Origin of the sequence: Thiemannella venezuelensis, assembly GCF_014203605.1 — a bacterium.
GTDB lineage: Bacteria > Actinomycetota > Actinomycetes > Streptosporangiales > Streptosporangiaceae > Planomonospora_A > Planomonospora_A venezuelensis.
In genome coordinates this window covers 1-115,343 of sequence record NZ_JACHJJ010000010.1, presented here as the reverse complement: position 1 = coordinate 115,343, position 115,343 = coordinate 1, and the positions used below count along the sequence as shown (strand labels likewise).

Here is a 115,343-nt window from a genome sequence, read left to right as displayed (position 1 = left end):
GCTGGAGCAGCTGATCACCACCATCGAGCGGCTCTACGCGGACGGCACCGTGCCGCAGGCCGGAGGAGGGTCCTGACCGTGCCCGAGAACACAGCGCCCGGGAACACCGGAAACACAGCGCCCGAGAACACAGCGCCCGGGAACACCGGAAACACAGCGCCCGAGAACACGGCGCCCGGGAACGGCCTGACGCTCACGCCGCCCGCACCGGTGACCGCCGTACCCGCCGAGCGGGTCTCGGCCCTGCTGCCGCTGCCCGACGGACGCGCGGACGAGCTCGCCGCCAAGGCCCGGGAGTTCGCCGGAGAGCTGGCCGGGATGGACCCCAGGGTCCCGGACTTCACCCGCAGGGTGCACGACATCTCCTCGATGGGCGACTCCGAGATCCGCGCCGCCTCCCAGGTGGCCGACCGCATGCTCAAACGCCCCGTCGCGGCCCTGGCCTCGGCCAAGGGCGAGGCGGCCGACGCCCAGGGCCGGGTGGCCGGGCAGCTGGTGGCGCTGCGCCGTACGGTGGTGGACCTCGACCCGAAGCAGGCGGCGAGCGGACCGCGCCGGCTGCTCGGGCTGGTCCCGTTCGGCGACCGGCTCCGCGACTACTTCGCGAAGTACGCCTCCGCCCAGAAGCACCTCGACGACATCATCCGCGCGCTGAAGTCCGGCCAGGACGAACTGCTGAAGGACAACGCCGCGATCGAGGGCGAGAAGGCGAACCTGTGGGAGGCGATGACCCGCCTGCAGGAGTACGCGGTGCTGGCCGCCGGGCTCGACGCCGCGCTGGAGGAGCACCTGCTCCGCCTGGACGCGACCGACCCGGAGCGGGCCGCCGCGCTGCGCTCCGACGCGCTGTTCACCGTGCGGCAGAAGCACCAGGACATCCTCACCCAGCTCGCCGTCTCCGCCCAGAGCTACCTGGCGCTGGACCTGGTCCGCAAGAACAACCTGGAGCTCAGCAAGGGCGTGGACCGGGCGACCACCACGACCGTCGCCGCGCTGCGCACCGCGGTCACGGTCGCCCAGGCGCTGGCCAACCAGAAGCTGGTGCTGGACCAGGTCAGCGCGCTCAACGCCACGACGAGCGACCTGATCCTGGCCACCAGTGAGATGCTCCGCACCCAGGCCGGCGCCATCCAGGACCAGGCCGCCTCGACCGGCGTGGACATGGACTCCCTGCGCAGGGCCTTCGACAACGTCTACGCCACCATGGACATGATCGACACCTTCCGTTCCCAGGCCGTGCAGAGCATGGCCGTCACCGTCGAGAGCCTGAACGCCGAGCTGGCCCACGCCAGCACCTACCTGGAGCGGGCGGAGGCGGACCGGTGAGCGCCCCGCGCGGGGCCGCACGGCGGGGCGCCCGCGGGGCCGTACGGCGGGCGGGCGCCCGCGGGGCCGCGCTCCGGGCGGCGATCGGGTCGCTGCTGGTGCTGCTGCCCGCACTCGGCCTGGCGGCGTGCTCGGCGGACGGCACCGTCGCCGACGGGCCGGACGTGCTACGGGTGCTGGCCGGCAGCGAGGTCAAGGACCTGGAGCCGCTGCTGGCACGCTCCGGGGTGAAGGTGAAGATCTCCTACACCGGCACGCTGGACGGCGCCGAGCAGGTCGCGGGCGGCGGCGCCGACGGCAGGTACGACGCCGTCTGGTTCTCCTCCAACCGCTACCTGTCGCTGATCGACGGCGCCGCCGCCCGGCTGTCCACCGAGACCAAGGTCATGTCCTCCCCGGTCCTGCTCGGCCTGCGCACCGCCAAGGCCGCCGAGCTCGGCTGGGCGGACGGGAAGGCGACCTGGAAGCAGATCGCCGCGGCCGCCCGGGACGGGAGGTTCACCTTCGGCATGGCCAACCCGGCCTCGTCCAACTCGGGGTTCTCCGCGCTGGTCGGCGTGGCCGCCGCGCTCTCGGACGCCGGCGAGGCGCTGGACACCGCCCGGGTCGCCTCGGTCACGCCGGAGCTGAAGGAGTTCTTCTCCGCGCAGAAGCTGACCTCGGGCTCGTCGGGCTGGCTGGCCGAGACCTACACCCGGCAGGGCGGGGTGGACGGCCTCGTGAACTACGAGTCGGTGCTGCTGGGCATCAAGGACCTCACCCTCGTCTACCCGAGCGACGGCGTGGTCACCGCGGACTACCCGCTGACCCTGCTGGCCTCCGCCCCGGCGGAGAAGAAGGAGCTGTACGGCAGGCTCGCCGCCTGGCTGCGCACGCCGGACGTGCAGCGCGAGATCATGGCCTCCACGCACCGGCGGCCCGGCATCCCGGAGGTCCGGCCCGGCCCGGAGTTCGGCTCCGCGCCCCTGCTGGAGCTGCCCTTCCCGAACCGCAGGGCGGCCGCCGACGCGCTCGTCACCGCCTACCTCGACGAGGTGCGGACCCCCGCGCACGCCCTGTTCGTCCTGGACGTCTCCGGCTCCATGAAGGGCGAGCGGATCGAGGCGCTGCGCCAGGCCCTGGTCACGCTGACCGGCGCCGACCGCTCGCCCTCGGGGACGTTCTCCCGGTTCCGCAGCCGCGAGCACGTGACCATGGTCCCGTTCAGCGGAGGCCCGCACGAGCCACGCGCCTTCAGCCTGCCCGAGCGCGGTCCGGGGCCAGTGCTGGAGGAGATCAGGGCGTACGCCGGGGAACTGCAGGCGAGCGGGGGAACCGCGATCTACGACGGGCTCCGGGCCGCCTACACCGAGAGCCTCCGGGGCGACCCCGGCCACTACACCTCGGTCGTGCTCATGACCGACGGCGAGAACACCGACGGCTCCTCGTTCGAGGACTTCGAGCGGCTGTACCGGATGCTCCCCGAGGCCCGGCGGCCGCGGACGTTCGTCGTGCTGTTCGGCGAGAGCGACGCCGAGGAGATGAACAGGGTGGCCGAGCTGACCGGGGGCGCCGTCTTCGACGCCCGCGACGGCTCGCTGGCCTCGGCGTTCAAGGAGATCCGTGGCTACCAGTGACGGCCGGAGCGGCCGGGCCGCGCGCCCGCTCACGGGGAGGGCCCGCGCGCATGGCTGACCGGGTGCTGGGCTATCTCGGCTCGACGCGGAACATCACCGGCTGCGCGTTCGCCCTGGCCGGTCTCCTGGCCCACTTCCTCGGGCTGGCGGGCGCGTTCTGGCCCGCGGTGGTCGCCGGGCTGTACGGCGTGGGCGCGCTGCTGGCCCCGCCGGACCGGGTCCGGCTCGCCGTCTCGCACGCCGAGGTGGAGACCGGCCTGCTCCGCGCGGACCTGGGGGCGCTGCTGCGGAAGGTCCGGGGCTCCCAGCGCTTCCCCGGTGACGTGGTGGCCCGGGTGGAGACCCTGGGCGAGCTGGTCTCGGGGGTGCTGGACCGGGCGGAGGTGCTGGTGACCTCCCCCGACCACCTGCACGTCGTCTCCCAGACGATCCGCGACTACCTGCCGGCCGGTCTGGAGGCGTACGCCAACCTCCCGCGGGGCTACGCCCTCACCCGGCGCGGCGACCGCGAGCGCAGCGCCCACGAGGAGCTCCTGGCCCAGCTCGATCTGCTGGAAGCGGGGCTGCGCCGGGTGGAGCAGGCGGTGCACCGGGGCGACGAGCAGGCGCTGCGCGACCAGAGCCGCTTCCTGCGCGACCGTTTCGGCCCCTCCGGCCTGGACCTCTGACCCGCACCGACCGGCCGCTGCCCGTCCCCGTTCCGGGCGAACCGTCCCGGCCAGGGGGGACGCCCCTGGCCGTGCCGCGAACCCGGCCGGTCCGGGTTTCACCCGGGGGACACGGGTAGGCCACGCGTGCGCAGAACACGCGAGAGGAGAACGAGATGGTCAAGGCCCGTCCTCGGCCCGAGGCGATGGAGGAGAACGACGTCGTCGACCTGCTCCTGGCGCAGCACGCGATGATCAGGGACATGTTCGACGAGGTCGAGAGAGCTTCCGCGGCCGACCGGCCGGAGGCCTTCCGGCGGCTGGTGCGGCTGCTGGCCGTGCACGAGACGGCCGAGGAGGAGATCGTCCACCCGTACGCCCGCGGGAAGCTGGAGGACGGGGACGCCGTCGTCGGCGACCGGCTGGCCGAGGAGTACGAGGCCAAGCGGCTGCTCATGGAGATGGACGAGGCGGGACCCGGGGACGCGCGGTTCCTGACGAACCTGGCGGTGCTGCGGGCGGCCGTGCTGGCCCACGCCCGCAGCGAGGAGCGCTACGAGTTCACCCGGTTGCGCGCGCACACCTCCGAGGCCGAGCGCCGCGCCATGGCGGCCGGGGTGAAGGCGGCCGAGGCGATGGCCCCGACCCACCCGCACCCCGGGGTGGAGTCGGCGGCCGGGAACCTACTGGCCGGCACGCCGGTGGCGATCATGGACCGGGTCCGCGACGTGATCCGCGACGCCATGGGCGAGAACGGCTGAGAAGCGGGACGGCCGACGCGCCCGGGCCCTTTCCGCGCCGCGTTCTATCCCCGGCGGCACTTTTCATCACGGACCGTCGGCAAGACCCTTGTTCGTGTGACGCGACCCCCGTCCATCGCGGAAAAGCGGTGACCGATGTTCCACGAGACGGTGTCCTTCCTGGAGCGGAGCTGCGAGGCTTTCGCCGCGGGCCTGGATGCCGCGGTCCTGGACCACGACGTGCCGGCGGGGGCCGCCCGGCTCCTTGAGCTCGTCGGTGACGAGCGCTCCGTTCTGGGCGGGCCGGAAAGGCGCATGAGCACGCTCGACCTCGTCATCCGGGTCCACTGGTACCGCTTCCTGGCGCTTCCCGAAGAGCTCGCCGAGCCGGAGTGGCTGACGGTGATGAGCCTGTTGCCTCGGCGGCTGGACGGCTGTTCCTCTCCGATGCCGGCTGATCTGGCGGAAGACCTGATCTCACAGATCATCCGGAATCTCCGTAACCACCTGGAGGGCGCCGACCCCCGGAGGCTCCTGTCCGGTGCGGTGACCGTGGAGGCCGGGTGCCTGGCCGATCTCCGCGATCACACTGCGGAGTGCTCCTTTCCCGCCGGAATCTCTTACGTCCTGGCGCATGTGCACTGGTCGCGCTACATGGCCATGTCTCCGGACGGAGGCGCCGCGCTGATGGAACTCATAAGGGCACTGGAGGAGTTCGAGAGGACGCGTCCCTTCCATCCGTCGCTGCTGCCACCGCTCGTGTGCGACTACCTGGACCGCGCGCTTGCCGAAGGCGATCCGGATCTGGTGGCGAAGGACTACCAGTGGTACAGGCAGGTCGTCTCCACGGCCGAGCGGCGGCGGCTCACCGGCAGAGCCGTCATCAGGGCCCGCAGGCGGCTGGAGTCCGCGGTCCCCGGCCGTCCCGAGCACGCGGAGGCCGTCGCGGACCTGTGCCACGCGCTCTTCCTGAGGTACGGCATGAGCACCCATCCCGACGACCTGGACGAGGTCATCTCGAGAGGGGGCATCTCCAGCGGCGTGCTGCCCTCCTGGGAGGCCCGGAAGAAGATCACCACGGCTCTCGCCGGATGCCTGGCGTTGCGTTCTCGCCGGGACGGCAGGGCCGAGGACGCCGGACTCGCCCTCCGCATCCTCGAACGGGCCCTCGCGAGTGACCGTCAGCGCCGTAAGACGGCGCAACTGCTGGAATGTCTCCACATGATCGCAGGCATCCTGGTCGAAGGTCCGGACGGCCTCCACCTGCTGGACCGGACGATCGCGATCGTCCGCCGCCGGGCGTCGAGATCCGCTGACGAGACCGACGCGCAGGCCTGTCTCCTCTCCCTGCTCCACAGCCGGTCCAGGATGGTACCCGGCTCGGAGGACCTGGATGCGATCATCTCCCAGGCCGCCGCCCTCTCCAGATCCCTCCCACCGGACACCCCTACCGGCAGGTACCTGCGGCTCTCACTGGCGTCGGCACTACACGACCGGTTCAAGGCCGCGGACGGGCTCGATGACCTGAACGAGGCGATCACGGTCATGCGCGGGGTGCTCCGCCATGGCAACGAGGCGGGCGATCCGCAGTTCAGAAGAGAACTGGCCTTATGGCTCTACGAGCGGTACCGGCGGTGCCACGTTCCGCAGGACCTGCGGGAGGCGCTGCGGATCCTCGCGGAGCTCGTGAAGGACCACGGGCCGACCAGCCCGAATCTCCTGTACAGCGTCGCGGCCATGGCCCTGGAGACGAAAGCCTTCACGGGCGTCGAGGGCCTGGACTCCCTGATCGGCGTTCTCCATGGGCTCATGTCCGTTCCGGAGACGCCCGAGCTGCCGACCCGCGCACAGCGGCTCGCCAACCTGAGCACCGCCTTCCTGGAGCGGTACGACCTGTCCGGCGATCGAGCGGACGCCGACCGGGCGGTGGAACTCGCACGGGAGGCGGCCGGTTGCTCCGAGGAGGCGGCAGGCCACTTCGCGCGTGCTCTCTGGCGGCGGGGTTCGCGTGACGACCGCCTGGAAGCCCTCGCCGTCCTGGGTGAGAAAGTGGACGGCGGGAGTCCGCAAGAGCACCAGGCTCACGACCGGTTTCTTCTGGGATGCCTCCGTCTGGACAATTACCAGAAGGGTTACGGAAGTCTCACCGACTGCCGGAGGGCGATCCGCCATCTGCGGCCGGTGGCGACCGGAACGGAGCCTATCCCGCCCGAGACCCGCCGTACGGCGGCCCTCGCCTGGGCCGAGGCGGCGATCGAGCTCGGCTACCACCCCCAGGCCGCAGTGGCGTACGAGATCGCATTGCACTTGGTCGACGATCTGGAGTGGCATACCGCGTCGCTCGCGGAGCGACGCGATCGGTTGACGCGGTGGGCGGCGGTCGCACGTGACGCGGCCGCGTGCGCGCTGCGCTCGGGCCGGCCGGAGGACGCCCTGGAACTGCTGGAACGCGGCCGCTGCAGGTTGCGCAACACGACGCTGCAGAAGCGGAGGGACATCGACCTGCTGCGCTCGGTGAGACCCGACCTGGCGGAGCGCATGGCGATCCTGAGCAGAGCGGTCGAGGCCTTCGACCTGGTTCCCTCCGCCGAGCGGTTCATCGATTACCTGAGATGCACCTTCACCATCCTCGCAGCCCAGCACGAATATCACAAAGACGACTACGAGTGGCACAATCCCGATATTTTTCTCATGCCCGGCGGTCTCGATAAGCTCCATTCCTTTGTTTCATCACTGTTCGACGATCAATGGGAACACCCCCACGACCTCAAGGTGCGGCTCCATTCCGACTGGAACGTACTCACCGCGGAGATACGCCGGGATCCGCGGCTGAGGAGTCTGGGCGTTCCGCCACGGATCACCCCCATCAGGGCCCTGCACGGACAGGATGCCGTCGTCGTGGTCAACGTCAGCCGGATCGGGTGTGACGCCATCGCCCTCACGGCTGACCGCACGGAGAGGATCCACCTCCCCGATCTCACATTTCACACAGCCCAGGAGCAGGCCTACGAGCTCCAGCGCGCGATCATCGAATGGGAGTTCGCCCCCCGCCCGTCCCTCGACCCGAAAAGTCTCAACCGGCTCGTGCAAGACCATCTGGCATGGCTCTGGGAAGCGGCGGCCGAGCCGATCCTCCGCGCGCTGGGGCATGTCCGCGCCCCGGCGGAGGAGGGCCCATGGCCGCGCATCTGGTGGTGCCCCACCGGCGTGCTCTGCCTCTCCCCTCTGCACGCGGCGGGGCGCGGGTACCACTCCGGTGGAGAGAACGTCATAGACCGGGTGGTCTCCTCGTACACGAGCACGGTGAGCGCCCTTCCGCTGGCGGCGCACGAGGGCTCCGGAACGCATCACGCGGCCGGCGAACCGCACCTGTTCACCCTCGGCATGCCGTCGACGCCGGGTGGCCCCCCGCTCCCGAGCGTCACGGCGGAGATCGAGGAGATCCTTCGGAAAGTGGGCCGCGGCACGGTGGTCACGGGGGAGGACGCGACAGTGGACGCGGCACTGCAGGGGCTGGCGACACATCCGTGGGCGCACATCGCCTGCCACGGGACGCCGGCCGTACCGGGCAAGCGGCCCGCGCAGCTCTATCTGTCCGACGGCACCCTGGACGTCGACCGAGTCGGCCGATCCCACTTTCCGGCCGCGGAACTCGCCTACCTTTCCGCCTGTCACACCGCGGCTCCCTCGATGGACCGGCTCGACGAGGCGGAGCACCTGGTGGCCTCGTTCCAGGCGGCGGGATACCGTCATGTGATCGGTTCCCTGTGGGGTGCCACCGACCACATATCGCGGACCGTGGCAGCCGACTTCTACTCGCGCCTCCCGAACCGCCCGCGGCATCGTGCCGACGCCGCGGCCCAGGCGCTGCACGGAGCCGTGCGGAGACTGCGCGACCGACGTCCTCAGGCCCCGATCGTCTGGGCGCCGTTCGTGCACTCCGGCTTCTGACGTCCGCGACCGCCGAAGGGATGGTCTCGAACAGCGAGGGGGAGGATGCTCACTTACCAGGAGAGCCTTCACGAGACGGCGGAGCTGCTCGGGCGGGTCCGAGGATGGTCACTGTCCGCCCGGGAGTGGGAGCAGGTCTCCGCTGAGATCACGGCATTGGAGCAGGCAGTCGAGGCGGGCGACACAGCCGCCGTCCTCGGGTGCCTGAGCCAGATCGAGTCGGCCGACGGGAGAAGGGGCGGACCTCGGCCCATCACCTCGGGAGACGCACCCGAGGACCCGGTGGAGATACCCGAGATGATCAACAGGACGATACGGCGCATCGGAGCGTTCGTCACCCATGCCCTGCGGGAGGAGGAGGCCGCCGTTGACGAGGATTCGTGAGCAGGCATTGCTCGTTCACGCCTTCACGGCCGTGGGGGACGACGGTGATTCGTGGCGGGAGCCTGTCCGCCGTCTCTGGCAGATCTTTCTGGATCTCGGCGAAGCACGGGCCATAAGCCCGCACACCGCGCTCGACGTGCCCGCGGAGCTGCCTCCGGCCGGCCGCTTCACGGTGCTCACCGCGGCGGAGATCCCCGGTCGTGGGACCTACCAGGCGGTGCTCTACCGCGAGCACGACGTCATCGGCTTGATGGTGATGCTCGCCGCGGAGGAGGCGAAGGGCTGGGACTTCCTCGACGGTCAATGGCCCCATGAGGCGTCGGGAGGGCTCGGTACGGCCCGGATCCATCTGGGGGTCACCGTCCCGCGCCGGCTCCGCCTGCGACGGACGAGGGATGTCCTCCCCGACCGGCTCGGGCCGGGACCCGTCTGGAGCAGGGGCGGCATCACCGTCCGGGAACTGCCTTCCGCGCGGGCACCGCGCCGTCCGGCCACACGCCGTCTGGTCGTTCTCGCCGAGCCGGGCGACGAGGAGGAGATGTACACGTGGACGTGGTCCTCCGGAGCGGCAGAGCTCCGCCCGTTCGGCAGGTACCTGCTCCACTCCGCGAAGATGCGCTGGGCATGGTGGCTGATCCTCAACGAGGACCGGTTCCGAAGGGTCAGCGTGGAGGTGGACACGTTGACCGACCGCCTCGCAGGGCTGCTCCATGATGCCGCGGCTCGGGGAGGCCGGGTCACGACCGCCGAGCTGGCACACGGGCAGGCGGCCGTGGTCTCCGCGGTCAGCGGGAACGCCGGGCTCGTCACGGCGCTTCGCGACCTGCGGACGATTCGCCTGAGCGTGAAGATCGCAGCGGAGAACATGAGGGCGGCGATCCGCGAGGACGCCGCCGCAGGCACCTTCCTCGACCACGATCGGCGCCTGAGCGATCGGCTGGCCGAGCAGCTCGACGCCGACATCGTCTATGTGGAGGCCACCAGGGACAGCGCGACCGACGTCGCCCAAGCGGCCCGGACGATGATCGAGGAGCGGCTGCGGCACCGGGAGCAGCGGTTGACCCTGCTTCAGGCATCACTGCTCGGTGCCCTCCTCATGGCGCTGGGTGCCATCCAGTCCCTGGATTACCGGGTCCCCCTCCCGTCGCGGAGCCAGGCCCCGGTGATCGTGCTGCTGGCCGCACTGGCATTGACGGCACCCCCGATCGTCCACCGCTTCGCATCGTCCCCGGCCCGGCTGAACGCCACCGACCGAATCCTCACGGCGCTGTCGGGCGGCGCTCTGGGTTGGTTCGCCTGCTCGGTCGCCACCTACGGCTCGGGCCGTCCTCCCCTACCTCCGGTTCAGGCCCTTGCCGCTTCATCGGCCGGGGCCGCCCTCCTCCTCGTCACTCTCCACCTGGCGTGGTGGCTGCTGCGGCGGAGGACGACTCCCCACTCCCGCCACCGGTCACGTCAGTCGTCGCCGGCGGAGCCCGGGGCGGGGTCGGTCAGGTCGTAGCCGCGGGCCGTCAGCTCGGCCTCCACCGCCGCGCAGACCGTCTCCACCACCGCGACCCGGGCGTACCGCTTGTCGTCCCCGGCGATCACGTGCCAGGGGGCGTCCGGGTGGTCGGTGCGCTCCAGCATCTCCTCCACCGCGGCCTCGTACTGCGGGCGCCTGTCCCGGTTGCGCCAGTCCTCGTCGGTGAGCTTCCAGACCCGGAGCGGGTCCGCCGCCCGGTCGCGGAAGCGGCGGAGCTGCTCCTCCTCCGAGACGTGCATCCAGAACTTGACCATGATCATGCCCTCGGCGGCGAGGGTCCGCTCGAACTCGACGATCTCCCCGTAGGCACGGGACCACTGCTCCTCGGTGGCGAAGCCCTCCACCCGCTCCACCAGCACCCGCCCGTACCAGGAGCGGTCGAGCACCGCCATGCCGCCCCAGCCGGGCAGGACCTTCCAGAACCGCCAGAGGAAATGGTGGCGCTTCTCGTCGTAGGTCGGCGCGGCGAACTGGGCGACCCGGACGTGCCGGGGGTCGAGCGGACGGACCAGCCGCTTGATCGCGCCGCCCTTGCCGGAGGCGTCCCAGCCCTCGAAGACGACGCAGAGCGGAGGGCCGATCCGCTTGTCGCCGATCTGCCCGCCGAGCATCAGGCGGAGCCGGAGCAGCCGCCGCAGGGCCGCGTCGAGCCGCTCGGCCGCCTCCTTCTTGGACAGCGTGACGGACAGGTCGGTCTCAGCAAGTCGGTTCATGCGCACCAGGGTCCACGATTTCCCCGCCCGGGCCGAGTAATTCCGGCATTCCGGGCGTGGCGCGGGTGCGGCTCACTTGACGGTGATCCGGAAGACGGCGTCTCCCGAGAGGCGTCTGCTCTGCTCGTCGGAGGGCACCCGGCCGGCCGTGCAGCGCCAGCAGTTGGAGAGGGTGACCGCGGTGGTGCCGCGCTGCTTGGCGTTGAAGACGAAGTAGCGCACCCCGCCCCCGCCGGTGGTGTCCTCCCCGCCCTCGCTCTCGTACTCGGCGCTGATGAACGAGGCCACCTTCGGGTCGGGCAGCGGGCCCAGCTTCCAGCTGTCGCCGACCGAGGCGTTGTCCTCCACCGCGAGGGAGAAGCGCTGGCCGGGTGCGACCTCGACCTCGGTGCTCCGGCCGACCCCGCCCTCGACGACCTCGCCGTAGTCGTACACGGCCGATCCCGCGCCGCAGCCCGCGACCGGCCCCGCCAGCGCCGCCAGTGCCAGGGCGGCGATCCCCGTTCGGTACCTCACCCGGGCAAGGGTACCGAGCGGGTCACCCGCCTCCCGCCCCGGGCGGGGGCGCGGGGGGCGGTCGGCCCAGCCGGCTCCGGTAGACCGCGCGGGCCCGGCCGTACAGGGCCAGGTGGTCGTCGAGCTGCCGCTCGCTCTCGAACCTGCCCTCGGCGCGGACCATCGCCTCCAGCCCGTCCAGCCACTCCAGGCACCAGCGCACGTCCTCGGCGCGGGCGACGCGGCGGCCGCCCGCGTCGAGGTAGACCGGGCTGGTGTGGGCGTGCACGCCCGTGGGGTGGAAGGTGCGCTCGTGCGGGCCGCCGGAGGCGGTCGCGACCACGTAGTCCGGCCCGTCCACGACCAGCTCGGCGGTCAGCTCGCCGCCGGGCCCCTCGGCGAGCACCCCGGCGGAGGTGCGGATCTCCAGCCGCTCCACCTCCGGGCCGATCGACCGGACGGTGATCGCGACCCGGGTCCCGGGTTCCGGGCTCAGGGTGTCGCCCGTCCCGTGCCCGTCCACCGAGAGCTCCAGCCAGGGGCCGGTGGTGGCGAAGGTACGGCCCCGCCGGATCGCCTCGGCGAAGGAGGCGGCGGTGAGCGGGCCGTCCACGCGGGCGTAGACCCGCTCCCAGCCGGGCGGGCTGGACTGGCTGCCCCGGCAGGCGAAGGAGAGCATGGTGTCGGTCCCGGCGGTCACCGCCAGCCGGTTGCCGGCCCCGATCAGCCGCCGGTAGACGAGCGCGGTGGCCTCGACCGAGGAGTGGTTGAGCACGTCCAGGGCGTCGACGAGGCCGAGCGCCGCGTCGGCGACGATCTCCCGGGCCGAGCAGTTGCGCCGCCAGAGCAGGGCCGCCTCCGGGCCGTCGCCCTCGGAGATCGGCACGTGGAAGGGGTGGCTGTAGCCGGTGACGGCGCCCAGGGCGCGCAGTTCCTCGCAGGCCGCGCTGTTGGGCGGCCAGTCCGCGGTGCCGAGGAAGCCGGTGTGGAAGCGCGAGGGCGGGGCCTGGGGAGCGAAGGCGTAGAAGTGGCCGAGCAGGTCGTTGCGGTACTCGACGCCGACGCGGGCCAGGTGGGCGGCGTCGGACCAGGGCAGGTCCCTGCCCGCCCAGTGCTCCAGGGCCTCGGCGTCGTAGACCCGGGCCGAGGAGACGTTCCCGGCGACCAGGTTGAGCACGTGCAGGTCCTCGCCGTGCTGCATGGCGGCGGCGAGGGCGGGGGTGCCGACCATGTCCCCGGCCCAGTTGAGGTGGACGTGCATGTCCCCGCCGTACCAGCCCCGGGCCGCCGCGTCGTAGAGCCGTCCCGGGACCAGCTCGACCGCGGTCTCCTCCCCTGCGGCGGGGGTCACCGCCACCTCGGCGGAGCCGTACTCCATGCCCCGGCAGACGCGGACGGTCAGCGGCTCGGCCGGGACGTCCAGCACCAGGTCGTCACCGTGGAAGTAGGGCAGCACGTGGGCGTCGCGCCGGTGCGGGACGCCCTCGGGGTACCAGCCCTGGCCGTGCGCGCCGTACACGCTCCACCGGCAGGGCATGCCGGCGCGCACCCGCAGGCGGGCGGCGGCCGCCGGGCGGACCAGCGGCCCGAGGCCGACCGGCTCGCCGTCGGCGACGACCCGGCTCCCGCCGGTGATCCCGATCAGCCGGGCGCCGCGCGGGCCCACGACGTGGGCCCTGCCGTCCACCAGCACGGTGGACGGCTCGTCCCGGGAGGAGTCGACCAGCAGCGTCGTGCGCAGGCTCCGCCCGGGGAGCACGGCCTGCGCCCGCGCCTCGAGCGCGGCGCCCGACGGGGTGAGCCGGAGCGCGGCGAGGTTGTCGGGCAGGTCTCCGGCGAGGACGTCGCGGACCACCTCGTCCATGTCCAGCTCGCACAGGTGGTCCTCCAGTTCCCTGGCGTCCGCGCCCGGGTGGCGTTCGGCGACTTTCCGGTAGCAGACGCCCCAGAAGTCGCGGGGACCCATCAGGTAGGCGTCGGCCGCCATCGACTTCACGTAGAAGACGGGATCCTCGCCCCAGGTGACGCCGTGGGCGGCCAGCAGCGCCCGGTAGTCCTCCAGGGCCCGCGCCATGGCCGGGGACATGCCCGGATCTTCGCACATCGGTGTCTCCCCGTGTAGAGCTCCCCATGATCGCCGTTATCGTGACACGGTGTGCGCGGGCCGCGGAGGACGCGCCCGGCCGGCGGATGGATTCACCGCTACTCGGGTGGATGAATGTGCCTACCGGATGGTCTCCAGCCGTCCCGGGGCGGCGGACGGGGAGCCGCCGAGGCGCGTCCTCATCGCGTGCTCCACCAGGGTGATGAGGATCTCCTTGCCGGACTCCCGGCGGCGCGCGTCGCCGAGCACGATCGGGATGTCCTCGGGGATGGTCAGCCCCAGCCGGACCTCGTCCAGGTCGTACCGGGGGGCGCCGTCGAAGCAGTTCACCGCCACGACGAAGGGCGTCTGCCGCCGCTCAAAGTAGTCCAGCGCGGGGAAGCAGTCGGCCAGCCTGCGGGTGTCGGCGATCACGACCGCGCCCAGCGCGCCCAGCGCCAGCTCGTCCCAGAGGAACCAGAACCGCTCCTGCCCCGGCGTGCCGAACAGGTAGAGCCGGTAGGCGTCCCCGATGGTGATCCGGCCGAAGTCCATGGCGACGGTCGTGGTGGCCTTGCTCTCCACCCCCGACAGGTCGTCGATCCCGACGCCACGGTCGGTCAGCGTCTCCTCTGTGCGCAGCGGCTCGATCTCGGAGACCGCGCCGACCAGGGTGGTCTTGCCCGCTCCGAACCCGCCCGCGACCAGGATCTTGATCGCCTTGGGCAGCACCGCCCGCCCGGCGTCGCGGCTAGAGCGCACGGAGTCCATCGAGCACCGCCCTGTACATCCTCTCGTCGTGCATGTCCGTCTCCGAATGTGGTTCCTGCAGGGTGATGAGCCCGTGGTCGAACAGGTCGCTGAGCAGAACGCGGACCGTGCCCGCCGGGAGGTTGACGTGCGCCGCGATCTCCGCCACCGACTGCGGCTGCCGGCACAGCCGCACGATGGCGTGGCACTCCGGGGTGACGCCCGGCTCCCCCGGGGAGGGAGAGCGTACGGCCACCGCCAGGGTGATGAGGTCGAACCGGCCGCGGGTGGGTTCCGTCCTGCCCCGGGTGAGGACGTACGGCCGGACGATCGGCCCGGCCTCCTCGCCGATCCACTGGGCGTCGGGATGCTCGTCGCGAGGGTTCATCGCGGCGCGTCGCCTCCGCCTGCGGCGCCCACCGTCCGGGCGGGCGAGGTGAGGTACTGCCCGACCCGGGTGACGAGCATGGCCATCTCGTAGGCCACGAGGCCGACGTCGGCCTCGTTCGTGCAGAGCACCGCCAGGCAGGCGCCCTGCCCCGCGGTGGAGACGACCAGGTACGCCGAGCGCATCTCGATGATGGTCTGGCGCACCGCCCCGCCCCTGACCCGGTCGCTGACCCCCCGGCCCAGGCTCTGGATCGCCGAGCCCACCGCGGCCAGATGCTCGGCGTCGGCCGGGTCGAGACCCGCCGAGGCGGCCATGAGCAGGCCGTCGGTGGAGAAGACGATCCCGTGCTCGGTCTCCGCCACCCGTGCGACCAGGTCGTCCAGCAACCAGGCCAGGTCGGTGACGGACCCTGTTCCCTGCACCACTCGTTGTCCTCTTTTCTGCCGGCCGCCACTCGGGCTCCGGCGGCTCGTCGGCGCGGAGTCTTCATGCGGTCTTCATGCGCGAATCGAGATCATGGCTGGGGTCACATGGACGGCCGCCCGCCTTCCGGGGAGCCGCCGTCCTGCGGGGATCCCGGGCCGGTGCCCTCGCCCAGCAGATGCGCGGCGTCGGACCGGCCGCGCCGCGTCCCCGCCTGGAACGAGGAGAAGGCGGCGCGGATCTCCTCCGGCGAGCGTTCGTCGCCCCCGGTCGCGGGCGCCGGCTCCGGGGCCGGCTCGTCCTCCCGCAGCGGCGCGGCGAGGTGGGTCTGGGGCACGCGGCGGGGCAGCCCTCCGGGGGTGTGGCTGGTGTCCGGGGCAGGCATGAGGGGGGGCGAGGACGGTGACGGGGAGCCGGTGGACACGGGGGCCTCCGCAGGAGCGTGGGACACGGGGGCGGCGAGCGGACCGGCCGCCGAGGGGAGGCCCGGGCCGGGGGCCTCCGCAGGAGCGCGGGACGCGGGAGCGGCGGGAGCGGGGGCGCCCGGGCCGGGGGTCCCGGAGGACTCCGGGCCGCCCGCCAGCGGGTCCCAGCCCCGGACGGGCGCCGCGGGACCGGTGGCCGGGCCGGCGGGAGCGGGGGGATCCGCCGGGACGGCGGTCGCCGTACGGGCCGGGGGGACGCTCAGCCGGGCGCCCGCGGACGCCAAGACGGCGCGCGTCTCGGCGGCCCCCTGCACCGGGGCGGCGCCGCCGGCGGGGGCGCCCTCCCGGTCGCTGATCAGACTCTGCGGGATCAGGACGACGACGGTCGTGCCGCCGTACGGCGAGGCCTTGAACGCCACCCTGATCTCGTGCCGCTCGGCCAGCCGGCTGACCACGTACAGCCCCAGGCGGGCGTTGCCGGAGAGCTTGAGCTCGGGCGGGTTGGCGATGCGCTCGTTGGCCAGGGCGATGTCCTCCGGGCTCATGCCCAGGCCCCGGTCCTCGATCTCCACGGCGTACCCGTGGGCGACGATGTGGCCGCTGACCTTCACCGTCGTGTAGGGCGGGGAGAAGGAGGCCGCGTTCTCGACCAGCTCGGCGATCAGGTGGATGACGTCACCGACGGCCCGCCCGTCCAGCGACACCTCTCCCATGGGCAGCACGTCCACCCGGGTGTAGTCCTCGATCTCGGCCAGCGCTCCGCGGACCACGTCGAGCATCGGCACCGACTCCCGCCAGGCGCGGCCGGGCGCCGCGCCGGACAGGACGAGGAGGTTCTCGGCATAGCGCCGCATACGGGTCGCCAGGTGGTCCAGGCGGAACAGGTCGCGCAGCTCCTGCGGGTCCTGCTCCCGGCGCTCCATGGCGTCCAGCACGCTCAGCTGGCGGTGGACGAGGCCCTGGGTGCGGCGGGCGAGGTTGCGCAGGATGTCGGCGATGTCGCGCCGGAGCTGGGCCTGCTCGGCCGCGACTCCGATCGCGGTCTGCTGGACGACGTTGAACGCCCTGCCGACCTGGCCGATCTGGTCGTCGCCGAACTCCAGCGGCGGCGCCTCGGCCGCCACGTCCACGTCCTCGCCGTGGCCGATCCGGTCCACCACGCTCGGCAGCCGCTTGTTGGCCAGCTCCCAGGCGGCGTTGCGCAGCTTCTCCAGCTGCTGGACCAGGGCGCGGGCGGTGGTGATGGACAGCACGATCGAGGCGATGACGGCGATGAGGCCCAGGCCGCCGGCCAGCACGAGCCGGACGACGACGCCGACGGCGACCGGGGCGGCGCGCTCCACCACCCCGCTGCCGGCCGTGAGGACGGTCTCCGCGAACCCGGCCTGCACCGGCTGGGAGTCGGCGCTCCACCGCGCGGCGTCGACGAGCCCGGTCTGCACCGCGTTCCTGGTCCCGATCAGCAGGTTCTCCATGGAGCGCAGGCGGGTGAACCGCTCACCGTCCGCCAGCCGCCGGTAGGCCTCCTGGTCGGCGGCGGGCAGCTCGGCCACCGCCTGGTCGGTGAGGAACTTCCGCGCACCGGCGATCCGGGTCAGCTGGATCCGCTCGTCGTCGGTGAGCCGCCCCTCCGTCAGGGCGCCCATGACGAGGGCGTCCTCCTGGGCCAGCAGGTCGCGGGCCCGGTTCATCGCGATGAGCGTCCGGGTGTCCCTGGCGAGCTCCTCGTCGTCCAGCGTGGCCATCGAGTCGTAGGAGCGGAAGACGGCGTCGATGACGCCGGTGAACACCGCGGCGGCCTGCGCCCGGTCCGTCCCGCCCATGTCGATCGCCTTGCGCGCGGTGGCCAGCCCGTCCAGGAGGTCGCGGATCTCGGTGATGCGGCGCTCCAGGCCCGCGCTGCCGAACACGTCCACGCCGGTGCCGGCGGTGCGCTCGCGGAAGTCCGCGCCGGCGCGGTCGGTCCGCCCGCGCTGGGCGGCCAGCGCCTCGCGCCGCTGCCGCTCCGTCCCGGGCCGGCCGAGGGTCACCGCGGTGAGCCGGCGCTCGGCCTGCAGCTCGACGATGAGCGACTCGGCCGGGTCGGCCACGCCGGTGTTGAGAGTGGCCACGCCGAGCATGTTCAGACCGTCACGGACGGTCACCCATGCCGTGAACGCCCAGAGCGCGATGAGTGAGACCAGCAACGCTGTGACTTTGGTCCGCAAGCGCGCGTTGCGCAAGCGCATGGCATCCACCCCGGGAAAACAGAAAGAAGGAGGTAACACATGTCATGACAGCCAACGCCGGGCGTTGAAAACCGTCATATCTCCTGAGCTAACAAGACATCGCGATCACACTCGCCGAACCCTAGCAATGTCAGTAAACAGCCTCAAGCGGAACCGACCAGATACACACTTCTGTCCTATTTATGAATTTAATGCGGTTTTTCTGGGCCGGTCACCCTGCCGTAACGGACAGAGCGCGCCGCGCCAGATGAATCGCTCCCAGAATGGCCGCCCGCACGATCGCCACCGGCAGGTACAGGTCCTTGTCGACCCAGAGCGGCGGCGGCGCCCCGCCCGCCCTCAGGTCCAGCAACCGGCGGTACCCCCGGTCCACGGCCTCCATCCACCGCCCCTCGCGCGGGGCTCCGGCCAGCAGCAGAGTCTGCAGCGCGTAGGCGGTCTCCTCCGCGGTGCCCTCCCAGCGGCCCCACGACCCGTCCGGGCGCCGGGTGCCGAGCACCCAGTCCACGGCGGCCGCCACCGCGCCGGCGGACTCCTCGCCGCCGAACTCGTGCAGCGCGATCGCGCAGCAGGCGGTGGCGTAGTACGGCGAGGCGTGCCAGCGGTCCGTCCAGCTCCCGTCCCGGCCCTGGCGGTCGCGGAGCCAGGCCGCCAGCCCGGCCACGACGGCCGTGTGGCGGGGTTCCCCTCCGCACCTGCGCACGTACTCGCCGAAGGCGTCGAGCACGTGCGCGTTGGTCGTCAGGGACGTCCCCTCCTCTCCGCGCCAGGTGCAGAAGTGGGTCTCCGTCTCGAACCGCCACAGCCCTTCCGGCTCGCGCGCCTCGCCGAGCAGCGCCAGGGCGTACAGCGCGACGGAGGTGGTGTCGGCGTCGGCGGGCAGCCCCGGCCCGGTGGCGAGTCCGTCCGGGCCGAGCCCGTCCCGCAGGCTCGCGACCAGTTCCTCCGGCACCTCCACGGGAACGCCGGCGCGCCGCAGCCAGCTCAGCGTCCAGCCGCGCTCGAACACGGTGATGGGCAGGGTGCACGGCACCGGCCCCCCGCCGGCGGCCGCGACCGCCTCCAGGTAGCGCCGGACGGCCTCCTCCTGCCCGGCGGGCCGGGCCGGGCCGTACGGCGCGCCCTCCCCGTCCGGTCCGGGGTCCCGCCCCGCGCCCTTCCCCGGCCCCCGAGGTACGGCCAGCCAGGCCGCGCTCGCGGCGGGCGAGGCGCCCAGGGCCGCCATCCCGCCGGGCATCGGCGCGGGGGCGATCCCGCAGGCGGCCACCGCCTCCGGTCCCGCGACCTCCAGGGCGTGCACCAGCTTCTGCGGGACCTCCGCGCCGGAGGCGAGCCACGCCCTGACGGCCGCCAGCTTCGCGCCCCCCATGCCCGCGGGCGGCTCCGGCCGCAGCGCGCCCAGCCGGAGGTCGCCCGCGCCCGGAACCCCCCGGTCGAGGTGCGCGCCTATCCGGGCGACCAGGGAGGGCACGATGAGCTCGATCGCCGGCAGGTCCGGCAGGTCACCCGCCGGAACCGGCCTGTCCCGCACGGCCTCCAGCCCCCGGGCGGCGACCTTGGCCAGGAGGCCGGGATCGGCGCAGGGGCTCTCGCGCCGGAGCTCGGCCAGGAGCGCCTCGACCGCGCTCAGCGTCGCCCCGAGGCCGTAGCCGCCGGGCGGCCCCCAGCTCCCGTCCGCCCGCTGGGCGGCGACCAGGAAATCGACCCGGGCGGCGTGCCCGGACAACCACGGGGCCAGGCTCACCACCCGGCCGGTCTCGTACGGCGAGGCGGACACCTGCCCCCAGGGCTCGGCCAGCAGCCCGGCGACCAGCTCCCCCGCCTCGGCGGCCACGTCCGGATCCGGCGGCCCGGCGCTCACAGCGTCCCCCAGTAGTCGCCCACCCGGTAGAACCCGGCGCAGAAGTCCATCTGCCGCTCCATGTAGCGGGCCAGCTCCGGGTGCCCGCCGTACAGCGGGGCGAGCAGTTCCCGGCTCCGGGCGGCGAGCTCGGCGACCTGCCGCTCGACCCCGGCGCGGTCCGTGCCGAGCGCCAGGGCGTTGAGGTCGCCCCAGGCGAGGTCGCGCTCGTAGGTGCCCAGGTCGTTGAGGAGGCGGATGACCCGCTGCACGGCCCGGCCCGCCTCGCGCAGCCGTTCGACGTCCGCGACCTCCCCGCCGTCCGCGGTGTGGATCCAGTGGGCGGCGAACACGAAGGAGAAGCCGAGGTTGTCGGCGTTGCCGAGGTACTCCTCGAACGCCGGCACGGCCTTCTCGCTCTTCCAGCGCCACTCCGTGAGCATCCCGTCCAGCATGCGCTCCAGCTCGTCGCGCCAGACCGGCCCGAGCACGGCGAAGGCCGGCGAGGAGGCGAGCTCGTCCCGGATGCCGGCGAGCATGCGGGTGAGGTCGTCCCCGTCGGCCGCCGGGGCGCCCGCGGCCACGTCCAGGCACCGCCGGGCGATGTCCTCCACCTCCGTCTCCGAAGTGGCGACGTAGTCGACGAGCCAGTCCAGTCCGAACGCCCAGAGGGTGGTCTTGTTCGCCATCCGCAGCCGCTCCGCGGTGAGCCACGGCCCGCTGAACGCCATGGCGAGCGAGAGCGTGCTGTACAGCGCCGCGTCGAACGGCTTGGCGGAGAAAAGCCCCGGGTACTCCCGCGCCCACTCGGACATGTCCCGCTGGGCCCGCCCGGCCCCCGCGCAGACCGCTCCGCTCTCCGTCGCCGCCGGCCAGGAGCCGGCATCGGACCGTGCCGTCATGAGGGGACCACGCTCCGGTCGCGTCCGGCGAAGGAGACGCCCAGCTCGATCCTGCCCTTGGGCCGCAGCGAGGCGGCCCACGCGACGGTGAAGGGCCCCGGGGTGCGCACCGAGATGCGGTACCGGCTGAGGATGGCGGCGACCACGAGCGGCGCCTCCACGTAGAACAGGTGCTCGCCCAGGCACTTGTGCGGGCCGCCGCCGAAGGGGAAGTAGGAGTACCTGTGCCTGCGCTCCCCGTCCGGACCCTTGTCGGAGGCGAACCGCTCGGGGTCGAACTCGTTCGGGCGGTCCCAGAACTCCTCCAGCCGCTGCGTGGCGTAGGAGCTGATCAGCACCGTCGCCCCGGCCTTGATCCGCACGCCGCCGATCTCCGCGTCCTCCATGACCTGCCGGGGCAGGAGCCAGCCCGACGGGTACAGGCGCAGGCTCTCCAGCAGGACCATGCGGGTGTAGGCGAGCCGCGGGACGTGCTCGGGACGGGCCGGCCCGTCCCCCACGACCTCGTCGATCTCCGCCTGGAGCCGGGCCGCGACGTCCGGGTGCTCCTCCAGGATCAGCCAGAGCCAGGTGAGGATCATCGCGGTGGTCTCCGACGACGCGGCGTACACGCTGACCAGGGCGTCGCGGATCTGCTTGGCGGTGAGCGGCCGGCCGTCGGGGTTGGTGGAGCGGCAGAGCACGGAGATGACGTCGAGGCCGTCGTCGGGGTTCGCCATCGCCCTCTCGACCACGGGGAAGACCACGTCGTCGATCTGCTTGACGCCCCGCAGGCAGGCCCGGTCGCGGGGCACCCGGATGAAGTAGGGCATGAACGGCATGAGGAACCGGTAGACGAGCGAGTGGGAGACCAGGTCGAAGGCCGGGACGATGCGCTCCGCGTCCTCCCTGCTCAGCTTGTCCCCGAACAGCACCCTGTTGACGATGTAGGTGAGGATGCCGGACATCTCGGCGGTGGCGTCGATGCTCCGCCCCGCCCGGGCGTGCTCGTCCCACTCCTCGATGCGCCCGGCGACCCGGGCCGACACCTCCTCGGCGATCGTGGCGATGTAGCGGGTGGTGAACAGGGGCTGCAGGATGTCCCTGCTGGTGCGCCAGGGCTCGCCGTCGCCCATGATGCTGTGCCCGAACAACCGCTCCAGCGGCCGCCAGAACATCCCCACCCGCTGGTAGTTCGTCCACTCCAGGCGCATCACCTGCTGGACGTGGTCGGGGTGGGTCACCAGGTAGGGGCGGAACGGCCCCAGTTCCAGCCGGACGACCTCCCCGCCGGCCTCCTGGGCGAACTCCAGGAGGGCCTCCGCAGGGTCCTCCGTCAGCCTCCGCAGCGCCCTGCGGATCGGAACGGACCTCACCCGCCGTGCGGTCCCGGCCCCTGCGCCGATCGAAATCGCCATGCCTCTCCCACCTCGCACGACGTGACCGCGCGCAGCGTGAGACACCGTCCGCGCGGTCGCGCGGACGGTTCAGCACGTCCAGAGCCGGGATGCCTCGCCGTGCCCCGGCCTCTCTCGGGGACACCGGCCGGCGGTCCTCCGAGACGCCCTCGGGCCTCGCCGTTCACCTCGCCGGGCGCTATTCACCGAAAGCGCGTCACATCACATTTGCAGTTCTCCGGACGGAGTATCACACAGTCCATGATCGGTGATCAAGTTCGCATCAACCATGAATCGTGTCCAGCTTCGGACAAATACCACCGTTAACCGCGGGTTAACGCGGCCGTCAGCCGTCCCGGGTGAAGGCCGCGAGGATGCGGTCGGCGGCCAGGGCCGGGGTCAGCGTGCCGTCCAGGACCTCGCGCTCCGCCTCCCCCGCGACGGCGATCACGCCCGGGTGCTCGTGCAGCCTCCGGAGCAGGCGGTCGGTGACCATGGCCCAGGTCCAGCCGACCTGCTGGCGCCTGCGCCTGGCGGCCAGCTCGCCGGAGGCCTCCAGCGCGTCCCGGTGCGCGGCGACCTGCCGCCACAGCTCCTCCAGGCCCGTGCCCGCCAACCCGCTGCACGTCAGGACCGGCACCGCCCGCTCGGAGCGGAGCAACCGCAGCGCCCCGGCCAGTTCCCGGGCGGCCCGGCGGGCGTCCGCCTCGTGCGGGCCGTCGGCCTTGTTGACCGCGATCACGTCCGCCAGCTCCAGCACGCCCTTCTTGATGCCCTGGAGCTGGTCCCCGGTCCTGGCCAGCGCGAGCAGCAGGAAGGTGTCCACCATGTCCGCGACGGCCGTCTCCGACTGGCCGACGCCCACGGTCTCCACGATCACCACGTCGTATCCCGCCGCCTCGACCACCACCATGGCCTCACGGGTCGCCTTGGCGACCCCGCCCAGCGTCCCCGAGGTCGGCGAGGGCCGGATGAAGGCGTCGTCGTCGGCCGCCAGCCGGGCCATCCGGGTCTTGTCGCCCAGCACGCTGCCGCCCGTCCGGGTGGACGACGGGTCCACGGCGAGCACCGCCACCCGGTGGCCCCGGCCGGTCAGGTGGGTGCCGAGCGCGTCGATGAACGTGGACTTTCCGACGCCGGGCACGCCGGAGACGCCCACCCTTCGGGCGTTCCCGGCGAGCGGGGTCAGCTCGACCAGCAGCCGCTGCGCCAGCTCCCGGTGGTCGGCCCTGGTGGACTCCACCAGGGTGACGGCCCTGCCGAGCCAGCGCCTCGACCCGGACCGCACCCCCTCGACGTACTCCTCAAGGGCTCTCACGGCACCTCACGAGGCGTGGCCGAGCCGGGCCGACAGGTCCCCCAGCAGGTCGAGGGCGGCCTCGGCGATCACGGTGCCCGGCGGGAAGACCGCGGACGCCCCGGCCGCGCGCAGCTCGGCGACGTCGCCGGGCGGGATGACGCCGCCGACGACGATCATGATGTCGTCGGCGTCCAGCTCCGCCAGCGCCCGCCTCAGCGCGGGCACCAGGGTCAGGTGCCCGGCCGCCAGCGAGGAGACGCCGACCACGTGCACGTCGGCCTCGACCGCCTGGCGGGCGACCTCCTCGGGCGTCTGGAACAGCGGGCCGACGTCGACGTCGAAGCCGAGGTCGGCGAAGGCGGTGGCGATCACCTTCTGCCCCCGGTCGTGACCGTCCTGGCCCATCTTGGCGACCAGGATGCGCGGGCGCCGGCCCTCGGCCTTCTCGAACTCCGCGCACGCCGTACGGACTCCGTCCACGCCGGACCCCGCCTCCTCCCGGTACACCCCGGAGATCGTGCGGATCTGCCCGGCGTGCCGCCCGAAGACCTTCTCCAGCGCGTCGGAGATCTCGCCGACCGTGGCCTTCGCGCGGGCCGCGTCCACCGCCAGCGCGAGCAGGTTCTGCTCCAGGCCTGGCGCCCGGGTGCCGTTCACCGCGGCACCGGCGGCCCCGGTAAGGGCGGCCAGCGCCTCCTCCACCGCGCGCGGGTCGCGCTCGGCGCGCAGCCTCCGCAGCTTCTCCAGCTGGCTGGCCCGCACGGCGGTGTTGTCGACCTTGAGCACCTCGATCGGCTCGTCGGCGTCCGGCCGGTACTTGTTGACGCCGATGACCGGCTGCCGCCCGGAGTCGATGCGCGCCTGGGTGCGGGCGGCGGCCTCCTCGATGCGGAGCTTGGGCAGCCCGGCGTCGATCGCCTTCGCCATGCCCCCGGCGGCCTCGACCTCCTGGATGTGACCCCACGCCCGCTCCGCCAGCTCGTGCGTGAGCCGCTCCACGTAGTAGGAGCCGCCCCACGGGTCGATCACCCGGCAGGTGCCCGACTCCTGCTGGAGCAGGAGCTGGGTGTTGCGGGCGATGCGCGCGGAGAAGTCGCTCGGCAGGGCCAGCGCCTCGTCCAGGGCGTTGGTGTGCAGCGACTGGGTGTGGCCCTGGGTGGCGGCCATCGCCTCCACGCAGGTCCGCACGACGTTGTTGAACACGTCCTGCGCGGTCAGCGACCAGCCGGAGGTCTGCGAGTGGGTGCGCAGCGACAGCGACCTGGGGTCCTTCGCGCCGAAGCCCGCCACCAGCCGGGACCAGAGCAGGCGGGCGGCCCGCAGCTTGGCGACCTCCATGAAGAAGTTCATGCCGATGCACCAGAAGAACGACAGGCGCGGCGCGAACCGGTCGACGTCCAGCCCGGTCTCCACGCCCGCCCGCAGGTACTCCACGCCGTCGGCGAGGGTGTAGGCGAGCTCCAGGTCGCAGGTGGCCCCGGCCTCCTGGATGTGGTAGCCGGAGATCGAGATCGAGTTGAACTTCGGCATCCTCTCGCTGGTGTAGGCGAAGATGTCGGAGATGATCCGCATCGACGGTCCCGGCGGGTAGATGTAGGTGTTGCGGACCATGAACTCCTTGAGGATGTCGTTCTGGATGGTCCCGGCCAGCTGCTCCGGTTCCACCCCCTGCTCCTCGGCGGCCACGATGTAGAGCGCGAGCACCGGGAGCACCGCGCCGTTCATGGTCATCGACACGCTCATCCGGTCGAGGGGGATCCCGTCGAACAGCTGCCGCATGTCGTAGATCGAGTCGATCGCCACGCCCGCCATGCCGACGTCGCCGGCCACCCGGGGGTGGTCGGAGTCGTAGCCGCGGTGGGTGGCCAGGTCGAAGGCGACCGACAGGCCCTTCTGCCCGGCGGCCAGGTTGCGCCGGTAGAAGGCGTTGGACTCCTCGGCGGTGGAGAACCCGGCGTACTGCCGGATGGTCCACGGCTGGTTGACGTACATCGTCGGGTACGGCCCGCGCACGTACGGCACCGCGCCCGGGTAGGTGTGCGGGAACTCCAGGCCGGCGGTGTCGGCGGCCGTGTAGAGCGGTTTGACCCCGATCCCCTCGGGCGTCTCCCAGAGCAGCTCGTCCGGGGCCCGCCCGGTCTCCTCCCGCACGGCCCGCGCCCACCGGTCCGGACCGTCCGGCGCGGCCTGCGCCCGGCCGCCCAGCTCGATCCCCGAGAAGTCCGGAATCATCGGGTCACCCCCTGGTCTCGCACAGTCCCGCCGGACCGCGTGCCCGCCATGCCGCCTCCCGTCCGTCGATGGGATCTCACCGGGTCACCCCCAGGTCGCCGAAGGTCGTGCGGAGCACGGCCAGGACGTCGCATCCGGCGAAGAGGACGCCGTCCACGCCTTCGTAGGACCCCTTCCCCGCCAGCCAGACCTTCCGCGCCCCGGCTTTCCTGAGCGCCGCGGCCACGGCCTCGGCGTGCTCGCCGTACAACCGGTCGCTGGAGCACAGGCAGGCCACCGGCGTGCCGGCGGCGGCGAAGGCGGCGGCGATCCGGTCCGGGTCGGTCTCGGGCCCGCCGGGGACGGTGGCCAGCCCGCCGGCCTGGAACAGGTTGGCCGCGAACGAGGCCCGGGCCGTGTGCGCGGCCACCGGGCCGATCGTGGCCAGGAAGACGCTCGGGCGCTCGTCCCGGGCGTCGGCCAGGTCGCGCAGCGCCTCGAACTCCCGGGCGTAGGTGATCCGGGGCAGGCCGGTCCGCCCCGGCTCCGGCTCCGCGCCCGCTGCCACTGCCGCCTCCGCTCCCGGCTCCGTGCCCGCCGCTCCCGGCCCGGGCGCCCGCACCGGGAGCCGCTCGGCGAGGTTCGGGAACTCGCTGACCCCGGTGATCGGGTCGCGGCGGCGGGCGATGTTCGCCGACCGCCGCTCCCTCGTGGCGGCCAGCCGCTCCGCGACCAGCCCGGAGTCCAGGGCCGCGGCCATGCCGCCCGCCCGCTCGATCCCGCGGAACCACTCCCACGCCGCGGCCGCCAGGTCCTCGGTGAGCCGCTCGACGTAGAAGGAGCCGCCCGCCGGGTCGGTCACCCGGGCCACCCCGGCCTCCTCGACCAGCAGGGAGTGGGTGTTGCGCGCGATGCGCCGGGCGAAGGCGTCGGGCAGGCCGAGCCGGGCGTCGAACGGCTGGACGGTCACCGCGTCGGCGCCGCCCGCCCCGGCCGCGAAGCAGGCCAGGGTGGTGCGGAGCATGTTCACCCACGGGTCGCGGGCCGTCATCATGGCCGAGCCGGTCACCGCGTGCTGCACCTGCCCGCCCGCCGCCCGCCGCGGTCCGGGCCCGGCGGGATCCGCCCGGCCGGGGGCGGGCTCCCCCCCGCCGGCCCCGCACACCTCGGCGACCCGGGCCCAGAGTCTGCGCGCCGCGCGGAGCTTGGCGATGGTGAGGAACTGGTCGGCGGTGGCGGCGTAGCGGAACTCGAGCTGCCCGAACGCCTGCTCCGCGGTGAGCCCGGCCTCCGTCAGCGCCCGCAGGCAGGCGACGCCGGCCGCGATCGAGCAGCCGAGCTCCTCGGCGTCGCTCCCGCCCGCGTCGTGGTACGGCGTCGCGTCCACGGCCACCGCGCGCAGGCCGGGGAAGTCCGCCGCGCACCTGCGGGCCAGCTCCGCGGCCGCCGAGGGGTCGGCGAGCGGGTCGGCGCCCAGGTTCCCGGTGAGGGCGCGCACCCCGCGCTCGGCGGCGAGCGCGAACAGGGTCTCCGCCGCCTCGCGGGTCCGCTCCCCCGCGTCCAGCACGACCGAGACCAGCTCCAGGTGGACCCGGTCGAGCGCCCGCGGCAGGTCCTCCGGCGCCAGGGCGAGCCAGAGCGAGGTGACGCCGTTCTCCAGGTCGGCGAGGACGGCCTCGGAGTCGGCCGTCTCGTGGCGCTGCCGTACCTCCCAGCCTCCGGTCACCGGGCGGGAGCCGCGCGTGTAGGGGGCGAGCCCGGGCAGGCCGGGATCGCCGGGGAGGTCGGAGAGGTCGTAGAGCGGCGCGACGGTCACGCCGTCGTAGGTCGCCGAGGCCAGCGCCTCCTCCGGGGAGGCGGCCTCCACCCCCGACTTGCGCAGCACCCCGAGCGCCAGTTCCCGCCACCGCTCGCGCGTGGCCGGCGGGAACGGCGGGGACGCCGGGGACACAGGGGATGCCGGGGACACAGGGGATGCCGGCGGCACCGGGGATGCAGCGGCCGGTCGAAGCTCCTCAGGCGGCACGGTCATGCACCGGATAGTAGGCGCACCGTCTCCAGAACATTCCTACGGGGTCCCGCCGGACGGATGTCCGGCCGGCCGCCGTCTCGGCAGGCGGTCTACTCCGTCTCGGAGAGCGGGCGGCGGGGCGGGCGGAGCAGCCACAGGTACCCCTTCGAGAAGGCGACGAGGACGTCCACCACCTCCTCCAGGTCCGGGTAGCGCCCCTCCAGGTGGCCGACGGCCATCGCGTTGGTCAGCGCGTTGATCCCGTCGGCGATCATCTCGAGGCGGCGCCGGTCGCGCTCGGTCCCGGTCGGGAACCCCATGGCCGCCAGGTCGGCCGCCAGGTGCGCCCGATAGGCGGCCGAGGACTCGACCGCGAAGTCCTGCAGCGGCGAGGACGGGTCGTGCCGGGCCCGCAGGCCGATCCGGAACAGCTCCGGATGGCGGCGGATGGCCTCCAGCGGGATGCGGAAGGTGTCGCGGTGCCGCTCGCCGTCGTCCGGCGTCTCGTGCGCCCTGCGCCGGGCCTCGCGCATCGTCGCCCGCAGCCGCTCGCCCGCCTGGTCGCCGAGGGCCCGCAGCAGGTCCTGCCGGTCCTTGAAGTGCACGTAGAAACTCGACTGGGCGATCCCCGCCGCCCTGGCGACCTTGACGGTGGTCAGCCCGGCCTCGCCCTCCTCGTCGAGGATGGCGAACGCGGCGCGGATCAGCCGGCGCCTCGTCAGGTCCTTGGCCTCGCTGCGGCTCAGCGGCGTGCCGGTCACGGCCACCTCATTCCATGTTCGCCGATAACTCTACTCTCACGATCTCCGCCATGGCCGGTGCGAACAACTTCACCGAAGGCCTTGTGCGATTTTTCACCGATAGTACTATCGGTGAAATTGCTCTCGGGGGGATTACCGGGAGGAGAGGCGCGTGAGGCGCTTAAAGATCTTGACCGTCGTGTTCACCTCACTGATGCTGGCCGCGTGCAGCGGACCGCGCCCCACCGGCGAGACCACGTCACCGGACGCCGGGGCGGCCGCCCCGGCAGGAAGCCCCGTCGCCGGCGGGCGGCTCGTCTACGCGCTCAGCGCCGACGCCGCCGGATTCAACCCCGTGACCGACCAGTTCGCGGCCCAGAGCTACAGCATGACCGGGACGATCATCGAGGCCCTCGTCGGAGTGGACGCCGAGGGCGGTTGGAAGCCCGTGCTGGCCGAGTCGCTGACCCCCAACGCGGACTCCGACGAGTGGACCGTCAAGGTGCGTCCCGGGATCGCCTTCTCCAACGGGGAACCGCTGAACGCCGAGATCGTCAAGGCCAACCTCGACGCGCAGAAGGCCTCCCCGCTCACCGCGGCGGTGTTCGCGCCCCTCAAATCCGTCGACGTCGTGGACCCGATGACGGTGAAGGTCACGCTGAACAACCCCTGGGTGGCCTTCCCCTACTACCTCACCACGCAGACCGGGATGATCGTCCCCAAGTCGTCGCTCGCCGACCCGAAGGCCGCCAGCCGCACGCCGGTGGGCACCGGGCCGTTCCTGTTCAAGGAGTACGTGCCCGGCAGCCGGATGGTGGTGACGAAGAACCCGAACTACTGGCGCAAGGGCCTGCCGTACCTCGACGAGGTCGAGTTCCGGATCCTGCCCGACAGCCAGACCCGGGCGCAGACCCTGGAGGCCGGCGGCGTCGACGTGATCGGCACCTCCCGGGACGAGGACATCGCCAAGTTCGGCGCCCTCAAGGACGCCTACACCGTCGGCCGGTCCGCGGGGATGGCGGTGCCGGAGTACATGTTCATGCTCAACACCGCGGTGGCGCCCCTGGACGACCTGCGGGTCCGCCGGGCGCTCGCCCACGCCACCGACCGCAGGACGGTCATCTCCACGCTCCGCGGCGGGCTGACCGATGAGGCCGACGGCCCCTGGTCGAAGGAGTCCAAGTGGTACGCCCCCGGGGGCGACTACCCCGCCTACGACCCGGCCAAGGCCACCGAGCTGATCAAGCAGGTCGAGGCCGAGAAGGGGCCGGTCGCGTTCGAGATCGTCTCGCCGCCCGACCCCAACACCATGCAGGGCATCGAGCTCGCCCAGGACATGTGGCGCAAGGCCGGCGTGGACGTGACGATCAAGCAGGTGGACCAGGCCGACCTGATCAACCGGGCGGTGACGGGCGACTTCCAGGCGACCGTCTGGACGCAGTTCTCCGCCCAGGACCCCGACGGCGAGTACATCTGGCTGCACCAGAACTACGCCCAGCCGGTCGGCGCCGTCTCCCTCAACTTCAGCCGCATCAAGGACGCCGAGCTCAGCAACGCCCTCGACAGCGGCCGGAGCAACCCCCAGGAGGACGTCCGCAAGCAGGCCTACGCCACCGTCCAGCAGCGGCTGCGCGAGCTGGTGCCGTTCGTCTTCGTCGACCACCTCAACACCGGCGCCGTGATCGCCAAGACGAAGGTCCGGGGCATCGGGCAGCACGTCCTGCCCGACGGCTCCAAGGGGCTGCCGCTGACCGGGTCACCGGTGCCCTACCACCCCTTCGCCCACCTGTGGCTCAGCCAGTCGTGATCGCCCTGCGGCTGGTCCGCCTCCTGCTCGTGCTGCTCGTGGTGACCTTCCTGTCCTTCCTCCTGCTCAACCTGCTGCCGGGCGACCCGACCACGCAGATCCTGGGCCTGTCGGCGAGCGAGGAGGCCCGCGAGCAGCTCCGCCGGGAGCTGGGCCTGGACGACCCCCTGTTCACCCGCTACCTCGCCTGGCTCGGCGAGCTGGTCACCGGCGACCTCGGCACCTCCTACACCACGAGCGTGCCGGTCACCGAGGCCCTGGCCGAACGGCTCCCGGTCACGCTGGAGCTGCTGGTCGCCGCCCAGCTGGTCGCGCTGGGCCTGGCCCTGCCGATCGGCGTGGCGGCGGCCCGCCGGGCGGGCCGGCCGCTGGACCAGGCGCTGACCGCGCTCAGCTTCGGGCTGCTGTCCACCCCGGTCTTCGTGCTGGGCGTGCTGCTGATCCTGGTGTTCGCCGTGAAATGGCAGGTGCTGCCCGCCACCGGCTGGACGCCGATCTCGCTGGACCTCGGCTGGAACCTGACCTCGGTGCTGCTGCCCGCGATCACCCTGGGCTGCGCGCAGACGGCCGTCTACGCCCGGCTGCTCCGCACCGACCTGATCGCCACCCTGCAGGAGGACTACATCACGCTGGCCCGCGCCCGGGGCCTGTCGCCCCGCCGCATCCTGTGGCGGCACGCGCTGCGGCCCTCCGCCATCTCGCTGGTCACCGCCGTCGGCCTGAACCTCGGGGCGCTGATCGGCGGAGCGGTGATCATCGAGACGCTCTTCGGGCTGCCCGGCGTGGGCCGGCTCATCGTGGACTCCATCTTCGCCCGGGACTATCTGACAGTGCAGGGAGGCGTGGTGCTGATCTCGGTCGGCTACGTGCTCGTCAACTTCGCGGTGGATCTCGTCTACGTCGCGGTCGACCCCAGGATCCGGCGTGCGTAGGCGGCTGGGCTGGGGTTTCTGGCTCGCGCTGGGCTGGATCACGCTGGTTCTCGCCGCGGCGGCCGCGGCCGACCTGCTCCCGCTGCCGCGCTACGACGAGACGCTGGCCGGGCCGCCCCAGTCCGGTCCCGGCCCGGGCCACCCGTTCGGCACCGACGGGCTCGGCCGGGACGTGCTGAGCCGGGTCGTGTACGGCGCCCGCGTCTCACTCGGCGTCGGCGTCGGCGCGGTCCTGCTCGGCGTGCTGATCGGCGCGCCCCTCGGCGTCCTGGCCGGGTACCGCAGGCGGGCCGTGGACGCGGTCATCATGGGCGTCAACGACATCGCGCTCGCCTTCCCCGCGCTGGTGTTCGCGCTGGCCGTGGTGGCGTTCGCAGGGGCGAGCCTGCTCAACGTGCTCATCGTGCTGGGCGTGCTCGGCGTCCCGGCCTGGGTCCGGCTGGTGCGCGGCGCGACGATGGTCTTCTCCGAGCGGGAGTTCGTCTCCGCCGCGCGGCTGCTCGGCGCCCGGGACCGGACCGTCCTGTGGCGCGAGATCGTGCCCAACGTCTCGCTCCCGGTCGCCTCCTACGCCTTCATCGGCATGGCCGTGGCCATCGTGGCCGAGGGCAGCCTGGCCTTCCTGGGCCTGTCGGTCCAGGCGCCCACCCCCACCTGGGGCGGGATGATCAACGAGGGCCGGCCGCTGATGGAGACCGCGCCGCACGTGGTCCTCCTCCCCTCCTTCGTCATGTTCCTGACCGTCCTGGCCTTCAACCTGCTCGGCGACCGGCTGCGGGCCCTGACCGACGTGCGGCAGAGCGGCCTGGAGCCGGTACGGCGCCGCCGGGCCGAGCGGCTGCCCGCCCGGCCGCACCACGTCGAGGAGGACGTCCTCCTCCAGGCCGCCGACCTGCGCACGCACTTCACCACCGCCCGCGGCACCGTCCGGGCCGTGGACGGCGTCTCCTTCACCCTGGAACGCGGCCGGACCCTGGCCGTCGTGGGCGAGTCCGGCTCCGGCAAGTCCATGCTGATCCGCTCCGTCCTCGGCCTGGCCCCGGAGAGCGGGACGCTGCGCGGCGGGCACGTCTACCTGGACGGGCAGGACCTGACCGAGCTGGACGACCAGCAGATGCGGCGGCTGCTGGGGACGCGGCTCGCCGCCGTCTTCCAGGACCCGATGACGGCCCTGAACCCGGTCCGGACGATCGGCGCCCAGGTCGCCGAGCCGCTCATGGTCCACCTGGGCATGAAGCGCAGGGCGGCCCGGGCGCGCGCCGCGGAGCTGCTGGCCTCGGTCGGCATCCCCGAGCCCGCGCGGACGCTGCGCCGCTACCCGCACCAGCTCTCCGGCGGCATGCGGCAGCGGGTGACGATCGCGATGGCCCTGTCGTGCGGCCCGGACGTGCTGTTCGCCGACGAGCCCACCACCGCGCTCGACGTCACCGTCCAGGACCAGGTGCTCCGGCTCATCCGGCGGCAGCGCGAGGAGCGGCACATGGCCGTGGTCCTGGTCAGCCACGACCTGTCGGTGGTGGCCGAGTGGGCCGACGAGGTCATCGTGATGTACGCGGGCAAGGTCGTCGAGCGGGGCCCCGCGGCCACGCTGTTCGAGCGGACCCGCATGCCGTACACCGAGGCGCTGCTGGCGGCGGTGCCGAAGCTGACCGACCCCGCCCACCACCCGCTCCGCCTGCTGCCCGGCCGCCCGCCCGACCTGGCGAACCCGCCGTCCGGGTGCGCCTTCCACCCCCGCTGCCCCTACGCGCGGGAGCGGTGCTCGGCGGAGGAGCCGCCCCTGTTCCAGGCGGAGGCCCCCGACCACCTCTACGCCTGCTGGTACCCCGTGGGGACCGGGGCGGGAGCCGTCGAGACATCCGGCGTATCCGGGATGTCCGGGGCGGCCGAGGTGCTCAGGGCGACCGAGGCGGCCGGAGCGGAAGAGACGACCGACACGATCGAAGGAGCAGACAGCCGTGGCCGGTAGCGGGAACGCCCATCTCCGTCCCGCCGACGAGGTGGTGCTCCGGGTGGAGGACCTGGTCGTGGAGTTCCCCGCCGGAGGCGGCCGGAGCGTGCACGCGGTCTCCGGGGTGAGCTTCGACGTGGCCCGGGGGGAGACGCTCGGCATCGTGGGCGAGTCCGGATGCGGCAAGTCCACGACGGCGCGGGCGCTGATGCAGATGCCGCCGCCGCGGGCAGGCTCGGTCCGGCTGGACGGCGTGGAGCTGACCGCCCTGCGCGGGGAGGCCCTGCGCAGGACCCGCCGGCGGCTCCAGATGGTCTTCCAGGACCCGATCTCGTCGCTCAACCCCCGGCGGCGGGTCCGCGACATCGTCGCCGAGGGGCCCCGCGTCTGGGGCACGGGCGCGGACCTGGTCGACGAGATGCTCACGGCGGTCGGGCTGGACCCGGCCACCGCCGCCGCGCGTCGACCGCACGAGTTCTCCGGCGGGCAGTGCCAGCGCGTCTCCATCGCGCGGGCGCTGGTGCTCGAACCCGAGGTCGTGATCTGCGACGAGCCGGTCTCCGCGCTGGACGTCTCGGTGCAGGCGCAGATCCTCGCCCTGCTGGAGGAGCTCAAGGAGCGCTACCGGCTGACGCTGGTGTTCATCGCCCACGACCTGGCCGTGGTCAAGAACGTCAGCGACCGCATCCTGGTGATGTACCTCGGCAAGGTCTGCGAGCTGGCCTCCGGCGAGGCCCTGGTCGGGCGGCCCGCCCACCCCTACACCCGGGCGCTGCTGGCCTCGATCCCGCGCGGCGGACTCGGGCTGCCGCCCGCCGACCGGCTGATCAGCGGGGAGCCGCCCTCGCCGGTGACACCGCCCAGCGGGTGCCGCTTCCGCACCCGCTGCCCGGCCGCCACGCCGCTGTGCGCGGCCGAGGAGCCGGTGATGCGGCGGATCGGCGCGGACCACTGGGTGGCCTGCCACCACCCGCACGGCAGGGGGAGCAACGGCGGGGAGGTCAGGTGACCGGCTCCTGCCAGGCCGCGTTCCAGGTCGCGCGGTTGACCGCTCCGGTCACGGCCAGGTCCTTCTCCTGCTGGAACCCCCGGCAGACCTCGCGGGACCGCTCGCCGTAGAGGCCGTCGACGTCGATGTCCCAGCCGCGCTCGCTCATCTGCCGCTGCCAGGTCCGCACGTCCTCGCCGACCATGACCGGCGGGTACTTGAGCGTGCGGCCGGGGAAGGAGGGGTGCGGGTCGGGCGGGTCGGGGGCGCCGCCGGGACGCGGGGCGCCGCGCCGCACCCATGCGTAGAGCCGGTCCCCGGGGCAGGAGGTCGCGTAGCCGTCCCGGTGGCCCTTGATCTCGCGGCCCGCGCCGCCCCGCGCGCGGAGGTACTCGACCGCGTCGAGGACGGCGTTCAGGATCTCGTCGGTCGGCTGGACCAGCCCGGAGGAGCCGACCAGGGCGAGCACGGCGTAGTGGCCGCCGTTGAGCCCGGCGCCGTTGGCGGCGGGAAGGCGCTTGGGGCCTCTCCCTTCGAACACCTTTCTATGTGGACATGCCACCATTGAGTAACCTATGTCCATCCATCCGTTTCCATCCATATGCTGATTTTGGATGGATTTCATCAGGGTCACACACCTCGCGTGATCATTGACGATTCCCGGATCGACGCGCCCGCCCGTGTAGTGGACTTTCACACCCCTGGTCGAATTGATCGGGGTGTAGGAACCGCGCGGCTTGCGGGCCCCCCATTCACGGCGGGAAACGAGATCGATGGCCACGGAATCTCCAGGGGGTCGAGCAATGGTGGCTAACCGGAGCGTAATAGGTGACGCGTCACGGGAAGGGAGGTTTACCGATTGATCTACCTTTTGCCTTCACGGTATGGCCCCGGCCGCTGGTTCACTTTCCGTGACCGGCGGCACTAAACCCGCCCTATGCCATACCGAGCGGTATCGATAGCCTTGCCCCCATGGCCGCGACTCCCCTGACCTCCGACGACCCGGCACAGCTCGGCGGGTTCCGGCTGGCCGGACGGCTCGGCGAGGGCGGCCAGGGCGTCGTCTACCTCGCCTACGCGCCCGACGGCGGGCCGGTCGCGGTCAAGCTGCTGTACCGCGCCGACACCGAGTCCCGCAGGCGGCTGGCCAGGGAGCTGGCGACGCTGGAGAGCGTCGCCCCGTTCTGCACCGCCCGCGTGCTGACCGCCTCGGTCGACGGGCCGCGGCCGTACGTGGTGAGCGAGTTCGTCGACGGTCCCTCCCTGGAGCAGCGGATCAAGAACGGCGGCCCGCTGCGCGGCGGCGAGCTGGAGCGCCTGGTCGTCGGCACCGCCACCGCCCTGGCCGCCATCCACGCCGCCGGAGTGGTGCACCGCGACTTCAAGCCCGCCAACGTGCTTCTCGGCCCGGACGGCCCCCGCGTGGTCGACTTCGGCATCGCCAGGGAGGAGGGCGCGGCCACCCACACCTCCGGGCTGATCGGCACCCCCGCCTACCTGTCCCCCGAGCAGATCGCCGGCTCCCCGGCCTCCCCCGCCTCCGACGTGTTCGCCTGGGCGGCCACCATGCTCTGCGCGGCGAGCGGGCGCTCGCCGTTCGGGGCCGACACGGTGCCCGCCGTCCTGCACCGGATCCTCAGCCACCACCCGGACCTGTCGGCGCTGCCCGCCCGGTACGGCGCGCTGATCGCCTCCTGCCTCGACAAGGACCCGGCCCGGCGCCCCACCGCCCGCGCCCTGATGATCAACCTGGTCGACCCCGGCGCGCGCACCCCGCCCTCCACCGAGGACCTGGCGCGGATCGGCAGCGAACTGGCCTCCCCCGGCTCCCCGGGTCCGTCCGGCTCCCCCTTCGCAGCGGGTGTCCCCGCTCCCGGGCACGGCCCTCCCCCGGCGGGTCCCGGCCTCCGGGCCGACCAGGAACGGACCGGACCCGGCCGGTCCGCCCTCACCACCCAGGCGGGGCGAGGACGCTCCCGGGGGTTCGTGATCGGCTCGGTCCTGGTGGCCGTGTCCGTGCTGATCGCCGCCGGAGTCGCCGTCCGGCTCACCCTCGGCGACCGCTCCGGCGGCACCCTCGCCGCCACCTCCACCCCATCGGCCGCGACCGGCTCCCGATCCTCCGCGGCAGGCTCCCCCGACCCGGCCGAGACCACGTCCGCGGACCCCTCGGAAGCGGCCTCCCCCGCCCCTTCCGAGGCGACCGGCTCCCAGCCCTCCGGCGGCGGCCTGAAGATCCCCGCCTCCTTCGCGGGGAGCTGGGCCGGCGACGGCATCACCTCCACCAACCCGATCGCACCCGGCCCCAAGAGGATCGAGGTCGAACTCGAAGCGGGCAAGAGCGACGCGGGCTGGGCCGAACCCGGCTACAACTGCACGGGCCGGATCACCCTGCAGAAGGTCGAGAAGGACACCCTCGTCTTCGCGCTGGGAGCCAACAGCGGGGGCTGCATCGCGGGGACCATCTGGCTCACCAGGAAAGGTGACCTGCTCACCTACACATGGAAGGACGTGCCCGGCCCCGGAATCGTCACCGAGACCGGCGACCTGTCCGAGAAGCCGTAGGGCCGGAAAACCCTTCGACGTCCGCGGACCGGGGCGGGATCATGGGCGGCATGTCCGTGTTGAAGGAGGTCCGTTTCGCCCCGGAGCAGCGCCCGGCGGAGCTGCCCATGAACATCTGGATCGACGACACCGACGGCGCGGTCGACGTCATCGACGCCCTCGCGCTGTCCCCGTTCGCCACCGGCGCGCAGCCCTGGGCCCGCACGGCGAGCCTGGAGCGGGTGCGCTCCGACGCGCCGCTCATGCCCGCCGCCGGGACGCTCGTCCGGGCGGCCCGCGAGGAGGACGGCCGGGACTCCCGGCTGGTCACCGGGGAGGGCTGGACGCTGCGCGTGATCCGGTTCAAGAACCGGTCCGCCACGGTCAGCGTGACCGCGGTCAGCGAGGAGCTCGCCCGCTCGGTGGTCGAGGAGGTCACCAGGGACGCCGTCGAGCCCGCGCCGGAGAGCGACCACGTCGAGATGGGCTTCTGGTGGCAGGGCAGCCACGGCAGCCGCCGCTCCGGCAAGCCGATCACCACCTCCCCTTGGGCGGAGGTGAGCGGCAACTACGCCCGCTCCCTGCACGGCCCGCTCTCCCGCCTGATGTCGGTCACCCCGGACGACGTGCACGGCCGCCTGGTCCTGCTGCACGGCCCGCCGGGCACCGGCAAGACCACGCTGCTGCGCACGCTCGCCCACGAGTGGCGGTCGTGGTGCCAGGTGGACTGCGTGCTCGACCCGGAGCGGCTCTTCGGCTCGCCCGGCTACCTGATGGAGGTCGCCGTGGGCTCCGACTCCGGCGACGACGACGGCGGCGAGAAGTGGCGCCTGCTGGTGCTGGAGGACTGCGACGAGCTGATCAGGGGCGGTGCCAAGGAGGCGACGGGGCAGGGCCTGTCGCGCCTGCTCAACCTCACCGACGGCCTCCTCGGCCAGGGCCGCGACGTCCTGGTGGCCATCACCACCAACGAGGACCTCGCCCGCCTCCACCCGGCCGTGGTCCGGCCGGGCCGCTGCCTGGCCCAGGTCGAGGTGGGCGCGCTGCCGTACGACGAGGCGGCCGCCTGGCTCGGCACCGGCGAGGGCGTGGCCCCGTCGGGCGCCACCCTCGCCGAACTGTTCGCCCTGCGCGACGGCGTGGCCGACCGGCCCGCCGCCCCCGACACCACCGGCCTCTATCTCTAGGCGTACGTCCTCACCGGCCCGGCCGCCCGGGAGCTCGTCTCCCGGGCGGCCGCCACGCTCGACCCGGAAGAACGCCCGCAGCGGCACCCGGCCGCCGCGGTACCGCGTCCGGCGGGTCCGCGCCCTCCGTCAGGGGGTGAGCCGGTCGACGTGAACGGCGATCTCCTCGCGGCTGCTCCACCCGCCCGTCAGCTGGACATCCCCACCGGTGATCGGGTCCGTGACCCGCGGAACAGTGACGATCTTCCCGTCCACGACGACGGCGAGCTGGTCGAGGGGGTCGGACTGGGCCGCCAGGCGGCCGGTCAGCTCGCCGAACACGGCACCGTCGGCGGGGGTGAAACGGATGACGAGCATCCATTCACCCGTTTCGGCTTCCTGCTCCCGCAGGTCCAGGGCCTGTCTGACCGTCATCCCCTCGCCCAGCCGGTAGCACTGGTCTCCGCGGGGATTCGGCAGGTACCCCTCGGCGCAGGAGTCGTCGTACTCGGTTTCCAGCACGGGCCTCAGGACGAGCGGGGTGGCGAGCGTGAACGGGGGCCCGTCCGCGGCGAGGCGGTTCAGCACGACCGCCGCGACCGCCCCCACGACGACCACGAGCGACGCGATCGCGACGGCCGGCGCCGTCCTGCGCCGGGTCCCGGGAAGCGCCTTCTTCATCGAACCTCCTTGAAGCGTGGAGACTCCCGCCTTCAGGCGTGGGGAGGGGTCGGCCTCGCTCCGCAGAGGGGATGCAGAGGGGATCAGGTCGTATGCCGCGCACCTGCTCCCGGCGGGAGCAGGGCCCGGCCCGGTGGAGCCGGTACGAAAGGTAGCCCGCGCCGGGCCGTACGGCGTCCCTCCCGCGGGTGACCGCGGGTCCGTCACCCGGCCGACCGGCGGAGCCCCGGACGATGACGCCGGCCGGCGGAGCCCCGGGAGACGACCGGGCGCCCTGGAAAACGGGTCGCGTTCTCCTCCCGGCGGTCAATACCGTGAGCGGCCGTTCAGGATTCCCGACCGGAAACGAGGCCGCACCGCGTGACACTGGATCTGATCTTCGACCTCGAGACCCAGGACCCCGACGACGTGCTGACCCTCTGCCTGGTGGCGACGCATCCGGCGGTGCGGCTGCGCGCCGTCACCGTCACCCCCGGATCCCCGGCCCAGGTGGGGCTGGTCAGACGGGTGCTCGGACGGCTGGGCCGCGACGACGTCCCGGTGGGCGCCTGCGACCCCGGCACCGGGAAGGACCACGTGTCGGCCTTCCACCACCGCTGGCTCGGCACCCCCGCACCGGCCCCGGCGGACGCCGGGCCCGCCGAGCTGACGGCCCGGACCCTGCGCGACCATCCGGAGGCCGTCCTCCTCACCGGCGGACCCCTGCACAACCTCGGGCGGCTGCTCGACGGGCACCCGGAGGCACGGCTGAGCCGCTGGGTGGCGCAGGGCGGGTTCGCCGGGGACAACGTCGTGGCGCCCGAGCACCGGCTGCCCAAGTTCGACGGCCGCCTCACGTGCCCGACGTTCAACTTCAACGGCGCGCCGCGGGCCGCCCGGCTCGCGCTGTCCTCGGGCGGCCGCATCGGGCGGCGGGAGCTGGTCTCCAAGAACGTCACCCACGGCGTCGTCTACGACCGGCGCTTCCACGAGCGGTTGCGGCCCCTGCGGGACCGCTCCGCCGGCCTGGCCCTGCTGTTCGAGGGCATGGAGCACTACCTGCGCAGGAAGCCGGGCGGGAAACTGCTGCACGATCCCACCGCGGCCTGCGTCGCCGTCGACGGCGCCGTCGCCGCCTGGGCGGAGGTCGAGATGGTCCAGGACGGGAGCGGCGCCTGGGGCGCGCTCCCGGCGGCCGGGAGCGGGACGTTCATCACGGTGGGGATCGACCACGAGCGGCTCTTCCGGGTCTTCACCGGAGAGACCGCGGGCGGCCCCGGCGGCCGCGCTCAGGGCTCGTCCCCCTCCTGCCTCCCGGACGTCAGAAGAGCGTGCAGGCTGCGGCATTCCTGAAAAAGCCGGTTGCCGCCCCGCCGGGCGGCCACCGCGGCGACCTCGGGGATCTCCCCGGACGCCCCGGCCCATCCGGCGACCTTGCGGGCGAAGGTGAGGAAGTCCAGCAGGACCTTGCGGGGCCGTACGCCGGGGGCGGGGAGGACCGCGGGCAAAAGGGCGGCCGTCACCGCCCAGGCCTCGCGGTGGGCGCCCTGCCGGACGGCGTCCTCCAGGACCGCCCGTACGTTCTCGATCGCGGCCCAGCCCCGGCGCACCCGCTGCCCGAGCTCCGCGCCGAGGGCGGCGGCGGGCAGCGCCCCGCCGGCGGCGAGGTGCTGCAGGGCGCGGAGCGGGTGCACGGCCGGGCCCGCGGCGAGCCGCTCGGCCAGGAGCAGCGCGACCGCCTGTCCGGCCGGGCCCTGCAGCACGGCGAGGTCGGTGAGCCGTCTGTGGACGGACCCGGCGTCGCGTCCCTTCCAGAACCGGATCGGGACCAGGTGCGCGGCGACCACCTCCCGGTGGGACGGCATGACGCCCGGCCACCAGTCCGCGCATTTGCCGTAGTACCCGACCGCCTCCTCGGCGATCGGGAGCGGCGGGACCAGCAGCTCCGCGGTGAACGCGGCCACGGCGCGCCCGAGCGGCCCGGACCCGCCGGCCGCGGGCTCCCCGGGTCCGGCAGGGGCGATGGAGACCACCGCCATCGCCTGCCAGGGCTTCGGCTCCCCCGCCGGCTCGCACCCGTCGAGCCAGTGCCCGGCCGGGCGCTCGCCGCCCGTCCACCACTCCCGCGCGGCCTCTCCCCTCCACCAGCCGCTCTCCTGCCCGGGAGAGCAGAACCACCGGACGGTCACCTCCGGGTCGGGCAGCACTCCCCCGGCCAGCCACCGGGCCGCCTCGCGACCGGCGGCGGAGGTCAGCGCGGCGGCCCGGGCCGTCACGGCCGGGTCGGCGTCCGTCCGGGGCAGCCGCAGGAGCGCCTGCAGCAGGTCGGTGGGGAGCGGCTCCGCCCCTGCCTCCTCCAGCTCCGCCAGCCGGGCGACCAGCTCGGCCGGGTCCAGGTGGCCGGTGCCGAGCGTGGGCGTGGCCAGCAGCAGCGGCGGGAGCGCGCCGTCCCGCAGCGCGGTGAGGATCTCCGCGTACCGCCTGAGGATGAACCGGTGCGGCGCGGAGGCCTCCTGCGTGCCGGGGATGCGGTCCGCGGCGGGCCGGGGCGGTGCGGTGAACGGCGCGGACCCGGCCGTCCGGCCGGCCTCGTCCGGGAATCGGCGTGCCCCGTCCAGGAAGGCGGACCCTTCCGGAACACACCCCGCTCCGGGTTCGGCGAGCTCCGCCAGGAGCGCGGCGGCCCATTCCTCCGGATACCACCACAGGTCCCTGTCCGTGATCGGGGCCCGGTGCGCGGCCAGCGCGGCGCGGAGCCCGTCCCGGTCCCGCGCGGCGTGGCGGACGAACCCTGCGAGGAAACGTTCGGCGGCGGCCCAGCCGTCCTTCCCGTACAGCTCGGCCACCGCCCGGGGCGTCTCCGGCACCGGCGGGAACGCCGTGGGGGCGGGCAGCGTCGGGATCGCGCGCGGGACGAGGACCTCCTCCGGCTCGGGTTCCGGCTCGGGCTCGGGCCGGAGCTCCCCGCCGAAGACCCCGGCCATCCGGTTGTGCAGGTCCGGCGGGAGCGGCCCGGCCGCCTCCCGCAGCGCCTCCGCGCCGGGCGGGGAGAACAGCGCGGCGTGCCTGACCGCCAGCACCACGGCCTTCTCCTGTACGGCCCGCGCCTCGTGGCCCAGGGCCGAGGCCAGCGCCGGGGCCAGCTCGTCGGCCCGCCCCGGGCCCGCCGTCAGCCGCTCCTCCAGCCAGGCCAGCCCGGCCCGCACCAGTCCGCCCTCGGCCCGGAACAGCAGCCCCTCCAGCGCCTCCACCACGTCGGCCGGGTCCAGCGGCTCCGCGTCCAGGCGGCGCAGGTGCCTGAGCGCCAGCTCCGCCACCGGGCCCGGCGCCACGGGCAGCAGCCGCAGATAGTCCCGTGCCCGGCCGGCGACCTCCGCCTCGGACGGATTCAGCGACTCGTGCAGGCGCGCGAAGAAACGCAGGTCGGTGGCGCTCCCGCCGCGCAGGAACCGGCCCGCGCACCCGCTCAGCAGCAGCTCCCGGGAGATCCGCCCCTCGGCGGCCAGGGTCGTCAGCACTCCCAGCCACGAGTCCGGCGCGGGCGGATCGGCCCGCTCCTCGCGCAGCGCCCGGCCCACCCCCTCCGCCTGGAAGATCCTCGGCAGCAGCACGTCCAGGAGCGGGTCCTCCCGCAGCCGGTCGGCGTCCGGCCGCATCGACACCCAGCCCACCACCAGCGGGTCGTGCTCGGGCGGCGCCGTCCCGAGCCGCCGGAACAGCTCCAGCGCCAGCGGCAGGTGCCGGTCGACCGGGTCGCCGTACCACCTCACGTCTCCGCGGATCGCTCTGACCTTCAGCGCCAGCCGTACCGCCAGATCGGCCCGCCACGCGGCCGGGCGCGCCGCGACGGCCCGGGCCACCGGCCCGGCGGCGTCGGCGGGGGACCTCCAGCGGTCGAAGTCGCTCCGGTTCAGCCAGGAGATCACCGCCGTCACGCTCTCGATCGTGCCCGCGCCGGCGGCGCGCATCGGGTCGATCCAGGCGTCGCGCTCGGCGAAGCACGTGCTGGGGCCCGAACGGTCCAGCCAGTCGCCGTGCAGGTTGCTCGCCCAGCGGCGACGCCCCTCCCGGGGGAGCCCGCGCTCGGTGGCGTAGCGGTCGAACTCCTCCTGCGACAGCCTCATCGCCCGGTGACGCTCGGCGAGCAGTCGCTGCCTCTTCTCCTCCTCGGCCCGGTGCGCCGCCTCCCGCGCCGCGGCGATGTGGCCGGGCAGCGCCTGGGCGACCCCGCGCCGCTCCGTCCCGTCCAACTCCGCGACCCGGGCCGCGACCTTGTCCGCGTCGCCCGCGTCGATGAGCTCGCGGACCTCGTCCCACGCGGTCACGCCGGAACCTCCCGCAGGGCGATCCGGGCGGCGAGCACGTGCTTGCAGGGGCCGCGCGAGCCCCGGTGGTCGTACCACCACTCGCAGGTGCACGAGCCCTCCTCGATCCGGACCCGCCGCACGCCGCCGCCGGTGGTGACCTCCGCGGAGTCCCCGCCGGTCAGCCGGACGGCGCCCGCCTCGACGAGTCTGCGGGCCGAGGTGAGGCGGGGGTTGAGCGCCGCGACGTGGGCGCGGTCGTAGGGCAGCTCGCGGTGGAAGTGCGCGGCCTCGGCGAGGTCGTAGCCGACCCGGCCCGCGGTGCCGAGCTGGGTGAGGGCGGCGCGCACCCGCTGCGGGGACAGCCCGGAGCGCTCGGCGAGCACGCCCGGCTCCAGGGTGGGCTCGAAGTCGAGCAGGACGCCGACCAGGTCGGCGTCCTCGGCGGTCTCGTCGCGGGCGAGGTCGTCGAGGACCGCCCCCTCGCCGGAGAAGCCGCGCCAGGCCTGCGGGGACAGGGCCAGCGTGTAGCGCATTCCGGGCAGCTCCAGCTCCCAGGCGCTGGAGCCGGACCCGGCGGACGCACCCGCCGGGCCGTACACCCGCAGGGCCTTGGCGAAGCGCAGCAGCGGCGTCATCGTGGACAGCCGTCCGACCCCGGCCAGGTGCACCCCTCCGGCCGCGTGCCGGTCGGAGACCCGCAGCTCCCGCCCGGCCGGCACCGCCCACACCTCGGCCGCCGCCCGCCGGGGCAGGCTGCGCAGGAACCGAACGGCCTGCGGGCCGGGCAGCTCGGCGCGGAGGTCGAACCCGGCGGCGATCACCTGCACCTCGGCGAAGCCGCGCAGCCACCGGGCGGGCAGCGGCACCTTCTTCTCCACCACCGCGCCGTCCATCGTGGTCACGGTCAGCTCGTCGGGACCGACGCCGACGTGCAGCGGGTCCCGGCCGCCGACCCGGGCCAGCGCCTCGCGCAGCGGGTTGTTCACGTCCACGTTGGTGGTGCCCCGGTCGAACACCTCGCCGTCGAGGGCGGGGCCGAGCACGTCGAGGCGGGCGTAGACGCCGCCGCAGGCGGAGAAGGACTCGAAGCGGAGCCGGTCGCCGCCGCAGGTCACCACGGGGTCGCGGGTGAAGCCCGGCTGCGGCCGGTGGTAGCGGGCCAGCGCCACGTCCGCCACCGCGAGCAGTCCCGCCGCGGCGGGCGCGGCCTGGGTGAGCAGCCCGCTGAAGAACCGCGGGTGGTCGAGGAAGCCCGTGGCCGTCCTGCCCCCGGAGGTCGACAACCCGAGATGACCCTCCGCGAGGGCGGAGGGACCGGCATAGGTGTATGCCTGCACCGCATTCGTCATGCCGCGGACATTAGGGCTCGGCCCTGACAAAAGCGATTCAGGTGCGCCGCCCGTCCGCCCGTGACGGAACCGATACGGCCGTGGCGGCCGATCTCCGCGCGAGGCGCATAAAGTCACGGTTGGACGCCGTTCGCGTGGAGGACGTGCGCAGGGGGAATGGGGGTCCGGCGTTGAACCACCCACGGCCCGGTCGCGGCTCCGGGACCGCGTTCCCGCCGCCCGGCCTCCCCTGGTCCCCGCCGCCCGGCTCCCGCCCCGCCCCGCCACCGGCTCCGGGGCCGGTGCCCCTCCAGGCCCCGCCGTACCCGCCCCCTCCGGCGGCCGGGCAGGACCCGCCGTACCTTCCGGTCCCGCCGGTGCCGTTGCGCGCGCCGCTCCCCGCGGTCCTCCAGGCTCCGCCGCACGCGCCGCCTCCGGGCTCCTCCCCCGCGCCGGGGAACCCGGTGACCGCGATGTCCGCGCTGACGATCGCGGGCAGCGTGCTGGCGGGGGTGGTGATCTTCCTGACCGGCGGCTCTCCCCCGCCTCCGGCCGGGACCCGTTCCGTCCCGCCGGTCTTCACCCCGGCCCCGGAGGGCACCGCCCCTCCCGGCGGCACGCCGTTCCCGGAGACCGGCGCCCCCCGCACGAGGGCGCCCGCCTCCGGGGCGGACGGAGCCCCGTCCGCCCCGGAGCTCATCGTGCCCGACGTGCGCGGCGCGGACGGGGCGACCGCGCAGGACCGGCTGCAGTCGGCCGGGTTCTACGCCATCTCCCTCGTCCCGGCCACCGTCGGGGACCCTTCCGGCTGGCGGGTGACCTCCCAGTCCCCCGCACCGGACGCGAGGGCCGTGAGCACCCAGCCGATCACCCTGTACCTGGCCGAGATCCCGCGGTTCTGAGCGCGGGGAGCGGGCATGGCGGGCGGCCGGCGCACAGGGCCCGCAGGGCGGGCAACCGGATTCGAGGAGTGTTCTCCAATGAGCGAGGTCGCACGGATCTGCTCGGACCTGATCAGGTTCGACACCACCAACCCCGGCCCCGGCGAGCGCCCGGCGGCCGAGTACGTCGCCGGGCTGCTGTCGGACGCCGGCGTCGAGCCGGTCGTCTTCGAGCCGGCTCCGCACCGCACCAGCGTGGTCGCCAGGATTCCCGGCGACTCGCCCGAGGCCCTGCTGGTCCACGGCCACCTCGACGTGGTCCCCGCCGAACCCGCCGACTGGCGGATCCACCCGTTCTCCGGGGAGGTCGCCGGCGGCTGCGTCTGGGGCCGGGGCGCGGTGGACATGAAGGGCACGCTGGCGATGACGCTCGCCCTGGTCCTCGGCTGGGCGCGGCGCGGCGTGCGGCCCGGCCGCGACCTGGTGCTGGCGTTCCTCGCCGACGAGGAGGCCACCGGCGAGTACGGCGCGCGCCACGCGGTCACCCGCCACCGGGAGCTGTTCGACGGCTGCACCGAGGCGATCAGCGAGTCGGGCGGCTACAGCGTGCAGGCGCCGGGCGCGCGGATCTACCCCGTCGCGGTGGGCGAGCGCGGCACCGCCTGGATGCGGCTGACCGCCCGCGGCGTCGCCGGTCACGGCTCCCGCCCGCCGGTGGACAACGCGGTCGCCGAGCTCTGCCACGCGCTGTCCCGGCTCGCCGCCCACCGCTGGCCGGTACGGCTGACGCCCGCCGTCGAGGCGCTGCTCTCCTCGCTGGAGGAGATCCTGGGCGAGCGGGTCGACCGGGACCGGCTGGAGGCCGAGGCCGACCGGCTCGGCCCCGCCGGCGCCCTGTTCAGGGCGCAGATCCGCAACTCGGCCAACCCGACGATGCTGGAGGCCGGCTACAAGGTCAACGTGGTGCCCGGCTCCGCCGTGGCCCACGTGGACGGCCGGTTCCTGCCGGGGCTGCGCGAGGAGTTCCTGGAGACGGTCGACCGGCTGCTGGGTCCCAAGGTGACCCGCGAGTTCGTCAACCTGGAGGACGCCCCCTCCGCGCCGATGGACTCCCCCTTCTACGACGGGCTCTGCGCCGCGCTGCGGGCCGAGGACCCGGACGCGCGGCCGGTGCCGTACGTGATGTCGGGCGGCACCGACGCCAAGTCCTTCGCCGGCATCGGCATCGCCGGGTACGGCTTCGCCCCCCTGATGCTCACCCCCGGCCTCGACTACCACGGCATGTTCCACGGCGTGGACGAGCGGGTCCCGGTCGAGGGCCTCGAGTTCGGCGTGCGCGTCCTGGACCGCCTGCTCGCCTCTCCCCCGGCCGGGGCCGCGTCCCCGTGAGGCCCGCGGCTCAGCCGGTGAGGGTCATCGAGCCGGTGACGGTGAGGGGGTCGTACTTCCACGACCTTCCGATGCCGACGTCCTCCGGCTCGAACACCCGCCCGTCCCGCCACTCCTCCGAGCGGTCGAGGATGTGGATCTTCCTGTGGTCGCCGCCGGGGAGGACCTCGATGACGCCGTCCCGTTCCAGGGCCACGATGTCCGGTGTCCCGCGAGAGGTCATCTGGCGCCGGCGAGGCTGCGCAGGGAGACCCCGGCCAGCTCCGGCACGAGCTCGAACCAGACCTTGTTCATCCCCGCCTCCCTGACCAGGCCCCACCGGTGGGCCAGCGCCTCCAGCAGCGGCAGCCCGCGGCCCCCGGTGTCCTCGGCCGAGGCGTGGCAGAGGCAGGGCGCCTCCGCCGAGCCCTCGTCCTGCACGCAGACCCGCACGCAGCCGGGCGAGCAGGAGACCGTGACGGTGAACACCCCGCCGTCGCCCGACCGGGAGTGGATCACCGCGTTCGTGGCGATCTCACTGGTCAGCAGCACGCAGTCGTCGTAGAGGGGGTGGTCGCGCCCCAGGATCGCCGAAATCAGGCGGCGAGCCCGCGCCACCTGGTCGGGTGAGCCCGCCAGACGGAGGACCCGTTCGGTACTGTCGTACTCCTCGTCGTGCTCCGGTGAGTCGTTCATCCGGCCCTCCCGATGTCGTCCGAGCCCGTTGGAAGACGCGGGCCCCCGGGGGGTGAGATGTCTCGGAAAAGTAGGAATGGGATCGCTTACCGGACAGGCAGGTCGGGCTTGCCAGGCGGACCTCCGCCTGCGTGCCCGCACCTGCCGCCACGTGCGGTTCCTCCCGTCACCGGGGTTTCCGGAGAGCGCCCCGGCCGGTCGCGGAACCCGCTCTCCGCCCGGCGGGGGTCAGATCCGGTGCCAGCGCGCCTCGAAGAAGCAGTAGACCGCGAAGAGCAGCAGGCCGAGCGCGACGATCCCGAGGAGCCACGGGCCCGCGGGGGTCTCCGCCAGCGAGCGGAGCGTGGAGTCGATGCCCTTGGCCTTGTCCGCGTCGTAGGTGACCGCCGCCTGGATGACGAAGACGCCGGCCGCCGCGGCGATCACGCCTCGGGCGAGGTACCCGGCCAGGCCGAGCCGCCGGGCGAGTGAGAGCGCCTGCGGGGGCATCTCGCCGGTCCGCAGGTCCTCCAGGAACCTCTTCTTCCAGCCCTTGTGCACCCAGTACGCGCCGAGCCCGATCAGGCCGAGCCCGATCAGGCCGACCAGGAGCTGGCCGCCGGGCAGCTTCATCAGCGCGGCGGTGAGGTCCTGGGAGTGCTGGTCGGTCGAGCCTCCGTGGTCGCCGCGGAGCAGCAGCCCGAGCAGCGTGGCCGTGACCAGCCCGTAGACCGCCGTACGCGCACCCGACTCGACCCGGTCCTTGGTCCGGCCGCGGCCGATGACGGCCTCGGAGAGCTGCCACAGCGTGAGCGCGGCGAAGCCCACGGCCATCAGCCAGAGCATGACCTGGCCGAACGGCTGCTGCTCGACCATCTCGATCGCGCCGGTCTTGTCGGCCTCCTTGCCCCCGCTGCCGCGGCCGAGTGCGATCTGCAGGGACAGGAAACCGATCAACCCGTACAGGACGCCGCGGCAGACCATGCCCAGACGGGCCAGCCGGTCCAGCGTCTGACTGTTCGCCGCCCTGCGGGCGGCGCCTTCCACCTGAGCACTGTTCATAACAATCGCCCTTACCGGCAAAGTGCCCGGCAAACCTGCGGCGGCGCAATAATGATCTTCGATGCCCCGGGAGGCCGGATCAGCCCGGCAGGGTGTCCAGATGGCGCAGGATGATCCCCTCCCGCAGCGCCCAGGGGCAGACCTCCAGCTCCCCGACCCCGAACAGGTCCATGGTGGCGTCCGCGACGATCGCCCCGGCGGGCAGCTGCCGTACCCGCCCCTCCGAGACCCCCGGCAGCCCCGCGCGCTCGGCGGCGTCCATCTCGGCGAGCCGCCCGGCCCACTCGGTGAGGTCGGCGTGCCGGAGCGCCCGGCGGACGTTCGGCCCGTCGCCGGAGGGCGCGGCCCCGGCGATCCGCGCCAGCTGCTTGAACGTCTTGGACGTCGCGACGGCGTGGTCCGCCTGGCCGTACCTGGCGACGTCGCCCACCGAGCGCGCGATCTCCGCCCGCACGTGCCTGCGCAGCGCCCGCACCTCCTCGGCCGGGGGCGGGTCGGCGGTGAACCAGCCCCGGGTCAGCCGCCCCGCGCCCAGCGGGAGCGAGATCGCCACGTCCGGCTGCTCGTCGATGCCCGAGGCGATCTCCAGCGAGCCGCCGCCGATGTCGAGCACCAGCAGCCGCCCCGACGACCAGCCGAACCACCGCCGCACGGCCAGGAACGTCAGCGTCGCCTCGTCCCGGCCGGAGAGCACCCGGATGTCCACCCGCGTCTCGTCCTTGATCTGCGCGAGCACCTCCTCGCCGTTGACGGCCTCCCGGACCGCCGAGGTGGCGAAGGCCATGAGCTCCTCGACCCCCTTGTCCTCGGCGATCCGCAGGGCCTCCTCGACGCACTCGCGCAGCCGCCCGGCCCCGTGCGCGGAGAGGCGGTCGCCGTCCTCCATGTGCTCGGAGAGCCGCAGCTCCACCTTGTGGGAGTAGGCCGGCAGCGGCCTGGCCCCCCGGTGGGCGTCCATCACCAGCAGGTGGACCGTGTTGGAACCGATGTCGAGAACGCCCAGTCGCATGGGTCGAAGTTACTACCCCGCCGGAGTCGATCTCCCCGGGACGTCGGGCAGGCTCCGCTCCTGGATCTCGTCGAGGTGGCGTTCGACCCAGGAGCGCAGCGCCGCCAGGGGCTCGGCGACTCCGCGGCCCAGCCCGGTCAGCTCGTACTCGACGTGCAGGGGGACGGCGGGATAGACCGTGCGCTCCACGAACCCCGCGTCCTCCAGACGGCGCAGCGTCTGGGTGAGCACCTTGGGGCTGACGCCCTCCAGGCGGCGCTGCAGCGCCCCGAAGCGCTGCGGACCGCCCTCCAGCGCCCCGATCGCCAGGGCCGCCCACTTGTTGGCCAGCAGGTCCAGCACCCCCCGGCACGGGCACTGCGCCGCGTAGACGTCGTGCTTGTCGTGCCGCCCCGTGGCGCAGGTCGCGGACATGGGAGATCCTTCCCGGCGCGGGCTCGATGCTTTCCGAAAGGAAGTAGTAGCCCTTGATAGTTACTACATCCCTGAAGATAGCTTGTCCGCTGCCTGATCCGAACCTGCGAGGAGAACCGATGACGCTCATGCGCGCGATCAGCCAGGACGCTTTCGGCGGACCGGAGGTCCTGCGTCCCGTACGGCTGCCCCGGCCCGAACCGCTCCCCACCGAGGTCCTGGTCCGCGTCGTCTCGGCCGGGGTCAATCCGGTCGACCACAAGACCCGCGGCGGGGGCGGCATCGCCGGAGTGCTCGGCGGCCCGCCGTCCGTCCTGGGCTGGGACGTCTCGGGAGTGGTCGAGGAGGTCGGCTTCGGAGTGCACACCCTGCGGCCGGGCGACGAGGTGTACGGCATGCCGTGGTTCCCCCGCCGGGCGGGCGGCTACGCCGAGTACGTCACGGCCCCCTCCCGGCAGTTCGCCCGCAAGCCCCGCTCGCTGGGCCACGACCAGGCGGCGGCCGTACCGCTGGCCGCGCTCACCGCCTGGCAGGCCCTGGTGGACGCCGCCGCGGTACGGCCCGGCGAGCGGGTGCTCGTCCACGCCGCGGCGGGAGGCGTCGGGCACTTCGCCGTGCAGTTCGCCAAGCACCTCGGGGCGCATGTGACCGGCACCGCACGTGCGGACAACCACGGGTGGCTGCGCGAGCTGGGAGCCGACGAACTCGTCGACTACACCGCGACCCGTTTCGAGAAGGAGGTGGACCGGGTGGACGTGGTCATCGACCTGGTCGGCGACGAGCACGACTCGACCGGCACCCGGTCGCTGGACGTCCTGGCTCCCGGCGGCCTCCTCCTCGCGATCCCGTCCGGGGTCTCCCCCGAGCTGCTCCGGCGGGCGGAGGAGCGCGGCGTGCGCGCCGCCCCGTTCCTGGTCGAACCGGACGGCGCCGCGCTGGCCCGCATCGCCCGGCTGATCGACGACGGCCGCGTCAGGGTCGAGGTCGAGGAGGTGTTCCCGCTGGAGCGGGCCGCCGAGGCGCACGAGCGCCTCGCGCGGGGCCGCACCCGCGGCAAGCTCGTCCTGCGCGTCGCCGGCCCGGAGCCGGCGGCGTCCACCGCGGCCCGCTCGGCGTAGCCGCCCGACCCGCCGGTGGAGGTGACCACCCGCCTGCCGGCCAGGTCCTCCCCCGCCCCGGGGCCCACCGCCGCGACGACGCCGCCGACGCCGTTGCCCGGGATGACCGGGAGCCCGGCCTTGAACGGGCCGAAGCCCCCCGCCCGGAACTGCGTCTCCACGAACGTGATGTCGGCGAACGCCACCTCCACCAGCGCCTGCCCCGGACCGGCCACCGGGTCCGGGGCCTCCCCCGCGACCAGTACCTCCGGCCCGCCGAACTCCTTCAACCACACCGCGCGCATCAGATCGCTCCCGTCGGCTCGACTTCCGGTGGTGATCCTGCGGCCTCAACCGCTCTTGAGGTCAAGGCAGCGGGCCCGGTGCCGGGGAGCGGCCGTCCACCCGGGACTCAACCGCCCTGCGGACGGAGCCGGGGATGAGCGGCGTGTGCGACCTGGGTCGCGCGGGCGCGGGGCGCGGTGCGACCCCGGTGGCATGGGGTTTCGGTCTCGGGAGGGATGGGCCGGCACGGGTTCCCCGTGAGGATGGGCTCATGACCGAAACGATCACCGGCCTGGGCCTGTCCCTCCTAGAGCTCCTGGTCCTGCTGGGGACCGTGGCCCTGATGGCGGCCCGCCTGCTGCCGACCGGTGTCCGCCGGCCGTTCGCCCTGGCCGCGGCGGCGGCCGTCGTGCTGTGCGGGGTGGCGCTGGCCGTGTCCGGGGCTCGCTGGCAGATGCTGCCCGCACTCGCCGGTGCCGCGCTCGCGCTGTTGTTCACCGCCCCTTCCGCGCTGCGGCGCCGTACCGGGGAACCCGCGCGGCGGGCCCGGTGGGGGGCGATCCTGGGGGCGGTGGTGTGCCTGGGCCTGGTCGCCGGGAGCGCGGTGGCGGCGTGGGCGCTGCCGGTGCCGGTGTTCCCCGCGCCGACGGGCCGCTACGCGGTCGGGACCACCGTGGTGCAGTGGGACGACCCGGCCCGCCCGGAGACCGCCACCCCCGATCCCGATGACCGGCGCACGGTCGTGGTCCAGCTCTGGTACCCCGCACGCGCAGGCTCCGCGCGGGCGGGCTACCTCGGCCGCACCGAGCGGGAGGCGCGTACGGTCTCCCGCGGCCTCGCCGCCTACCTCGGCGCTCCCGGCTTCGTGCTCGACCACCTCCCGCGCGCCCGCACCAACGCGGTGCCCGGCGCGGCGGTGGCCGAAGGGAACGAGCGGTTCCCCCTCGTGCTGTTCTCCCCCGGGCTGGGCGGGGTGCGCACCCAGAACACCGCCTGGGCTGAGGAGCTGGCCTCCCAGGGTTACGTGGTCGCGGCCCTCGACCATCCCTACGACTCGGCCGCCGTCGTCCTCGCCGACGGCCGTACGGTCCGCACGCGGGTCGCGGCGACCGGCGACCAGGCCGAGGACGGCAGGCGGTCGGCCCGCTGGACCGCGGTACGGGCCGCCGACCTCAGTTTCGTCCTGACCCGGCTCGGCAGCCTGGACCGGGGAGAGACCCCCGGCCCGCTGACCGGACGCCTCGACACCCGCCGGGCCGCGGCGACCGGGCACTCCCTCGGCGGAGGCGCGGCCTTGCAGGCCGCCCACCAGGACCCCCGGTTCGCGGCCGTCATCGACCTGGACGGCTTCCCCCACGACCCCGACCCGCGGCCCTTCCACCAGCCGGCGCTCGCCCTCACCCAGGCCATCGGCCCGGACACCGACCCGGACTACATCCCCGGCCTCACCCGCGTCCTGGAACTCGGCACCGCGACGAACTACCGGCTCACCGTCCCCGGCTCGGAGCATCTGACTTTCACCGACGCACCGCTCTACCTGCCGCCCGTGCCCGCGCTCGCAGGCTCTCTGGGCCGCACCGAGGGGCCGCGCATCACCGCGGCCGCCAGCGTCGCGTTCCTGGACGCCGTACTGCGGGACGACCCGGCGGACCCGGCCGCGCCGCTGTCGGCCTACGGCGATCTCACCACCTATCGCGCGGACGGCTGAGAAGGGCTGGATGACCGGGCAGCCTCCCCGGGGCCCGGATCGCGCACCGTACGGGCGGCGCCGGATCACGCCGCCCCACGGCTCGCCGTACCGGCGCCGCTTTTTCAGCCCGGGTGCGCGCCGTACGGCCACCCGCGCCGTACTAGAACCCCTGGGCCAGGCGGTAGTAGGCCTGGTTCCAGCGGATCTCCTTGGTGAACTGGCGGGTCGTGGTGTCGGCGTCGATGACCAGCAGCTCGACGCCGAGCATGTCGGCGAAGTCGGTCAGCTCCTCGGTCCCGACCGCCGCCGAGAGCACGGTGTGGTGCGGGGCTCCGGCGGTCAGCCACGCCTCGGCGGAGGTGCGCATGTCGGGGCGGGGCTTCCACACCGCGCGGGCCACGGGGAGGTTGGGCAGCGGCTCGGCCGGGGTCACGACGTCGATCTCGTTGGCGACCAGCCGGAACCGCTCGCCCATGTCCGCCAGGCCGACGACCACGGCCGGTCCGGGCTGGGCGTCGAAGACGAGCCGGACCGGGTCCTCCCGGCCGCCGATGCTCAAGGGGTGGATCTCGCACGAGGGGGTGCCGGCGGCGATGGTCGGGCAGACCTCCAGCATGTGCGCGCCGAGGATGAGCTCCTGGCCGGGCACCAGGTGGTAGGTGTAGTCCTCCATGAACGACGTGCCACCGGGCAGCCCGGCGGACATCACCTTCAGGGTGCGCAGCAGCACGGAGGTCTTCCAGTCGCCCTCGCCGCCGAAGCCGTACCCGTCGGCCATGAGCCGCTGCACGGCCAGGCCGGGGAGCTGCCGCAGGCCGCCGAGGTCCTCGAAGTTCGTGGTGAACGCGCCGAAGCCGCCGGCCTCCAGGAAGCCGCGCAGGCCCAGCTCGATGCGGGCGGCGTAGCGCAGCGAGTCGTGCCGCTCGCCCCCCGCGCGCAGCTCGGGCGCCATCTTGTAGGCGTCCTCGTACTCCTGGACGAGCGCGTCCACCTCGGTGTCCGCCGCGGCGTCGACGGCGGCGACCAGGTCGTTGACCCCGTAGGTGTTGACCGAGACCCCGAAGCGCAGCTGCGCCTCGACCTTGTCGCCCTCGGTGACGGCCACGTCGCGCATGTTGTCGCCGAACCGGGCCAGCTTCAGCGAGCCGACCTCGGCGCGCCCGGCGGCGGCACGGGCCCAGGCGCCGATGCGCGCGGCCACCGACGGGTCCTCCACGTGGCCGGCGACGGTCTTGCGGGGCACTCCGAGCCGGGACTGGATGTGGCCGAACTCGCGGTCGCCGTGGGCGGCCTGGTTCAGGTTCATGAAGTCCATGTCGATGGAGCCCCACGGCAGCGCCATGTTCGCCTGGGTGTGCAGGTGCAGCAGCGGGGTGCGCAGCGCGTCCAGCCCGGCGATCCACATCTTCGCCGGGGAGAAGGTGTGCATCCACGCGATCACGCCGACGCACGCGTCCGCGGCGTTGGCCTCCAGGCAGATCCGCCGGATCGCCCCGGCGTCGGTCAGCACGGGCTTCCACACCACGGAGAACGGCAGCGCCCCGTCCAGCGCCTCGGCGATGCGCCGGGACTGCTCGGCCACCTGGTGCAGCGTGTCCTCGCCGTACAGCCCCTGGCTCCCGGTCAGGAACCAGATCTCGCGCGCTTCGGTGTTCAACGGGGGCTCCTCTGTCCGTAGACGTTCTGGTAGCGGTCGTACAGGCTGTCGATGTCGGCCTGCGCGATGGGCAGCGGCGTGCCGAGCTGCCGGGAGACGTGCACCGTGCGGGCGACGTCCTCGCACATCACGGCGGCCTTGACCGCCGCCTTGGCGGAGGCGCCGATGGTGAAGACCCCGTGGTTCTGCATCAGGACCGCCGGGGAGCGGTGGCCCTCCAGCGTCGCGACGACGCCCTTGCCGATGTCGTCGCCGCCGATCAGCGCGAACGGCCCGACCGGGATCTCGCCGCCGAACTCGTCGGCCATGGCGGTGAGCACGCACGGGATCGCCTCGCCGCGCGCCGCCCAGGCCGAGGCGTAGGTGGAGTGGGTGTGCACCACGCCGCCGACGTGCGGCATGGCCCGGTAGACGTAGGCGTGGGCGGCGGTGTCGCTGGAGGGGGCGTAGTCGCCCTCGACCAGGTTGCCGTCCAGGTCGCACACGACGATCGCCTCGGGGGTCAGGTCGTCGTAGGAGACGCCGCTCGGCTTGATGACGAACAGGTCCTCGCCCGGCACCCGGCCCGAGACGTTCCCGGCGGTCCAGGCGACCAGGTCGTAGCGGACCAGCTCGGCGTGGAGGGCGCAGACGGTCTCCTGCAGTTCACGCACGCGGGGGTTCACGCGGTCACCTCGTTCCGCAGGGCGCGCAGGCGGTGCAGGACGTCGTTTCCGGCGGGGTCGTCATGGCGGTGCTCTCCTCGCCCGAAGTGGTCGTGCAGGCGGCGGTACTCGGCGTACAGCCGGTCGTAGGCATCGGCGCGCCCGGTGTCGGGCGTGTAGGCGGCCTCGGTGCGCTTGCCCATGGCCGCGGCGGCGGCGGCGATGTCGGGGTAGGCCCCGGCGGCGACGGCGGCGTGGATCGCCGAGCCGAGGGCCGGGCCCTGCTCGGAGCCGATCACCGAGATGGGGCGGCGCAGCACGTCGGCGTAGACCTGCATGAGGAAGCGGTTCTTCAGCAGGCCGCCGGCGGCGACGAACTCCTCGACCCGCACCCCCGCGTTCTCGAACGTCTCGACGATCATGCGGGCGCCGAACGCGGTGGCCTCGATGAGCGCCCGGTAGGTGTGCTCGGGCCGGGTCGCGAGGGTCTGGCCGACGATCACGGCGGACAGGTCGTGGTCGACGAGGACGGAGCGGTTGCCGTTGTGCCAGTCGAGCGCGACCAGGCCGTGCTCGCCGACCTTCTGCGCGGCGGCCAGCTCGGTGAGGTGCTCGTGCACGCTGCGGCCGAGCCGCTCGGCCTCGCGCTCGTAGGAGGCGGGCACGCAGGTGTCGACGAACCAGCCGAAGATGTCGCCGACGCCGGACTGGCCGGCCTCGTAGCCCCACAGCCCCGGCACGATCCCGTCGCGCACCACACCGCACATGCCGGGCACCTCGGCGAGGGCGTCGGAGGACATGACGTGGCAGGTGGAGGTGCCCATGATGGCGACCATCTGGCCGGGCCGCACGGCGTCGGCGGCGGCCGCGGTGACGTGGGCGTCGACGTTGCCGACCGCGATCGCGATCCCCTCGGGAAGCTTGGTCCACTCGGCGGCCTCGGCCGTCAGGCGGCCCGCCAGGCCGCCGAGTGGAGCCAGTTCCCGGCCGAGCTTGCCGGTGAAACCGGCGAGGGCGGGATTCAGCCCGGCCAGGAAGTCGTCGGACGGGTAGGAGCCGTCCTGGTGGATGCCCTTGTACCCGGCGGTGCAGGTGTTGCGGGTCTCCACGCCGGTGAGCTGCCAGATGATCCAGTCTGCGGCCTCGATCCAGCGCTCGGCGCGGCCGTACACCTCGGGGTCCTCCTCCAGCACCTGGAGGGCCTTGGCGAACTGCCACTCCGAGGAGATCTTCCCGCCGTAGCGGGGCAGCCAGGACTCGCCCCGCTCGGCGGCGAGGGCGTTGATCCGGTCGGCGTGCGGCTGCGCGGAGTGGTGCTTCCAGAGCTTGGGCCACGCGTGGGGCCGCTCCGCCAGCCCTTCGGCCTCGCACAGGGGCGTGCCGCCGGCGGTGGCGGGCAGCACCGTGCAGGCGGTGAAGTCGGTGCCCAGCCCGACGACCTGCGAAGGGGAGATGCCGGAGGCGGCCACCGCCTCGGGCACCGCGGTGCGCAGCACCTCGCGCCAGTCCTCCGGCGACTGCAGCGCCCAGTCCGGCCCCAGCTTCACGTCCGTGCCGGGCAGCCGGTCCTCGATCACGCGGTGGGCGTACTCGTGTACGGCGCTGCCTACCTCGGCGCCGTCGGACACCCGGACCACGACGGCGCGTCCGGACAGGGTGCCGAAGTCGACGCCGATCACATAGTGATCGTTGTTAGCGTTCACATTCTTCCCCGAATCAGAAGGGACATAGAGGGCGACTCCATTTCGCGTCAGGACCGCCGCGCCGAGATCAGGCGCTGCAGCAGGATGAAGACGAACAGCAGCAGGCCAATGAAGATCTTGGTCCACCAGGAGCTGAGGGTTCCCTCGAAACTGATGATCGTCTGGATCAGGCCGAGGACGAGCACGCCGAGGACGGTGCCGAGCAGATAGCCCGACCCGCCGGTGAGCAGCGTCCCACCGATGACGACCGCCGCGATCGCATCCAGCTCCATGCCGAGCGCGTTGAGGCCGTACCCGGAGAGCGTGTAGAGCGAGAACAGCACGCCGCCGAGCGCGGAGCAGAAGCCACTGATCGTGTAGACCGCGATCTTCGTCCGGGCCACGGGCAGACCCATGAGAAGCGCCGACTGCTCGCTGCCCCCGATGGCGTAGACATTTCGCCCCAACCGGGTGTAATGCAGCATATATGCCGCAACGAGAACTACCGCCAGGGCGATGACGACGCTCACCGAGACGTACATCTCGCCGGGCAGGGCGATCTGCGTCTGGGCGACGGCCGTGTAGCCCTCCTCCGTGATCGAGATCGAGTCGGTCCCGATGACGTAGCACAGGCCCCGGGCCAGGAACATGCCCGCCAGCGTGACGATGAACGGCTGGATGTCGAAATAGTGGATCATGCAGCCCATCACCAGGCCCAGCGCCGAGCCGATGAGCAGCACCAGCGGGACCACCGCCAGCGGTGACCAGCCGTGGTCCGTCATGAGGGTCGCCGTGACCATCGTGGAGAGCGCGACCACCGCGCCGACCGACAGGTCGATGCCCCCGGTGAGGATCACGAAGGTCATGCCGACCGCGACGACCAGCAGGAACGCGTTGTCGATGAAGACGTTGAGCACGACCTGGCCGGAGGCGAAGGCCTCGTACCGCAGGCCGCCGACCGTGAACATGGCCACCAGCAGGCCCGCCGTCACCATGACGGGGAGGTAGCGCTGCCGGCCGCGCAGCGACGCGGAAGGGCCGGCGGTCAGGACGTCCGAGCTCATGCCGGCACCTTCACCTTCGGGTCGGCGCTCGCCGGCGCCGCCTGGGGACGGCGGCGGCGGCGGTTGAGGGCCTTCTCGCGGAAGGCGGGGGACTGCAGCAGGCACACCGCGGTCACGACGAGCGCCTTGAACAGCAGCGTCGTCTCCGGCGGGATGCCGATGGAGTAGATCGTGGTGGTCAGCGTCTGGATGACGAGCGCGCCGAGCACGGTGCCGCCGAGGGAGAAGCGGCCGCCCGCCAGGGACGTGCCGCCGATCACGACGGCGAGGATGGCGTCGAGCTCGATCCAGAGACCGGCGTTGTTGCCGTCGGCACTGGAGACGTTCGAGCTGATCATCAGTCCCGCGATGCCCGCGCAGAGCGCGCAGAAGGCGTAGACCGCCACGATCAGCCCCCGCGAGCGGATGCCCGCCAGCCGGCTCGCCACCGCGTTGCCGCCGACGGACTCGATGAGCAGCCCCAGGGCCATCCGCCGGGTGAGGAACGCGGTGATCCCGAGCACGGCCAGCACGATCAGCACGCCGAACGGCAGGGTGAGCCAGTAGCCGCCGCCGATGAGCTTGTAGGGGGCGCTGTTGACGGTGAGGATCTGCCCGTCGGTGATCAACTGGGCGAGACCGCGGCCCGCCACCATGAGGATGAGCGTGGCGATGATCGGCTGGATGCCGATCCCGGCGACCAGGACCCCGTTGCACAGCCCCAGGAACAGCGCGAGTCCCAGGGCCACGCCGACGGCCGTGAGCACGCCGGTCACGCTCTGCTGGTCCTCCAGGCCGGTGATCCAGAGACAGGACAGGGCCCCGGAGATCGCCACCACCGAGCCGACCGACAGGTCGATCCCGCCGGTGGCGATGACGAGGGTCATGCCGATCGCGACGAGGATCAGCGGCGCGCCGAACCGGGCGATGTCGATCAGGCTGCCGTAGAGGTGGCCGTCCTTCAGCTCGACGGACAGGAAGCCCGGCGTGAAGAACACGTTGGCCAGCAGCAGCAGGACGAGCACGGCCGCCGGCCAGAAGAGCCGGTGCCTGATCACGGCAGCGGCGCTCACGCGCGGCCCCCGCTCGCGGGCGTTCATGCGCGGCCTCCGCTCGCGATGGTCTCCATGAGGACTCCGGTGGTCAGGTCGTCGTCGTTGGGCAGCTCGGCCACCAGCCGCCGGTCCCGCAGGACCCCGACCTTGTGGCTGAGCCGGAGCACCTCCTCCAGCTCGGCGGAGATGAACAGCACCGCCATGCCGCCGTCGGACAGCTCCGCGACCAGGCGCTGGATCTCGGCCTTGGCGCCGACGTCGATGCCGCGGGTGGGCTCGTCGAGGATGAGCAGCTTCGGCTCGACGATCAGCCAGCGGGCCAGCAGCACCTTCTGCTGGTTGCCGCCGCTGAGGTTCTTCACCGGCCGGTCGGGGTCGGCCGGCCTGATCTTCAGCGCGTTGACGTACTTGTCGACGAGCTCGTCCTGGGTGCGGCGCGGGATCGGCCGGGCCCACCCGCGGGCGGCCTGGAGGGCCAGGATGATGTTCTCCCGGACGGTCAGGTCGGGGATCAGGCCCTCGGCGCGGCGGTTCTCCGAGCAGAAGGCGATCCCGTGGTTCGTGGCGGCGCGCGGCGTGCGCAGCGTCACGGGCGCGCCGCCGACGGACAACTCGCCGGTGGTGGCGTGGTCGGCGCCGAACAGCAGGCGCGCCACCTCGGTGCGGCCGGAGCCGAGCAGCCCGGCCAGGCCGACCACCTCCCCCTCGTGGATGGTGAGGGTGAACGGCTCGACGGAGCCGGGGCGGCCCAGCGCCCTCGCCTCGGCGAAGGGCCGCGAGCGCTCTGCCGCCGCGATGTCCTTGGGCGCGTTCTCGAGCGTCTCGAGATCCTTCAGCTCCTTGCCGATCATCTTTCCGACCAGCTCGACCTGGCCGAGCTCGCTGGTGAGGTACTCCCCCACCAGCCTGCCGTCGCGCAGGATCGTCATGCGGTCGGCGATCTCGTAGATCTGGTCGAGGAAGTGGGAGACGAACAGGATGGCGATGCCCTCGGCCTTGAGCCGGCGCATCACCCGGAACAGCTGCTCGACCTCGCCCGCGTCGAGGCTGGAGGTCGGCTCGTCCAGGATCAGGACCCGGGCGGAGACGTCGACCGCGCGGGCGATGGCGACCATCTGCTGGACGGCCAGGGAGCAGGAGGACAGCGGGGCCGACACGTCGATGTCGAGCTCCAGCCGGGCCAGCAGCTCGGCGGCGCGGCGCCGTACCTCCTTCCAGCGGATCCGGCCCAGGCGGCGCGGCTCGCGGCCGATGAGGATGTTCTCCGCGACCGAGAGGTTCGGGCAGAGGTTGACCTCCTGGTAGACCGTGCTGATCCCGGCCTGCTGCGCCGCCAGGGGGCCGGTGAAGGACACCGGCGAGCCGTCCAGCGTGATCTCGCCGCCGTCGACGGCGTGGACCCCGGTGAGGACCTTGATCAGGGTCGACTTGCCGGCGCCGTTCTCGCCCATCAGCGCGTGCACCTCTCCCGGCAGGAGCCGGAAGTCGACGTCACCGAGGGCTCTGACGCCGGGGAACTCTTTGCAGATCCCGCGCATTCGCAGGATCGGGGCGGGTGCGTCGTCCATGCGGCGTCCCTCTCCTCTTCAACTGGTCCTCTGGTCCGTGGGTTTCCCGATTCACCGGGTTCACGTGGTCCGCCGCGCCCGCCGGCCCGGATCTCACCGGGCCGGCGGGTTCCCGCGACGGGGCGCTCCGGAGTGCGAGTCCGGAGCGACCCGCCCGCGTCAGTACTGGCGGGTGGGCAGGGCTTCCTTCGCCTGCTCCTGGGTGAACGTCGTCTCCTCGGTCACGACCCGGGCGGGCACCTGCTCGCCCTTGACGACCTTCTGGGCGAGGTCCATCAGTTGCGGGCCGAGCAGCGGGCTGCACTCGACGATGTAGTTGATCTTCCCGTCGGCCAGCGCCTGCATGCCGTCCTTGACGGCGTCGACCGTGATGATCTTGATGTCCTTGCCCGGGACCTTGCCCGCGCCCTCGATCGCCTCGATGGCGCCCAGGCCCATGTCGTCGTTGTGGGCGTAGAGCACGTCGATGTCCGGGTTGGACTTCAGGAAGGCCTCCATGACCTCCTTGCCCTTGGCCCGGGTGAAGTCACCGGTCTGCGAGGCGATCACCTTGAACTTGGGGTCGGCCCCGATGACCTCGGCGAAACCGGCCTTGCGGTCGTTGGCGGGAGCCGAGCCGGTGGTGCCCTGCAGCTCGACGATGTTCACCGTGTCGGTGGAGTCCTTGTACTCCTCCACCAGCCACTGGCCGGCCTTCTTGCCCTCCTCGACGAAGTCGGAGCCGAGGAAGGTCTTGTAGAGGCTGGTGTCCTGCGAGTCGACGGCCCGGTCGGTGAGGATCACCGGGATCTTGGCGTTCTTGGCCTCCTTGAGCACGGTGTCCCAGCCGGACTCGACGACCGGCGAGAAGGCGATCACGTCGACCTTCTGCTGGATGAACGAGCGGATCGCCTTGATCTGGTTCTCCTGCTTCTGCTGCGCGTCGGAGAACTTCAGGTCGATCCCGGCCGACTCGGCCGACTCCTGGACGGACTTGGTGTTGGCGGTACGCCAGCCGCTCTCCGCGCCGACCTGGGAGAAGCCCATGGTGATCTTGTCGTCACCACCGCCCGGTCCCGCTTGCGACGCCGACGTCGTCCCGCCGCTCCCGCAGCCGGCCATCGTCATCACGGTGGCGCCGACAAGCAGCAGCGCCGACATCCTCTTGAACACGTGGGGGGTCCTTTCGTTATGTGAGCGCTAACATCGTTGCCCGAGGGCTGCGCCCTGTCATCTTCATGCGGCCCCGGGGGGGGCCGTCGTGCGGCTGTGCGCCGCGCGGTACGGCTACCGCCGGACCGGAGCGGTGCTGGCCCTGACCTTGAACAGCGGCGGAACCACCAGCCTCTCGCGTGAGCGGTCCTGCCCCGCCTCGATCTGCCGGAGCAGTATCCCGATGCTGTTGCGGCCCACCGCCCCGAAGTCCTGGCGGACCGTGGTGAGCGGCGGGGAGAAGAACTCCGACTCGGGCACGTCGTCGAAGCCGACGACGCTGACCCGCCCGGGCACCTCGACGCCCGCCTCGGCGAACGCCCTCAGCACCCCCAGCGCCATCTGGTCGTTGGCCACGAACACCGCCGTGACCTCCTCCATCTGCGCCAGCCTCTGACCCGCCTGGTACCCGGAGCGGGGACTCCAGTCGCCGGGCAGGATCTCGGGGACCGCCCTGCCGTGGGCGGCCAGCACCCCTCGCCAGCCCGCGATGCGGCCCTCGGCCTCCAGCCAGTCCGACGGGCCGCTGACGTGCCAGACGGTCTCGTGGCCCAGGCCGATCAGGTGCTCGGTGGCCAGCCTGGCCCCCTCGACCTGGTCGACGCTGACCACGGAGACGTCTCCGGCGTGGTCGCCCTCGACGGCCACCATGGGCACGTCCGCCGGCAGGTCGGCCAGCGCGCGGGCCGCCGACCGCTGCGGGGCGACCACGACGATGCCGTCGACGCCCTGTTCGGCCAGGTAGTCCAGCGCGTCGTGCACCCCGGCCCGGTCGATGGTCCGCAGGCTGACGATGCTGACGAAGTATCCCGCCTCCCTGGCGGCCTGCTCGATGCCGTAGACCGTGCTGGCCGGGCCGTACAGCGTGGTGTCGAAACTCACCACGCCGAGCGTGCGGGAGTGGCGGGTGACGAGGGCGCGGGCGACCAGGTTGCGGCGGTAGCCGAGCTGGTCGATCGCCGCCAGAACCCGGGTACGGGTCTCGGCGCGGACGTTAGGATGGTCGTTGAGCACACGCGAGACCGTCTGGTGCGACACTCCGGCCACCTTGGCCACGTCGGCCATCACCGGAGAGCGGCGCCCTCGGCTGATAGAGCTCACCGGTGCTCCTTTCCTCGTCTGAGGAGACTGTGAGCGTTAACATCCCTCACCGTCAAGGGGCTCTTCCATTACAGTGCGGTCACGGGCGCCCGTCCCGACCGCCCGCTCCTGATCTGCCCGAAACATGCACTCCCGGCGACTCCCCGCACTCCGGTGCGGCGGGCGAAGGTCACCGGTCGCCCGGGACCTCGGTCACTCCGCCCCGGCGCCCCTCCGGGCGGCGCCGCCCTCCCGCCGGCGGCGAGCCGGACCGCCTCCCCCGGTTTCTCCAGGGCTTCCCCGTCCCGCCGGGGACCGCGAGGGGGTTTTTCGAGAGTGACTTTGTACCCTTCTGACCGGTTAACCTCGATGTCACGTTGCTGTTACGAACCTTGACAGGCATCCGGAGCCCGCATTTGATAGCGCTCACACCCCAACCAGCTCGGCAGACGGGTGTGAGAACGATGTTGTGAGCGTTAACAAGGGCGGACGGGCCGGAGCGCCGGATCACAGCCGCTCGGGCGCCGCCGCATCGGAACGTTCCCGGAGGCCTACGGGCGGCTTCCGGGCCGCCGACCGCAGGCGACGAGGCCGGCACCACCCCCAGATCGATACCGCGTTCCTATGAAGGGCAGAACATGAGGTTCTCCAAGCTGGCCGCCGTCCCCGTGGGACTGGCTCTCGCGATGGTGATGACCGCCTGCGGCTCCGCCACCAAGACCGTCGACCAGGAGCAGAGCGCGGGCGGATCCTCGGCAGGCGCCCTGGTGGGCGTCACCATGCCGACCAAGTCCTCCGAGCGCTGGATCCACGACGGCGAGAACGTCAAGAGCTCCCTCGAGAAGCTGGGCTACAAGGTCGACCTGCAGTACGCGGAGAACGACATCCCCACCCAGGTCAACCAGATCGAGAACCAGATCACCAAGGGCGCCAAGGTCCTGATCGTCGCCTCGATCGACGGCACCGCGATCACCACCCAGCTCCAGCAGGCGGCCGACAAGAAGATCCCCGTGATCGCCTACGACCGCCTCATCCGCAACTCCCCGAACGTCGACTACTACGCCACCTTCGACAACTACAAGGTCGGCGTGCAGCAGGCGACCTCGCTGCTGGTGGGCCTCGGGCTGAAGAAGCAGGACGGCTCCGAGGGCGACGCCAAGGGCCCGTTCAACGTCGAGATCTTCGCCGGCTCCCCGGACGACAACAACGCGACGTTCTTCTACAACGGCGCGATGGACACCCTCAAGCCCTACATCGACAAGGGCACCCTGGTCGTCAAGAGCGGCGAGACCGACTTCAAGACCGTCGCCATCCTCCGCTGGGACCCGGCCACCGCGCAGAAGCGCATGGAGGACCTGATCACCAAGGCCTACTCCGACGCCAAGGTCCAGGGCGTGCTCTCGCCGTACGACGGCCTGTCCATCGGCATCCTGTCGGCCCTCAAGAGCAGCGGGTACGGCACCGCCGACCAGCCCTACCCGGTCGTCACCGGCCAGGACGCCGAGGTCGCCTCGGTCAAGTCGATCATCGCCGGCGAGCAGTACGCCACGATCTACAAGGACACCCGCCAGCTGGCCGAGGTGACCGTCAAGATGGCCGACGCCCTGCTCAAGGGCGCCAAGCCCGAGGTGAACAACACCGAGGACTACGACAACGGCAACAAGGTCGTCCCGTCCTACCTGCTCGAGCCCGTCATCGTCTACAAGGACAACTACAAGCAGGCCCTCGTCGACACCGGCTACTACACCGAGGACCAGCTCAAGTAGCAGACCGGCACCCCGTGTTCGGGTCCCCGGCCGGCAGGCCGGGGACCCGTCCCGGCGAGAAGAGCGACGCGGAGACGGACGCGATGACCGACCACATACTTCAGATGCGCGGGATCACCAAGACCTTCCCGGGCGTCAAGGCCCTCCAGGACGTCAACCTCGCGGTCCGGAGAGGCGAGATACACGCCATCTGCGGGGAGAACGGCGCCGGCAAGTCGACGCTGATGAAGGTCCTGTCCGGTGTCTACCCCCACGGGACCTACGAGGGCGAGATCCACTTCGACGGGGAACCGTGCCGCTTCTCCGGCATCAGGGACAGCGAGCGGCACGGCATCGTCATCATCCACCAGGAACTCGCGCTGAGCCCCTACCTGTCGATCGCCGAGAACATCTTCCTCGGCAACGAGCGGACCCGCCGCGGACTGATCGACTGGAACCGCACCAACGCCGAGGCCGCGGCGCTGCTGGAGCGGGTCGGGCTGCGGGAGAACCCGGTGACGGCCGCGATGGACATCGGGGTGGGCAAGCAGCAGCTGGTCGAGATCGCCAAGGCCCTGTCCAAGAAGGTCCGCCTGCTCATCCTCGACGAGCCGACCGCCGCGCTCAACGACGAGGACTCCGCGCACCTGCTCAACCTGCTGCGGGGGCTGCGCGACGAGGGCATCACCTCGGTGATCATCTCGCACAAGCTCAACGAGATCGCGGCCGTCGCCGACTCCACGACCATCATCCGGGACGGGCGGACGATCGAGACCCTCGACATGAGGGCCGACCACGTCACCGAGGACCGGATCATCTCCGGCATGGTCGGGCGCGACCTGGAGCACCGCTACCCGCCGCACGAGCCGACGATCGGCGAGGAGGTGCTGCGGATCGAGGACTGGACGGTGCACAGTCCCGTCCAGCACGACCGCGCCGTCGTCTCCGGCGCCGGCCTGACCCTGCGCCGCGGCGAGATCGTCGGCCTGGCCGGCCTGATGGGCGCCGGCCGCACCGAGCTGGCGATGAGCCTGTTCGGCCGGAGCTACGGGGTGGACGTCTCCGGGCGCGTGTACAAGGACGGCCGGGAGATCCGGATCGGCTCGGTCCGCGAGGCGATCGCCCACGGCATCGCCTACGCCACCGAGGACCGCAAGCGGTACGGGCTCAACCTCATCGAGGACATCAAGCGCAACGTCTCGGCCGCGGCGCTGAAGAAGCTCGCCAAGGGCGGCTGGATCAACGGCAACGAGGAGCACGAGGTCGCCGACGGCTTCCGGGCGAGCATGAACATCAAGGCCCCGAGCGTCTCGTCGATCACCGGGCAGCTCAGCGGCGGCAACCAGCAGAAGGTGGTGCTGTCGAAGTGGATCTTCACTGACCCCGACGTGCTGATCCTCGACGAGCCCACCCGCGGCATCGACGTGGGCGCCAAGTACGAGATCTACACCATCATCAACGAGCTGGCCGACCAGGGGAAGGCCATCCTGGTGATCTCCTCGGAACTCCCCGAGCTGCTCGGTCTCTGCGACCGCATCTACGCCATGTCGGCCGGGCGGATCACCGGTGAGCTGCCGCGGGCCGAGGCGACCCAGGAACGGCTCATGCAATTCATGACGAGGGAAAAGGAATAACGGCCATGACGAGCGTCGAGAAGGCCTCGGTGGAAACCCTGCCGGGCGGCGGATCTCCCCCGCCCCCGGCCGCGAAGGCGTCCGCCGGCCGTTTCTCCGTCAACCTGCGGCAGAGCGGCATCTACATCGCCTTCGCGCTGATCATCGTTCTGTTCTCCATCCTGACCGAGGGTGAACTGCTCAGTCCGCAGAACATCTCGAACATCATGGTGCAGAACTCCTACATCCTGGTCCTGGCGATCGGCATGATCCTGATCATCATCGCCGGTCACATCGACCTGTCCGTGGGATCGGTGGTGGCGCTCAGCGGCGCGATCTCGGCGGTCCTGATGGTCGAGATGGACGTCGCGTGGCCGCTGGCCCTGCTCATCACGCTCATCGCCGGCGCGCTGATCGGCGCCTGGCAGGGCTACTGGGTCGCCTATTTCGGCATCCCCGCCTTCATCGTCACCCTCGCCGGGATGCTGGTGTTCCGGGCGCTGACGCTGACCGTGCTCGGCAACCAGGGCATCGGCCCCTTCCCCGACGAGGTCCGCACCCTCTCCAACGGCTTCGTCGAGGGCTACCTCGGCAACGTCGGCCTGGGCCCGCTCGGCGGCGCCGACCTGATCACCCTCCTCGTCGGCCTCGCCGCCGTGGCCGCGATCGTCGGCAGCCAGTGGCGCGCCCGCCAGGGGCGCATCGGCTACCGGCAGCCGGTCGACTCGCCGCTCCTGTTCGCCCTCAAGATGGCCGCCGCCTCCGCCGTGGTGCTGGTGGTGATCGTGCAGCTGGCCCGGTTCAAGAACCTCCCCTGGGTCCTGGTCCTCCTGGCCTTCCTCGTCGTGGGCTACACCCTGGTCACCAACCGCGCCGTCTTCGGCCGGCACATCTACGCCATCGGCGGCAACCTGCACGCCGCTCGCCTGTCCGGCATCAACGTCAAGTCCGTCACGTTCTGGCTCTTCGTGAACATGGGCGTGCTCTCCGCGATCGCCGGGATCATCTTCGCCGGGCGCCTCAACCAGGCGGGCCCCACGGCCGGCAACAGCTTCGAGCTCGACGCCATCGCGGCGGCGTTCATCGGCGGCGCCGCCGTCCAGGGCGGCGTCGGCAAGGTGGTCGGCGCGATCACCGGCGGCCTCATCATGGCCGTGATCAACAACGGCATGTCCCTCATCGGCGCGCCGAGCGAGCAGGTCATGCTCTTCAAGGGCCTCGTCCTGCTGGCCGCCGTCGCCCTCGACGTCTGGGCCAAGCGCCGCGCCGGCGCCCAGGCCGGCTGACCGGCTCCGCGGCGGGCGGCCGGGGAACCCCGCCCGCCGCGGATCTTGTCCCGCCAGTCCCCGATGCCCTTCTCGAACGCGCCGTGGTCGTGCTCGCCGTACCTGAGCATGCCGGGGTCGAAGCCGATGCCGAGGAACGCGCGGATCCGGCGCAGCTCGCGCTCCGGATCCGCGACGAGCGCCTCGTAGGTCAGTTCGAGCCCGGCCTGCCGTACCGGCTCGGTGGTGAGGGAGACGGCGAGCCGCCGGATGTGCAGCTCGTGCGGGGCGTGGACGCGCGGATGAACACCGCCTGTGGATCCCCGGCGCCGCACCGGATGCCCGCACCGGCCGCCGCGTACGCCGGCGGCGCCGCGTACGCCGCCGGGACGCGCCCGCGGGCCGCTGCGAAAACCGATGGACGGGCCGGCCGGGCGGTGGGATAGTTCCCGCCGTGACCGCGACTGCCGCACCCCCGCCCATCACCCTGGCCGACGGTCTCGTCCTGAGGCAGGCCCGCCCCGAGGACCTCGACCAGATCGGCGCGCTCCTCGCCGAGCGCGGCGAGCCCGCCGACGCCCTCGACCACCGGCTGGTCGTGACGGATCCCGACGCCGGATGGCCCGCCTGCGCCGTGGTGGTCGACGGCGACCGGGTCGTGTCCACCGCGACGCTCCTCGACGAGGAACTGCGCGTCGCCGACGTACGGCTTCCCGCGGGCCAGGTCGAGCTGGTCGCCACGGACCGGGAGTACGAGGGGCGCGGGCTCGTGCGGGCGCTGATGCGGTGGGCGCACGAGCGTTCCGCCGCCCGGGGCCACGTGCTGCAGGTGATGATCGGGATCCCGTACTTCTACCGCCTGTTCGGCTACGAGTACGCCGTCGACATCCCGCCCGCGCCGGTCCTGCGCTCGTGGCCGGCCGGCGGGACCGGTGATGGTGCGCCCGGCGGTGCGTCGGTGTTCCGGGCCGCCCGGCCGTCGGACGTCCCGGCGATGGCGGCTCTGCAGGACGCGGCGCAGAGCGGGTTCGACGTGGCCGTGCCGCACCCGGCGGCGCGGTGGCGGTGGCTGCTGGCCCACGAGGCGAGCACGCTCTGGGTGGTGGAGCGCGGCGGCGGCGTCGCCGCCGTCGGGCGCGCCACGCCGCCGGACGACGACGAGGTGCTCCTGGCCGAGGCCGCCGCGCTCGACGAGGCGGCGGCGCTGGACCTGCTCCGCGGCGTGTCCGCCCTCGTACCCGGCGGGCAGGTCCGGGCCGTCGAGCGGGCGGGCACGGTGACCGCGGCGGCGTGGAGCGGCCTCCTCACCGGTGGGCGGCGGACCCAGGCCGAGCAGTACTACATCCGTGTCCCGGACATGGCGGCGTTCCTGGACCGGCTCCGGCCGGTGCTGTGGGACCGCCTCCTGGCGGCCGGGATCGACCGTACCGGCCGTGACATCGTCATCTCCGCCTTCGGCTCCCACTACCGGATACCGGTCGGCGCCGACGGTCTGGGGGCGGTCGCCGTCGGCGGCGCGATGCAGGGGCCCGGAGCCGCGGGCGGCGCGGGGGTGGCGCCCGACCACCTGCCGGCGCTGCTGCTGGGCCCGCACGGGATCGACGGGCTCTCCCGGATCCGTCCCGACGTCTATCCCGGCCCCGACGAGGAGCTGTTCCGCACGCTGTTCCCGCCGCTCACCGCCGACGTGCTCACCTACTACCTGCCGTACTGACCTGCCCGCCGTACCGCAGCAGGGCGGTGAGCTCGGCGTCGCCCCGGCCGTTGGGCTCGTCCGAGGCTGTTGATCTCGCCGACCCGGCTCCGCGCGGGGCGGCGGGCGCGGAGGCGGGTCAGCCGGGGGCGGGCGTCCCGGTCCTGTGGTCCTTCAGGTGCAGGTCGCCGCCCAGCTTCTGCCGGACGCGCTCCAGCACCGCGCGGCTGGACAGCGCGGTCCACAGGTTCCCGACCAGGTGCGGGTTGTACTCGGGAGCGGCGTCCATCCACTCGTCCTTGCCCTGCTGGGTGGCGAACGTGGTGAGGAAGAACTCCCCCGCCGATGTCCTGCAGTGCCCCTGCCGCAACTCGGCCGCCTCGATCTGGATCTTCGGCTCGCAGCCGACCTTGGCGGCCAGTTCCTCGACGGTGGGCGGCCTCCCCCCGGGCGCGGCCTGGCCGTACCCTCCGGCCGGCGCGTCCCGTGCGGACGAGCAGGCCGCGGAGAGGGCGGCCGCGAGAGCGAGGACGGCGATGCACGGATACGTCTTCACGTCCCGGGATACGCAGCCCTTGCCCGTCCGGTTCACCTTCCGCTCCCGTCCGCGCGGCGCCGGGCCGCGCCTTCGCGGGCGCCGTTCAGGAACGGCACGGCGGTTTCCGGCCGGACGGCGGGGAGCGCCGGCAGCCGTCACCTCCGGCGGACGCGCGCCTTCCGCTCGTCCAGGTCGGGCGGCGGGTCGAACCCGCTGCAGGGCTGGAGCGTCCAGGAGCGGGGTATGCGCGCGTCGAGCAGTTTCCGCAGCAGCCCTCCGTCCATCTCCTCCAGTATCCGGAGAGGCAGGCTGCTCGTGCCGCCCGAGCCGCGGTGCCCGGGACGGCCGGTGCCACGTGGGGTCATAGGTCCAGGGTGCGCCGCCCGCCGGAGGATGTCCAGCGGTCCGGCGGCCTCTCCGCCCCGGCCGGCTGCCTCGGCGGGTCACCCGGTTCCGTCTCCTCCGGTGGCCACCGAACGGGCCCAGGCGTAGTCGGGTTTGCCGACGGGCGTGCGCTCGATGTGCTCCACGAAGTGGAAGGCGCGCGGTGTCTTGTACCCGGCCAGCCGGGTCCGGCAGTGCGCGGCCAGCACCTCCTCGGTCACCGGTCCGGCGGGCACCACCACGGCGGTGACGCGCCGGCCGAGCCGCGCGTCCGGGACGCCGACGACGATGGTGTCGGTCACGGCGGGGTGGGCGCGCAACGCGGTCTCGACCTCTTCGGCGAACACCTTCTCCCCGCCGGTGTTGATGACCAGGGAGCCGCGGCCCAGCAGGGTGACCGATCCGTCGTCCTCGACGCGGGCATGGTCGCCCTGCAGCGCCCAGCGCCGCCCGTCCGGCCCGGTCACGAAGGTCTCCTCCGTCTTGACCGGGTCGTCCCAGTAGGCGAGGGGGATGTGGCCGGTCCTCGCCACCACTCCCTCCTGCCCGGGGCCGACCGGTGTGAGATCCGGGCCCAGCACCGCGAACTCCGGGCCCAGCCGGAAGCGCCCGTCACCGAGCGAGGGCCCCATGGCGCCGGTCTCCGAACCGCCGAGGTTGTCGGAGACGTACGCGCCGGGCACCGCCGCCGTCAGCCGTTCCTTGACGTCGTCGGACAGCGGCGCACCGCCCGATCCGAACGCGAACAGCTCGAGCCCGGGATACTCGCCGCCCTCCAGCTCCCGGACGACCGGGCGGGCCATGCCGTCGCCGACCAGCATGAGGATCTGGGAGCGCTCGCGTATCGCGAGGCCGAGGGCGAGACGGGCGTCGAAGTGCCGGCCGGTCCACAGCACCACCGTGCCGCCGGTGGTGAGGGTGATCCAGGTGATCCACTGGCCGCCGCCGTGCATGAGCGGCGCGTGCACCTGCGCCCGCAGCGGGTCGCGGGCGGCGCACGCCGCCAGTTCCTCCGGCGCGGACACCGGCGGCCCCCCGTAGTTCCCGCCGCCCATGGCGGCGACGAAGATGTCCTCGCACCGCCACATCACCCCCTTGGGCAGACCCGTGGTGCCGCCGGTGTAGAGCAGGTACGGGTCGTCCGAAGAGCGCGGCCCGAAGCCGCGCTCCGGCGACGCCGCCGCCAGCGCGTCCTCGTAGTCGTCGGCGCCGCCGACGGTGTCGCCGCCGACGGTCAGGACGTGGCGCAGCCCCGGGAGCCGGTCGCGGTCGACGCCCGGCAGCAGCGAGTGTTCGGCGACGAGCGCGACGCAGCGGGCGTTGCCGAGCAGGTACGTCAGCTCGCCGGTGACATAGCGGTAGTTGACGTTGACCGGGACGGCGCGCAGCTTGAAGCAGCCGATCATCGTCTCGACCCACTCGGCCCGGTTGTAGGCGAGGACGCCCACGTGGTCGCCGGGTCCCACCCCGGCCGCGGCCAGGTGGTGGGCGACCCGGTTGGCGCGCGCGTCCAGCTCGGCGTAGGTCAGCCGCCGCTCGGGCGGCCCTCCGGAGGCGACCAGCGCCGGCCGGTCGGGGCAGGCGTCGGCCACCACCTCGAACAGGTCGGCCAGGTTGAACGAGCGCCCTGCCGCGGGCGCGTCTCTCACCATGCCGTACTCCCGGAACGCGGGTTCCTCATGGGCTCACTCCTCGGGGGGCGCTCCGTGCAGCGCGTCGGCGCCGAACATGGGCTCGAAGATCGCGCGGTAGTCGGGACCGCGGCGCAGATGGTGGCCGCCGTCCGCGTCGACCACCTGGCCGGTGATCCACGACGACTCGGGCCCGGCCAGGAACCGGGCGGCCTCGGCGATGTCGCCGGGCTCGCCGATCCTGCCCAGCGGCATGCAGGCCAGGTAGTCGTCCAGAACGGGACCGGGGTCGGTGATGCCCGCGACCAGCTCGGTGCGGACCAGGCCGGGCCGGATGCCGTTGACGCGTACGCCCACCGGCCCCAGCTCGTCGGCGCCCAGCTTCACCAGGTGGTCCACGGCCGCCTTCGACACCCCGTACGCGCCGAACCAGCGGTGGGTGGTGGAGGCCGCGATCGACGAGATCGCCACGAACGCGCCGCCCCGGGGGTCGTTGCGGGCCATGGCGCGGGCGGCGTGCTTGAGGGTGAGCATCGTGCCGGTGGCGTTCAGCTCCAGCGTGGCCCGCCAGGCGTCGGCGTCCAGTCGCGGCAGGGGGCCGATCGAGGTGGAACCGCCCGCGCTGTGCACGACGGCGCGCAGCGGTGCGGGCGCGGCGGCGAACCGCACCGCCGCCGCGATCTGCTCCTCGTCGGTGACGTCGGCGACGACGTAGCGCGCGCCGATCGTCCCGGCGGCCTCCTTCAGCCGTGACTCGGTCCGGCCGCAGATGGTGACCGCGGCGCCGTCGGCGGCCAGGCGGCGCGCGCATGCCAGCCCGATGCCGCTGCCGCCACCGGTGATCAGCGCCGCCGTGCCGGCCAGCGGGGTGGTGCCTGCCATGGGGCCTCCTGGTCGGTCGCCGACGGCGGCGGCGCCGTCCGTCCGTCCGGGTGCGTGCGGAGCAGGGGCCCGCCCGCGGTTCCCCTGCGTGGGACTCACGTCGAGAGTAGTCCCTTAACCAAGCAAGCGGTAGGTTCAGGAGAGGACGGCCCCGCCGACTGGCCAGGAGGTTACTTTTCCGGCATTCTTCTCACCGGTATGGGAACCGCGACAAGAGTGCCGCAGACGCGGAGCATGAACGGCGACGAGCTCTCCGCCGACCATGCCTGGGAGACGCTGCGGGCCTACGGCCGCTGGCACCTGGCACGCGACTCCTACACCAGGTTCCGGTACGGCGACGGCCTCACCAACTCCCGCGCGCTGGCCTTCCAGGTCTGCCTGTCGGTCATTCCCGGCGCCATCGCCCTGGTCGGGCTGAGCTCGGTGATCGACCAGGAGCGCCTGGGCCAGGTCCTGGAGCTGACGCTGAGCCACCTGGCCCCCGGTCCCGGCGTCGAGGCCGTCCGGGACGTGCTGGGAGACAGCCACCGGCAGGCCGGCAGGACCGGCGGCACCCTCGCCCTGTGGCTCGGCCTGGCCACCGCGCTGGCCTCGCTGACCAGCGCCATGGCGCAGGTCGAGCGCGGCGCCAACCGCATCTACGGCGTCGAGCGGGACCGCCCGTTCCACCGCAAGTACGGCCGGGCCCTGCTGATGGCACTGACCGCGGGCTCCTTCATGACGGCGGGCTTCGTCGCGATGGTCGGCGGCGGCGCGATCGGCCGCGCCCTGGCCGAGGTCTACCTCTGGGACGAGGGCACCCGCAGCGCCTTCGCACTGGTGCGCTGGCCGGTCGGTTTCCTGCTCGCCCTGCTGTCCACCTCCGTGCTGTTCCGCGCCGCCCCGCGCCGCAGGCAGCCCGGCCATACCTGGCTGGCCTTCGGGGCCCTGGTCGCCCTGGTCCTGTGGACGGGCTTCACCCTGCTGCTGGCCCTGTACACCGAGAGCAGCGGAACCTTCGGCGCCACCTACGGCCCGCTCACCGCCGTGATGGCGCTGCTGCTGTGGTCCTTCCTCAGCTCCATGGCCCTCTTCCTGGGCCTGGCCTTCGCCGCCCAGCTGGAAGCGTGCCGGGCCGGCGACTCCACCCCCTGCGGGCCCGACCCCGGCCCCACCGCCGAGGAGGAGCGCGAGCCGCTGGTGGGCGCCGTGGGCTCGGCGGTCATCACGGCCGTGCGCACCGCGCTGCGGTTGTGGCGCAAGAGGGGCGCCTCCGGGTAGAGGCCCCCGCCGGGAGAGCGGAGCCCGCACCCGCCGCCCGGGAGCGGCGGGCGGTGGCGGATTCCGCGGTGCGCGGCACTCCGAACCGCGTCACAGCGGCGGCCAGGCGGGCCGGCAGGGCGGGACGCAACCACCCGCGCCTCCGCCGGAGGCGACGTCGTAGAGGACCGCCGCCGCCGGACCGGCCACCGCGACGAGGACGGCGGGAGCCAGCAGAACGGCCTTGAGCCAGCCGTGTCCCGCGAACCGCGGCAGGTGGGCGATCAGGCTGATCGGCAGGGAGGCGAGGGCCGAGCCGCACGCGACGACCGGGAGGACGACGAGCCGGCTCGCCGCCCAGACGAACCCGGCGAGTCCCTCCCCGGCGTCCAGCTCGCCGAGGCAGTGGCGCTGCGCCCGGACCACGAGGACGATGTCGAGAAACGCCCCGAGCATTGCGCAGATCAGTGCGACGACCGCCATCACCCCGCAGCCCGCGGCCCAGGGCACGTCACCGGTTCCCGGCGCGTTTCTCTCCGTCACGGCCCGATCAAAACAGACTCCTGTGACGGCCGGGCGCAGGGAATGTGAGAATACGGTGGAGACTCACGCCCGAGGATCGGCAGTGGAGCGGGACGGCCCCGGAGCGAGGCGGCGTCCCGGGGAACGGCGTCCCGGGGAACGGCACCGCGTCCTCCGCGGCAGGGGTCCGGACGAGGAGCGGGCGCTCCAGACCTTCCGCCGCGGGCGGGGAAGAGCCGGTCCGCGCCCGATCCGGAGTGAAGCCGGTCATCGGAGGCTGGCGCTGGTCATGGGAATGGCAGGTCTTCCTGTCGTAGGACAGTACGGATAAAAGCTGGCCATAAGGCAGCAAATGGTGCAGAAACCGTCACGGGAGCGCTCCCACAGCCCCTGAAAACGCCCCTAAAACTAGGCAGGAGGGGGAGGGGTGTCAAGGAATCGGGAAGGCTCCGTATCCCGATCTGCTGCAGCCCTCGGCGTAATCCTCAAGAAACACCAGGCCAGACGGGCGACGAACAGGTAATGCCAAAGTAACGCCTTGACGCCCTAGATCATGGCTACCTACCCTGCTCCGCAGTGGGAGCGTTCCCACGCTTTCCGGCGGCTCCTCGACACAGAGACGTCCGCCATCCCCGACCGCCTCGTCCCCGGCGGGTTCATCCCGATGCGAGGGAGAAAACCATGCTCGATGAGCAGGACTCACGCGTTGCCACGTTGAGTCCCGCCAAGCGCGCCCTGCTGCTCCAGCGGCTGCGCGGCGGCGCGGGCGCGGCGACCGCGCCGATCCCGCGCCGCCCCGCCGGCGCCCCCGCTCCGCTGACGTTCGGCCAGGAGAGGATCTGGTTCCTCGACCAGCTCGACCCCGGTGACGCGGCGTTCAACATGTGCCTGGCGCAGCGGTGGCGGGGGGTGCTGGACCCGGACGCGCTGCGCGGCGCCGTGGCGGCCCTCGTCGAGCGGCACGAGAGCCTGCGCACCCGGTTCCGGGACGTCGACGGCACGCCGGTGCAGGAGGTCGTCCCGGAGGCCGCCGTACCGGTCGAGTTCCTCGACCACGCCGAGGCCGGACCGGGCGCGCCGCCGCCCGAGGAGTGGGCGCGCGCGGCGGTCGCCGAGCGCACCGGCACCCCGTTCGACCTGACCGCGGCGCCGCTGCTGCGGGTGAGCGTGCTGCGCCTGGGCGAGGAGGACCACGTGGTCTGCGTGGTCTGCCACCACATCGTGGCCGACGGGGTGTCGCTGAACATCTTCGCCGACGAACTGACCTCCCGGTACGGCGCGGGCCCGGCGTACGAACCGCCCCCGCTTCCCGTGCAGTACCCCGACTTCGCCGCCTGGCAGCGGGAGCACCTGACCGAGGAGGCCGCCGGGCGGTCCCTGGCGTACTGGACCACGCGCCTGGCCGACCCTCCCGTGCTGGAGCTGCCCGCCGACCGGCCCCGGCCGGCCGTGCACTCCTCCCGCGGCGACGTCGTCGCGGCCGCGCTCGGCGCGGAGCCCGCCGCGGCCCTGGAGGAGCTGGCCGGACGGCACGGCGCGACGCTGTTCATGGTCCTGCTCGCGGCCTACCAGGCACTGCTCGCACGGCACACCGGGCAGGAGGACGTCTGCGTCGGATCCCCCACCGCGGGCCGGGACCGGGTGGAGCTGGAGCCCCTCATCGGCTTCTTCCTCAACACGCTGGTGCTCCGCGGCGACCTGTCCGGGGACCCGACGTTCCGCGAGCTCCTCGACCGCACCCGCACCGCGGTGCTCGACGCCTTCGACCACCAGGACATCCCCTTCGAGCAGGTCATGGGCGAGCTGCGCGTCGAACGCGACCTCAGCCGCTCGGCGCTCTTCCAGACGATGTTCGTCCTGCACACCCAGAACGACCTCCGGCAGCGGCCCGCGGTCCCCGCGGCCCCCCGGCTCCGCGGGCTCGAGGAGATCACCGGGTTCGACACCGGGTACACCGCGGCCAAGTTCGACCTGTCCCTCGACGCCTGGCGGACCCCGGACGGGCTGAACCTGCTGTTCGGGTACGCCACCGACCTGTTCGACCGCGGCACCGTCGCCGCCCTCGCCGACCGCTTCACCCGGCTGCTCGCCGCCGTCGCCGCCGATCCCGGGCTGAGGCTGTCGGAGATCGACCTGCTGTCCGGGGAGGAACGCCGGCGGATCCTGGAGTGGAGCGTCAACGCCGCGCCGCCCTGCGCGGACACGGTCCCCGAACTGTTCGCCGCCGCGGTGGCGGCCCGCCCCGGGGCCCCCGCGGTGACCTGCGCCGGCCGGACGCTCACCTACGCCGAGCTGGACGCGCGCGCCGACGCCCTGGCCCGGGCGCTGCGCGCGGCGGGGGCCGGCCCGGAGTCGGTGGTCGCCGTCGCGATGAACCGCTCCCCCGACCTGCCTGCCGCCCTGCTGGCCGTCTGGAAGGCCGGCGGCGCGTATCTGCCGCTCGACCCCGCCTACCCGCGGACACGGCAGGCCGCCATGCTCGACGACAGCGGAGCACGGGTGGTGCTCACCACCGCGGCGCTGCGCGGGCGCCTGCCGGACGGGCCGTACCGGGTGCTCTGCGTGGACGACGGGCTCCCCCCGGGCGCATCGGACCTGGGCGCATCGGACCCGCTGCCCGCCCCCGACCCCGGCCGCGCCGCCTACGTGATCTACACCTCCGGCTCCACCGGACGGCCCAAGGGCGTCGTGGTCGAGCACGCGGCGCTGGCGGCCCGGGTGGGCTGGATGCGGGAGGCCTACGGCCTCACCCCGGACGACCGGGTGCTCCAGTTCGCCACGGTCAGCTTCGACACCCACGCCGAGGAGATCTACCCCTGCCTGACCTCCGGGGCCGCGCTCGTGCTGCTGCCCGGGGGCGGGGAGTTCCTGCCCGACTTCCTGGCCACGCCGTACGCCAGGGACCTGACCGTGCTGGACCTGCCCACCCCCTACTGGCACGAGCTCGTCACCGACCTGGACACCGTGGACTGGCCGCCCGGCCTGCGGCTGACGATCCTCGGCGCCGACCAGGCGCAGGCCGCGGCCGTGACGGCGTGGCACCGGCACTTCGGCGGCCGGGTGCGCCTGATGAACACCTACGGCCCCACCGAGGCCACGATCATCGCCAGCGCCGCCGAGCTGCGCGCGGGCGACCGGCGCCCGCCGATCGGCAGGCCCATCGCGGCCACCTCCCTCTATGTGCTGGACGAGCGGCGGCGGCTCGCCCCCGTCGGGATCCCGGGCGAGCTGTACATCGGCGGGGCCGGGCTGGCCCGCGGCTACCTCGGCCGGCCCGGCCTCACCGCCGAGCGGTTCGTCCCCGACCCGTACGGCGGCGGCCGCCTCTACCGCAGCGGCGACCGCGCCCGCTGGCGGCCCGACGGGGAGCTGGAGTTCCTCGGCCGCGCCGACGACCAGGTCAAGGTGCGCGGATACCGGATCGAGCCCGGGGAGATCGAGTCCTGCCTGCTGGCGCACCCCTCGGTCGCCCAGGCCGTGGTCTTCGCCGAGCGGGGCAACCTGCTGGCCTACGTGGTCCCGGCGGCCGGCACCCTGACGACGGACGGCCCGGCGGCCGGCGCCGGGACGGGGCCGGAGCTGCGCGAGCACGCCGCCCGGGTCCTCCCCGCCCACATGGTGCCCGCCGCCGTGACGGTCGTGGACCGCCTGCCGCTGACGCCCAACGGCAAGCTGGACCGGGCCGCGCTGCCCGCCCCCGAGTTCGGCGGCGGCGGCGGCCACGTCGCGCCCGCGACACCCACCGAGCAGGCGATCGCCGAGATCTGGGCGCAGGTCCTCGGCGTCGAACGGGTCGGCGCCGAGGACGACTTCTTCGAGCTGGGCGGTCACTCCCTGCTGGCCACCCAGGTCATCGCCAGGATGCGGCGCGCGCTCGGCGCGGGCGTCTCGCTGATGGACCTGTTCCGGCAGCCCACCGTCCGCGAGCTCGCCGCCCTCGCCGACACCCCCGCCGGGGACCGGCGGTCCGGCCGCCTGCTGCACGAGCTCACCCCGCCGCTCCCGCAGGACCGGTGCGTGCTCACCTACGTCTGCGTCCCGTACGGCGGCGGCAGCGCGGTGGTCTACCAGCCGCTGGCCGACGCCCTGCCCGAGGGGTACCGGCTGCTCTCACTGGCCGTGCCGGGACACGACGTGGGCCTGGCCGAGGACCCGCTGCCCTTCGACGAGCTCGCCGCCCGCTGCGTGGCCGAGATCCTGCAACGGGTGACGGGCCCCGTGGTGGTCTATGGCCACAGCAGCGTGGGCTCGGCCCTCGCCGTGGAGGTCGCCCGGCGGCTGGAGGCGGCGGACCGGGTGCCGGAGGCGGTCTACATCGGGGCGGCCTTCCCGTTCGCACGGCCCCGCGGCCGGGTGATGAACGCGCTGTCCCGCCTGGCGCGGGCCTCCGCCGTCGCCTCCGACCGGGCCTACGGCAACTGGCTGGCCTCCATGGGCGTGGACCTCAGCGAGCTCACCCCCGAGCAGGCCCTGCACATCGTGCGCACCATGCGCGCCGAGGCCGAGCACGCCGAGCGGTACTTCACCGGGCTGCTCGACGGCGGGACCGCGCGGCTGCGGGCCCCGCTGGTCACGATCACCGGAGAGCGCGACCCGGCCACCGAGTACCACGAGGAGCGCTACCGCGAGTGGCACTTCCTGACCCCGACCAGCGTCCTGGTGGTGCTGAAGGAGGCGGGCCACTTCTTCGTCCGCTACCGCGCCGGGGAACTGGCCGCGATCATCACCACCGCGCACCGCGCCGCGGAGGGACCGGCGGCGGGGCCCACTGCGGAACCGGCCGCGGAACCGGGCGCCGGACCGGCCGGGGAACCGGCGCCGCCGCGCGAGGAGGACGGCGCGACCTGGTGGCTGGAGGGCGTCTCGCGGTCGCCCGAGGCCGTCCGGTCCGAGGAGGCCTCGGGACCGGAGCCCAGCATGAGGCGGTTCCTCGCGGTCGCCTCCGGCCAGCTCGTCTCGATCACCGGTTCAGCGCTCACCGAGTTCGCCGTCCCGCTCTGGGTCTTCCTGACGACCCGTTCCGTGGTCGACTTCGCCCTGTTCGCGGTGCTCGGCCTGGTCCCAGGCCTGCTGGTCGCACCGCTCGCGGGGGCGGTGGTCGACCGGGTCAGCCGCAGGAAGGTCATGCTCGGCGGCGACATCGCGGCCTTCGGCACCCAGCTCGTCCTCGGCGGCCTGCTCTGGACGGGGAACCTGCAGACCTGGCACATCTACCCGCTCCTGGTCTGCCTGTCCGTCGCGCTGACCTTCCAGCGCCTGGCCTACGCCTCGGCCATCCCGCAGCTGGTGCCCAAGCGGTACCTGGGCCACGCCAACGGGGTCAACCAGATGGTCACCGGCGTCTCCCAGCTGTTCGTGCCGCTGGTCGCCGCCGGGCTGGTGGCGGGCATCGGCCTGGAGGGCATCCTCATCCTGGACGTGGTGAGCTACCTGTTCGCCATCGGCGTGCTGCTGGCCGTGCGCTTCCCCCGGACCATGGCCCACCGGCGCAGGGAGACGGTGACCGCCGAGATCGTCGAGGGCTTCCGCTACTCCTGGGGGCACCGCGGATTCCGGAGCATGCTGCTCTTCTTCGCCGTCCTCAACGTCTTCCTCGCCCCGCTGTTCCTGATGATCTCTCCGCTGGTGCTGTCGTTCGGGACGCTCGACGACGTGGGGCGGGTCTCGTTCGCCTCGGGGCTGGGCGTGTTCCTCGGCGGCCTGGTGATGAGCGTCTGGGGCGGGCCGCGGCGGCTGCGGGTGCGCGGCATGCTGCTGTTCACCCTCGCCCTGGGCCTGTGCTGCCTGGTCACGGGGATGCGGGAGGACCTGCTCGTCATCGGGGCGGGGGCGTTCGGCATGGGCATGGCGCTCACCCTGCTGAACGGGATCTACGCCACCGTCGTCCAGGTCAAGGTGCCGCAGCGGTTCCACGGACGGGTGTTCGCGCTCAACACGATGATCGCGTGGTCCACCATGCCGATCGGGTTCGGTCTGGTCGCGCCGTACGCGTCGGCCGTACTGGAGCCGCTCATGACGCCGGACGGACCGCTCGCCCCGACCCTGGGGGCGCTCCTGGGCACCGGCCCCGGGCGGGGCATCGGGCTGATGTACCTGATCTGCGCCGTGATGATCGTGGTGGTCGCCGGTACGGCGCTGCGCCTGCGCTCGCTGGCCCGCTTCGACCGGGAGACGACGGACTCCCTGCCCGACGACGTGGTCGGATCCGCCGCGCTGGTCCGCCGGGACCGGGCGGGCGGCACGGGTGACGGCGGCACAGGTGACGGCGGCACAGGTGACGGCGGCACAGGTGATCCCGGTGCGAACGGCGGCGGGAGCGGCCCCGGCGTGAACGGCGGCCATGTGAACGGCGGCGCGGGCGGGCGCGACCCGCGCCCGGAGAGGGGGCTGCGATGACGGACACGCCGGTCGTGCGGACCGTGCCGGACCTGCTGCGGCTGCGCGCCGCCCAGGACCCGGCGCGGATCGCGATCGAGGTGGCGGGCGGGGACGCCCTCACCTTCGCGGACTGGGATCGGCGCTCGGACGCGGTCGCCCACGGTCTGCTCGGCCTGGGGGTGCGCCCCGGCGACCGGGTCGGGCTGCTGTTCGGGAGCGGGGACTGGACCGGCTTCGCCGTCGCCTGCTGCGCCGCGCAGAAGGCCGGGGCGGTGGCCGTGCCGCTGTCCGACCGCCTCGCCGCGCCGGAGGCCGGGTACATGCTCGAGCACTGCTCGGCCTCCGTCGTGCTGCACGCCGAGGGACTGACCCCGCCCGCCGGGCCGTACCCGGCCGTGCCCGCCGCCCGGCTGGAGGGCGGCGGCGAAGGACCCACCGGCGTCCGGGTCCGCTCGGGCGACCTGGCCCAGATCCTCTACACCTCGGGCACCACCGGGCGCCCCAAGGGCGTGGGCGCCGTCCACGCCAACCTCGTCCACGGCTGCGAGACCCGGCCGAACCGGCGCCGCTTCCGGCACTCCGAGCACCTGCTGCACGCCTTCCCGATCGGCACCAACGCCGGCCAGACGATGCTGATGAACGCCCTGGACGCGCATCCCACGGTCCTGACGCTCGGCGGGTTCACCCCGGGCAGGTTCGCCCGGCTGATCGAGTCGTACCGGGCCGGAACCGTGTTCGTCGTGCCCGCGATGGTGATCGAGCTGCTCAACGCGGGCCTGCACGAGCGCCACGACCTGTCGAGTGTCGTGCTCCTCGGCTCCTCGGCGGCGGCCCTCCCCCCGGCGCTGTCCGCGCGGCTGGCCGCCGCCTTCCCCAACGCCACGGTGACGAACTACTACACCTCCACCGAGGCGGCCCCCGCCCAGACGATCATGATCTACAACCCGGCCCGGCCCGCCGCGCTGGGCCGCCCGGCCTCCGGCGGCGCCCTGCGCGTCGCCGACCGCGAGGGCCGCCCGCTGCCGCCCGGCGAGACGGGCGAGATCTGGCTGCGCTCCCCCGCCGCCACCCGCAGCTACTACGGCGACGACCAGGCCAGCGCCGACACGTTCCGGGACGGCTGGGTGCGGATGGGAGACGTCGGGCACCTCGACGCCGACGGCTACCTCTACCTGGACGACCGGGAGAGCGACGTGGTGAAGACCGGCGCCTTCAAGGTCTCGACGCTCCAGGTGGAGGCCGCGCTGTACGAGCACCCGCAGATCAAGGAGGCGGCCGTGGTCGGCGTCGCGCACCCGGTGCTGGGCACCGTGCTCGCCGCCGCGGTCGTGCCGCGCTCCCCGGACCTGTCCACCGGAGAGCTGCGCGCCTTCCTGATGGACCGGCTGGCCCGGCACGAGCTGCCCGAACGGGTGCTGGTCATGGACGCCCTGCCCAGAAACCAGTCGGGAAAAGTCATCAAGGGGCATCTGCGGGAACTGCTCGACGCTCCCGCGGCCCAGGCACGAACGGAAGGCGCGTGACGCCATGCGATCATCGGTAACCGGGAGCCGGGCCTCCCTCGCCCAGCACGGGATGTGGCTCACCGAGCGGACGGGCGCGGGCGGGGGCGCCGCGCACCACATGCCGCTCGCCGTACATCTGGAAGGGCCTCTGGACGAGGACGCGCTCCGGGCGGCCTGCGCCGCCGTCGCCGCCCGCCACCCCGTCCTCGCCTCCGCCCTGGTGGAGGAGGACGGGGAGCTGCACCTCGTCCCCGGCACGGCCGGGCCGCCCTTCACCGTGCAGGACGCGGCCGAGGACGACATGCCCGCCGCCCTCGACAAGGAGGCGGCCCGCCCCTTCGACCTGTCCGCGGGGCCGCTCGTGCGGTTCACGCTGTTCCGTCTGGAGGCCAAGCGGCACCTCCTGCTGGTCGTCGCCCACCACGCCGCCTTCGACGGCATGTCGAAGGACCTCCTCCTGCACGACCTCGCCGCCGCCTACGGCGGCTCGCCCCTGGCCGCGCTGGAGACCTCCTACGGCGAGGCCGCGGCCGCCGAGCACGACCGCGTGGCGGCGAAGCTGGAGGCCGCGGCGGAGTTCTGGCGGTCCCGCTGGAACGACGCGGGCGGGCTGCTGCTCCCCGGACTGCGGCGCGTGTCGCTGCGGGCCGCCCCCGGCGACATGGTGGACCTCGCCCTCGGCCCCGAGCTCGGCTCCGCCCTCGGCCGGGCCGCCGAGCGGATCGGCGTCACCCGCTTCGAGCTGCTGCTGGCCGCCGTGCACACCCTGCTGCACGGCTACGGCAACGCCCCGGCCACCGTGTCCGTGGACGTCTCGACGCGGACCGAGCGGACGCGGGACCACGTGGGGGCGTTCGTCAACGAGCTCCCGGTGACCGCCTCACCGGACGGGACGTTCGCCGCCTTCGCCCGGTCGGTCCGCGACGAGCTGCGCGCGGCGTACCGGTTCAGGGAGGTGCCGGTCGCGCGGGCCCTGGGCGGCGTCTCGCCCCGCGCCTCGCTCACCCCGGTCTCGCTGAGCTACCGCAGGCGCGGCGAGGGCCCCCTCTTCCCCGGCCTCGGCTCCCGCGTCGAGTGGACGATGTCCGGCAACGCGGTCAGGGGGACGCTGCACCTGCAGGCCGTGGAGGCCCCGGACGGGATCACCGCCCACCTCCGGTTCGACCCCGGCTGCCTGGACCGCTCCTCCTGCGAGGTCGTCGCCGGGCACCTGACGGCCCTGCTGCGCGCCGTCGCCGCCCTCCCCGGCACGCCGATCGCCGAACTGCCTCTCCCGCCCCGGCAGCGGACGGCCGCCGCACCGGAGCCCGTCCCCACCGCCGGGCCCGCCTCCGGGTCCGCCGCGGGCGGGTCCCGCGTGGTGGACGAGGTCGTGGAGATCTGGCGGGAGGTCCTCGGCATGGACGACATCGGTCCCGACGACGACCTGTTCGACCTCGGCGGCCACTCGTTGTCCATCACGCAGATCATCGCCAAGGTACGCGACCGGATGGGCGTGGAGCTCTCCTTCGAGGTGTTCATCGACACCCCGACCGCCGCGGGCGTCGCCGCCGACGTCGACCGGCTGCGGGAGGAGGCGTGCTGAGGCGGCGCCTGGCCGAGCTGGTCTCCCGCGCGAGCGACGGCGACCTCGACGTGGAGGAGATCATGGCGGCCTCCGGCTCGCTGACCGCCCTGGGCGTCACCTCCCTCACCTACCTGCGGCTGATCGACGCGGTGGAGGAGGAGTTCGGGGTCGAGCTGGACGGCCCGGCCGTCCTCGACACCCTGGACGGGATGGCCGCCTGCATCGCCGACCGGCAGGCGGCACCGCGATGACCGGGCGCCCCTTCGCCTGGCAGCGCTCGGCGACGGTGGAGTTCACCGGGGAACGCGGCGGCGAGGCCCCGCTGACCTGGGGGCAGCGGTCGATCTGGCGCATCACCCGGTGGCTGGAGGACGGCGACCCCTACTTCAACACGCCGTGGGTGCTCCCCGTCCCCGGCAGGCCGGACCTCGACACCGTGCTGCGGGCGCTGGGAACGCTCGTCGAGCGGCACGAGTCCCTCAGGACCACCTGCCGGGAGACCCCGGACGGGCCCGTCCAGCGGATCGCGGCCGGCGGGCGGCTGACCGTCGAGATATTCGACGCGGTGGACGCCGCACCCCGGCAGGCCGCGGCGGAGCTCGCCGACGAGCTCGCCGCCAAGGGCTTCGACTACGCCGCCGAGCCGCCGCTGCGGTGCGCCGTCGTGACGGCGGACGGGCGGCCGAGGGCGCTGGCCATGGCCCTGTCCCACCTGGCCGTCGACGCCTGGGCGCTCGACCTGCTCGCCGCCGAGTGGCGGCGGCTGCTGGCCGGGGAGGAACTGCCGCCGCCCGCGTGGCAGCCGATGGACCAGGCCGCCTTCGAGCGGTCGGGCAAGGGCGCGGAGCGCGGCGAGCGGGCCCTGCGCCACTGGCGGGCGGCGCTGGAGCGGGCGCCGGCGGCGCTGTTCGACCACCCGCCCGGCACGCCGGAGGATCCGCGCTTCGTCAGGGTCGGCATGGAGTCGGCCGCCGTCGCCGCCGCCGCCCGGGTGCTGGCGGAGCGCTGGACGGTCAGCACCACCAGCGTGCTGCTGACGGCGAGCGCCGTGCTGCTGACCGCGCTGACCGGCCGGGGGACGGCGGTCATGCAGTTCATCGTGGGCAACCGGCACGACCCGCGGCTCCGCGACATGGTGGGCACCGCCGTACAGGACGGGTTGTTCGTGCTCGACCTGCCGGACGGCACGTTCGCCGACGCCGCCCGGGCCGGGCACCGGCAGGCGCTGGTCACCTACCGGCACGCGCACTACGAGCCGTACGCGATGATGGCGCTGCGCGAGGAGACCGGGCCCGCCGACCTGTCGGCCTACTTCAACGACGTGCGTACCGTCCCCGCCTGGCCGAACCTGCCCGCCCAGGCGGTCCGGGACCCGGCCGCGCTCACCGGGCGGACGAAGACCTTCTTCGTGGGCGCCTGGGCCGAGGTGGACGCGAAGGTGTTCTTCGCCACCGGGCCCGCCACCCACACCTGCCAGCTCTACCTGCTGACCGACACCGCCTACCTGCCGCGTTCCACCGCCTACGCGCTGCTGCGGGGCGTGGAGACGCTGCTGGTGCGCTGCCTGGCCGAGGACGTGCCGCTCGGCCGGGTCGCCGAGATCTGCGGCCTCGCCGGCACCCTACCCGAGGAGATGAGATGACCGACGGTCCCATGCGCGTGGTCGTCAACGACGAAGAGCAGTACTCCGTCTGGTGGCCGGACCGGGACCTGCCGCCGGGATGGACCGCCACCGGGTTCGAGGGCTCCCGGCAGGAGTGCCTGGACCACATCGCGGCGGTGTGGACGGACATGCGGCCGCTCAGCGTCAGGAACCGGGCGCTTTGACCGGACAGAACACCCTGACCGGGCAGGACCCTCCCGGCGGGCTGCCCTCCCCGGGCGGGCAGGGCGCATCGGGCGGGCAGGGCGCATCGGCCGAGGAGCGGCGCCAGGCGCTGCTGCGGCGCCTGGCCGCCCTGCCGCCCGCCCGCCGCGAGGCCCTGCGCCGCACGATGACCGCAGCGCCGGCCGCCCCCGGCCTGCCGCTCTCCTCGGGCCAGGAGCGGCTCTGGTTCCTCAACCGGTTCGACCCGGCCGACAGCAGCAACCACATCCTGTGGTGCCTCCGGCTGCGCGGCCCGATCGACCCCGGCGGGCTGGCCGCCGCCTTCACCGCGGTCGCCGGGCGGCACGAGGTGCTGCGCGCGCGGTACCGCATGGACGGCGACCGGCCGGTCCAGGTCGTGCCTCCGCCGGAGCCGGTCGTCCTGGAGCTCCCGGTCGTCCCGGAGGACACGGCGGGCGGCGCCGGCCCCGACGCGGCCGTGCTCGCCCTGTTCGACCGGCCCTTCGACCTGGAGCGCGATCCCCCCATGCGGGTGGCGCTGATCGAGCTGGGGGAACGGCACGCGCTGCTGTGCATCGTGCTGCACCACATCGCCGCGGACGGCTGGTCGCTGAACGTCCTCATGCGGGAGCTGGGCGAGTGCTACGCGGCCCACCGGGAGGGCAGGCGGCCCGAGCTGGAGGAGCTGCCGGCGCGGTACGCCGACTTCGTGACCTGGGAACGCGGCCAGGCCGAGCGGGCGGGACCGGCCAGGCTCGCGTTCTGGACCGAGCGGCTGGCGGGCGTGCCCGTCCTCGACCTGCCGGCCGACCACCCGCGCCCGCCCCGCTGGACGGGCCGCGGCGGGCGGGTGGAGCTGCGCGTGCCGGACGCGGAGACCACCCGCTTCGAGCAGGCGGCCAGGCAGCAGCGGAGCACCCTGTTCATGGCGCTGCTGGCCGCCTTCCAGGCGACCCTCGGCGCCGTGGCGGGGCAGGACGACTTCTGCGTGGGCGTGCCGGTCGTGGGGCGGAGCCGTACCGAGTTCGAGCCGCTGATCGGCTACTTCTCCAACACCATCGCGCTCCGCGCCGACCTGTCGGGCGACCCCTCCTTCCGCGAGCTGCTCGGCCGGGTCCGCCCGGCGACCCTGCGGGCGCTGCAGCACGCCGAGGAGCCCTTCGACCGGATCCTCGGCGCGCTGCGGCTCCCGCGCGACCTGAGCAGGCCGCCGCTGTGCCAGGCGATGTTCAACCTGACGCACAACCTGCCCAAGGACGACCTGCTGCGCACGGCGATGGGCGATCTCGGCGTGGAGGTCCACCCGCCGCCGGAGACCGGCCGGACCAGGGCCGAGATCTCGGTGGACCTGTACCGGGGGCCGGAGGGACTGGGCGGGTCCCTCGAATACGGCAGCGACCTGCTCTCGGCCGGGACCGCGCGGCGCGTGGCCGCCGCCTTCACCGGCCTGGTGACGCGCGCCGGGGCCGACCCGGACCTGCGACTTTCTGAACTTTCCGGTCTTTCCGGACTGAAAGGTGAATGACCACATGGGGACGACACTGGACCTGATCCGGCAGTGGTGCGAGCGCACGCCCGAGGCGGTCGCCGTACGCGCGCCCGACGGCGAGCTGACCTACGGCGCGCTGTGGCGGCGGGCGGAGGAGCTGGCGGCGGTGCTGCGGGAGCGGGGCGTGGGGCCCGAGACCCCCGTGGGGCTCTGCCTGGAGCGCACCGGCGGGATGCTCGTCGCGGTGCTGGCCGTCTGGGCCGCGGGCGGCGCGTACGTCCCGCTCGACCCCGCCTTCCCCGCCGACCGGCTCACGCTGACGCGCGAGGACGCGGGCGTCGGCCTGGTGCTGACCCAGCCCGGGGTGGACCGCGCCCTGCTGGAGGGCGTGCCCGAGGTGGTCGAGCTCTCCCCCGGCGGCGTCGCCTCCCTCCCCGCCGGTACGGCCTCCGCCGCCGGCGCGGCCCCGGTCTCCCCCGCCGCGGGCGACCTGGCCTACCTGATGTACACCTCGGGGTCCACCGGCCGGCCCAAGGGCGTGGCGGTCCCGCACGGCGCGGTGGTCAACCTGCTGGAGTCCTTCGCGGCCCGCCTGGAGCTGACCCCCGAAGACGCCTGGTTCGCGGTGACCACCCTGTCCTTCGACATCTCGGTCCTGGAACTGCTCCTCCCCCTGGCCTGCGGCGCGCGCGTGGTCGTCGCCTCCGCGGTGAAGACCGCGGACGGCCGCGCCCTGCGGGAGCACGCGATCGCCGAGGGCGTCACGGTCATGCAGGCCACCCCGGCGAGCTGGCGGATCCTGGTGGAATCCGGCGGGGTCCCGGAGGGGATCGGCACCCGCCTGTGCGGCGGCGAGGCGCTCCCCCGCGACCTGGCCGACGCCCTGCTCGGAGACGGGGTCCGGCTGTGGAACGTCTACGGGCCGACGGAGACGACCGTGTGGTCCTCGGCGGGCCTCGTCGCGCCGTCGCCCGCGGCCGTCGACCTGGGCGAGCCCATCGCGCGCACCCGGCTGCACGTCCTGGGCCCCGACGGCCTGCCGGTGCCCGCCGGGCAGGTGGGCGAGCTGCACATCGGCGGAGCCGGGGTGGCCCGGGGCTACCACGGCATGCCCGAGCTGACCGCCGGCCGTTTCCTCCCGGACCCCTTCTCCGACCGGCCCGGGGCCCGCATGTACGCCACCGGCGACCTGGTCCGGACCACGCCCGGCGGCCGCCTGGAGTACCTCGGCCGCGCCGACCAGCAGGTGAAGATCCGGGGGTTCCGGATCGAGCTCGGCGAGATCGAGACCGTCCTGCGCTCCCTGCCCGGCGTACGGCAGGCCGCCGTCAGCGCGTGCGAGGGCCCGGACGGGCTGCCCCGCCTGGTGGCCAACATCGTCCCCGAGACCTTCCCCATGCCCGGCGGGCTCTGGCCCGAGCTGCGCGGACGGTTGCGCAGGCGCCTGCCCGAGTACATGGTCCCCGCCCACCTGACCGTGCTGGAGTCCCTGCCGCTCACGCCCAACGGCAAGCTCGACCGGGCGGCGCTGCCCCGGCCCAGGTGGACCCGGACCGCGACCGCCGCCTACCGGGAGCCGCAGGGCGCCCTGGAGTCCGACTTAGCCGCCATGTGGGCCGAGGTGCTCGGCGTCACCGAGCCGGTCGGCGCCGACGACGACTTCTTCGACCTCGGCGGGCACTCGCTGACCGCCACCCAGATCATCGCCAGGATCCAGGAGCGCTTCGCGGTCACGGTGCCGATCGCGCTGCTCTTCGAGCACCCCACCGTCGCCGGGCTCGCCCGGGAGATGGACCGCCTGGACCCCGACGACCTGGACCTGGCCGAGGTCGCCGCGCTCCGCGACCAGTTGGACGGCCTCAGCGCCGAGGACCTGGAGGCCCTCTTCGACGAACTGGCGCCGGGCGCATGAGGGCGCCGCTCTCCCCCGCGCAGGAGCGGCTCTGGCTCCTGCACCGCATGGATCCCGACGACGCCTCCTACGCCGTGTTCCTCGTACGGCGGCTGCACGGCCCGCTCGACGAGGACGCGCTGCGCGGAGCCCTCGCCGACCTGGTGGCCCGGCATGAGAGCCTGCGCACCCGCTTCGTGGAGGTGGAGGGCGTGCCGTGGGCGGTCGCGGAGCCCGCCGGCGCCGCGGGACCGCCGGGGTCGCCGGCCCTCGAACGGCTGGCGGCCGACGGGCCGGAGGAGGCCGAGCGGCTGGTGGCCGAGCGGGTCAACGCGCCCTTCGACCTGGCGGCGGGGGCGCCCGCGCGGGTCGCCCTGATCAGGATCGCCGGCGACGACCACGTGCTCTGCTTCACACTCCACCACATCGTCGCCGACGGGTCGTCGCTGAACGTGCTCTTCGACGACCTGGCCGCCTGCTACACGGCCCGCGTCCGGGGCCGGGAGCCGCGGTTGCGCCCGCTGCCCGTCCAGCCGAGCGACTACGCGCGCTGGCAGCGCCGCAGGGTCGAGCGGGCGGTGCCGTACTGGCAGGAGAAGCTGGCCGACCCGCCGCCCCCCGACCTGCCCTTCGACCGGCTCCGTGAGGACCTCAGGCCGGGGCACGGCGCGTTCCACCACATCCGGGTGGGCGCCGCGGTGACGCGCGAGCTGGACCGCCTGGCCAGGGAGCGGCGGACCACGCTGTTCGCGGTGCTGATGGCGGCCTACCAGGTGCTGCTGTTCCGGCACACCGGTCAGGAGGACCTCCTGGTCGGCACGGCGGTCGCGGGCCGCGACCGGGTCGAGCTGGAGCCGCTGGTCGGGTACGTCGCCCAGACCGTCGTCCTGCGCGGCGACCTCAGCGGCGACCCCCCGTTCACCGAGCTGCTCGGCCGGACCCGGGGCGAGGCCCTGGAGGCGCTCGGCCGGCCCGGGGTGCCCTTCGAGCGGATCGACCACCCGCTGGGTTCGCTGATGCCGACCATGTTCATCCTGCACAACCAGAACGGCGGCGCGTCCCCGCCCTTCGGCGACCTGGCGGTGTCGGGGTTCGCCGACGGCTACCGGCAGGTCAAGGGCGACCTGCTCACCGAGGCGTGGTGGGAGGGCGACGAGCTGATCGTGTCGTTCTGCCACGACCCCGGCATGGTCGCGCCCGCGACCGTCCACCGGCTGGCCGACCGCTTCGGCCTGCTGCTGGAGTCGATCGCGGCCGACCCCGCCGTGCCGATCGCGCAGCTGCGGATCTGGACCGGCGACGACCACGCCGCGATCCGGGAGCTGGCCGGGGACGGCGCGGCGGAGCCCGGCCCCTCGGTGCCCGGGATGATCGCCGCCGCCGTGCGGCTCGCCCCCGACGCCGTCGCGGTGGTCTGCGGCGACCGGTCCGTCACCTACCGCGAACTCCACGCGGGGGCGGAGGGGCTCGCCGCCGCCCTGCGCCTGCGCGGGGTGCGGCGCGGCGACGTGGTCGGCGTCCGCCTGCCCCGCTCGGTCGAGGCGATCACCGCGCTGCTCGCGGTCTGGCTCGCCGGGGCGGCCTACCTGCCGCTCGACCCGGACGACCCGGACGAGCGGCTCGCCTCCTCCCTGGAGGATCTGGCCCGGACGGATGACGGGGCCGCGTACCTCATCGCCCCGGGCGGCGGCCCGGACTTCGCCGTCGTGATCGATCCCGCCGAGACGGCCCCGGTCCCGGAGACCGCCGATCCCGCGGACGCCGATCCCGCGGACGCCGCCTATGTCATCTCCACCTCCGGCTCCACGGGAGTGCCCAAGGGCGTGCTGGTGGAGCACCGCGGCGTGGCCGCCCGCGTGCGGTGGATGCGGCGGGAGTACGGCCTCGCCCCCGGCGACCGCGTCGTGCAGTTCGCGTCGTTGAGCTTCGACGCGCACGTCGAGGAGGTGTTCCCGGCCCTCGCGGCCGGGGCCACGCTGGTGCTGCTGCCCGACGGCGCCGCGACCCTGCCCGACCTGCTCGCCTCTCCCTCGGGCGCCGGGATCACCGTCCTGGACCTGCCCACCGCCTACTGGCACCGCATGGTGGAGGAGATCGGGACGGTCGCCTGGCCGCCGGCCCTCCGCCTGGTGATCCTCGGCGGGGAGCAGGTCGCCTCGGCCGCCGTGAACCGCTGGCGCGCCCGCTTCGGCGACGGCGTCCGGCTCGTCAACACCTACGGCCCGACCGAGACCACGGTGATCGCCACGACGGCGGACCTCGCGGGGCCCGGCGCCGGAGCGGGCACCGGCAGGGTGCCGATCGGCGTGCCCGTCGGGGCGGCCTCCGTCCACGTGCTCGACGCGCGGGGCGAACCCCTGCCGCCGGGCGCCGCGGGGGAACTCGTCGTCGGCGGGGCCGGGGTGGCCCGCGGATACCTCGGCCGTCCCGCGCTCACCGCCGCCTCCTTCGTGCCCGACCCGTACGGCCCGCCCGGCGCGCGCCGCTACCGCACCGGGGACCGGGCACGATGGCGCGCCGACGGGCGGCTGGAGTTCCTGGGGCGCTTCGACGACCAGGTCAAGGTCCGCGGCTTCCGGATCGAACCCGGCGAGGTCGAGAGCCACCTGCTCGCCCATCCGGCGGTGGGCCAGGCCCACGTCGCCGCGCGCGGCGACGACCTCGTCGCCTACGTCACCGGCACGGCCTCTCCCGACGAGCTCCGCGCCCACCTCGGCGGGTCGCTCCCCCGCCATCTCGTGCCGACCCTGTGGGTGCACCTCGACGAGCTCCCGCTCACCACCCGGGGGAAGATCGACCGTGCCGCCCTGCCCGATCCGGGGCAGGCCTCCGCGGCGCGGGCGGCGCACGTGCCGCCCCGCACCGACGCCGAGCGCCTGGTGGCGGCCATCTGGTCCGAGCAGCTCGGCGTCACCGCCGTCGGCGCGCTCGACGACTTCTTCTCCCTGGGGGGCCACTCCCTGCTGGCGACCAGGATCGCGGCCCGGTTGCGCGCCGAGACGGGGCTGGAGGTGCCGATCCGGATGGTGTTCGCCCACCGCACGGTCGCGGCCCTCGCCGCGGCGGTGGAGGACCTCCTGGTCGAGGAGCTGTCCGGCCTCACCGACGAGGAGGCGGTCGCCCTGCTCGGCGGGGCGCCGTGAGCGGACACGGCCTGCCGCCGCGATCGCGCCGCCGGAGGTCCGCGGCGCGGTCGTGGCGGGTCCGGGGACGCCCGGCTCAGGCCATGAAGATCACTCGGTCGATCACGCCGTCCCTGACCCGGTAGGAGACCAGCAGGTCGAAGTCGCCGCGGGCGGTGCCGACCGCGTGCTCGTGGTCCACCACCCAGTCGCCCTCGGCCGTCCGGCCCAGCAGGTCGGCGTGGCAGGACTTGGCGTCGAACTGCGGCGTGTACCGTTCGCGCAGGTAGTCGTGGCCCTTGCCCTGGACCTCCTCACCGCTGAGCACGAGGACGTCCTCCGCGTAGCACGCGAGGAAGGCTTCGAGGTCGTGGGCGTTGTAGGCGTCGAGCTGGCGCTGGGCGAGATCGGAAGGCGTGGCGGTCATGCCGCACAGCATCCCAGACCGCCGTCCGGAGCGGGACACCGCCCGGCGCCTGACGGCGCCGGGCGCCTGCGGGAACGGGACGGCCGAGGCGGTCAGGAGACGTGCCAGCGGCCGCCGCTCATGAGTTCGCGGTCCTTGAGCTCGTTGACCTCGCGCCAGGCCTGGACGCGTTGCGGCAGGACGCTGAAGTAGAGGTACGGGCTGCTCAGCTCGCGCGGGTCGAACCCGGTCTTGGCGGCGAAGGCGTCCGCCAGCTCGGTGGAGACCTCGGAGGCGGGCAGCCCCCGCGCCGCACCCTCGATCAGGGTCACGTCGCGCGTGGGGCCGACGGCGATCCGGGCCTTCCCCGTCGCCTGCAGGTTGCGGGCGGTCACGCTGGCGGCGGCGGTGGCGATGATCAGGGCGGCGCCGTCCCACAGGAAGGACAGCGGCACCATGTACGGCTCCCCGCCGCCGGGACCGGCCGTGGCCACCCAGGCGTCGACGTCGTGTTCGAGCCGGTTCAGGCTGTCGAGCTTGCGCTGCTCGGGACTGCGGGCGTCCGGGAGGGTCATCTCGGCTCCTCGATGCTGGGGATCCCGGGCCTTCAGGGCTCGGGAGGCACGTCGAACAGGACAGGTCGGTACGGCAGTCGAAGATAAGGCGTCGGTCGGGTGCCGTCCTCAGCCGGTGCCTCCTCTCTCAGAGCGTGACGAGCGGCCAGTCGAGGGGGACGCGCGCCGCGGCGGTGAAGCAGGAGACGAAGAGGCCGACCGCCACGTGGGCGACGACCTCGGTGACCTCGGCGGGGGACAGTCCGTGCGCCCGGGGCGTGCCGCCGCGCAGCAGCGCGGCGGCGTACTCCAGGGCGGTTGATCCTTCTCCGCGCCGGGCGGCGGCCAGCTCGGGTGCGCTCAGGCCGGTGACCTCCGCCGACAGGAACGTGTGCATCGACAGCGCGTACTCGCTCCGGAGGTGCTGCGCGGCGAGCAGGGCGATGCCCGCCTGGTCCCCCGGCGTCAGGCGGCCGTCGCGCAGCCCGTCCACGGCGGCCAGGTAGCCGGCGAGGACGACGGGGCTGTGCGCCATCGCCCTGGCGAGGTTGGGCGTGACGCCGAGCACCCTCCGGGCGGCGGCGAACTGGGCCCTCACCGGACCGGCGGCGGTGTCCGGGTCGATCAGCGGTAGTCCTTCCATGCCCGCAATGCTGCGGAAGGGGACTGATAGGTTCGCGATACGTCGGCGATGCACGCGGAATCGGAGTGGGGCGAGCATGGGGGTGCGGTTCACGGTCCTCGGCCCGGTCGAGGTCACCGCCGACGGGACCCGGCTGGACGGGCTGGCCCCCCGCCACCGGGCGGTGCTGGCCTACCTGCTGCTCCACGCCAGGATCGTGCTCGGCCGCGACCGCCTGATCGACGCCGTGTGGGGACCGGCCCCGCCGGAGACGGCCCGCTCCCAGATCCACGCCGCCGTCACCGCGATCCGGCGGGTGCTGCGCCGGGCCGGGGCCGCGGAGGTGCTGCAGACCCGCGACGCCGGGTATGTGATCGTTCCGCAGGCCGGGCAGCTCGACCTCGACGAGTTCACCGGGGCGCTGTCGGCCGCCGAGGACCCGCAGCGGATCCGCGCCGCCCTCGCCCTGTGGCGCGGCGAGGCGCTGGCCGACGTCAGCGCCGACTACGTCGCCGACGCCCGGACGAGGCTGACCGAACGCCGGCTGGCGGCGTTCGAGCGGCTCGCCGAGCTCGAACTCGCCCTCGGCCGCCATGAGCACCTGATCGACGAGCTGAGCGCGCAGGCCGCCGCGCACCCGCTGCGTGAGAAGCTCGCCTGCCACCTCATGCGCGCCCTCCACCTCGCCGGGCGCCAGCCCGACGCGCTCGCCGTCGCCCGCGCCTTCCGCGCCAGGCTCGCCGACGATCAGGGCCTGGACCCGGGCCATGCCTTCACCACCCTGGAGCAGGCGATCCTGGCCGGCGACACGGCCCCTGAGCCGGCCGGGCAGGGGTCGTTCCTGCCCTACGACCTGCCCGACTTCGCCGGACGCGGCAACGAGCTCGGCCACCTGACCCACCAGGCCGGCCAGGCCGCGATCTACACGATCGACGGGATGGCCGGCGTCGGCAAGACGGCGTTCGCCGTGCACACCGCCCACCGGCTCGCCGCCCGGTACCCCGACGGCCGGCTCTTCGTGGACCTGCGCGCCCACACGGCGGGGCAGCCGCCGCTCGATCCCGCCGCGGCCCTGGACATCCTGCTGCGCCAGGCCGGCGTCCCGGCCGACCGCATCCCCGCCGACCTGGCCGGCAGATGCGCGCTCTGGCGCTCGGAGCTCGCCGGGCGCAGGGTCCTGGTGGTCCTGGACAACGCGGCCGGCGCCGAGCACGTACGGCACCTGCTCCCCGGAGCGCCCGGAAGCCTCACCCTGATCACCAGCAGGCGCCGCCTCACCGACCTGGACGGCGCCCGTGCCCTGTCCATGGACGTCTTCCCCGCGGCCGACGCCATCGCCCTGTTCAACGGCATCGTCGGTGAACGCGCCGAACGGCGGCCCCTGGCCGTACTGGACGTCCTGCAGCTGTGCGGTTTCCTTCCCCTGGCCGTCCGCATCGCCGCCGCCCGGCTTCACCACCGCCCCCAGTGGACGGTCGACTACCTGGCGGAGCGCCTGCGCGCCGAGCGCCGCAGGCTCGCCGAGCTCTCCACCGCCGAGCGGGGGGTCGCCGCGGCGTTCACCCTCTCCTACCGGCAGCTGGCCGCCGACAGGCGGCGCACGTTCCGCCTGCTGGGCGTCCATCCCGGCCGTGACGTCGACCCGTACGCCGCCGCGGCCCTCGCCGGGACGGACCCCTACGAGGCGGAGGAGATCCTGGAGGACCTCCTCGACGCCCACATGCTCATCCAGCACGAGCCCGGCCGGTACACCTTCCACGACCTGCTCCGCGACCACGCCCGCTCCCTCGCCGAGCCGGAGGAGGCCTCCGGCGCCCTGACCCGCCTGGCCGGCCACCACCTGCGCACCGCGGTCGTCGCGATCGGCCGGCTCTTCCCCTACTCGCGGCACCTGCTGCCGGCCGCGCCGCCCGCGGACGGCCCCGCGCCGGAGGACCCGGTCAGCGCGCTCGCCTGGCTGGACGCCGAACGCGCCAACCTCATCGCCTGCGGCGTCCAGGCCGCGGCCGACCGGCCCCGGCACACCACCGACCTGGCCGCCGCCCTGTACGCGTACCTGGACGGCCACATCCACCACGCCGAGGCCCTGCCCCTCTACGACGCCGCCGTCCGCGCCGCCCGGGACCCGTCCGCCCAGGCGCAGGCCCTTCTCAACCAGGGCGTCATGCACGCCAGGCTGGGCGACCACGACCGGGCCCACCTCCACACCCCGCGGGCCCTGGACCTCGCCCGCCTGGCCGGCGACCGCCACGCCGAGGCCCGCGCCCTGTGCAGCCTCGGCGACGTCGCCTGGGAGGCCGGGGACATCGACCGCGCGCACGCCGACTACGACCGTTCCCTGTCCCTCTACCGCGAGGTGGGCGAACGCCGCGGCGAGGCCATCGTCCTGGGCAACCTGGGCCTGGTCCACAGCCGCCGGAACCGGCACGACCTCGCCCACCAGGTGCTCGACCAGGCCCTGGCCCTCTTCCACGACCACGGGATCCGCGCCGGAGAGGCGACCGTCCTGGGCAACCTGGGCCTGATCCACGAGCGGCAGGGCGACCGCGTCCGGGCGGCCGACCACTTCATCCGGGCGCTGGCCCTGTTCCAGGACCTCGGCTACCGCCCCGGCGAGACCGCCATGCTCGCGCACCTCGGCCGCCTGGGCCCCCGGCGGTGACGCGCAGCGGCGGTCACCGCGAGCCCGCGGCCCGCCGCGGCGCCCGGACCGGCTCGTTCAGCCCGCCGGCGGGCGACGGCCTGCTCCTCCGCCGGCCCGGAGCCGCTCCGGACCTCAGAGCAGTTCGGCCAGGACCTCCTCGACCGGCGTGGCCGTGACGCCGAGGAGCTTCTCGGTCTCGGTGAAGTCGGAGACGTACGGCAGGCCGGGGGCCTCCAGCACCTCGGTCAGCTCGGCCCAGAACGGGTCGGTGAGCGCCAGCAGCGCCAGGTCCCGCTCGGTCAGCTCCTCCAGCCGCGGCAGGGGCGCCCCGGCCAGCTCGGCCAGCCGCGCGGCCAGCTCGCGCACCGACGGCGTGACGGCCGGCGCGTGCCAGGCCCGCCCCCAGGAGCGCTCGTCGCGGCCCGCGGCGACCAGCGTGCGGGCCGTGTCGCCGATGGAGGAGTAGCTGTGCGGCAGGTCGAGATCCTGCGGCACCAGGGCGAGCGCGCCCGCCAGCACCCGCGGCTGGACCATGAGGCTGAAGACCGACACCGCGCCGGCGCCGTAGAACTGCGCGGCCCGCACCTCGGTGACCTGAACGCCCGAGGCCGCGGCCTCCTCCCACAGGCGTGCCCGCAGGCGGCCCTTCGGGCCGGCGGCCTCCAGCGGCAGCCCCGGGTGGAGCGGGCCGGTGACGAGGCCGTAGCCGTACAGGTTGCCCAGCATGACGTAGCGCGCGCCGGTGCGCGCCGCGGCGGTCAGAGCGGCGCCGGCCAGCGCCGGGAACTCCTGCGGCCAGCGGTGGTACGGCGGCGCGGCGCAGCCGTACAGCGTGGCCGCGCCCTCCAGCAACCGGGTGAGGCGGTCGGCGTCGGCGGCGTCCGCGGCCGTCTTCTCGACCAGGGGGTGGTCGGGCCCGCCGCCGCTGCGGCTGACGATCCTGACGCGCTCGCCGTCGGCGGCGAGCAGCAGGGCGGTGCGGGAGGCGGCGGCACCGGCGCCGATGATCACGTGGAAGGTCATGGACCCACCGTCCACCACCCGCCTAGGCTGACGACAGTGGCCAGAATGCCAGCTATCCGGAGGATCCAGCCAGTGCATCGCATCGTGCTCGTCGTCGTGACGCCCGTCATGAGCTTCGACGCCTCCATCCCCTACATGATCTTCGGCGGGGTCGAGGCCGACGGCGTCCCGGGCTACACCGTCCGGGCGTGCACGGCCGAACCGGGCATCGTGCCCACGGCCGGCGGCCCCGACCTGTTCGTCCCGCACGGCCTGGAGACGGTGCGGGAGGCCGACACCGTGATCGTGGCCGGCAGCGGCGGCGAGCCCGCCCACCCCGACGTGCTGCGGGTACTGCGGGAGACGGCGTCCGCCGGGACGCGCATCGCCTCCCTGTGCACCGGCGCCTTCGTACTGGCGCAGGCGGGCCTGCTGGACGGCCGCCCGGCGACCACCCACTGGGCCCTGGCCGAGGCGCTGGCCGCCCGCCACCCCGCCGTCGAGGTCCGCCCCGACGTGCTCTACGTCGACGACGGCCGGGTGCTGACCTCCGCGGGCGCGGCCGCCGCCATCGACCTGTGCCTGCACCTGGTGCGGCTCGACCACGGGGCGGCCGCGGCCAACGCCGTGGCCCGTGCCGCGGTCGTCTCCCCCGTACGGCCCGGCGGCCAGGCCCAGTTCATCACCACGCCGCTGCCGCCCGAGCGCGGCACCTGGCTGGCCGGGACCCGGGCCTGGGCGCTGGCGCACCTGGACCGCCCGCTGACCCTCAAGGACCTGGCCGCGCACACCGGCACCAGCGTGCGCACGCTGACCCGCCGCTTCCACTCCGAGACCGGGCTCAGCCCTCTGCAGTGGCTGCTGCACCGGCGCATCGACCGGGCGCGGGAACTGCTCGAGACCACCGACCTGCCGATGGACGAGATCGCCTGGCAGAGCGGGCTGGGCAGCGCCGACTCCCTGCGCAAACACCTGGTCGGCCGGGTGGGGCTCACCCCCAGCGCCTACCGCGCGGGCTTCCGCCGTACGGAGCGCTGAGCACCGCACCGGCTTCGCGGACGCGGTGCGCCAGGGCCCTGAAGCCCTCGGCGAGCGGGGAGGGAGCTCCGGAGGACTTCTGATCAGCGGGTCGAAGCCGGGCCGGGCCGGGGGCAGGTGTGCGGATACGGCCGCTCGGGGATGTGCTGCCGCCACTGCGCCTCGGCCAGGCCGCGGATGAGCACGGCGCAGATGTGCTCGGCCGAGCGCCGGGCGTCGGTCTGCCACAGGATGACGGCCTGGTCGGCTCCGGCGCTGGCCAGCAGGCGGCCGTCCGGGCTGAAGGCGACGGCCTGCACCGGCTGGGTGTGGCCGCTCAGACGGGCCGAGAGCCGCCGGCCCCTCAGGTCCCACAAGGTGATGGTGTGGTTGCCGCTGGTGAAGGCGAGGGTGCGCCCGTCCGGGCTGAACGCCACCCCTGCGGTGACGGCGTCGGCGTGATCGGGCAGGGTGGCCAGCCGGGTGCGCCGCGCCACATCCCACAGCATCACGGTGCGATCGGCTCCGGCGCTGGCCAGCGTGCGGCCGTCCGGGCTGAAGGCGACGGTGCGCACCCACCCGCCGTGGCCGACCAGCGGCGCGGCCAGCGGTTTGCGCGTGGCCACATCCCACAGCATGATCGCGGGGTCGTGCCCGGCGCTGGCCAGGATCCGGCCGTCCGGGCTGAAGGCCAGGCCGTTGACGGCCAGGCTGTGGCCGGTGAGCACGGCCAGGCGCGTACCGCGGGCGGCGTCCCACAGGATGACGGTGCGATCGACGCCGCCCGTGGCGAGCAGCCGGCCGTCCGGGCTGAAGACCGCATCGAGCACCGGGCCGGTGTGTCCGTCGAGCCGGAGGGCGGCGCGTCCGTCGCGCCACAGGGTCACCGCGCTGCCGGCGACGACGGACGGCAGCCCGACGATGCCGCCGGCGGTGGCGAGCGTGCGCCCGTCCGGGCTGAACGCCAGGGCGTTCACCTGCGGCGAGGGGTCGTCGTGGACGGCCGCCAAGGTGCGGTCGGCGCTGTGCCACAGCATGGTGCGCCGGCCGCTCGCGCCGGCCAGGGTGCGGCCGTCCGGGCTGAAGGCGACATCGGCGACCGCGGTGGCGTGACCCGCCAGGCTCGCCTGGGCGAGGTCCCACAGCAGGATCGTGCCGTCCTCGCCGGCGCTGCTCAGCATCGAGGAGGACGGATCGAAGGCGATCGTGTAGACGTTGGCCTGGTGACCGGTGAGGCGGCCGCGCAGCGTCCGGTGCGCCACATCCCACAGCAGCACCGTCGGGTCGTGCCCGGAGCCGGCCAGCGTGCGCCCGTCCGGGCTGAAGACGAGCGTGATGACCTGCCCGTCCTCGCCGTGGCCGAGCCGGGCCAGCCGGGTGCGACGCGCCACGTCCCACAGCTGCACGCTGGCCCGTCCGCCGGCGCTGGCCAGCGTACGGCCGTCCGGGCTGAACGCCACGGCGGCGGCCGTCTCGGGGTGCTCGCCCAGCAGCACCGGCGGCGCCTGCCGGGCCAGGTCCCACAGCAGCACGGCCCGGTCGTCGCCGGCGCTGGCCAGGGTACGGCCGTCCGGGCTGAACGCCACTCCGCGCACCGCGGCCCGGTGACCGGTGAGGGCGCGCAGGCGCACATGCCGGGCCGCGTCCCACACCATCACGCTGTGATCGTCACTGGCGGTGGCCAGCGTGCGCCCGTCCGGACTGAAGGCGATCTCCCGGATCTGCCGGTCGTGGCCGGGCAGCGCGGCGATGCGGGCGCGGCCGGGCACATCCCACAACACCAGGACGCCGTCCTCGCCGCCGGTGGCCAGGGTGCGGCCGTCCGGGCTGAGCGCCGCGGCCTTCATCCAGGTGTCGTGGCCGGTCAGGCGGGCCAGCAGAGCACCGCCGCGGACATCCCACAAACGCACGCTCCTGTCGCGGCCGACGCTGACGAGAGTGCGGCCGTCGGGAGTGAACAGCACCTGGGAGACCGCACCCGCATGGCCGGTGAGCGTGCCGCGGCGCGCGAGGTGCGGCGTCATGCTGAGCAGAGCGCTGCGGGCCTCGGTGGTCGGCGCCAGGGCGTGCGCCTCCACCGCGAGCGGCATGGCCGTGTCGGGCCGGGAGCCGGCCAGGTACAGCGCCTGCGTGGCGAGCTGGCGCGACAGCGCCACCCGGTGCGCCTCGACGGCCTCGCGCCACTTCACGGTCGCGAACACCCCCGTGGCCGTGGAGACCGCCAGCAGCAGCGCCAGGCCGGCCGCGAGCGCACGCAACTGGCGCCTGCGGCGCACCGCCCTGGTGTGCTCGGTGTCCTCCTGCGCGATGGAGGCGTGCAGGAAGGCCCGTTCCAGCGTGTTGAGCACGCTGCGGCGCGCACCGGCGTCCCCGCCGTACCGGCCCCCGGCCTCCTGGCGGCTCACCCATTCGCGGGCGATCACCAGACGGGCGCCCCGGTACAGCGCGCCGGGGTCGTGCTCCAGCTCCGCCCACGCCTGGGCCGCCTGGGTGAGCCCGCGATGCACGCGCAGGCCCTCCCGCTCGGTGGTCAGCCACTGGTGCAGCCGGGGCCAGGCCCTGATCAGCGCCTCGTGCGAGATCTGCACCGTGTCCGCGCCGAGCGTGATCAGGCGGACCCGGCTGAAGTGGTCGAGGACGGTACGGGTGTCGAGGTCGAGGGGGTCCAGCTCGGCGGGGGAGATCGGGCGGCCGGTGTCGTCCGTGCCCTCGCCGAACGCGGTCAGCCGTACGAACACCTCGCGGGCGCGGGCCTGCTGGGCCGGGGTGAGGGCCTCGTACGCCGTCTCGGCGGTCTTGGCCAGGGCGCCGTGGACGCCGCCCGCCGCCTGGTAGCCGGTCAAGGTCAGGGTGGTGCCGCGGCGGCGGCGCCAGGTCTCCGCCAGAGCGTGCGAGATGAGCGGCAGCGCACCGATCTGGCCGGCCGAATCAGCCATGATCGCGGCCAGCAGGGAGCCTTCGACGACGCAGCCGGCCTCCTGGGCGGGCCGGGTGACGGCCTGCCGGAGCTCCTCAGTGGTCATCGGCCCGACCGGCACCTGGGCCCCGGTCAGCGCCGCGGCCAGTTCGGGGTGGTCGGTGCAGTGGGCGTAGAAGTCGGCCCGCACCCCCAGCACGACGCGCCCCGCGCCCGCCAGAGCGGGCAGTGCCGCGATGAAGGCCGCCCGCTCCCCTCGATCCCGGCAGAGAGTGAAGACCTCCTCGAACTGGTCCACGATCAGCAGCAGCTCGGGGAGCACCGGGAGCCCGGCCGGATCGTCTCGCAACGCGGCGTGGAGTTCGTCCGCCGGGACGCCGCTCGCCTCGGCCAGGCTCTGCGCCCACTCCAGCAGCGGATGCGCGCCCGGGGTCATCAGCACCGGACGCCACCCCTGGGCGCACGCGCGGGGCAGCAGCCCCGCGCGCAGCAGCGACGACTTGCCCGCCCCGGAAGCGCCGCACACCGCCAGCAGACGCCGCCGGTCCAGCCGGGCCATCAGGTCGTCGACCAGGCTCTCCCGGCCGTGGAAGCGGGAGGCGTCCTCAGCCTGGTAGGCCGCCAGACCGACATACGGCGACCGGTCGTCCCGGCCGTCATCGGCCGGTGCGGCGAACCCGGCCTCCTCGGCCACGCACCGCCAGCGCTCCTCCCAGTGACCGGCGTCCCCGCCGCAGGCCCGGACGTAGGCCAGCACCACCGCCAGGCTGGGCAGCGCCTCCCCGCGTGCCGCCTGCGCCAGCGTGGTCGGCGCGTAGTGCGCCCGTCGCGACAGCTCCCGGTACCCCGGGTTGCCGGCCTGCTCCCGCAGCTTGCGCAGCTCCCACGCGAATCGCTGGAGGGCCCCTGCCTCCGGATCGACCGGACGCTCGGGACGCGGCATCTCCTACCTCCGGGTGCTACCAGGGCGACGCGGGCGACTGCGCAGTTGTGCGGTGTTGATTGTGCACCGGTCACCCCGAAACCGCACAACCCAACAAGCACTACACATATCGCTACACGGGCGAGTCAGACGGAAGCTCGCGCTTGCCCGAAAAACACCACGACCACCACGTCTCTGCAGGGAGGGCTCTTTTGAGCATCGGACGAAAACTCTGCGCGACCGGCTTCGCCACCGTGAGCGCCGCCGTTCTCCTGGCGGTGGGCACGGCGACCCCGGCCTCCGCCGGCATCGACGAGTGCACCGTCTTCTACGGCTGGACCACCTGCTCCACCGACTCGATCGCGGCCAACCCGAACACCGGCTCGGTGACCGTCCGGACGTTCGAGTCCTATATCGCCAACCCCATCTGCGACCCCAGCGAGATCAGATGGAAGCTCGTGGACTCCACGAACGGCAAGGTCGTGCGCCGCGGATCCGGCGCGGGGACCTGGACGGTCACCGGGCTCACCAACCGCTACTACGGCCGGCTCGACACCTGTCCGCGCATGAGCATCGAGGTGAGCAGCTGACCGGGCCCCTGCCCGGTCCGCCGGGCAGGGGTTCCGGCCACCGCCGAGGCCGAAACCGACGACGAACACCAGGCGTGTGAGGAGAGACCATGAAACGAGCCATCCGGGCAGTCGCCGTTGCCGCGCTGGTAGCGGGAACGCTCACCATCCCGGTCGGGGCGGCCCACGCCGAGCCGTGCGGTGCGAGCTCCTGGGTGTCGAACCGCGTGCAGTACGTCGGCTACCGCAACTGCGGCAGCACGAACTCGTTCAGGATGCGGGCGTGGATCGGCACCGGCATAGAACGCACCTGGGGCGGGTGCAAGATCGTCCAGCCCTACACGTCGGGGATCCTGCACTCGAAGGACACCCCCGTCATGGGACGGTGGGGCCTGGAAGGCTGCTGACACCCGACCTGCGGGCCGGACCTCCGGCACCCGGAAAACGGTCCGCCCGTCCCGCGGGGAGGGCGGACCGTACGCAGGTGGAGCCCAGGGATGCGACCGCAGGTCCGGGACCACGCGGCCGAATGGCCTCCCGTTCGGCTCCCGACGATCGGAAAAGGGGTTCCGGAGAACCTCCGAAACCCCTGCCGACCAGCGATGATCTGGTCGGGACGACAGGATTTGAACCTGCGACCCCTTGACCCCCAGTCAAGTGCGCTACCAAGCTGCGCTACGTCCCGGTCTGTCCGTTCGGCCCTTGCGGGCCGCCCCTCTCGGGCGGACGTCATAACCTTAGCGCAGATCCGGTGGACATGTGCACGCCGAGACGCCCGCCGGATGATCGTGATCATGTGAAAGCGAGGGCATGTGGGGCGCAGGGCGCTGATCGACCAGGAGGAGCTGCGGCGGCTGGCCGGGCGGGGGTTGTCGAACGCCGAGCTGGCCGCCAGGTTCGGGGTGAGCGAGTCGGGGATCCTGCAGGCCAAGCGGGCCGCGGGGTTGTCCAAGCCGATGCTCGACCACTCGCGGGCGATCCCGTGGAAGCTCGACCGCGCGCACAGCCAGTCCGGCCCGGCCACGAACCTGCGCAACCTGTCGTCCGTCGCCCAGGGGCGGGCGATCCCCGCGGAGAAGCTGAACACCGCGCTGCGCTGGGCCGGCCGGCTGGTCGCGGCGGGGCTGGACATCGCCTACGACTCCGGGCGCGGGTTCCACGAGGTCCCCGCCGCGGCGGGCGGATCCCTGGTGGAGGCGGTTCTCGCGGAGGCGATGACCGCCGTCGCCGGGAGGGAGGGCGCGGAGGGCGCGGCCACGGAGGACAAGGCCGCGGAGGACAAGGCCGCGGAGGACAAGGCCGCGGAGGACAAGGCCACGGTCATACCGGAGTAAGCGGGCGGTTTCGGAATGGTTCTCCGGGGCAGCGGGCTGTGACAACCGCTCACACGACCGGAGGCGCACATGTCCGCCGAGACCCTGATCTGGGTGGTCGTCATCGTGGTGGCGGTGGCGGCGATCATCGCAGTCGGCTACGTCGTACTGCAGCAGCGACGCCGGCACCGGCTCCGCGAACGATTCGGCCCCGAATACGAACGCACCCTGCAGGAACGCGAGAACCGGCGCGAGGCGGAGCAGGAGCTCCTCGCCCGCGAGCAGCGTTTCAGCTCCCTCGACATCCGCCCGCTCGACTCGGAGACGCGCGAGGCCTACGCGAAGAAGTGGACCGAGGTCCAGGAGCGCTTCGTGGACGCCCCCGGGTTCGCGGTGACGGAAGCCGATCACCTGGTGACCGCGGTGATGGCCGAGCGGGGTTATCCGACCGACGACTTCGAGCAGCGGATCGCCGACCTGTCGGTGGCGCACGGCCGTACCCTCGACCACTACCGGCAGGCCCACGAGATCAGCGGCCGGGCCGTGCGCAAGGCGGCCTCCACCGAGGAGCTCCGGCAGGCCATGGTGCACTACCGCGCCCTGTTCCAGGAGCTGCTGGAGGCGGAGGAGCCTCACGCGGTGAACGGCGACCACCACGCCCCGCGGCATGCCGGTCCGCGCCGCGAGGACGCCCGCCCCGTGCGGGGAGAGGACGAGCGGGCCGGTCAGAACGAGCGGAACGCCCCCCGCGACTCCCGAGGACGGTGACCCGGTGATGAACGACCGACCCGACAGGCTGGTGTACGGCCGCCCGGCCCATCCGGGCGACGGCTCCCCCGGCGAGGACACGCAGCCGAACATCCCGCCGCAGCGCGGCGACGCGGAGCGCCCCGGCTCCGGGGAGCCGTCCGGACGTCCCGGTGGCGTGCCCGGCCGGGAGACGGCCGCCGCGACCGACCCGGACCTCGCCGAGGCCGCCCGTCCCGTGCCGGAGGAGCACGCGGATCGGGTCTCCTTCCCTCAGCGTGCGGATCTCGACGACCGGCCGGTGCCTCCGGACGCGGAGGGGACCGGACCGGTCCACGCGGACCGGGACCCCTCGGCTCCGGAACACGCCGACCTGGAGAACGCCGGCCCCGGCGACCGGCCGGAACACCCGGCCGGCCCGTCGGACCCGGCGCACGGGGGCCCGCCGGCCGCGGTCCCGGACCCCGCACCCCAGCACGCCGCGCGGACGCCGCTGTTCGACCGGGATCCCGAGGACGTACGGCGGCGCTGGCAGGAGGTCCAGGTGGGCTTCGTGGACGACCCCCGCGACGCGGTGGAGCGCGCCCATTCCCTCCTCGACGAGCTGTCGGCCTCGATCCGGACGGCTCTGGAGACCCGGGCCGCCGAGCTCCAGGCTCTCTGGAAGGACGGCGGCGACAACGACACCGAGCGGCTCCGTACGGCCCTGCGCGACTACCGGTCGACGCTGGAGGAGCTGCTGGGCCTGCCCGTCACGTCAACCGGAAAGAGGTGACCCATGCTCGCCATCGCCGCCGCCATCGTGTTCGGCCTCGGCCTGCTGCTCGACCTTCTCGACGCCAGCCTCGGAGCCGGTGTCTCCGCCACGACCTTCCTGCTTCTCGGACTGCTCCTGCTCGCCCTGCACCAGGCGGGCGTCGGCACGGCCGGGTGGCGCGGGGGCAACTGGCGCCGCAGGAGGTGATCGCTCCTCCGGGAGACCGATCCGCCACCGCCTCAGGGGGCGCCGCCCGGCAGGGCGGCGCCCCCTTGGCGTGGTGTGCACCTGGCGTGGTCTGCCCGGGCGATGCGCTGGCCGGATCGTGCGCTGGCCGGTGTGCCGTCGCTGCCGGTGTGCCGTCCGGGTCGCGTGCGCGCCGCGCCGCCGCGCACGCGGCCCTCTCACCGCGCGCGGGTCACCGCTCGGGGTGCGTCCGGTTCACCCGGCGTCCGGCCGGGCCGGGTCGGGCCGGGCCGCGAACTCGAACTCCTGGCGGGGGTGGGCCAGCGCGCCGAGCGAGGTGATGTCGCGGCGGAAGAGCAGCGCGAGGGTCCAGTCGACCAGCACGCGGACCTTCCGGTTCAGGGTCGGCACCCGCGACAGGTGGTAGGTGCGGTGCATGAACCAGGCCAGTGGCCCGCGCAGTTTGCGGCCGTAGATCTGCGCGACGCCCCGGTGCAGGCCGAGGCTGGCGACCGAGCCGGCGTAGGCGTGCCGGTACGGCCTGCGCTCCGTGCCCCTGAGCGTGGCCAGCACGTTGGCGGCCAGTGTGCGGGCCTGCCGTACGGCGTGCTGGGCGTTGGGCGAGCACATTTCGCCGGGCCGGGTCAGGTCCGGTACGGCGGCGCAGTCCCCGGCCGTGAACTCGGTGGTGGAGCCCTCGACGAGGAGTTCGGCGGTGGCCCTGATCCGGCCCCTGTCGTCCAGGGGGAGGCCGCTGGCTCTCACCAGGGGGTGCGGCTTGACCCCGGCGGTCCACACCAGTGTCGAGGAGTCGAGTTCGGTGCCGTCGTCGAGGACGACGTGGCCGTCCTCGGCGGACTTGAGGCGCACGCCGAGGCGCACGTCGATCCCGCGGGCGCGGAGCTGCTCCAGTGTCCAGCGGCCCATCTCGGGCCCGACCTCGGGCAGGATGCGGTCGGTGGCCTCGACCAGGAGCCAGCGCATGTCCGCGGGGTCCACGGACGGGAAGTAGCGGCAGGCGTCGCGGGCCATGTCCTCCAGCTCGGCCAGGGCCTCGACCCCGGCGAAGCCCGCGCCGACGAAGACGAAGGTGAGGGCTCTGGCGCGGACCGCCTCGTCGGTGGTGGAGGCGGCCAGGTCGAGCTGGGCGAGGACGTGGTTGCGCAGGTGGATGGCCTCCTCGACGGTTTTGAAGCCGATGCCGCACTCGGCCAGGCCGGGGATGGGCAGGGTCCGCGAGACGGAGCCGGGGGCGAGGACGAGCAGGTCGTAGCCGAGGAGGCGGGGCGGTCCGTCGTGGGGGCGCATCTCGACGGTGCGGGCCTGCGGGTCGACGCCGACCACCCAGCCGTTGAGGATCTCGCACCTGTTCAGGACCTTGCGCAGGGGGACGACGACGTGCCGGGGCTCGACGTTGCCCGCCGCCGCCTCGGGGAGGAAGGGCTGGTAGGTCATGTACGAGTCGGCGTCGATGACGGTGACGCGGGCCTCTCCGGGGCGGAGCCCGCGCTGGAGCCGCAGGGCCGTGTACATGCCGACGTAGCCGCCGCCGACGATCAGGATGCGGGGAGGATTGGTCATGGGGGTGCCCCTACCCGGAAAAGCCGCCTCAGACCGTGAAGGACATGGTGACGACCGTCCCGTCGATGCCGGTCCGGAAGTCGATGGCGGAGCTGACCATCCGGGCCACCCAGAGCCCCATGCCGCTGGTGGCGTAGGGAGCGGGCGGCGTCTGCCCGGGGACGGCCTGCGGGGCCCAGCGTCCCTCGTCGCGGACCTCCACGACGAGGGAGTCGCTGGTCGTCCACATGCGCAGCAGTGCCTTGGCGGTGACGTGCCCGTGGGTGACGGCGTTGGTGGCCACCTCGTTGACGGCGACGAGGAAGTCGGCCAGGCGCTCCTGGGCCATCCCGCCGCGCAGGGCGTGGGCGGCCGCGAAGTCACGCACGTCGGGCAGGTCGGGCAGGCAGAAGGTGAGCTCGGCCAGGAATCCCCGGACAGGGGAGACCGACGGGCTGTCGCCATCCGTCCGGGAGCGAGCCGGACGAGCACCGTCCTCGTTCACCCGTGATCCGCCTCCCCTGTCCCGCGGCCTCGCCGCCTTGAGCGCCCGGGGCTCATCGAAACGCACTCTATGCCACCTAGCACTCCGCCGACTCCGATGCCCCATAACGGGCGGCGTATTCAGCATTCGGCGACGAGCTCCTCGCGGAGCTGGTCGAGCACCTTGCGGAGGATGCGGGAGACGTGCATCTGGGAGATGCCGAACTCGGCCGCGATCTCGGCCTGGGTCATGTTGCCGAAGAAACGTAGCAGGAGGATGTTCTTCTCACGGGACGGGAGCTTGTCGATCAGCGGCTTGACCGCCTCCCGGTCCACCAGTACGGCCAGCGTGTCGTCCTCGTCGGGGATGACGTCGCCCAGCGCGGCCGCGTCGTCGTCGGTGCCGAGCGGCGCGTCGAGCGAGAGCGCGCTGTAGGCGGCCGAGGCGTCGAGGGTGAGCAGGACGTCCTCTTCGGTGATGTTCATCTTCGCCGCGAGCTCCGCGACCGTCGGAGCGCGGCCGAGGTCCTGGCTGAGGTCGGAGACCAGCCGGTTCAGCTCGGCCCTGCGCTCCTGGTAGACGCGGGGCACCCGGATGGCCCAGGTGCGGTCGCGGAAGTGGCGCTTCACCTCGCCGGTCATGGTGACGACGGCGTAGCCGCGGAAGGCGTGGCCGAGGGTCGGGTCGTAGCCGTTGATGGCCTTCATCAGGCCCACGTACGCGGCCTGGAGGAGGTCCTCCAGGGGTTCGCCCCGGTAGCGGTAACGACGGGCGATCTCCATGGCCAGCGGGCGGTGCATCTCGACGATGCGCTCGCGCAGGCGCTCTGCGCGGTATTCGGAGACCTCAGGCAGGACCATCTCGGCGAGGAGTTCCTCGGCGGTCATGTCGTTGAGTTCGATTGCCTGAACAGACATCGCTGCTCCCTGCTATGACTGTCGGGCGGCGCCGGCGCCATCGGAGCAGTTTCCGGGCAGACGGCATCGCCTCGACCACTTTTCGAGGCGAGGCCCTCTGCTGGACCTCGGATCGAGTATTCCCCCGATTCCGGGTGTATTACTCCCTGCCAGGTAACAGTAAGGTTGCTATGCGGACGGCGAGGAGGGTCTGGGTGACGGTGTCGGAGAACGGCGATGGCTCGGCTGCCCTGACCCTGGAGTCGGCGGTGGCCGGCGGGGTCAGCGTGATCCGGGTGAGGGGGTTGCTCGACGCCACGACCAGGGACCAGTTCGCCGACTACCTGGCGGCGGAGGCCGCCGAGCACGGTCCCGACATGGTCCTGGACCTCAGCGGCGTCACCTTCATGGACTCCCGGGCGCTCGGGCTCATCGTCCACCAGTGGCAGGCCAGCACGGCCGGGGGCGGCAGGTTCGCCCTCACCGGGGTGGAGTACGCCAAGACCAGGGTGATGTGGATCACCGGCCTGGCGCAGCGGCTGCCGCTCTACGACACGGTCGACGACGCCCTGGCCGCGTTCGACCGGTCGGCCTGACGCCGCGCGGGGGCTCTTCGCGCCTCACACGGCGCTCCCCTCACCGGGCGCCCTCTTCACACGGCGCCCGGTGTCCCTCCGGCCCGGAAGAGCGGTCTCCCCCCTCACCGGGCGGCCGGTCAGCCCCGCTTCCCGGCCTGGTTGCGCTGGTGCTCGTCGACCAGGAGCCTGGCCAGGTCGGCCACCTTCACCTGGTGGTGCTGGGAGATCCGGCGCAGCTCGTCGAAGGCGGCCTCAGCGGAGCATCCGCTGGACTTCATGATGATGCCCTTGGCCTGGTCGATGACGGCCCGGCCGGCCAGCGCCTCCTGCATCTGGGCCGCGTCGGTCCGCACCTCGTCGTAGTCCCACATGTTCTCCAGGGCCACGGTCACCTGCTCGGCCAGCATGCCGGCCAGCGAGGGCACCTCCCGGGCGGCGAAGACGCCGGGGCGCACGCCGTACAGGCCGAGGACCAGGACCGCGCGCTCGACCGTGATCGGTACCGCCAGGACCGAGCGGACCCCGCAGCGGACCGCCATGGCCGCGTAGTCCGGCCAGCGCAGGTCCCGCAGCACGTCCGGGAGGATCACGTGGCCGCCGCTGACCCGGGCCTCCGCCGAGGGGCCTTCGCCGAGCTCGCTCTCGCTGTCGACGAGGACGACGAGCTCGCTGTGCGAGGCGGAGACCACCAGCCGTTCCTGCTGCCAGAGCTCGGCGGTACCGCCGGCGCAGCCGGGGACGCCGCCGGCGAGGGTGGCGGTGAGCCCGCGCAGTACGCTCTCGCTCGACGTCTCCTCGCTGACCCTGCCGAGGGCCGCGAGGTCACGGGCGAGAACGGGCGTCACCATATCCATGTCATGCGATCCCTTCCCCGTATGGATAACTTAATCACTATCTGACCGCACATCGATAAGCTTCACCGGGTGGCGTAGCGTCTACGACGGGACCAGTCCCTCCCGGCCGGCGACGAGGACGAGCATTGACCGAAGCCCTTGGCCTTCCGGCCCTGGAACAGGCGCTGAGTGCGCTGGCCGCCAGGGTCTCCTCGCTGCGCGAGACGCGCTCCGCCTACCCCGCGGACCCGCGCTCCACACTCGACGCGGCCCTCGCGGAGCTGGACACCGCCCGCGAGCTGCTGGACTCCGCCCTGCACGAGCTGCGCCGGACGCCCAGGCGCTCGGGCGGGCGGGAGAGCGGTTCGCAGCGGGAGCTGAAACTGCTGCGGCAGGTGTTCAAGACGTTCCCGGTCCCGGTGGCGGTGCTGGACGGCTCGGGGACGGTCCGGCGGATCAGCGCGGAGACCTCCCGGATGCTGGGCAGCCCGGCGGGATATCTGATCGGCCGTTCGTTCGCGCTGTTCGTCGACGTCTCCCGGCGGGCGGCGTTCCGCTCCCATCTCACCTCCGTGCAGCAGGGCGGCCGGACGGTGACCTTCCAGACCCGCCTGGCCCACCAGGGGCGCGCGCACACCGTGCAACTGGCCCTGACCCGGCTGACCATGCCGGGCGAACCGCACGAGATGACCGCGGTCCTGATCCTGCCGGTGGAGGCGCAGGTCACCGAGGGTCCCACGGGGCCGGTCGACCGCTCCGACGCCGCCCTGCTCCTCGCCGCCGCGCGCCGCCAGGAGCTGCTGTCCCGGATGACCCGCCTGCTGCTGGACGAGGACAGCCTGCACCAGCCGGTGACCGTCACCCGGGCCTCGCGGCTGCTGGCGTCCGAGCTCGCCGACTGGGTGATCGCCGACGTGGTCCGCGACGGGACACCCCGGCGGGCCTGCGTGATCGGTCCCGCGGACAAGCCGGTGGGCGAGCTGGTCCGCCTGGTGGAGAACCTCGGCCCGCTGTCCGCGCCGCTCGTCGCCCACGTGCTGACGGGCAGCTCCGGTGTGGTCCACGAGATGCTGGAGGACGAGACGCTGCTCGGCCGCGTCCCCGACGGGCCCCCGCTGCTGCGGGTGATGGGCGCCGCCTCCGTGCTGTGCGTGCCGATCGAGGGGGAGGGCGGCCCCGCGGGCTCCCTGACCCTGCTGCGGTCGCGCGACCGCGAGCCGTTGACCCTGGCCGATCTGGGCCTGATGGAGGAGATCGGCGCCCACCTCGGGCTGGCGCTGCGGGCCCGGCGCAGCTTCCAGGACAGCTCCCAGGCCGCCGACGCGCTCCGTACCAGCGTGGTGCCGCGCGCCCTGCCCGACATCCCCGGGTTCGAGGCGGCGGCCATCTACCACGCGGGCTCCAGCCCGGTCGGCGCCGAGTTCTACGACGTCTTCCCGGTCACGGGCGGGTGGGGTTTCGCGCTCGGCGGGGCCGCGGGCAGGGGCGAGGAGGCCGCCTCCGTCAGCGCCCTGGTCCGCAACGGGCTGCGCGTGCTCAGCGTCTGGGAGGGGGATCCCGGAGAGGCCCTGCGCAAGCTCAACCAGGCCCTGGCCGCCCAGCGCACCGGCATGTTCGTGATGGCCGTCGCCGGGTTCGTCAAGGGGCGGCGGATCAGGATGGCCAGCGCGGGCCACCACCCCGCGGCGCTGCTCCAGCCCGACGGCACGGTGCGCTTCACCGCCGGGGGCGGAGTACCGCTGGGCATCTCCCCCGACGGGGAGACGTTCGGCGAGGAGATCACGATGGCCTCCGGCCAGACGCTGCTCTTCTACTCCGACGGACTGGTGACCTCGCGCAACGAGCAGGGCGAGGCGTACGGCGAGGGCCGGCTGGCCGACGTCCTGGCGCGGTGCGTCTCGCAGGCTCCGGCCACCGTCGTCAAGGCGGTCGAGGACGACCGGCACGCGTTCTCCGGCGGAAGAGTGTGGGACGAGATCGTGATACTTGCCCTGCGCGTTGTGTGAGGATCGTATAACTTAGCGTTTCATCGCCCGGCACGCGCCCGGGGCGAGGAACGCGGAGACGAGGCAGTGCAGGCGGGACGACGAGATCACCGGCCGGGATCCGGCACCCCGGCCCGCGCCTGACGGGAGCGCGATGACTTCCATCCACCAAGCGGCGGTCTACGACTCCGACGAGCGGTTCCTGGCGATGGCGCTGCCTTTCATCTCCGACGGGCTGGCCAAGGGCGATCCGGTGCTGGTCGCGACCACCTCGGCCAACCTCGAGCTCCTCAGCGACGCCCTGGGGCGCGACGGCAGGCGGGTCGACTACGCGGAGACCGCGTTCCTGGGCCGCCGGCCGGTGCAGCGCACCACGGCCTTCCACCGCTACTGGCGCCGGCGCGGTCCCGAGGCGCCGTACGGCGGGCACGTCCGGGTGATAGCCGAGCCGATGTGGCTCGGCCGCTCCCCCCGCGACATCCGGGCCTGGAACCGCATGGAGTCGATCCTGAACCTGCTGCTGCAGGAGACCAACCTCTGGATGGTCTGCCCGTACGACACGCGGGTCCTGGGGCCCCATGTGACGGCGTCCGCCCGGCGTACGCATCCCGTGCTGCTGGAGGACGGCTCGGCGCTGCCCTGCCCGGAGTACACCGACCCGGTGGACTTCGTCCGGGAGTGCGACGCCGTACCCCTGCCGGAGCCGCCGGTGGAGGCGGTCTCCCTGCGCGCGGAGAGCCTGCAGGCGCTGCGTTCCTTCGTCTCCGACCAGGCGTCCTTCTTCGGGCTGAGCCGTGATCGGGCGACCCTGCTGGCGGTGGCCGTCAACGAGGTCGCCGCGCACCTGGACCCTCCGGTCACGGCGCACCTGTGGGAGAGGTTCGGCGCGATCACCTGCCAGATCCACCGCCCGGAGGGCGGCCTGACCGATCCGCTCGCCGGCTTCGTCCCGCCGAGCCCCAGCTCCGGGCCGGGCGACGGGCTCTGGATCGCCCGGCAGCTCTGCGACCGGCTGGACATCCACCATGACGGGGGCGGGTGCGCGGTCCAGCTCCACGTGCCGAGTGCCCGCGCGGAAGAATTACGACAGAGTCGGAAATACTGAGGTTTGCGCGCGGCAACGATCCGGGTATGGTTTCAGGCATACAGATGAGTGCCTAAGACGCAGGCACCCCTGGAAGTCCAGGCTTTCCATGCCTATCTCCCCCAGAGGTGTGCCGTGAATATTGCATTTGTCTCTTCCGACGCTCTGTCCGCCACCCAGGACCAGTCCGGTCTCTCCGCGCAGCGAGCCCAGATCCTGGCGGTCGCCCGCGAGCTGGGCAGGGAGCACAAGGTCACCATCTACACGCGCCGGGGTTCCGACTGCGGCAAGGCGCGCGTCCGCGTGGCCCACGGCGTCACCATGGAGCACCTGTCCGCGGGGCCGGCCCGGGACCTGCCCGAGGACGGCGTGCTGCCCTATCTTCCGGACCTGGGCGGCGAACTGATGCGCCGCTGGGGGCAGGACCGGCCGGACGTCATCCACGCCCACTCCTGGACCGGCGGCCTGGCCGCCATCGCGGGCGCGAGCGGCCTGCACGTGCCGGTCACCCAGACCTTCACCCGGCAGGGCGAGAGCGCCGGCGACGACAGGAGGATCCGGCTGCAGCGCGCGCTCGGCCGCCGGGCCAGCGCGGTGATCGCCGGCTGCGGGGACGAGGAGTCGGAGCTCATCCGGCTGGGCGTGCCGCGCCGCAACATCGCCGTGGTGCCCTGCGGCGTGGACGTCGAGCGTTTCCGGCGGCAGGGACCGGTCGCGCCGCGCGGCACCCGGCCGCGGCTGCTGCACGCCGGACCGCTCTCCGACGCCAGGGGCGTGCGGACCGCGATCCGGGCGCTGAGCGCCATCCCGGAGGCGGAACTGCTCGTCGCGGGCGGTCCCGCCGCGGCGGACCTGGAGCACGACCCCGACGCCTATCGTGCCCGGCTGCTGGCCAAGGAGCTCGGGGTCGACGACCGCGTCACCTTCCTGGGGCAGGTCCCGCACGCCTCGATGCCCAAGCTGATCCGCAGCTCCGACGTGGTGATCTCGCTGCCCCGCGAGGCCGCCGGGGGCGTCGTCGCGCTGGAGGCCATGGCCTGCGGCGTTCCGGTCATCGCCTCGGCGGTGGGCGCCCACCTGGACTCCGTCGTGGACGGGGTCACCGGCCTGCTGGTCGCGCCGGACCGCCCCGCGCAGACCGCCCGGCTCGCCCGTGAGCTGCTCGCCGACCCCACCCGGCGCACGGCGCTGGGCTTCGCGGCGGCCGACCGCGTCCGGTCCCGCTACTCCTGGGAGCGGATCAGCCAGGAGCTCGTCCGCGTCTACGAGGACGCCCTCGCCGCCCAGCGCTGACCCGCCGCCGTTCCTCTCCGCCCGGCCCCCGTACGGCCGCCGCTCTCCGGCCCGCACGGGGGCCGTGCCATGGCCGCGTCGATCACCTTTTCTGGATGGCTATACCCTTTACCGTATGTTGATTCATCCATGGGACGCCGCGACCGAGGACGAGGCACTGGCCTTCGTCCGGGCCAACGAGTTCGGCCATCTGATCGCCGCCGGCCGGGACCGCGAGGTCCCGGTCGTGGTCCCCACCCAGTTCCTGCTCGCGGGCGACCGCACGGTCCTGCTCCACCTGGCCCGGCCCAACCCGATCTGGGCCGCCATCGAGGAGAACCCGGCCGTGCTGCTGTCGGTCGCGGGCGACTGGGCCTACGTCCCGGGCTCGTGGAAGGTCCTGCCCGGCGAGGGCGATCCGCGGCTGGGCGTCCCGACCACCTACTACGCGGCCGTCCAGCTCGTCTGCCGTGCCGAGATCGTCACCGACGCCGAGGGCAAGGCGGAGATCCTCCGGGCGCAGATCGGCCGGCTGGAGCCGGAGGGCGCGCTGGCCGACCCCGTCGAGCACGAGCGGCGCTTCGCCGGGATCCGCGGGCTGCGGCTGACGGTCCAGAAGGTCGACGGCAAGTTCAAGTACGGCGGCAACGTCGACGCCGAGCACCGGCGGTACGCCGCCGAGCGGCTCGCCGAGCGCGGCGGCCCGGGCGACGCCGCCGCCCGGGCGCACCTCGTGCGGAGGCTGGAGGGTTGACTTCCTCCCCACGGCTGAAGCCGGGGGATTCCAACCCTCACGGGTCGGGTTTCCTGCTTCACCGCCAGTTGCCCGCCGGGCTTTCGCCCTTGAGGTCTTACACCGGCTCCACAGGCGTTTCACCTCTCCGCCAGCCCGGCGGCGAGGATGTTCTTCGCGGCGTTGACGTCCCGGTCGTGAACCGCGCCGCAGGCACACTCCCACGTCCGGAGGTTCAACGGCATCCTGTCTTGCAGTGCGCCGCAGGCCGAGCACAGCGTGGAGGAGGGGAACCAGCGGTCGATCACGACCAGTTCCCGCCCGTACCAGGCCGTCTTGTACTCCAGCATCGAGCGCAACTCTCGCCAGGAGGCATCGGAGACGGCGCGCGCCAGCGCGTGGTTCTTCACCATGTTGCGGACGGTGAGGTCCTCGATCACGACCGTTTGGTTGTCACGGACGAGACGAGTGGTGAGCTTGTGCAGGAAGTCCCGGCGCCGGTCGGTGATCCGCGCGTAGACCTTCGCGACCTTCAGCCGGGCCCTGGCCCGGTTGTTCGACCCCTTCGCCTTGCGGGCGAGGGTGCGCTGGGCCTTGGCCAGGCGGCGCCGGTCGGCCCGCTCATGCTTCGGGTTGGTCACCTTCTCCCCGGTCGACAGGGTGACCAAGGATGTGATCCCCGCATCCACCCCCACCGACTGTTTCGCCGGGTCGAGCGGGCGGATCGTCTCCTCCACCAGGAGGGACACGAACCAGCGGCCCGCCGCGTCGCGGGACACCGTGACCGTGGACGGCTCCGCGCCCTGCGG

Annotated in this window: 91 protein-coding genes, 1 tRNA gene and 3 pseudogenes (1 of these 95 running past the window's edge); 47 read left to right on the top strand and 48 right to left on the bottom strand. The window is 73.5% G+C overall.

The annotated features are described in order from the left end of the window. The 8 genes from FHS22_RS16765 to FHS22_RS16730 form a co-directional block, all read left to right on the top strand. On the top strand, positions 1 to 76 hold the 3' portion of the coding sequence (locus FHS22_RS16765; protein WP_184942693.1) for a hypothetical protein. It extends 1,031 nt beyond the left edge of the window; the window shows 76 of its 1,107 coding nt (coding positions 1,032-1,107); its start codon lies off the left edge, out of view; its stop codon occupies positions 74 to 76. Between the two features lie 134 nt (positions 77 to 210). Further along, positions 211 to 1,326 (top strand): toxic anion resistance protein, encoded by a 1,116-nt coding sequence (locus tag FHS22_RS16760; RefSeq protein WP_338047781.1) that lies wholly within the window; start codon positions 211 to 213, stop codon positions 1,324 to 1,326. After that, the gene (locus FHS22_RS16755; RefSeq protein ID WP_338047780.1) at positions 1,323 to 2,942 is read left to right on the top strand and encodes a VWA domain-containing protein; all 1,620 of its coding nucleotides are present in this window, start codon (positions 1,323 to 1,325) and stop codon (positions 2,940 to 2,942) included. Before FHS22_RS16760 ends, FHS22_RS16755 begins: the two co-directional genes overlap by 4 nt. A gap of 50 nt (positions 2,943 to 2,992) precedes the next feature. Then, a complete protein-coding gene (locus FHS22_RS16750) occupies positions 2,993 to 3,610 on the top strand; it encodes a hypothetical protein (RefSeq protein WP_184942691.1) in 618 nt (205 codons plus the stop codon). A gap of 155 nt (positions 3,611 to 3,765) precedes the next feature. Beyond that, a complete protein-coding gene (locus tag FHS22_RS16745) occupies positions 3,766 to 4,350 on the top strand; it encodes a hemerythrin domain-containing protein (protein WP_260407997.1) in 585 nt (194 codons plus the stop codon). A gap of 135 nt (positions 4,351 to 4,485) precedes the next feature. Then, a complete protein-coding gene (locus FHS22_RS16740; RefSeq protein ID WP_184942690.1) occupies positions 4,486 to 8,280 on the top strand; it encodes a CHAT domain-containing protein in 3,795 nt (1,264 codons plus the stop codon). A 45-nt stretch (positions 8,281 to 8,325) separates the two neighbouring features. Beyond that, the gene (locus FHS22_RS16735) at positions 8,326 to 8,664 is read left to right on the top strand and encodes a CATRA system-associated protein (RefSeq protein WP_184942688.1); all 339 of its coding nucleotides are present in this window, start codon (positions 8,326 to 8,328) and stop codon (positions 8,662 to 8,664) included. Continuing rightward, entirely contained in the window at positions 8,648 to 10,165 is a 1,518-nt protein-coding gene (locus FHS22_RS16730; RefSeq protein WP_184942686.1) for a CATRA conflict system CASPASE/TPR repeat-associated protein, read from the top strand. The genes FHS22_RS16735 and FHS22_RS16730 overlap by 17 nt, the downstream gene beginning before the upstream one ends. Here FHS22_RS16730 and FHS22_RS16725 read toward each other — a convergent pair. The 14 genes and pseudogenes from FHS22_RS16725 to FHS22_RS39620 all read right to left on the bottom strand — a co-directional run. Continuing rightward, positions 10,120 to 10,902 (bottom strand): polyphosphate kinase 2 family protein, encoded by a 783-nt coding sequence (locus FHS22_RS16725; protein ID WP_184942685.1) that lies wholly within the window; start codon positions 10,900 to 10,902, stop codon positions 10,120 to 10,122. The two genes, FHS22_RS16730 and FHS22_RS16725, sit on opposite strands and share 46 nt — an antisense overlap. A 72-nt stretch (positions 10,903 to 10,974) precedes the next feature. Then, the gene (locus tag FHS22_RS16720) at positions 10,975 to 11,418 is read right to left on the bottom strand and encodes a protease inhibitor I42 family protein (protein WP_184942683.1); all 444 of its coding nucleotides are present in this window, start codon (positions 11,416 to 11,418) and stop codon (positions 10,975 to 10,977) included. Between the two features lie 22 nt (positions 11,419 to 11,440). Further along, a complete protein-coding gene (locus FHS22_RS16715; RefSeq protein WP_184942681.1) occupies positions 11,441 to 13,501 on the bottom strand; it encodes a CehA/McbA family metallohydrolase in 2,061 nt (686 codons plus the stop codon). A gap of 120 nt (positions 13,502 to 13,621) precedes the next feature. Beyond that, positions 13,622 to 14,251, bottom strand: coding sequence for a GTP-binding protein (locus FHS22_RS16710; protein ID WP_184942679.1), 630 nt, complete (start codon positions 14,249 to 14,251; stop codon positions 13,622 to 13,624). After that, positions 14,232 to 14,618 (bottom strand): DUF742 domain-containing protein, encoded by a 387-nt coding sequence (locus tag FHS22_RS16705; RefSeq protein WP_184942677.1) that lies wholly within the window; start codon positions 14,616 to 14,618, stop codon positions 14,232 to 14,234. The genes FHS22_RS16710 and FHS22_RS16705 overlap by 20 nt, the downstream gene beginning before the upstream one ends. After that, on the bottom strand, positions 14,615 to 15,046 hold the full coding sequence (locus FHS22_RS16700; protein WP_184942676.1) for a roadblock/LC7 domain-containing protein: 432 nt from the start codon (positions 15,044 to 15,046) through the stop codon (positions 14,615 to 14,617). The genes FHS22_RS16705 and FHS22_RS16700 overlap by 4 nt, the downstream gene beginning before the upstream one ends. A gap of 101 nt (positions 15,047 to 15,147) precedes the next feature. After that, on the bottom strand, positions 15,148 to 17,655 hold the full coding sequence (locus tag FHS22_RS16695) for a sensor histidine kinase (RefSeq protein WP_260407996.1): 2,508 nt from the start codon (positions 17,653 to 17,655) through the stop codon (positions 15,148 to 15,150). 253 nt (positions 17,656 to 17,908) lie between these two features. After that, the gene (locus tag FHS22_RS16690; protein WP_338047779.1) at positions 17,909 to 19,558 is read right to left on the bottom strand and encodes a prenyltransferase/squalene oxidase repeat-containing protein; all 1,650 of its coding nucleotides are present in this window, start codon (positions 19,556 to 19,558) and stop codon (positions 17,909 to 17,911) included. Continuing rightward, the gene (locus FHS22_RS16685) at positions 19,555 to 20,439 is read right to left on the bottom strand and encodes a terpene synthase family protein (protein ID WP_184942672.1); all 885 of its coding nucleotides are present in this window, start codon (positions 20,437 to 20,439) and stop codon (positions 19,555 to 19,557) included. The genes FHS22_RS16690 and FHS22_RS16685 overlap by 4 nt, the downstream gene beginning before the upstream one ends. Beyond that, positions 20,436 to 21,836, bottom strand: a complete 1,401-nt coding sequence (locus tag FHS22_RS16680) for a cytochrome P450 (protein ID WP_184942670.1) — start codon at positions 21,834 to 21,836, stop codon at positions 20,436 to 20,438. The genes FHS22_RS16685 and FHS22_RS16680 overlap by 4 nt, the downstream gene beginning before the upstream one ends. Before the next feature lie 325 nt (positions 21,837 to 22,161). Continuing rightward, entirely contained in the window at positions 22,162 to 23,133 is a 972-nt protein-coding gene (meaB, locus tag FHS22_RS16675; RefSeq protein WP_184942668.1) for a methylmalonyl Co-A mutase-associated GTPase MeaB, read from the bottom strand. A 6-nt stretch (positions 23,134 to 23,139) separates the two neighbouring features. After that, positions 23,140 to 25,347, bottom strand: a complete 2,208-nt coding sequence (gene scpA / locus FHS22_RS16670) for a methylmalonyl-CoA mutase (RefSeq protein ID WP_184942666.1) — start codon at positions 25,345 to 25,347, stop codon at positions 23,140 to 23,142. Between the two features lie 76 nt (positions 25,348 to 25,423). Next, positions 25,424 to 27,358 carry a methylmalonyl-CoA mutase family protein gene (locus FHS22_RS16665; RefSeq protein ID WP_184942665.1) on the bottom strand — a complete coding sequence of 645 codons (1,935 nt, stop codon included), beginning with the start codon at positions 27,356 to 27,358 and terminating at the stop codon, positions 25,424 to 25,426. Positions 27,359 to 27,915: 557 nt separating this feature from the next. Continuing rightward, positions 27,916 to 28,098 (bottom strand): annotated as a pseudogene (locus tag FHS22_RS39620) (TetR family transcriptional regulator); the annotation flags it as partial. Between the two features lie 151 nt (positions 28,099 to 28,249). Between FHS22_RS39620 and FHS22_RS16655 the strand changes: the two are divergent. The 4 genes from FHS22_RS16655 to FHS22_RS16640 are packed head-to-tail and all read left to right on the top strand — an operon-like array spanning position 28,250 to position 33,776. Next, positions 28,250 to 29,884: an ABC transporter substrate-binding protein gene (locus FHS22_RS16655; protein ID WP_184942661.1), complete on the top strand. Its 1,635-nt coding sequence runs from the start codon at positions 28,250 to 28,252 to the stop codon at positions 29,882 to 29,884. Continuing rightward, positions 29,866 to 30,816 (top strand): ABC transporter permease subunit, encoded by a 951-nt coding sequence (locus FHS22_RS16650; RefSeq protein WP_184942659.1) that lies wholly within the window; start codon positions 29,866 to 29,868, stop codon positions 30,814 to 30,816. Before FHS22_RS16655 ends, FHS22_RS16650 begins: the two co-directional genes overlap by 19 nt. Continuing rightward, positions 30,809 to 32,785: a dipeptide/oligopeptide/nickel ABC transporter permease/ATP-binding protein gene (locus tag FHS22_RS37350; protein WP_184942657.1), complete on the top strand. Its 1,977-nt coding sequence runs from the start codon at positions 30,809 to 30,811 to the stop codon at positions 32,783 to 32,785. The genes FHS22_RS16650 and FHS22_RS37350 overlap by 8 nt, the downstream gene beginning before the upstream one ends. Next, the gene (locus FHS22_RS16640; RefSeq protein ID WP_184942655.1) at positions 32,775 to 33,776 is read left to right on the top strand and encodes an ABC transporter ATP-binding protein; all 1,002 of its coding nucleotides are present in this window, start codon (positions 32,775 to 32,777) and stop codon (positions 33,774 to 33,776) included. Before FHS22_RS37350 ends, FHS22_RS16640 begins: the two co-directional genes overlap by 11 nt. On the opposite strand, the gene FHS22_RS39270 is transcribed toward FHS22_RS16640, so the two are convergent. After that, a complete protein-coding gene (locus tag FHS22_RS39270) occupies positions 33,769 to 34,296 on the bottom strand; it encodes a peptidoglycan recognition protein family protein (protein WP_338047778.1) in 528 nt (175 codons plus the stop codon). The genes FHS22_RS16640 and FHS22_RS39270 overlap by 8 nt on opposite strands. Before the next feature lie 431 nt (positions 34,297 to 34,727). Here FHS22_RS39270 and FHS22_RS16630 point away from each other — a divergent pair, with 431 nt between their 5' ends. Both FHS22_RS16630 and FHS22_RS16625 read left to right on the top strand, forming a co-directional pair. After that, positions 34,728 to 36,320 carry a serine/threonine-protein kinase gene (locus FHS22_RS16630; protein ID WP_184942651.1) on the top strand — a complete coding sequence of 531 codons (1,593 nt, stop codon included), beginning with the start codon at positions 34,728 to 34,730 and terminating at the stop codon, positions 36,318 to 36,320. Between the two features lie 50 nt (positions 36,321 to 36,370). After that, positions 36,371 to 37,486: a DUF5925 domain-containing protein gene (locus FHS22_RS16625; RefSeq protein WP_184942649.1), complete on the top strand. Its 1,116-nt coding sequence runs from the start codon at positions 36,371 to 36,373 to the stop codon at positions 37,484 to 37,486. Between the two features lie 129 nt (positions 37,487 to 37,615). Here FHS22_RS16625 and FHS22_RS16620 read toward each other — a convergent pair whose 3' ends face one another. Beyond that, the gene (locus FHS22_RS16620) at positions 37,616 to 38,146 is read right to left on the bottom strand and encodes a SecDF P1 head subdomain-containing protein (protein ID WP_184942647.1); all 531 of its coding nucleotides are present in this window, start codon (positions 38,144 to 38,146) and stop codon (positions 37,616 to 37,618) included. Positions 38,147 to 38,506: 360 nt separating this feature from the next. Between FHS22_RS16620 and FHS22_RS16615 the strand changes: the two genes are divergently transcribed. Beyond that, positions 38,507 to 39,478 carry a nucleoside hydrolase gene (locus FHS22_RS16615; RefSeq protein ID WP_338047777.1) on the top strand — a complete coding sequence of 324 codons (972 nt, stop codon included), beginning with the start codon at positions 38,507 to 38,509 and terminating at the stop codon, positions 39,476 to 39,478. Here the strand turns inward: FHS22_RS16615 and FHS22_RS16610 are convergent. Both FHS22_RS16610 and FHS22_RS16605 read right to left on the bottom strand, forming a co-directional pair. Further along, the gene (locus FHS22_RS16610; RefSeq protein ID WP_184942646.1) at positions 39,415 to 42,450 is read right to left on the bottom strand and encodes a DUF7824 domain-containing protein; all 3,036 of its coding nucleotides are present in this window, start codon (positions 42,448 to 42,450) and stop codon (positions 39,415 to 39,417) included. The genes FHS22_RS16615 and FHS22_RS16610 overlap by 64 nt on opposite strands. After that, positions 42,447 to 43,781 (bottom strand): SWIM zinc finger family protein, encoded by a 1,335-nt coding sequence (locus FHS22_RS16605; RefSeq protein ID WP_184942644.1) that lies wholly within the window; start codon positions 43,779 to 43,781, stop codon positions 42,447 to 42,449. Before FHS22_RS16605 ends, FHS22_RS16610 begins: the two co-directional genes overlap by 4 nt. 356 nt (positions 43,782 to 44,137) lie before the next feature. Between FHS22_RS16605 and FHS22_RS16600 the strand changes: the two genes are divergently transcribed. After that, positions 44,138 to 44,662, top strand: a complete 525-nt coding sequence (locus FHS22_RS16600) for a PASTA domain-containing protein (protein ID WP_184942642.1) — start codon at positions 44,138 to 44,140, stop codon at positions 44,660 to 44,662. Between the two features lie 78 nt (positions 44,663 to 44,740). Beyond that, entirely contained in the window at positions 44,741 to 46,030 is a 1,290-nt protein-coding gene (locus FHS22_RS16595; protein ID WP_184942641.1) for a M20/M25/M40 family metallo-hydrolase, read from the top strand. Positions 46,031 to 46,040: 10 nt separating this feature from the next. Here FHS22_RS16595 and FHS22_RS16590 read toward each other — a convergent pair whose 3' ends face one another. The 5 genes from FHS22_RS16590 to FHS22_RS16570 all read right to left on the bottom strand — a co-directional run bounded on the left by FHS22_RS16590 (position 46,041) and on the right by FHS22_RS16570 (position 49,169). Continuing rightward, positions 46,041 to 46,253: a hypothetical protein gene (locus FHS22_RS16590; RefSeq protein WP_184942639.1), complete on the bottom strand. Its 213-nt coding sequence runs from the start codon at positions 46,251 to 46,253 to the stop codon at positions 46,041 to 46,043. Continuing rightward, positions 46,250 to 46,705, bottom strand: a complete 456-nt coding sequence (locus FHS22_RS16585; protein ID WP_184942637.1) for an ATP-binding protein — start codon at positions 46,703 to 46,705, stop codon at positions 46,250 to 46,252. Before FHS22_RS16585 ends, FHS22_RS16590 begins: the two co-directional genes overlap by 4 nt. Positions 46,706 to 46,933: 228 nt before the next feature. Further along, positions 46,934 to 47,746: a DUF1206 domain-containing protein gene (locus FHS22_RS16580; RefSeq protein WP_184942636.1), complete on the bottom strand. Its 813-nt coding sequence runs from the start codon at positions 47,744 to 47,746 to the stop codon at positions 46,934 to 46,936. A 79-nt stretch (positions 47,747 to 47,825) separates the two neighbouring features. Further along, positions 47,826 to 48,755 carry a Ppx/GppA family phosphatase gene (locus tag FHS22_RS16575; protein ID WP_184942634.1) on the bottom strand — a complete coding sequence of 310 codons (930 nt, stop codon included), beginning with the start codon at positions 48,753 to 48,755 and terminating at the stop codon, positions 47,826 to 47,828. A gap of 12 nt (positions 48,756 to 48,767) precedes the next feature. Next, positions 48,768 to 49,169 (bottom strand): winged helix-turn-helix transcriptional regulator, encoded by a 402-nt coding sequence (locus FHS22_RS16570; protein WP_184942633.1) that lies wholly within the window; start codon positions 49,167 to 49,169, stop codon positions 48,768 to 48,770. 119 nt (positions 49,170 to 49,288) lie between these two features. Here FHS22_RS16570 and FHS22_RS16565 point away from each other — a divergent pair, with 119 nt between their 5' ends. Then, entirely contained in the window at positions 49,289 to 50,287 is a 999-nt protein-coding gene (locus FHS22_RS16565) for an NADP-dependent oxidoreductase (RefSeq protein WP_260407995.1), read from the top strand. Positions 50,288 to 50,316: 29 nt separating this feature from the next. On the opposite strand, the pseudogene FHS22_RS39615 reads toward FHS22_RS16565, so the two are convergent. Next, positions 50,317 to 50,571: pseudogene (locus FHS22_RS39615) on the bottom strand (alcohol dehydrogenase catalytic domain-containing protein); the annotation flags it as partial. Between the two features lie 251 nt (positions 50,572 to 50,822). On the opposite strand from FHS22_RS39615, the gene FHS22_RS16560 reads away from it, so the two are divergent. Continuing rightward, a complete protein-coding gene (locus FHS22_RS16560) occupies positions 50,823 to 52,259 on the top strand; it encodes an alpha/beta hydrolase family protein (protein ID WP_184942632.1) in 1,437 nt (478 codons plus the stop codon). Positions 52,260 to 52,401: 142 nt separating this feature from the next. Here the strand turns inward: FHS22_RS16560 and araA are convergent, their stop codons facing one another. From araA to FHS22_RS16520, 8 genes are all read right to left on the bottom strand, one after another. Beyond that, the gene (araA, locus tag FHS22_RS16555) at positions 52,402 to 53,898 is read right to left on the bottom strand and encodes an L-arabinose isomerase (protein WP_184942631.1); all 1,497 of its coding nucleotides are present in this window, start codon (positions 53,896 to 53,898) and stop codon (positions 52,402 to 52,404) included. After that, entirely contained in the window at positions 53,895 to 54,563 is a 669-nt protein-coding gene (locus FHS22_RS16550) for an L-ribulose-5-phosphate 4-epimerase (protein ID WP_184942630.1), read from the bottom strand. Before FHS22_RS16550 ends, araA begins: the two co-directional genes overlap by 4 nt. Further along, a complete protein-coding gene (gene araB / locus FHS22_RS16545; RefSeq protein WP_184942629.1) occupies positions 54,560 to 56,245 on the bottom strand; it encodes a ribulokinase in 1,686 nt (561 codons plus the stop codon). The genes FHS22_RS16550 and araB overlap by 4 nt, the downstream gene beginning before the upstream one ends. A gap of 47 nt (positions 56,246 to 56,292) precedes the next feature. Beyond that, positions 56,293 to 57,288: a galactofuranose ABC transporter, permease protein YjfF gene (gene yjfF / locus FHS22_RS16540; RefSeq protein WP_184942628.1), complete on the bottom strand. Its 996-nt coding sequence runs from the start codon at positions 57,286 to 57,288 to the stop codon at positions 56,293 to 56,295. Beyond that, on the bottom strand, positions 57,285 to 58,367 hold the full coding sequence (locus FHS22_RS16535) for an ABC transporter permease (protein WP_184942626.1): 1,083 nt from the start codon (positions 58,365 to 58,367) through the stop codon (positions 57,285 to 57,287). Before FHS22_RS16535 ends, yjfF begins: the two co-directional genes overlap by 4 nt. Continuing rightward, on the bottom strand, positions 58,364 to 59,890 hold the full coding sequence (locus FHS22_RS16530) for a sugar ABC transporter ATP-binding protein (protein WP_184942624.1): 1,527 nt from the start codon (positions 59,888 to 59,890) through the stop codon (positions 58,364 to 58,366). The genes FHS22_RS16535 and FHS22_RS16530 overlap by 4 nt, the downstream gene beginning before the upstream one ends. 159 nt (positions 59,891 to 60,049) lie before the next feature. Next, positions 60,050 to 61,042, bottom strand: coding sequence for an ABC transporter substrate-binding protein (locus FHS22_RS16525; protein ID WP_338047776.1), 993 nt, complete (start codon positions 61,040 to 61,042; stop codon positions 60,050 to 60,052). Between the two features lie 114 nt (positions 61,043 to 61,156). Then, positions 61,157 to 62,146: a LacI family DNA-binding transcriptional regulator gene (locus tag FHS22_RS16520; protein WP_184942892.1), complete on the bottom strand. Its 990-nt coding sequence runs from the start codon at positions 62,144 to 62,146 to the stop codon at positions 61,157 to 61,159. 653 nt (positions 62,147 to 62,799) lie between these two features. Between FHS22_RS16520 and chvE the strand changes: the two genes are divergently transcribed. The 5 genes from chvE to FHS22_RS16495 all read left to right on the top strand — a co-directional run bounded on the left by chvE (position 62,800) and on the right by FHS22_RS16495 (position 68,498). Further along, positions 62,800 to 63,927 carry a multiple monosaccharide ABC transporter substrate-binding protein gene (chvE, locus tag FHS22_RS16515; protein ID WP_184942622.1) on the top strand — a complete coding sequence of 376 codons (1,128 nt, stop codon included), beginning with the start codon at positions 62,800 to 62,802 and terminating at the stop codon, positions 63,925 to 63,927. An 83-nt stretch (positions 63,928 to 64,010) separates the two neighbouring features. Continuing rightward, positions 64,011 to 65,540, top strand: coding sequence for a multiple monosaccharide ABC transporter ATP-binding protein (gene mmsA, locus FHS22_RS16510; RefSeq protein ID WP_184942621.1), 1,530 nt, complete (start codon positions 64,011 to 64,013; stop codon positions 65,538 to 65,540). Positions 65,541 to 65,545: 5 nt separating this feature from the next. After that, positions 65,546 to 66,805, top strand: coding sequence for a multiple monosaccharide ABC transporter permease (gene mmsB / locus FHS22_RS16505; protein ID WP_184942619.1), 1,260 nt, complete (start codon positions 65,546 to 65,548; stop codon positions 66,803 to 66,805). An 83-nt stretch (positions 66,806 to 66,888) separates the two neighbouring features. Further along, positions 66,889 to 67,230, top strand: coding sequence for a hypothetical protein (locus FHS22_RS16500; protein ID WP_184942617.1), 342 nt, complete (start codon positions 66,889 to 66,891; stop codon positions 67,228 to 67,230). Positions 67,231 to 67,238: 8 nt separating this feature from the next. After that, positions 67,239 to 68,498 (top strand): GNAT family N-acetyltransferase, encoded by a 1,260-nt coding sequence (locus tag FHS22_RS16495; protein WP_184942615.1) that lies wholly within the window; start codon positions 67,239 to 67,241, stop codon positions 68,496 to 68,498. Between the two features lie 118 nt (positions 68,499 to 68,616). On the opposite strand, the gene FHS22_RS16490 is transcribed toward FHS22_RS16495, so the two are convergent. The 4 genes from FHS22_RS16490 to FHS22_RS16475 all read right to left on the bottom strand — a co-directional run bounded on the left by FHS22_RS16490 (position 68,617) and on the right by FHS22_RS16475 (position 71,912). Then, positions 68,617 to 69,069, bottom strand: coding sequence for a hypothetical protein (locus tag FHS22_RS16490; protein WP_221473726.1), 453 nt, complete (start codon positions 69,067 to 69,069; stop codon positions 68,617 to 68,619). A gap of 101 nt (positions 69,070 to 69,170) precedes the next feature. Then, complete coding sequence (locus FHS22_RS16485; RefSeq protein ID WP_184942613.1) at positions 69,171 to 69,380, bottom strand: hypothetical protein; 210 nt, start codon at positions 69,378 to 69,380, stop codon at positions 69,171 to 69,173. A gap of 78 nt (positions 69,381 to 69,458) precedes the next feature. Next, complete coding sequence (locus FHS22_RS16480; protein ID WP_184942611.1) at positions 69,459 to 71,051, bottom strand: acyl-CoA synthetase; 1,593 nt, start codon at positions 71,049 to 71,051, stop codon at positions 69,459 to 69,461. Between the two features lie 33 nt (positions 71,052 to 71,084). After that, positions 71,085 to 71,912 carry an SDR family oxidoreductase gene (locus FHS22_RS16475; protein WP_184942610.1) on the bottom strand — a complete coding sequence of 276 codons (828 nt, stop codon included), beginning with the start codon at positions 71,910 to 71,912 and terminating at the stop codon, positions 71,085 to 71,087. Positions 71,913 to 72,146: 234 nt separating this feature from the next. Here FHS22_RS16475 and FHS22_RS16470 point away from each other — a divergent pair, with 234 nt between their 5' ends. Beyond that, the gene (locus FHS22_RS16470; RefSeq protein ID WP_260407994.1) at positions 72,147 to 73,172 is read left to right on the top strand and encodes a YihY/virulence factor BrkB family protein; all 1,026 of its coding nucleotides are present in this window, start codon (positions 72,147 to 72,149) and stop codon (positions 73,170 to 73,172) included. 90 nt (positions 73,173 to 73,262) lie between these two features. On the opposite strand, the gene FHS22_RS16465 is transcribed toward FHS22_RS16470, so the two are convergent. Then, entirely contained in the window at positions 73,263 to 73,694 is a 432-nt protein-coding gene (locus FHS22_RS16465) for a hypothetical protein (protein ID WP_184942606.1), read from the bottom strand. A 660-nt stretch (positions 73,695 to 74,354) separates the two neighbouring features. Between FHS22_RS16465 and FHS22_RS16460 the strand changes: the two genes are divergently transcribed. The 9 genes from FHS22_RS16460 to FHS22_RS16420 are packed head-to-tail and all read left to right on the top strand — an operon-like array spanning position 74,355 to position 91,474. After that, the gene (locus tag FHS22_RS16460) at positions 74,355 to 80,069 is read left to right on the top strand and encodes a non-ribosomal peptide synthetase/MFS transporter (protein ID WP_184942604.1); all 5,715 of its coding nucleotides are present in this window, start codon (positions 74,355 to 74,357) and stop codon (positions 80,067 to 80,069) included. After that, on the top strand, positions 80,066 to 81,574 hold the full coding sequence (locus tag FHS22_RS16455) for a class I adenylate-forming enzyme family protein (RefSeq protein WP_184942602.1): 1,509 nt from the start codon (positions 80,066 to 80,068) through the stop codon (positions 81,572 to 81,574). The genes FHS22_RS16460 and FHS22_RS16455 overlap by 4 nt, the downstream gene beginning before the upstream one ends. Positions 81,575 to 81,578: 4 nt before the next feature. Continuing rightward, positions 81,579 to 83,141 (top strand): condensation domain-containing protein, encoded by a 1,563-nt coding sequence (locus FHS22_RS16450; RefSeq protein ID WP_184942600.1) that lies wholly within the window; start codon positions 81,579 to 81,581, stop codon positions 83,139 to 83,141. Beyond that, a complete protein-coding gene (locus FHS22_RS16445; RefSeq protein ID WP_184942598.1) occupies positions 83,135 to 83,374 on the top strand; it encodes an acyl carrier protein in 240 nt (79 codons plus the stop codon). Before FHS22_RS16450 ends, FHS22_RS16445 begins: the two co-directional genes overlap by 7 nt. After that, a complete protein-coding gene (locus tag FHS22_RS16440) occupies positions 83,371 to 84,765 on the top strand; it encodes a condensation domain-containing protein (protein WP_184942596.1) in 1,395 nt (464 codons plus the stop codon). The genes FHS22_RS16445 and FHS22_RS16440 overlap by 4 nt, the downstream gene beginning before the upstream one ends. After that, positions 84,762 to 84,950, top strand: a complete 189-nt coding sequence (locus FHS22_RS16435) for an MbtH family protein (protein ID WP_184942594.1) — start codon at positions 84,762 to 84,764, stop codon at positions 84,948 to 84,950. Before FHS22_RS16440 ends, FHS22_RS16435 begins: the two co-directional genes overlap by 4 nt. Then, positions 84,947 to 86,476 (top strand): condensation domain-containing protein, encoded by a 1,530-nt coding sequence (locus tag FHS22_RS16430; RefSeq protein ID WP_184942593.1) that lies wholly within the window; start codon positions 84,947 to 84,949, stop codon positions 86,474 to 86,476. Before FHS22_RS16435 ends, FHS22_RS16430 begins: the two co-directional genes overlap by 4 nt. 4 nt (positions 86,477 to 86,480) lie before the next feature. Further along, the gene (locus FHS22_RS16425; RefSeq protein ID WP_184942591.1) at positions 86,481 to 88,352 is read left to right on the top strand and encodes a non-ribosomal peptide synthetase; all 1,872 of its coding nucleotides are present in this window, start codon (positions 86,481 to 86,483) and stop codon (positions 88,350 to 88,352) included. Next, positions 88,349 to 91,474, top strand: coding sequence for a non-ribosomal peptide synthetase (locus FHS22_RS16420; RefSeq protein WP_184942590.1), 3,126 nt, complete (start codon positions 88,349 to 88,351; stop codon positions 91,472 to 91,474). The genes FHS22_RS16425 and FHS22_RS16420 overlap by 4 nt, the downstream gene beginning before the upstream one ends. Before the next feature lie 76 nt (positions 91,475 to 91,550). Here the strand turns inward: FHS22_RS16420 and FHS22_RS16415 are convergent, their stop codons facing one another. The 3 genes from FHS22_RS16415 to FHS22_RS16405 all read right to left on the bottom strand — a co-directional run bounded on the left by FHS22_RS16415 (position 91,551) and on the right by FHS22_RS16405 (position 93,056). Next, complete coding sequence (locus FHS22_RS16415; RefSeq protein WP_221473725.1) at positions 91,551 to 91,880, bottom strand: nuclear transport factor 2 family protein; 330 nt, start codon at positions 91,878 to 91,880, stop codon at positions 91,551 to 91,553. Positions 91,881 to 91,972: 92 nt separating this feature from the next. Continuing rightward, entirely contained in the window at positions 91,973 to 92,434 is a 462-nt protein-coding gene (locus FHS22_RS16410; RefSeq protein ID WP_184942586.1) for a pyridoxamine 5'-phosphate oxidase family protein, read from the bottom strand. Between the two features lie 127 nt (positions 92,435 to 92,561). Then, entirely contained in the window at positions 92,562 to 93,056 is a 495-nt protein-coding gene (locus FHS22_RS16405; protein ID WP_184942584.1) for a carboxymuconolactone decarboxylase family protein, read from the bottom strand. Positions 93,057 to 93,132: 76 nt separating this feature from the next. Here FHS22_RS16405 and FHS22_RS16400 point away from each other — a divergent pair, with 76 nt between their 5' ends. After that, positions 93,133 to 95,697, top strand: coding sequence for an AfsR/SARP family transcriptional regulator (locus FHS22_RS16400; RefSeq protein ID WP_184942583.1), 2,565 nt, complete (start codon positions 93,133 to 93,135; stop codon positions 95,695 to 95,697). Between the two features lie 114 nt (positions 95,698 to 95,811). Here the strand turns inward: FHS22_RS16400 and FHS22_RS16395 are convergent, their stop codons facing one another. Next, entirely contained in the window at positions 95,812 to 96,702 is an 891-nt protein-coding gene (locus tag FHS22_RS16395) for a Rossmann-fold NAD(P)-binding domain-containing protein (protein WP_221473724.1), read from the bottom strand. Between the two features lie 72 nt (positions 96,703 to 96,774). On the opposite strand from FHS22_RS16395, the gene FHS22_RS16390 reads away from it, so the two are divergent. Then, positions 96,775 to 97,719, top strand: coding sequence for a GlxA family transcriptional regulator (locus tag FHS22_RS16390; protein ID WP_338047775.1), 945 nt, complete (start codon positions 96,775 to 96,777; stop codon positions 97,717 to 97,719). 83 nt (positions 97,720 to 97,802) lie between these two features. Here FHS22_RS16390 and FHS22_RS16385 read toward each other — a convergent pair whose 3' ends face one another. Next, positions 97,803 to 101,558: an nSTAND1 domain-containing NTPase gene (locus tag FHS22_RS16385; protein ID WP_184942580.1), complete on the bottom strand. Its 3,756-nt coding sequence runs from the start codon at positions 101,556 to 101,558 to the stop codon at positions 97,803 to 97,805. 191 nt (positions 101,559 to 101,749) lie between these two features. On the opposite strand from FHS22_RS16385, the gene FHS22_RS16380 reads away from it, so the two are divergent. Together FHS22_RS16380 and FHS22_RS16375 are read left to right on the top strand one after the other, a co-directional pair. Beyond that, a complete protein-coding gene (locus FHS22_RS16380) occupies positions 101,750 to 102,127 on the top strand; it encodes a hypothetical protein (protein WP_184942578.1) in 378 nt (125 codons plus the stop codon). Positions 102,128 to 102,216: 89 nt separating this feature from the next. Continuing rightward, the gene (locus FHS22_RS16375) at positions 102,217 to 102,513 is read left to right on the top strand and encodes a hypothetical protein (protein ID WP_184942577.1); all 297 of its coding nucleotides are present in this window, start codon (positions 102,217 to 102,219) and stop codon (positions 102,511 to 102,513) included. A gap of 201 nt (positions 102,514 to 102,714) precedes the next feature. On the opposite strand, the gene FHS22_RS16370 is transcribed toward FHS22_RS16375, so the two are convergent. Then, a tRNA-Pro gene (locus FHS22_RS16370) sits at positions 102,715 to 102,791 on the bottom strand. Positions 102,792 to 102,918: 127 nt separating this feature from the next. Here FHS22_RS16370 and FHS22_RS16365 point away from each other — a divergent pair. From FHS22_RS16365 to FHS22_RS16350, 4 genes are all read left to right on the top strand, one after another. Beyond that, entirely contained in the window at positions 102,919 to 103,440 is a 522-nt protein-coding gene (locus FHS22_RS16365) for a hypothetical protein (protein ID WP_338047774.1), read from the top strand. A 69-nt stretch (positions 103,441 to 103,509) separates the two neighbouring features. Continuing rightward, positions 103,510 to 104,187, top strand: coding sequence for a hypothetical protein (locus FHS22_RS16360; protein ID WP_260407993.1), 678 nt, complete (start codon positions 103,510 to 103,512; stop codon positions 104,185 to 104,187). 7 nt (positions 104,188 to 104,194) lie between these two features. Beyond that, on the top strand, positions 104,195 to 104,941 hold the full coding sequence (locus FHS22_RS16355) for a hypothetical protein (RefSeq protein ID WP_184942575.1): 747 nt from the start codon (positions 104,195 to 104,197) through the stop codon (positions 104,939 to 104,941). A gap of 3 nt (positions 104,942 to 104,944) precedes the next feature. Then, the gene (locus FHS22_RS16350) at positions 104,945 to 105,130 is read left to right on the top strand and encodes a hypothetical protein (protein ID WP_184942574.1); all 186 of its coding nucleotides are present in this window, start codon (positions 104,945 to 104,947) and stop codon (positions 105,128 to 105,130) included. A gap of 234 nt (positions 105,131 to 105,364) precedes the next feature. Here the strand turns inward: FHS22_RS16350 and FHS22_RS16345 are convergent, their stop codons facing one another. From FHS22_RS16345 to FHS22_RS16335, 3 genes are all read right to left on the bottom strand, one after another. After that, on the bottom strand, positions 105,365 to 106,690 hold the full coding sequence (locus FHS22_RS16345; RefSeq protein ID WP_184942572.1) for an NAD(P)/FAD-dependent oxidoreductase: 1,326 nt from the start codon (positions 106,688 to 106,690) through the stop codon (positions 105,365 to 105,367). A 28-nt stretch (positions 106,691 to 106,718) separates the two neighbouring features. Beyond that, positions 106,719 to 107,174 (bottom strand): ATP-binding protein, encoded by a 456-nt coding sequence (locus FHS22_RS16340; RefSeq protein ID WP_184942570.1) that lies wholly within the window; start codon positions 107,172 to 107,174, stop codon positions 106,719 to 106,721. Positions 107,175 to 107,293: 119 nt separating this feature from the next. Continuing rightward, complete coding sequence (locus FHS22_RS16335; RefSeq protein WP_184942569.1) at positions 107,294 to 108,070, bottom strand: SigB/SigF/SigG family RNA polymerase sigma factor; 777 nt, start codon at positions 108,068 to 108,070, stop codon at positions 107,294 to 107,296. Positions 108,071 to 108,264: 194 nt separating this feature from the next. On the opposite strand from FHS22_RS16335, the gene FHS22_RS16330 reads away from it, so the two are divergent. Then, positions 108,265 to 108,645, top strand: a complete 381-nt coding sequence (locus tag FHS22_RS16330; protein ID WP_338047773.1) for an anti-sigma factor antagonist — start codon at positions 108,265 to 108,267, stop codon at positions 108,643 to 108,645. 119 nt (positions 108,646 to 108,764) lie between these two features. Here FHS22_RS16330 and FHS22_RS16325 read toward each other — a convergent pair whose 3' ends face one another. After that, the gene (locus FHS22_RS16325) at positions 108,765 to 109,481 is read right to left on the bottom strand and encodes an ANTAR domain-containing response regulator (protein WP_184942565.1); all 717 of its coding nucleotides are present in this window, start codon (positions 109,479 to 109,481) and stop codon (positions 108,765 to 108,767) included. Positions 109,482 to 109,606: 125 nt separating this feature from the next. Here FHS22_RS16325 and FHS22_RS16320 point away from each other — a divergent pair, with 125 nt between their 5' ends. The 4 genes from FHS22_RS16320 to FHS22_RS16305 all read left to right on the top strand — a co-directional run bounded on the left by FHS22_RS16320 (position 109,607) and on the right by FHS22_RS16305 (position 114,555). Then, positions 109,607 to 111,466 (top strand): SpoIIE family protein phosphatase, encoded by a 1,860-nt coding sequence (locus FHS22_RS16320; RefSeq protein ID WP_184942563.1) that lies wholly within the window; start codon positions 109,607 to 109,609, stop codon positions 111,464 to 111,466. Positions 111,467 to 111,599: 133 nt separating this feature from the next. Beyond that, complete coding sequence (locus FHS22_RS16315) at positions 111,600 to 112,550, top strand: sensor histidine kinase (protein WP_184942561.1); 951 nt, start codon at positions 111,600 to 111,602, stop codon at positions 112,548 to 112,550. Positions 112,551 to 112,664: 114 nt separating this feature from the next. After that, positions 112,665 to 113,822: a glycosyltransferase gene (locus FHS22_RS16310; RefSeq protein WP_338047772.1), complete on the top strand. Its 1,158-nt coding sequence runs from the start codon at positions 112,665 to 112,667 to the stop codon at positions 113,820 to 113,822. Positions 113,823 to 113,937: 115 nt separating this feature from the next. After that, complete coding sequence (locus FHS22_RS16305) at positions 113,938 to 114,555, top strand: FMN-binding negative transcriptional regulator (protein ID WP_184942560.1); 618 nt, start codon at positions 113,938 to 113,940, stop codon at positions 114,553 to 114,555. A gap of 44 nt (positions 114,556 to 114,599) precedes the next feature. On the opposite strand, the pseudogene FHS22_RS16300 reads toward FHS22_RS16305, so the two are convergent. Then, positions 114,600 to 115,343 (bottom strand): annotated as a pseudogene (locus tag FHS22_RS16300) (RNA-guided endonuclease TnpB family protein); the annotation flags it as partial.

Coding starts and splice junctions, on each gene's coding strand:
- FHS22_RS16750 (WP_184942691.1), top strand. CDS start 2,993: ATGGCTGACCGGGTGCTGGGCTATCTCGGCTCGACGCGGAACATCACC.
- FHS22_RS16745 (WP_260407997.1), top strand. CDS start 3,766: ATGGTCAAGGCCCGTCCTCGGCCCGAGGCGATGGAGGAGAACGACGTC.
- FHS22_RS16740 (WP_184942690.1), top strand. CDS start 4,486: ATGTTCCACGAGACGGTGTCCTTCCTGGAGCGGAGCTGCGAGGCTTTC.
- FHS22_RS16735 (WP_184942688.1), top strand. CDS start 8,326: ATGCTCACTTACCAGGAGAGCCTTCACGAGACGGCGGAGCTGCTCGGG.
- FHS22_RS16725 (WP_184942685.1), bottom strand. CDS start 10,902: ATGAACCGACTTGCTGAGACCGACCTGTCCGTCACGCTGTCCAAGAAG.
- FHS22_RS16715 (WP_184942681.1), bottom strand. CDS start 13,501: ATGTGCGAAGATCCGGGCATGTCCCCGGCCATGGCGCGGGCCCTGGAG.
- FHS22_RS16710 (WP_184942679.1), bottom strand. CDS start 14,251: ATGGACTCCGTGCGCTCTAGCCGCGACGCCGGGCGGGCGGTGCTGCCC.
- FHS22_RS16705 (WP_184942677.1), bottom strand. CDS start 14,618: ATGAACCCTCGCGACGAGCATCCCGACGCCCAGTGGATCGGCGAGGAG.
- FHS22_RS16685 (WP_184942672.1), bottom strand. CDS start 20,439: ATGACGGCACGGTCCGATGCCGGCTCCTGGCCGGCGGCGACGGAGAGC.
- FHS22_RS16680 (WP_184942670.1), bottom strand. CDS start 21,836: ATGGCGATTTCGATCGGCGCAGGGGCCGGGACCGCACGGCGGGTGAGG.
- scpA (WP_184942666.1), bottom strand. CDS start 25,347: ATGATTCCGGACTTCTCGGGGATCGAGCTGGGCGGCCGGGCGCAGGCC.
- FHS22_RS16665 (WP_184942665.1), bottom strand. CDS start 27,358: ATGACCGTGCCGCCTGAGGAGCTTCGACCGGCCGCTGCATCCCCGGTG.
- FHS22_RS16630 (WP_184942651.1), top strand. CDS start 34,728: ATGGCCGCGACTCCCCTGACCTCCGACGACCCGGCACAGCTCGGCGGG.
- FHS22_RS16625 (WP_184942649.1), top strand. CDS start 36,371: ATGTCCGTGTTGAAGGAGGTCCGTTTCGCCCCGGAGCAGCGCCCGGCG.
- FHS22_RS16620 (WP_184942647.1), bottom strand. CDS start 38,146: ATGAAGAAGGCGCTTCCCGGGACCCGGCGCAGGACGGCGCCGGCCGTC.
- FHS22_RS16605 (WP_184942644.1), bottom strand. CDS start 43,781: ATGACGAATGCGGTGCAGGCATACACCTATGCCGGTCCCTCCGCCCTC.
- FHS22_RS16595 (WP_184942641.1), top strand. CDS start 44,741: ATGAGCGAGGTCGCACGGATCTGCTCGGACCTGATCAGGTTCGACACC.
- FHS22_RS16590 (WP_184942639.1), bottom strand. CDS start 46,253: ATGACCTCTCGCGGGACACCGGACATCGTGGCCCTGGAACGGGACGGC.
- FHS22_RS16585 (WP_184942637.1), bottom strand. CDS start 46,705: ATGAACGACTCACCGGAGCACGACGAGGAGTACGACAGTACCGAACGG.
- FHS22_RS16580 (WP_184942636.1), bottom strand. CDS start 47,746: ATGAACAGTGCTCAGGTGGAAGGCGCCGCCCGCAGGGCGGCGAACAGT.
- FHS22_RS16575 (WP_184942634.1), bottom strand. CDS start 48,755: ATGCGACTGGGCGTTCTCGACATCGGTTCCAACACGGTCCACCTGCTG.
- FHS22_RS16570 (WP_184942633.1), bottom strand. CDS start 49,169: ATGTCCGCGACCTGCGCCACGGGGCGGCACGACAAGCACGACGTCTAC.
- FHS22_RS16565 (WP_260407995.1), top strand. CDS start 49,289: ATGACGCTCATGCGCGCGATCAGCCAGGACGCTTTCGGCGGACCGGAG.
- FHS22_RS16560 (WP_184942632.1), top strand. CDS start 50,823: ATGACCGAAACGATCACCGGCCTGGGCCTGTCCCTCCTAGAGCTCCTG.
- yjfF (WP_184942628.1), bottom strand. CDS start 57,288: ATGAGCTCGGACGTCCTGACCGCCGGCCCTTCCGCGTCGCTGCGCGGC.
- FHS22_RS16535 (WP_184942626.1), bottom strand. CDS start 58,367: ATGAACGCCCGCGAGCGGGGGCCGCGCGTGAGCGCCGCTGCCGTGATC.
- FHS22_RS16530 (WP_184942624.1), bottom strand. CDS start 59,890: ATGGACGACGCACCCGCCCCGATCCTGCGAATGCGCGGGATCTGCAAA.
- FHS22_RS16520 (WP_184942892.1), bottom strand. CDS start 62,146: ATGGCCGACGTGGCCAAGGTGGCCGGAGTGTCGCACCAGACGGTCTCG.
- chvE (WP_184942622.1), top strand. CDS start 62,800: ATGAGGTTCTCCAAGCTGGCCGCCGTCCCCGTGGGACTGGCTCTCGCG.
- mmsA (WP_184942621.1), top strand. CDS start 64,011: ATGACCGACCACATACTTCAGATGCGCGGGATCACCAAGACCTTCCCG.
- mmsB (WP_184942619.1), top strand. CDS start 65,546: ATGACGAGCGTCGAGAAGGCCTCGGTGGAAACCCTGCCGGGCGGCGGA.
- FHS22_RS16485 (WP_184942613.1), bottom strand. CDS start 69,380: ATGACCCCACGTGGCACCGGCCGTCCCGGGCACCGCGGCTCGGGCGGC.
- FHS22_RS16480 (WP_184942611.1), bottom strand. CDS start 71,051: ATGGTGAGAGACGCGCCCGCGGCAGGGCGCTCGTTCAACCTGGCCGAC.
- FHS22_RS16475 (WP_184942610.1), bottom strand. CDS start 71,912: ATGGCAGGCACCACCCCGCTGGCCGGCACGGCGGCGCTGATCACCGGT.
- FHS22_RS16470 (WP_260407994.1), top strand. CDS start 72,147: ATGAACGGCGACGAGCTCTCCGCCGACCATGCCTGGGAGACGCTGCGG.
- FHS22_RS16460 (WP_184942604.1), top strand. CDS start 74,355: ATGCTCGATGAGCAGGACTCACGCGTTGCCACGTTGAGTCCCGCCAAG.
- FHS22_RS16455 (WP_184942602.1), top strand. CDS start 80,066: ATGACGGACACGCCGGTCGTGCGGACCGTGCCGGACCTGCTGCGGCTG.
- FHS22_RS16450 (WP_184942600.1), top strand. CDS start 81,579: ATGCGATCATCGGTAACCGGGAGCCGGGCCTCCCTCGCCCAGCACGGG.
- FHS22_RS16440 (WP_184942596.1), top strand. CDS start 83,371: ATGACCGGGCGCCCCTTCGCCTGGCAGCGCTCGGCGACGGTGGAGTTC.
- FHS22_RS16435 (WP_184942594.1), top strand. CDS start 84,762: ATGACCGACGGTCCCATGCGCGTGGTCGTCAACGACGAAGAGCAGTAC.
- FHS22_RS16425 (WP_184942591.1), top strand. CDS start 86,481: ATGGGGACGACACTGGACCTGATCCGGCAGTGGTGCGAGCGCACGCCC.
- FHS22_RS16420 (WP_184942590.1), top strand. CDS start 88,349: ATGAGGGCGCCGCTCTCCCCCGCGCAGGAGCGGCTCTGGCTCCTGCAC.
- FHS22_RS16415 (WP_221473725.1), bottom strand. CDS start 91,880: ATGACCGCCACGCCTTCCGATCTCGCCCAGCGCCAGCTCGACGCCTAC.
- FHS22_RS16410 (WP_184942586.1), bottom strand. CDS start 92,434: ATGACCCTCCCGGACGCCCGCAGTCCCGAGCAGCGCAAGCTCGACAGC.
- FHS22_RS16405 (WP_184942584.1), bottom strand. CDS start 93,056: ATGGAAGGACTACCGCTGATCGACCCGGACACCGCCGCCGGTCCGGTG.
- FHS22_RS16400 (WP_184942583.1), top strand. CDS start 93,133: ATGGGGGTGCGGTTCACGGTCCTCGGCCCGGTCGAGGTCACCGCCGAC.
- FHS22_RS16395 (WP_221473724.1), bottom strand. CDS start 96,702: ATGACCTTCCACGTGATCATCGGCGCCGGTGCCGCCGCCTCCCGCACC.
- FHS22_RS16385 (WP_184942580.1), bottom strand. CDS start 101,558: ATGCCGCGTCCCGAGCGTCCGGTCGATCCGGAGGCAGGGGCCCTCCAG.
- FHS22_RS16375 (WP_184942577.1), top strand. CDS start 102,217: ATGAAACGAGCCATCCGGGCAGTCGCCGTTGCCGCGCTGGTAGCGGGA.
- FHS22_RS16360 (WP_260407993.1), top strand. CDS start 103,510: ATGTCCGCCGAGACCCTGATCTGGGTGGTCGTCATCGTGGTGGCGGTG.
- FHS22_RS16355 (WP_184942575.1), top strand. CDS start 104,195: ATGAACGACCGACCCGACAGGCTGGTGTACGGCCGCCCGGCCCATCCG.
- FHS22_RS16350 (WP_184942574.1), top strand. CDS start 104,945: ATGCTCGCCATCGCCGCCGCCATCGTGTTCGGCCTCGGCCTGCTGCTC.
- FHS22_RS16345 (WP_184942572.1), bottom strand. CDS start 106,690: ATGACCAATCCTCCCCGCATCCTGATCGTCGGCGGCGGCTACGTCGGC.
- FHS22_RS16335 (WP_184942569.1), bottom strand. CDS start 108,070: ATGTCTGTTCAGGCAATCGAACTCAACGACATGACCGCCGAGGAACTC.
- FHS22_RS16325 (WP_184942565.1), bottom strand. CDS start 109,481: ATGGATATGGTGACGCCCGTTCTCGCCCGTGACCTCGCGGCCCTCGGC.
- FHS22_RS16315 (WP_184942561.1), top strand. CDS start 111,600: ATGACTTCCATCCACCAAGCGGCGGTCTACGACTCCGACGAGCGGTTC.
- FHS22_RS16305 (WP_184942560.1), top strand. CDS start 113,938: ATGTTGATTCATCCATGGGACGCCGCGACCGAGGACGAGGCACTGGCC.